The 115,343-nt window shown below is 60.5% G+C and carries 94 protein-coding genes, 2 tRNA genes and 5 pseudogenes (1 of these 101 only partly in view); 60 read left to right on the forward strand and 41 right to left on the reverse strand.

The features are described 5' to 3' along the window. Nucleotides 1-92, forward strand: partial view of an amino acid ABC transporter substrate-binding protein gene (locus AC1RNA_RS01975; RefSeq protein WP_492950028.1) — the end only. The gene continues 961 nt to the left of window position 1, outside the view; the window shows 92 of its 1,053 coding nt (coding positions 962-1,053); the start codon falls outside the window, past its left edge; its stop codon occupies nt 90-92. A gap of 9 nt (nt 93-101) precedes the next feature. Continuing rightward, nucleotides 102-596: a VOC family protein gene (locus tag AC1RNA_RS01980; RefSeq protein ID WP_492950029.1), complete on the forward strand. Its 495-nt coding sequence runs from the start codon at nt 102-104 to the stop codon at nt 594-596. A 1-nt stretch (nt 597) separates the two neighbouring features. Here AC1RNA_RS01980 and feoB read toward each other — a convergent pair whose 3' ends face one another. The 3 genes from feoB to AC1RNA_RS01995 all read right to left on the reverse strand — a co-directional run bounded on the left by feoB (nt 598) and on the right by AC1RNA_RS01995 (nt 4,090). After that, nucleotides 598-2,481 carry a ferrous iron transporter B gene (gene feoB, locus AC1RNA_RS01985; RefSeq protein WP_492950030.1) on the reverse strand — a complete coding sequence of 628 codons (1,884 nt, stop codon included), beginning with the start codon at nt 2,479-2,481 and terminating at the stop codon, nt 598-600. Nucleotides 2,482-2,487: 6 nt separating this feature from the next. Next, complete coding sequence (locus AC1RNA_RS01990; protein WP_492950031.1) at nt 2,488-2,772, reverse strand: FeoA family protein; 285 nt, start codon at nt 2,770-2,772, stop codon at nt 2,488-2,490. Nucleotides 2,773-2,920: 148 nt separating this feature from the next. Next, nucleotides 2,921-4,090 carry a mandelate racemase/muconate lactonizing enzyme family protein gene (locus AC1RNA_RS01995; protein WP_492950032.1) on the reverse strand — a complete coding sequence of 390 codons (1,170 nt, stop codon included), beginning with the start codon at nt 4,088-4,090 and terminating at the stop codon, nt 2,921-2,923. 150 nt (nt 4,091-4,240) lie between these two features. Between AC1RNA_RS01995 and AC1RNA_RS02000 the strand changes: the two genes are divergently transcribed. After that, nucleotides 4,241-4,702, forward strand: a complete 462-nt coding sequence (locus AC1RNA_RS02000; protein ID WP_492950033.1) for an MEKHLA domain-containing protein — start codon at nt 4,241-4,243, stop codon at nt 4,700-4,702. A gap of 10 nt (nt 4,703-4,712) precedes the next feature. Here AC1RNA_RS02000 and AC1RNA_RS02005 read toward each other — a convergent pair whose 3' ends face one another. Next, nucleotides 4,713-5,189, reverse strand: coding sequence for a hypothetical protein (locus AC1RNA_RS02005; RefSeq protein WP_492950034.1), 477 nt, complete (start codon nt 5,187-5,189; stop codon nt 4,713-4,715). A gap of 7 nt (nt 5,190-5,196) precedes the next feature. Continuing rightward, nucleotides 5,197-5,766: a DUF488 domain-containing protein gene (locus AC1RNA_RS02010; protein ID WP_009339595.1), complete on the reverse strand. Its 570-nt coding sequence runs from the start codon at nt 5,764-5,766 to the stop codon at nt 5,197-5,199. Nucleotides 5,767-6,436: 670 nt separating this feature from the next. On the opposite strand from AC1RNA_RS02010, the gene AC1RNA_RS02015 reads away from it, so the two are divergent. The 6 genes from AC1RNA_RS02015 (at nt 6,437) to AC1RNA_RS02040 (ending at nt 18,455) form a co-directional block, all read left to right on the forward strand. Beyond that, nucleotides 6,437-8,011: an NAD-dependent epimerase/dehydratase family protein gene (locus tag AC1RNA_RS02015; RefSeq protein ID WP_492950035.1), complete on the forward strand. Its 1,575-nt coding sequence runs from the start codon at nt 6,437-6,439 to the stop codon at nt 8,009-8,011. Between the two features lie 11 nt (nt 8,012-8,022). Beyond that, nucleotides 8,023-9,264 carry a DegT/DnrJ/EryC1/StrS family aminotransferase gene (locus tag AC1RNA_RS02020; RefSeq protein WP_492950036.1) on the forward strand — a complete coding sequence of 414 codons (1,242 nt, stop codon included), beginning with the start codon at nt 8,023-8,025 and terminating at the stop codon, nt 9,262-9,264. Between the two features lie 5 nt (nt 9,265-9,269). Continuing rightward, nucleotides 9,270-9,992, forward strand: coding sequence for a sugar transferase (locus AC1RNA_RS02025; RefSeq protein WP_492950037.1), 723 nt, complete (start codon nt 9,270-9,272; stop codon nt 9,990-9,992). 66 nt (nt 9,993-10,058) lie between these two features. After that, nucleotides 10,059-14,903, forward strand: a complete 4,845-nt coding sequence (locus AC1RNA_RS02030) for an alkaline phosphatase family protein (protein WP_492950038.1) — start codon at nt 10,059-10,061, stop codon at nt 14,901-14,903. A gap of 23 nt (nt 14,904-14,926) precedes the next feature. Further along, nucleotides 14,927-17,125 carry a type I secretion system permease/ATPase gene (locus AC1RNA_RS02035; protein ID WP_492950039.1) on the forward strand — a complete coding sequence of 733 codons (2,199 nt, stop codon included), beginning with the start codon at nt 14,927-14,929 and terminating at the stop codon, nt 17,123-17,125. Then, nucleotides 17,037-18,455: an HlyD family type I secretion periplasmic adaptor subunit gene (locus AC1RNA_RS02040; RefSeq protein ID WP_492950040.1), complete on the forward strand. Its 1,419-nt coding sequence runs from the start codon at nt 17,037-17,039 to the stop codon at nt 18,453-18,455. Before AC1RNA_RS02035 ends, AC1RNA_RS02040 begins: the two co-directional genes overlap by 89 nt. Before the next feature lie 18 nt (nt 18,456-18,473). On the opposite strand, the gene AC1RNA_RS02045 is transcribed toward AC1RNA_RS02040, so the two are convergent. The 4 genes and pseudogenes from AC1RNA_RS02045 to AC1RNA_RS02060 all read right to left on the reverse strand — a co-directional run bounded on the left by AC1RNA_RS02045 (nt 18,474) and on the right by AC1RNA_RS02060 (nt 21,976). After that, entirely contained in the window at nt 18,474-19,424 is a 951-nt protein-coding gene (locus AC1RNA_RS02045) for an HlyD family secretion protein (protein WP_492951165.1), read from the reverse strand. Nucleotides 19,425-19,529: 105 nt separating this feature from the next. Continuing rightward, nucleotides 19,530-19,775, reverse strand: a pseudogene (locus tag AC1RNA_RS02050) (polysaccharide biosynthesis/export family protein); the annotation flags it as partial. A gap of 22 nt (nt 19,776-19,797) precedes the next feature. Beyond that, nucleotides 19,798-21,066 (reverse strand): hypothetical protein, encoded by a 1,269-nt coding sequence (locus AC1RNA_RS02055; protein ID WP_492950041.1) that lies wholly within the window; start codon nt 21,064-21,066, stop codon nt 19,798-19,800. Between the two features lie 121 nt (nt 21,067-21,187). Continuing rightward, entirely contained in the window at nt 21,188-21,976 is a 789-nt protein-coding gene (locus AC1RNA_RS02060) for a LuxR C-terminal-related transcriptional regulator (protein ID WP_492950042.1), read from the reverse strand. A 677-nt stretch (nt 21,977-22,653) separates the two neighbouring features. Between AC1RNA_RS02060 and AC1RNA_RS02065 the strand changes: the two genes are divergently transcribed. The 8 genes from AC1RNA_RS02065 (at nt 22,654) to AC1RNA_RS02100 (ending at nt 33,700) form a co-directional block, all read left to right on the forward strand. Continuing rightward, a complete protein-coding gene (locus AC1RNA_RS02065; RefSeq protein WP_492950043.1) occupies nt 22,654-23,130 on the forward strand; it encodes a response regulator transcription factor in 477 nt (158 codons plus the stop codon). A 238-nt stretch (nt 23,131-23,368) separates the two neighbouring features. After that, nucleotides 23,369-24,697 (forward strand): glycosyltransferase, encoded by a 1,329-nt coding sequence (locus AC1RNA_RS02070; protein ID WP_492950044.1) that lies wholly within the window; start codon nt 23,369-23,371, stop codon nt 24,695-24,697. Between the two features lie 113 nt (nt 24,698-24,810). Then, on the forward strand, nt 24,811-25,992 hold the full coding sequence (locus AC1RNA_RS02075; RefSeq protein WP_492950045.1) for an O-antigen ligase family protein: 1,182 nt from the start codon (nt 24,811-24,813) through the stop codon (nt 25,990-25,992). A 1-nt stretch (nt 25,993) separates the two neighbouring features. Next, nucleotides 25,994-28,000, forward strand: coding sequence for an asparagine synthase (glutamine-hydrolyzing) (asnB, locus tag AC1RNA_RS02080; RefSeq protein WP_492950046.1), 2,007 nt, complete (start codon nt 25,994-25,996; stop codon nt 27,998-28,000). After that, nucleotides 27,997-29,925 carry a polysaccharide biosynthesis tyrosine autokinase gene (locus AC1RNA_RS02085; protein ID WP_492950047.1) on the forward strand — a complete coding sequence of 643 codons (1,929 nt, stop codon included), beginning with the start codon at nt 27,997-27,999 and terminating at the stop codon, nt 29,923-29,925. Before asnB ends, AC1RNA_RS02085 begins: the two co-directional genes overlap by 4 nt. A 77-nt stretch (nt 29,926-30,002) precedes the next feature. After that, nucleotides 30,003-31,535 (forward strand): nucleoside/nucleotide kinase family protein, encoded by a 1,533-nt coding sequence (locus AC1RNA_RS02090; protein WP_492950048.1) that lies wholly within the window; start codon nt 30,003-30,005, stop codon nt 31,533-31,535. Between the two features lie 19 nt (nt 31,536-31,554). Next, nucleotides 31,555-32,361 (forward strand): nucleoside/nucleotide kinase family protein, encoded by an 807-nt coding sequence (locus AC1RNA_RS02095; protein ID WP_009339579.1) that lies wholly within the window; start codon nt 31,555-31,557, stop codon nt 32,359-32,361. Then, nucleotides 32,354-33,700, forward strand: a complete 1,347-nt coding sequence (locus AC1RNA_RS02100; protein WP_009339578.1) for a lipopolysaccharide biosynthesis protein — start codon at nt 32,354-32,356, stop codon at nt 33,698-33,700. Before AC1RNA_RS02095 ends, AC1RNA_RS02100 begins: the two co-directional genes overlap by 8 nt. A gap of 51 nt (nt 33,701-33,751) precedes the next feature. Here the strand turns inward: AC1RNA_RS02100 and AC1RNA_RS02105 are convergent, their stop codons facing one another. The 12 genes from AC1RNA_RS02105 to AC1RNA_RS02160 all read right to left on the reverse strand — a co-directional run bounded on the left by AC1RNA_RS02105 (nt 33,752) and on the right by AC1RNA_RS02160 (nt 49,361). Continuing rightward, a complete protein-coding gene (locus tag AC1RNA_RS02105; RefSeq protein WP_009339577.1) occupies nt 33,752-34,447 on the reverse strand; it encodes a response regulator in 696 nt (231 codons plus the stop codon). Further along, nucleotides 34,444-37,122 (reverse strand): DUF4118 domain-containing protein, encoded by a 2,679-nt coding sequence (locus tag AC1RNA_RS02110; RefSeq protein WP_492950049.1) that lies wholly within the window; start codon nt 37,120-37,122, stop codon nt 34,444-34,446. Before AC1RNA_RS02110 ends, AC1RNA_RS02105 begins: the two co-directional genes overlap by 4 nt. Nucleotides 37,123-37,142: 20 nt before the next feature. Then, nucleotides 37,143-37,745, reverse strand: coding sequence for a K(+)-transporting ATPase subunit C (locus AC1RNA_RS02115; RefSeq protein WP_492950050.1), 603 nt, complete (start codon nt 37,743-37,745; stop codon nt 37,143-37,145). 11 nt (nt 37,746-37,756) lie between these two features. Further along, nucleotides 37,757-39,829 carry a potassium-transporting ATPase subunit KdpB gene (gene kdpB / locus AC1RNA_RS02120; protein WP_492950051.1) on the reverse strand — a complete coding sequence of 691 codons (2,073 nt, stop codon included), beginning with the start codon at nt 39,827-39,829 and terminating at the stop codon, nt 37,757-37,759. Between the two features lie 24 nt (nt 39,830-39,853). Beyond that, entirely contained in the window at nt 39,854-41,557 is a 1,704-nt protein-coding gene (kdpA, locus tag AC1RNA_RS02125) for a potassium-transporting ATPase subunit KdpA (RefSeq protein WP_492950052.1), read from the reverse strand. Nucleotides 41,558-41,567: 10 nt separating this feature from the next. Beyond that, a complete protein-coding gene (locus tag AC1RNA_RS02130; RefSeq protein WP_002715533.1) occupies nt 41,568-41,657 on the reverse strand; it encodes a K(+)-transporting ATPase subunit F in 90 nt (29 codons plus the stop codon). A 390-nt stretch (nt 41,658-42,047) separates the two neighbouring features. Then, nucleotides 42,048-42,137 (reverse strand) — tRNA-Ser (locus tag AC1RNA_RS02135). Nucleotides 42,138-42,259: 122 nt separating this feature from the next. Continuing rightward, nucleotides 42,260-43,732: a trehalose-6-phosphate synthase gene (locus AC1RNA_RS02140; RefSeq protein WP_492950053.1), complete on the reverse strand. Its 1,473-nt coding sequence runs from the start codon at nt 43,730-43,732 to the stop codon at nt 42,260-42,262. 197 nt (nt 43,733-43,929) lie between these two features. Continuing rightward, entirely contained in the window at nt 43,930-44,727 is a 798-nt protein-coding gene (gene otsB, locus AC1RNA_RS02145) for a trehalose-phosphatase (RefSeq protein ID WP_492950054.1), read from the reverse strand. A gap of 23 nt (nt 44,728-44,750) precedes the next feature. Beyond that, nucleotides 44,751-46,217, reverse strand: a complete 1,467-nt coding sequence (locus AC1RNA_RS02150) for an MFS transporter (protein ID WP_492950055.1) — start codon at nt 46,215-46,217, stop codon at nt 44,751-44,753. 115 nt (nt 46,218-46,332) lie between these two features. Continuing rightward, the gene (locus AC1RNA_RS02155; protein ID WP_492950056.1) at nt 46,333-47,898 is read right to left on the reverse strand and encodes an amidase; all 1,566 of its coding nucleotides are present in this window, start codon (nt 47,896-47,898) and stop codon (nt 46,333-46,335) included. Between the two features lie 320 nt (nt 47,899-48,218). Continuing rightward, the gene (locus AC1RNA_RS02160; protein WP_492950057.1) at nt 48,219-49,361 is read right to left on the reverse strand and encodes an ROK family protein; all 1,143 of its coding nucleotides are present in this window, start codon (nt 49,359-49,361) and stop codon (nt 48,219-48,221) included. 317 nt (nt 49,362-49,678) lie between these two features. Here AC1RNA_RS02160 and rplU point away from each other — a divergent pair, with 317 nt between their 5' ends. From rplU to AC1RNA_RS02230, 14 genes are all read left to right on the forward strand, one after another. Then, entirely contained in the window at nt 49,679-50,200 is a 522-nt protein-coding gene (gene rplU / locus AC1RNA_RS02165; RefSeq protein WP_492950058.1) for a 50S ribosomal protein L21, read from the forward strand. A 55-nt stretch (nt 50,201-50,255) separates the two neighbouring features. Further along, nucleotides 50,256-50,525 (forward strand): 50S ribosomal protein L27, encoded by a 270-nt coding sequence (gene rpmA, locus AC1RNA_RS02170; RefSeq protein WP_002717526.1) that lies wholly within the window; start codon nt 50,256-50,258, stop codon nt 50,523-50,525. A gap of 134 nt (nt 50,526-50,659) precedes the next feature. After that, complete coding sequence (locus AC1RNA_RS02175) at nt 50,660-51,247, forward strand: GNAT family N-acetyltransferase (RefSeq protein WP_492950059.1); 588 nt, start codon at nt 50,660-50,662, stop codon at nt 51,245-51,247. Between the two features lie 64 nt (nt 51,248-51,311). After that, nucleotides 51,312-52,382: a GTPase ObgE gene (gene obgE / locus AC1RNA_RS02180; RefSeq protein WP_492950060.1), complete on the forward strand. Its 1,071-nt coding sequence runs from the start codon at nt 51,312-51,314 to the stop codon at nt 52,380-52,382. Nucleotides 52,383-52,433: 51 nt separating this feature from the next. After that, nucleotides 52,434-53,588 (forward strand): glutamate 5-kinase, encoded by a 1,155-nt coding sequence (gene proB / locus AC1RNA_RS02185; protein WP_492951166.1) that lies wholly within the window; start codon nt 52,434-52,436, stop codon nt 53,586-53,588. Nucleotides 53,589-53,683: 95 nt separating this feature from the next. Beyond that, nucleotides 53,684-54,976 (forward strand): glutamate-5-semialdehyde dehydrogenase, encoded by a 1,293-nt coding sequence (locus tag AC1RNA_RS02190; protein ID WP_492950061.1) that lies wholly within the window; start codon nt 53,684-53,686, stop codon nt 54,974-54,976. Then, nucleotides 54,973-55,596, forward strand: a complete 624-nt coding sequence (locus AC1RNA_RS02195) for a nicotinate-nucleotide adenylyltransferase (RefSeq protein ID WP_009341272.1) — start codon at nt 54,973-54,975, stop codon at nt 55,594-55,596. Before AC1RNA_RS02190 ends, AC1RNA_RS02195 begins: the two co-directional genes overlap by 4 nt. 179 nt (nt 55,597-55,775) lie before the next feature. Beyond that, on the forward strand, nt 55,776-56,132 hold the full coding sequence (gene rsfS, locus AC1RNA_RS02200; RefSeq protein WP_492951167.1) for a ribosome silencing factor: 357 nt from the start codon (nt 55,776-55,778) through the stop codon (nt 56,130-56,132). A gap of 122 nt (nt 56,133-56,254) precedes the next feature. Next, complete coding sequence (gene rlmH, locus AC1RNA_RS02205; protein WP_492950062.1) at nt 56,255-56,737, forward strand: 23S rRNA (pseudouridine(1915)-N(3))-methyltransferase RlmH; 483 nt, start codon at nt 56,255-56,257, stop codon at nt 56,735-56,737. Nucleotides 56,738-56,748: 11 nt separating this feature from the next. Next, the gene (locus tag AC1RNA_RS02210; RefSeq protein ID WP_492950063.1) at nt 56,749-58,080 is read left to right on the forward strand and encodes a murein hydrolase activator EnvC family protein; all 1,332 of its coding nucleotides are present in this window, start codon (nt 56,749-56,751) and stop codon (nt 58,078-58,080) included. Beyond that, nucleotides 58,077-59,423, forward strand: coding sequence for a S41 family peptidase (locus AC1RNA_RS02215; protein ID WP_009341268.1), 1,347 nt, complete (start codon nt 58,077-58,079; stop codon nt 59,421-59,423). Before AC1RNA_RS02210 ends, AC1RNA_RS02215 begins: the two co-directional genes overlap by 4 nt. A gap of 91 nt (nt 59,424-59,514) precedes the next feature. Beyond that, nucleotides 59,515-60,069 carry a sugar O-acetyltransferase gene (locus tag AC1RNA_RS02220; RefSeq protein WP_492950064.1) on the forward strand — a complete coding sequence of 185 codons (555 nt, stop codon included), beginning with the start codon at nt 59,515-59,517 and terminating at the stop codon, nt 60,067-60,069. 73 nt (nt 60,070-60,142) lie between these two features. After that, nucleotides 60,143-61,321 carry a divergent polysaccharide deacetylase family protein gene (locus tag AC1RNA_RS02225; protein WP_492950065.1) on the forward strand — a complete coding sequence of 393 codons (1,179 nt, stop codon included), beginning with the start codon at nt 60,143-60,145 and terminating at the stop codon, nt 61,319-61,321. Between the two features lie 63 nt (nt 61,322-61,384). After that, entirely contained in the window at nt 61,385-61,885 is a 501-nt protein-coding gene (locus AC1RNA_RS02230; protein ID WP_492950066.1) for an RNA pyrophosphohydrolase, read from the forward strand. Between the two features lie 71 nt (nt 61,886-61,956). On the opposite strand, the gene AC1RNA_RS02235 is transcribed toward AC1RNA_RS02230, so the two are convergent. From AC1RNA_RS02235 to AC1RNA_RS02260, 6 genes are all read right to left on the reverse strand, one after another. After that, complete coding sequence (locus tag AC1RNA_RS02235) at nt 61,957-62,370, reverse strand: F0F1 ATP synthase subunit epsilon (protein WP_009341264.1); 414 nt, start codon at nt 62,368-62,370, stop codon at nt 61,957-61,959. A gap of 5 nt (nt 62,371-62,375) precedes the next feature. Then, entirely contained in the window at nt 62,376-63,806 is a 1,431-nt protein-coding gene (atpD, locus tag AC1RNA_RS02240) for a F0F1 ATP synthase subunit beta (protein ID WP_009341263.1), read from the reverse strand. 21 nt (nt 63,807-63,827) lie between these two features. Further along, nucleotides 63,828-64,232 carry an organic hydroperoxide resistance protein gene (locus tag AC1RNA_RS02245; protein WP_492950067.1) on the reverse strand — a complete coding sequence of 135 codons (405 nt, stop codon included), beginning with the start codon at nt 64,230-64,232 and terminating at the stop codon, nt 63,828-63,830. An 11-nt stretch (nt 64,233-64,243) separates the two neighbouring features. Further along, nucleotides 64,244-65,125, reverse strand: a complete 882-nt coding sequence (locus tag AC1RNA_RS02250) for a F0F1 ATP synthase subunit gamma (protein WP_492950068.1) — start codon at nt 65,123-65,125, stop codon at nt 64,244-64,246. A 97-nt stretch (nt 65,126-65,222) separates the two neighbouring features. Further along, nucleotides 65,223-66,755, reverse strand: a complete 1,533-nt coding sequence (gene atpA, locus AC1RNA_RS02255) for a F0F1 ATP synthase subunit alpha (RefSeq protein WP_009341260.1) — start codon at nt 66,753-66,755, stop codon at nt 65,223-65,225. Continuing rightward, the gene (locus tag AC1RNA_RS02260; protein WP_048757562.1) at nt 66,755-67,315 is read right to left on the reverse strand and encodes a F0F1 ATP synthase subunit delta; all 561 of its coding nucleotides are present in this window, start codon (nt 67,313-67,315) and stop codon (nt 66,755-66,757) included. Before AC1RNA_RS02260 ends, atpA begins: the two co-directional genes overlap by 1 nt. A gap of 622 nt (nt 67,316-67,937) precedes the next feature. On the opposite strand from AC1RNA_RS02260, the gene AC1RNA_RS02265 reads away from it, so the two are divergent. Continuing rightward, nucleotides 67,938-68,402, forward strand: coding sequence for a septal ring lytic transglycosylase RlpA family protein (locus AC1RNA_RS02265; RefSeq protein WP_009341258.1), 465 nt, complete (start codon nt 67,938-67,940; stop codon nt 68,400-68,402). A 144-nt stretch (nt 68,403-68,546) separates the two neighbouring features. Here the strand turns inward: AC1RNA_RS02265 and AC1RNA_RS02270 are convergent, their stop codons facing one another. After that, nucleotides 68,547-70,721, reverse strand: a complete 2,175-nt coding sequence (locus AC1RNA_RS02270; RefSeq protein WP_492950069.1) for a primosomal protein N' — start codon at nt 70,719-70,721, stop codon at nt 68,547-68,549. Nucleotides 70,722-70,872: 151 nt separating this feature from the next. Here AC1RNA_RS02270 and AC1RNA_RS02275 point away from each other — a divergent pair, with 151 nt between their 5' ends. Together AC1RNA_RS02275 and AC1RNA_RS02280 are read left to right on the forward strand one after the other, a co-directional pair. Then, nucleotides 70,873-71,838, forward strand: a complete 966-nt coding sequence (locus AC1RNA_RS02275; protein ID WP_492950070.1) for a tyrosine recombinase XerC — start codon at nt 70,873-70,875, stop codon at nt 71,836-71,838. A gap of 134 nt (nt 71,839-71,972) precedes the next feature. Further along, complete coding sequence (locus AC1RNA_RS02280; RefSeq protein WP_492950071.1) at nt 71,973-72,563, forward strand: DUF4337 domain-containing protein; 591 nt, start codon at nt 71,973-71,975, stop codon at nt 72,561-72,563. Between the two features lie 62 nt (nt 72,564-72,625). Here AC1RNA_RS02280 and lpdA read toward each other — a convergent pair whose 3' ends face one another. From lpdA to AC1RNA_RS02315, 7 genes are all read right to left on the reverse strand, one after another. Further along, nucleotides 72,626-74,026, reverse strand: coding sequence for a dihydrolipoyl dehydrogenase (lpdA, locus tag AC1RNA_RS02285; RefSeq protein WP_492950072.1), 1,401 nt, complete (start codon nt 74,024-74,026; stop codon nt 72,626-72,628). A gap of 107 nt (nt 74,027-74,133) precedes the next feature. After that, nucleotides 74,134-75,369, reverse strand: a complete 1,236-nt coding sequence (gene odhB / locus AC1RNA_RS02290) for a 2-oxoglutarate dehydrogenase complex dihydrolipoyllysine-residue succinyltransferase (protein ID WP_492950073.1) — start codon at nt 75,367-75,369, stop codon at nt 74,134-74,136. A 94-nt stretch (nt 75,370-75,463) separates the two neighbouring features. Then, complete coding sequence (locus tag AC1RNA_RS02295) at nt 75,464-78,406, reverse strand: 2-oxoglutarate dehydrogenase E1 component (protein ID WP_492950074.1); 2,943 nt, start codon at nt 78,404-78,406, stop codon at nt 75,464-75,466. A gap of 276 nt (nt 78,407-78,682) precedes the next feature. Continuing rightward, nucleotides 78,683-79,651 (reverse strand): malate dehydrogenase, encoded by a 969-nt coding sequence (mdh, locus tag AC1RNA_RS02300; protein ID WP_009341251.1) that lies wholly within the window; start codon nt 79,649-79,651, stop codon nt 78,683-78,685. Nucleotides 79,652-79,771: 120 nt separating this feature from the next. Further along, on the reverse strand, nt 79,772-80,950 hold the full coding sequence (zapE, locus tag AC1RNA_RS02305) for a cell division protein ZapE (RefSeq protein ID WP_492950075.1): 1,179 nt from the start codon (nt 80,948-80,950) through the stop codon (nt 79,772-79,774). Between the two features lie 59 nt (nt 80,951-81,009). Then, nucleotides 81,010-81,588 (reverse strand): RNA 2',3'-cyclic phosphodiesterase, encoded by a 579-nt coding sequence (gene thpR, locus AC1RNA_RS02310; RefSeq protein ID WP_009341249.1) that lies wholly within the window; start codon nt 81,586-81,588, stop codon nt 81,010-81,012. Nucleotides 81,589-81,741: 153 nt separating this feature from the next. Continuing rightward, complete coding sequence (locus AC1RNA_RS02315) at nt 81,742-82,515, reverse strand: arylesterase (RefSeq protein ID WP_492950076.1); 774 nt, start codon at nt 82,513-82,515, stop codon at nt 81,742-81,744. Between AC1RNA_RS02315 and AC1RNA_RS02320 the strand changes: the two genes are divergently transcribed. The 4 genes from AC1RNA_RS02320 (at nt 82,448) to AC1RNA_RS02335 (ending at nt 87,334) form a co-directional block, all read left to right on the forward strand. Then, nucleotides 82,448-83,155, forward strand: coding sequence for an ABC transporter ATP-binding protein (locus AC1RNA_RS02320; RefSeq protein ID WP_492950077.1), 708 nt, complete (start codon nt 82,448-82,450; stop codon nt 83,153-83,155). The genes AC1RNA_RS02315 and AC1RNA_RS02320 overlap by 68 nt on opposite strands. After that, nucleotides 83,148-85,685, forward strand: a complete 2,538-nt coding sequence (locus tag AC1RNA_RS02325) for an ABC transporter permease (protein WP_492950078.1) — start codon at nt 83,148-83,150, stop codon at nt 85,683-85,685. The genes AC1RNA_RS02320 and AC1RNA_RS02325 overlap by 8 nt, the downstream gene beginning before the upstream one ends. Nucleotides 85,686-85,890: 205 nt before the next feature. Beyond that, entirely contained in the window at nt 85,891-86,682 is a 792-nt protein-coding gene (locus AC1RNA_RS02330; RefSeq protein WP_009341245.1) for a Bax inhibitor-1/YccA family protein, read from the forward strand. A gap of 121 nt (nt 86,683-86,803) precedes the next feature. After that, nucleotides 86,804-87,334, forward strand: coding sequence for a GNAT family N-acetyltransferase (locus AC1RNA_RS02335; protein WP_492950079.1), 531 nt, complete (start codon nt 86,804-86,806; stop codon nt 87,332-87,334). Nucleotides 87,335-87,351: 17 nt separating this feature from the next. Here AC1RNA_RS02335 and AC1RNA_RS02340 read toward each other — a convergent pair whose 3' ends face one another. From AC1RNA_RS02340 to acnA, 3 genes are all read right to left on the reverse strand, one after another. After that, a complete protein-coding gene (locus tag AC1RNA_RS02340) occupies nt 87,352-87,717 on the reverse strand; it encodes a DUF2794 domain-containing protein (RefSeq protein WP_009341243.1) in 366 nt (121 codons plus the stop codon). Nucleotides 87,718-88,120: 403 nt separating this feature from the next. After that, nucleotides 88,121-88,846, reverse strand: coding sequence for a DUF1223 domain-containing protein (locus AC1RNA_RS02345; RefSeq protein ID WP_492951168.1), 726 nt, complete (start codon nt 88,844-88,846; stop codon nt 88,121-88,123). Between the two features lie 172 nt (nt 88,847-89,018). Then, entirely contained in the window at nt 89,019-91,739 is a 2,721-nt protein-coding gene (gene acnA, locus AC1RNA_RS02350) for an aconitate hydratase AcnA (RefSeq protein ID WP_048757567.1), read from the reverse strand. A gap of 218 nt (nt 91,740-91,957) precedes the next feature. On the opposite strand from acnA, the gene ccmA reads away from it, so the two are divergent. The 13 genes and pseudogenes from ccmA (at nt 91,958) to AC1RNA_RS02415 (ending at nt 102,119) form a co-directional block, all read left to right on the forward strand. Then, nucleotides 91,958-92,560: a heme ABC exporter ATP-binding protein CcmA gene (gene ccmA / locus AC1RNA_RS02355; RefSeq protein WP_009341240.1), complete on the forward strand. Its 603-nt coding sequence runs from the start codon at nt 91,958-91,960 to the stop codon at nt 92,558-92,560. Then, nucleotides 92,557-93,225, forward strand: coding sequence for a heme exporter protein CcmB (gene ccmB / locus AC1RNA_RS02360; RefSeq protein WP_009341239.1), 669 nt, complete (start codon nt 92,557-92,559; stop codon nt 93,223-93,225). The genes ccmA and ccmB overlap by 4 nt, the downstream gene beginning before the upstream one ends. 83 nt (nt 93,226-93,308) lie before the next feature. Continuing rightward, nucleotides 93,309-94,040, forward strand: coding sequence for a heme ABC transporter permease (locus AC1RNA_RS02365; RefSeq protein ID WP_009341238.1), 732 nt, complete (start codon nt 93,309-93,311; stop codon nt 94,038-94,040). Further along, nucleotides 94,037-94,216, forward strand: a complete 180-nt coding sequence (ccmD, locus tag AC1RNA_RS02370) for a heme exporter protein CcmD (protein WP_009341237.1) — start codon at nt 94,037-94,039, stop codon at nt 94,214-94,216. The genes AC1RNA_RS02365 and ccmD overlap by 4 nt, the downstream gene beginning before the upstream one ends. Beyond that, entirely contained in the window at nt 94,213-94,803 is a 591-nt protein-coding gene (locus AC1RNA_RS02375) for a DsbE family thiol:disulfide interchange protein (RefSeq protein WP_492950080.1), read from the forward strand. Before ccmD ends, AC1RNA_RS02375 begins: the two co-directional genes overlap by 4 nt. A 152-nt stretch (nt 94,804-94,955) precedes the next feature. Next, the gene (locus AC1RNA_RS02380) at nt 94,956-95,321 is read left to right on the forward strand and encodes a ComEA family DNA-binding protein (protein WP_048757572.1); all 366 of its coding nucleotides are present in this window, start codon (nt 94,956-94,958) and stop codon (nt 95,319-95,321) included. 220 nt (nt 95,322-95,541) lie between these two features. Further along, nucleotides 95,542-95,631 (forward strand) — tRNA-Ser (locus AC1RNA_RS02385). Nucleotides 95,632-95,913: 282 nt separating this feature from the next. After that, nucleotides 95,914-97,479 carry a site-specific integrase gene (locus AC1RNA_RS02390; RefSeq protein ID WP_492950081.1) on the forward strand — a complete coding sequence of 522 codons (1,566 nt, stop codon included), beginning with the start codon at nt 95,914-95,916 and terminating at the stop codon, nt 97,477-97,479. Nucleotides 97,480-97,493: 14 nt separating this feature from the next. Beyond that, a complete protein-coding gene (locus AC1RNA_RS02395; RefSeq protein ID WP_492950082.1) occupies nt 97,494-98,282 on the forward strand; it encodes an AAA family ATPase in 789 nt (262 codons plus the stop codon). After that, nucleotides 98,269-98,613, forward strand: coding sequence for a hypothetical protein (locus AC1RNA_RS02400; protein ID WP_492950083.1), 345 nt, complete (start codon nt 98,269-98,271; stop codon nt 98,611-98,613). The genes AC1RNA_RS02395 and AC1RNA_RS02400 overlap by 14 nt, the downstream gene beginning before the upstream one ends. Then, a complete protein-coding gene (locus AC1RNA_RS02405; protein ID WP_492950084.1) occupies nt 98,610-99,698 on the forward strand; it encodes a hypothetical protein in 1,089 nt (362 codons plus the stop codon). The genes AC1RNA_RS02400 and AC1RNA_RS02405 overlap by 4 nt, the downstream gene beginning before the upstream one ends. Nucleotides 99,699-100,026: 328 nt before the next feature. Then, nucleotides 100,027-101,172, forward strand: a pseudogene (locus AC1RNA_RS02410) (IS3 family transposase). Nucleotides 101,173-101,411: 239 nt separating this feature from the next. Next, the gene (locus AC1RNA_RS02415) at nt 101,412-102,119 is read left to right on the forward strand and encodes a methyltransferase family protein (RefSeq protein WP_492950085.1); all 708 of its coding nucleotides are present in this window, start codon (nt 101,412-101,414) and stop codon (nt 102,117-102,119) included. A 153-nt stretch (nt 102,120-102,272) separates the two neighbouring features. On the opposite strand, the pseudogene AC1RNA_RS02420 reads toward AC1RNA_RS02415, so the two are convergent. Beyond that, nucleotides 102,273-102,902 (reverse strand): annotated as a pseudogene (locus AC1RNA_RS02420) (IS3 family transposase); the annotation flags it as partial. Nucleotides 102,903-102,931: 29 nt separating this feature from the next. On the opposite strand from AC1RNA_RS02420, the gene AC1RNA_RS02425 reads away from it, so the two are divergent. Next, complete coding sequence (locus AC1RNA_RS02425; RefSeq protein WP_492950086.1) at nt 102,932-103,243, forward strand: cytochrome b; 312 nt, start codon at nt 102,932-102,934, stop codon at nt 103,241-103,243. Between the two features lie 297 nt (nt 103,244-103,540). Further along, a complete protein-coding gene (locus AC1RNA_RS02430) occupies nt 103,541-104,857 on the forward strand; it encodes an NRAMP family divalent metal transporter (protein WP_492950087.1) in 1,317 nt (438 codons plus the stop codon). An 85-nt stretch (nt 104,858-104,942) separates the two neighbouring features. Here the strand turns inward: AC1RNA_RS02430 and AC1RNA_RS02435 are convergent, their stop codons facing one another. Continuing rightward, complete coding sequence (locus AC1RNA_RS02435; RefSeq protein WP_492950088.1) at nt 104,943-107,642, reverse strand: bifunctional diguanylate cyclase/phosphodiesterase; 2,700 nt, start codon at nt 107,640-107,642, stop codon at nt 104,943-104,945. A 566-nt stretch (nt 107,643-108,208) separates the two neighbouring features. Here AC1RNA_RS02435 and AC1RNA_RS02440 point away from each other — a divergent pair. From AC1RNA_RS02440 to AC1RNA_RS02450, 3 genes are all read left to right on the forward strand, one after another. Continuing rightward, nucleotides 108,209-108,979 carry a molybdopterin-dependent oxidoreductase gene (locus tag AC1RNA_RS02440; RefSeq protein WP_492950089.1) on the forward strand — a complete coding sequence of 257 codons (771 nt, stop codon included), beginning with the start codon at nt 108,209-108,211 and terminating at the stop codon, nt 108,977-108,979. Nucleotides 108,980-109,041: 62 nt separating this feature from the next. Then, on the forward strand, nt 109,042-109,482 hold the full coding sequence (locus tag AC1RNA_RS02445; RefSeq protein ID WP_492950090.1) for a CBS domain-containing protein: 441 nt from the start codon (nt 109,042-109,044) through the stop codon (nt 109,480-109,482). Nucleotides 109,483-109,530: 48 nt separating this feature from the next. Continuing rightward, complete coding sequence (locus AC1RNA_RS02450; protein WP_492950091.1) at nt 109,531-109,887, forward strand: hypothetical protein; 357 nt, start codon at nt 109,531-109,533, stop codon at nt 109,885-109,887. A 412-nt stretch (nt 109,888-110,299) separates the two neighbouring features. Here the strand turns inward: AC1RNA_RS02450 and AC1RNA_RS02455 are convergent. Then, a pseudogene (locus AC1RNA_RS02455) lies at nt 110,300-110,607 on the reverse strand (transposase); the annotation flags it as partial. 533 nt (nt 110,608-111,140) lie between these two features. Here AC1RNA_RS02455 and AC1RNA_RS02460 point away from each other — a divergent pair. From AC1RNA_RS02460 to AC1RNA_RS02475, 4 genes and pseudogenes are all read left to right on the forward strand, one after another. After that, the gene (locus AC1RNA_RS02460) at nt 111,141-112,205 is read left to right on the forward strand and encodes a sensor histidine kinase (RefSeq protein ID WP_492950092.1); all 1,065 of its coding nucleotides are present in this window, start codon (nt 111,141-111,143) and stop codon (nt 112,203-112,205) included. Between the two features lie 249 nt (nt 112,206-112,454). Beyond that, nucleotides 112,455-112,832: a response regulator gene (locus tag AC1RNA_RS02465; protein ID WP_492950093.1), complete on the forward strand. Its 378-nt coding sequence runs from the start codon at nt 112,455-112,457 to the stop codon at nt 112,830-112,832. A 230-nt stretch (nt 112,833-113,062) separates the two neighbouring features. After that, a pseudogene (locus AC1RNA_RS02470) lies at nt 113,063-114,209 on the forward strand (IS3 family transposase). A gap of 329 nt (nt 114,210-114,538) precedes the next feature. Beyond that, nucleotides 114,539-114,727 (forward strand): hypothetical protein, encoded by a 189-nt coding sequence (locus AC1RNA_RS02475; protein ID WP_492951169.1) that lies wholly within the window; start codon nt 114,539-114,541, stop codon nt 114,725-114,727. Nucleotides 114,728-115,343 lie beyond the last annotated feature (616 nt).

The following is a 115,343-nucleotide window of genomic DNA, read 5'->3' on the forward strand; positions in this document are numbered from 1 at the left end:
ATGTCGGCCTCGGCTCCAAGCTCGGCATTCCACGCGGCCTTAACCAGCTCTGGAACGCGGGCGGCATCCAGTACGCGCCGCCGATCCGCTGAGGACACTGCATGATAAATCCGAAGCCGATTGCGGCTGGTACGCGGATCGGCCACGTCCATCTCAAAGTGGCCGATCTTGAACGTGCGCTCGGCTTCTATTGCGGCGTACTCGGCTTCGAGCTGATGCAGACTTATGGCGATCAGGCCGCCTTTATCTCGGCCGGCGCCTATCATCACCACATCGGCCTCAACACGTGGGAGAGCAAAGGCGGCTCGCCACCCGCGCCGGGCACGACCGGCCTGTTTCACACTGCGATCCTGTATCCCACGCGCGCCAATCTGGCCGATGCGCTCCACCGCCTGATCGAAGCGAACATCCCGCTCGACGGCGCCAGCGATCACGGTGTCAGCGAGGCGCTTTATTTAAGGGACCCGGACCAGAACGGCGTCGAGCTTTACTGGGATCGACCGAAAGAGGAATGGCCGCGCAACGCCGACGGCTCGCTGGCGATGTTCACACGCCGCCTCGATCTCGACGACCTGCTCGCCGCGCGAGCCGCTTAAGCTAGCCCCAGCCCAGCGCCACGGCGGTGTGGAAGGTGATAAAGGCTGCGAGATAGGCCAGCGCCAGCATGTAGAAGAAGGTGATGAACATCCAGCGCCAGCCACCGGTCTCGCGCCGGATCACCGCGAGCGTCGAGGCGCATTGCGGGGCGAAGATAAACCAGGCGAGGAACGCGAGCGCGGTAGCGAGGCTCCAGTTGTTGGCAAGCGCCTGACCGATTTGCGCCGATGCCTCGTCGCCACCGCCGATGGCGTAGATCGTGCCGAGTGAAGCGACCGAGACTTCCCGCGCTGCCATGCCGGGAATAAGCGCAACGCTGATCTGCCAGTTGAAACCGACCGGCGCCAATGCTGGCTCGATCCAGCGTCCGAGGATGGAGGCCAGACTGTAATTGATGGCGGGTTCGGTCGCGCCCACCGGCGCGCGTGGGAACGACGCCAGGAACCAGATCACCACCATCATCGAGAAGATTGTGGTGCCCGCGCGCTTGAGGAACATCATCACACGGGTGTAGAGCGCCATCGCCACGCTGCGCAGTTGCGGCAGCTTGTAGTCGGGCAATTCGAGCATGAAGGGCGGCGTCGCGCTCTCGCGCCAGAAGAAATGATTGGCGACGAAGGACACCGCAAGTGCGCTGAAAATGCCAATGGTGTAGAGGCCGAACATCACGAGGCCCTGCAATCCGACTATGCCCCCGACCGTGCGATCCGGCACGAATGCGCCGATAATAAGCGTGTAGACCGGAATACGCGCCGAGCATGTCATCAGCGGCGCGACCATGATGGTGGTGAGGCGGTCGCGCCGGTTGTCGATCACGCGCGTCGCCATGATGCCTGGAATGGCGCAAGCGAAGCTCGACAGCAGCGGAATGAATGCACGCCCATGCAGGCCCGCGCCGCCCATGATGCGATCCATCAGGAAGGCCGCGCGCGCCATGTAGCCGAGGTCTTCCAGGAGCAGGATGAACAGAAACAGGATCATGATCTGTGGCAGGAACACAATGACGCTGCCAACGCCTGCAATCACGCCCTTCTGGATGAAGCTCTGCAACAGCCCGTCCGGCAGCAGATCATGAGCGAGCTTGCCGAGGACATCGAACCCGCCGGAGATCAGGTCCATGATCGGCTGCGCCCAGGCGAACACGCCCTGGAACATGACGAACAGCACGGCTAATAGAATAATGAGTCCCGCAACCGGGTGCAGCAGCACCGCATCGATACGACTGGTCAGCGTGTCAGGCCGCGCCGGTTCGCTGACGGCGGCCTTGATGACGCGATCGGCCTCGCGTTGCGCCGCGCGCAGGTCGGCGGCAGTCGGCGCGGTCCATTTGTTTTCACCAGCCTTGCCCGCGCCGTCGGCGGCAAGCTCATCGAGGCGGCGCAATAATTCCTCGGTGCCACCCCGGCGCACAGCTGTGGAGGTGACCACCGGAATGCCGAGTTCGTCCTCCAGTTTGCCCAGATCGATCTCGATGCCGCGGCGACGGGCGATATCGATCATGTTGAGGACCAGCAGCATCGGCCGCCCGGCGCGCTTGAGTTCGGTGACGAGGCGCAGCGCCACGCGCAGATTGGTGGCATCCGCCACGCACAACAACAGATCTGGCTGTGCTTCGGTCGCGAAGCGGCCAAGCACCATGTCGCGCGTCACTTCCTCGTCCGGGCTGCGGCCACGTAACGAATAGGTGCCGGGCAGATCGACCAGATCGATCCGATGGCCCGACATCGTCTGGAATGTGCCGGTCTTCCGCTCCACCGTCACGCCAGGATAATTGGCGACCTTCTGGCGGCTGCCGGTCAGTGCGTTGAACAGCGCGGTCTTGCCGCTGTTGGGAGTGCCGACCAGCGCGAAGCGCCACGACCGGAGCTCGGTGATGCTGGTCATTGCCGATCAGGCCACGAAAATCGACATCGCTTCGCGGCGGCGCAAGGCAATGGTGTTGTTGTCGACACGCACGGCGATCGGATCGCCCGCAATCGGGCCTTCATGAAGCACCTCGACCCGCGCGCCCTCGACGAAGCCAAGTTCGAGCAGCCGACGCTCGATCTCCGCCGCAGGCACGCCATTATGATCGCCAGCCACGGTGATCGTTTCGATCAGGCCGCGAAAGCCGCGCGGGGTCTCGCCGAGGCAGATCGCTCCGTTGCCGCCATTGGGCTTATGGTCGTTATTCATGTGCGGTGTCCTTAGGACATCAACTGGCCCAAGGATCGATTTCGATCAAGTCAATGGAGGTTGATCGGGCACCAGATTAGAACGGTTTTAAATTGCGGACCACGATATTGCGGTTTTGATTGCGTTCCTGGCCGCCATCGGCGCGGCGTTATGACGCCAGCGCCTTCATCTCTTTATAGAGATCGGACTTGCCCTCGAAGCCGATGCCCGGCAGGTCCGGCATGGTGATGTGGCCATTCTCGACCCGCACCCCGTCCGGGAAACCGCCATAGGGCTGGAACAGGTCGGGGTAGCTCTCATTGCCGCCAAGGCCGAGGCCGGCCGCGATATTGAGCGACATCTGGTGCCCGCCATGCGGGATGCAGCGCGACGGCGACCAGCCATGGATGTGCAGCATGTCGAGCGTGCGCAGATATTCGACAAGGCCGTAGGACAGCGCGCAGTCGAATTGCAGCCAGTCGCGGTCCGGCCGCATGCCGCCATAACGGATCAAATTGCGCGCATCCTGATGGCTGAACAGATTCTCGCCGGTCGCCATCGGCCCCGGGTAGAATTCGGCCAGTGCCGCCTGCAACTGGAAATCAAGCGGATCGCCGACCTCTTCGTACCAGAACAACGGGTAATCGCGCAGCATCTTGGCGTAAGCGATGCCGGTCTCCAAATCGAAACGGCCATTGGCGTCGACGGCGAGTTGCGCGCCGCTACCAATCTCCTTGAGCACGGCCTCGATGCGCTGGCGATCCTCCTCGAGCGGCGCACCGCCGATCTTCATCTTCACGACATTATAGCCGCGATCGAGATAGCCGCGCATTTCCGCGCGCAGCGCCGAATTGTCCTTGCCAGGATAATAGTAACCGCCGGCGGCATAGACGAACACGCGCGGATTGGCCTCGCGCTTGTGCCGCTCCGCGAGCAGGCGAAACAGCGGCTTGCCCGCGATCTTCGCCACCGCATCCCACACCGCCATGTCGATGGTGCCGACCGCGACCGAGCGCTCGCCGTGACCGCCGGGCTTCTCGTTGGTCATCAACGTCGCCCACACCTTATGCGGGTCGAGATTGTCGCCGCTCTCGTCGAGCAATGTTTTCGGATCGGCCTCCAGCACACGCTGCGCGAAACGCTCGCGGATCAGCCCGCCCTGCCCGTAACGGCCATTGGAATTGAATCCGTAACCGACCACCGTCTTGCCGTCGCGCACCACATTGGTGACTACCGCAACGAGGCTCGATGTCATTTTCGAGAAATCGATATAGGCGTTGCGGATCGGCGAGGCGATCGGCTTGGTGACTTCGCGGATATCGACGATACGGACGGTCATGGGCAAATCCAATTGGAGGGCACGGGCTGGCCCGCCAATCTAGCGATGGATGCATTGCATGCAATCCCGTAAAATGCAGAGAGCATTGCGGCCCAGACATTCCGCTGTGCCGAGACACGATACTTGAACACAATATTTGATGGAGTTCGTATGCCCGTGGGCCGCCGCATTGCTGCGGATCTCCGACTTTTCGATCTCATTACCGGTAGCTTCCGCCGCCTGACGGACCGCGAACTGGCCGCTCCTTCAGCCGGGGCGGAATGGCTCTATCATCAGGCGCCATTCGTCGTGCTCGCCCATGACGGCGGCGCCGATCCACGCTTCATCTATGCCAATGAGATTGCGCAGGCCTGCTTCGAATATTCGGCGGATGAACTGATCGGCCTGCCTTCGCGGTTGTCCGCCGAAGCGCCGGAGCGGGCCGAACGGCAAAGGCTGCTCGATCGCGTGAGCCGCGACGGCTTTATCGCCGACTATTCCGGCATCCGCATCGCGAAATCCGGCCGGCGCTTCCGGATTGAGAACGCCATTGTCTGGCAACTGATCGATGCCGATGGGACGCATCATGGTCAGGCCGCGACATTCTCGGAGTGGCACGACATCGTGCCGTGAGTGGGACCTTTCAGAAGATCGACCAGCCGTGACTGCCGGCGACCGCGCCGAACACGGTGATCCATGCCAGCCCCACCAACACCCAATGTGCGCGCTGCACCCAGAGGAATGTCAGATCGGGATTTGCATGCACCCAGCGATGGAAGCGCGGCTTCAGAATGAACGGCTCCCCGATGAACAGCACGAAGGCAAACAGCGCCCAGACGCACACCATCGCGTGCATCCACCAGAACGACGCTGAATGGAAGCGATCCCAGAGATCGAACTTCCACAGCATGTAGAATCCGCTGACACCGACGATGAGCACCATGGTGCGTGCCTGCCAGATGAAGCGATGCTCGACCGCTTCGAATGTCGCGAGCATATCCTTGCCGAACACACCGCGCCGCAACGCCGGCAGGAACACCGTCGTCGCCATCGAGGCGCCGCCGATCCAGATCACGACAGCCAGGACATGCAGGGCGCGGGCGAGAGCAAGGTCATCCATGGCGGGCTCATTCTTTCTTCAATCCGCGCTTCATCCCTGCCGACGATTCTCCGGGAGGATAAAGCACGGTGTGATCCGGCCCCACCTTGGCGCCGGGCGTCATCTTCGCAGGCTCGACATTCCCTTTGCCGAGGATGTGGAAGACCTGCCTGCCCCTCGCCAGCAGATAGTCGGCGATGATGCGGCGGTGACATCTCCACCACACCGCCTCAGCGCACATGATGGCGCAGCGCGGCGCTGCGCCGAGTTCGAGAAGCCGCACGAAGCCTTGATGAAAAGTTTCGCCCAGCGCGTAGTCGGCGTAATTGTGGAAGCTCTTGTTCTGCCAGAAGCCGTTGACCTGAGGGTCGATGCCTTTCTTGGCGCGCAGGCCGCCAAGTTCGGCGATGTGCTCGTAGCCGATCTGGAAATCGCCAAGGCTTCCCGGCAGCGTGTCGCGATTATATTGCGGGTTGGTACGCGAGCGCGGAATGGTGCGCACATCCACCACCAGCCCGACCTCGGATTCCTTCAGCAGTTCGACAAACTCTTCGATCGTCCTGGTCGAATGTCCGATGGTGAAAAAAGGTTGTTCCATGGCCTAGCTGCTCGCCTGGCGAACGGCCGGGCTCATACTTCGTAGCTTGGTTATCCTCCCAGAGCGCGGAAATGATCCAGAACAATTCGGCTGAATCTTTTTGTCTGGTTGCAAACCGGCGAGACCAGAATTTTCATAGCATTCCCGACTGTCCGCCAGCGCCTCACCAAGCCAGAAATTTGAATTTATTCAGTAAGTTATTTTTATTTACCGGTCGCCATCCGCAGGCATGACAAGACTCGTCGCCACCAACGCACGTGCGACTCGATTTCTTCGCAGCCGATAGCGCAAAACATCTCCCGAAAGCTCCGCAGAACGACTTCAACAGGAAACGATGCAGATCGCCGCCGATCTGCCGTCGCACATAACATTGTCGTACGGCCTACCCACTTGTAAGTACTCAGCCCGCGTTCGCCGCCCAATCGCACCGTTCGTGGTGGTAATCCAGTTTAGTCCTCAGCCAGCAGTTGCGGCTGCGCTATAGTCGTCATCCGGCCGATTGTCCGAGCATCAGGAACAGCGGAGAGGCATCAAAACAATAAGAAACTCCTCCGGAGGGGAACGACGGCTGTGATCATCTTGATTCACACTGGCCGCTTCTCTCCTTGCAATATCCCGTGCCCGATTGCGTCGAGTCAACGCCGTGGTTCATCTGCCCGGAGTAACGCGTATGGCTTTGTTGCAGCGATTGATTTCTTTCAAGCTTCTCCTTGCATTACGTCCCACCACAGGTTCTGTCCTGCGCGTTGCAGTAGATATCGGCTCATTATGGACAGCGTTTCTGATTGGCTGGTTCTTCATCGAAGATCGAAGTTACGCCGCTCTCCTCGCCTATCAATCGAAACATATCTTTCCGTTCCTGGGTATTTTCTCGCTGCTCACCTTCGTCGCTTATGCGGATGCGGGGCTCTACACATGCCCGCACGGCTATTCCCTTGCGACAAAAATCAGCCGCATCATACGCATCAACCTCGTGCTGCTGATCCTTGCAGCAGCCGCTCATATGTTCGTACCGGATTCCTCTGGTGTCACGCCGCGCATTTTACTGACATCGTTCTCGGGCGCAGCGTTGCTCGCCTGCCTCGCGCGCATTATCTCGTTCGTCCTGCGTTCGGAAGATCACGAGATCAGCTATCCGGCCGAACATCGCGAGCCCGATGAGTCGCGCGTTCTGGTGATCGGCGGCGCCGGCTATATCGGTTCCGCGCTCGTTGAAAAACTGCTGAACCTTGGCAAGCATGTGACGGTTCTCGACGCGCTGCATTACGGCGACGAACCACTCGCGCGCGTTGCCGGGCATCCGGGACTGACGGTCATCCGGGAGGACTTCCGCCACATCGAGGCCCTCACCCGAGCTATGAGCGGCATGGGCGTCGTGATCCATCTCGGCGGACTCGTCGGCGACCCGGCGTGCGCCGTCGATCCGGAACTCACTATCGACATCAATGTAACCGCAACCAAACTCGTCGGCGAGATCGCCAAGGCATGCGGCGCGAAACGCTTCATCTTTGCAAGCTCGTGCTCGGTCTATGGCGCCTGCGACGAGACCGTGGACGAAACGTCTCACTTCAATCCCCAGTCGCTCTATGCCCGCAGCAAGGTTGCGTCCGAAGCCTTGCTCGGTACGCTGCATAGCGACGATTTCGCCGTGACGTGTCTGCGCTTCGCCACGGTTTACGGCATTTCTGGGCGCACGCGGTTCGACCTTGTGGCCAACCTACTTTGTGCGAAGGCCGTCCGCGACGGCGTCATCACCGTTTTTGGGCCAGACCAATGGCGGCCGTTCATCCATGTCGACGATGTGGCGAAGGCTATCGTCACGACGCTCACCGCTCCGGTGGCGTGCGTTGCGGGCGAGGTCTTCAACGTAGGCAGTGACGCCCAGAACTATACACTCGGCCAGCTCGCGGCGCTCATCAAGGCACAGGTGCCGGACGCCAAGATCGTTTCCGATGACGGCACGGTCGACAAGCGTAACTACCATGTGTCGTTCGCGAAGATCCGCAGCCAGCTCGGATTCGAACCGTCATGGACGCTGGAGAGTGGAATCGCGCAAGTCATCGCTGTCGTGCGCACGAATCAGGTCGGACACTACTCTCTGCCGACCTACAGCAATGTTCTCTATCTGAAGGAATGCGGAAGCCAGAGCTTCGGCAGCTTCAAGATCACCGGTTGGGAAACCGAATATATGAGCATCGATCATCTCGCGCCCAGTCACGGGCCGAGACAGGCTGCTGCGGCTTAGAGGGCCTCGCCATGCGGTATCAGGAGGCACAGGACGTCCGCACTGCAAAGATTGGCAGGCTGCCGCTCGCCGTTCCATCCGATCAACCTAAGTTGCACGCGCCTCCGGCAAACATCCCCTTCTTTCGCCCCGTTATCACCGAAGACGAGATCGAAGCCGTAACCGCCGTGCTTCGCTCGGGATGGTTGACCACCGGGGCCAAGGCGCGCGAGTTCGAACAGAAATTCGCAAGCTTTCTCGGGAACGGCGTGGAGGCTGTGGCGGTCAACTCGGCAACAGCCGGGCTCCACCTCGCCGCAGAAGCTTGCGGGATCGGCCCCGGCGACGAAGTGCTGGTGCCGACCCTGACATTCACCGCCACCGCTTCGGTGATACGCTACCTTGGCGCAGAGGTTGTCTTCGTCGATGTCGATCCGGAAACGCGCACAATCGATCTCGATGACGCGGCGCGGCGCATCACGCCACGCTGCAAGGCGATTATTCCGGTCCATTTCGGCGGCTTTCCCTGCGACATAGCCGCGGTGCTCGACTTCGCCCGCCGCCATCATCTCAAGGTTATCGAGGATGCAGCACACGCGATGCCGGCGCACCGCTCCGGCCATCCGGTCGGCACGTCGGAATCGGATGCCTGCGTATTCAGCTTCTACGCCACCAAGCCGATCACGACCGGCGAAGGCGGCATGATCGTAACCCGCAACCCGGAGATCGCCGCCCGTGCGCGCGTCATGCGTACCCATGGACTCAACCGCGATGCGTTCGACCGCTTCAGCAAGGTCGGAGCCTCCTGGGCATACGACGTCGTGTCACCGGGATTCAAATACAACCTCACCGACGTCGCCGCCGCCGTCGGCGTGGTTCAGCTTGGCCGCGCCAACAGCCTGCAATCCGGGCGTCAACACGCCGCCGAGCGTTATCTGAAAAAGCTCGTCGATCTGCCGCTCGATTGCCCCGCACCGGCTCCTGCGGGAAGCCTTCATTCCTGGCATCTGTTTCCGATTCGGCTCCATGAAACCGCGCGCCTCACCCGCGACGAGGTGATCGCGGCCTTGACCGCACAGGGCATCGGCACATCGGTGCATTACCGGCCGCTTCACCAGATGACCTACTGGCAGAAGCGCTATGCCTTCAGGCCGGATGAGTTTCCTCAAGCCGATCGCTATTTCACCGGGGCGCTGTCGTTGCCGCTCTTCCCCACCATGACCGACGGAGAGGTCGATCGGGTGGCCCACGCATTGCAGGAATTGCTGGAGTAATCACCATGCTCGCCTGCGACAGCAACACCACGGCCACAGCCCCGCCCATCACAACACTCAAGGTCAAGCGCACAATCGATGTCGCCGGTTCGGCGCTTGGACTGATCCTGCTGTCGCCACTGTTCGTTCTTATCGCGATCATGATCCGGATGGAGACGCCCGGGCCCGCATTCTTCCGACAAATCCGGGTCGGACTGAACGGCCACCCGTTCCGGATTTACAAGTTCCGCTCGATGAAGGCGACAAAGGCACCTCGTGGCGCGCCTCTCACCGTGCGCGCGGACAAGCGGGTGACCCGCCTTGGCGCGTTCCTGAGGCGGACAAAGCTCGACGAGCTTCCGCAACTCATCAACGTTCTCGCAGGCGACATGTCACTGGTCGGCCCCCGCCCCGAGGTTCCGGAGTTCATGGAATTCTTCTCACCCGCGCAGCGCGCGATCCTTCTTTCGATGCGCCCCGGAATGACCGACTACGCCGCGATACTGTTTCGCAACGAGAGCGATCTGCTCGATCAGGACAAGGATCCGGTGGCGATCTACCGATACAAAATCCTTCCGATCAAGTTCGGCTATTATGAGCGCTACAGCCGCGAGATCAGCGCGACCAATGACCTGCGCATCATTCTGGCGACAGTCTGTTTGCTCATCACCGGTCACATCCCGAAGATGCTGGGTATTGCCTCAGAACTTCAAGACCCTGTCTCGGAAGAAGGTCACGTCGCCACATAGCTTCATATTTCGACAATCGATGACAATACCGGAGACTCGCTAACGGGCTGAATGCGGGAGCGTCACATGAGCACGACCTCAAAAATAGATACGCTCTTTTCCGGGATCTCGAACACATCGAGCTATCCGCCGCACAACGGCCTCGCGGTCGGCCCAAACAACATCGTGATGGCCGAAGGCTCCCGGATCGAGTGGACAAATCTCACCGGCGGAGCCGCCACGATACAATCCGTCTATAGCTTCTTCTCATCGCTTGGAGCGACGGCGACCAATTCGCTCTACGACCCGCGCTGTATCTACGACAGCGCCAGTGGCCGTTTTATCATTATCATGGAGAACATCGGCTCCAACGGGGCCGTCAGCAATATCGACATTGCAGTCTCGAAAGACTCCAACCCAAACGATGGCTGGTATTTCGCGTCGCTCAACACCTCACTGACCATCAACGGTCAACTGACCTCATCCGATCGGCCATCCATCACCGTCGATGGCAGCAACATCTACATCACGGCCCCACAATATAACGTCAATGTTTCGGGATACGCAGGAACCGAGACGTGGGTGATCGGAAAGACGGCCGGCGCCGGGGGCGGCCTCGATAACGGCGGCACAATGACGGTCGTCGCCAACCAGATTACCCCATCGAACCAGGGTATTTTCACCGTCGCGACAGGCAGCAGCGGAACGACCTATTACGCGTGCGACTATTCGACGGGCAGCCAGATCGTCGCTGTCGTGCAGGCCTATAATACGGCCACCGGCACATTCGGCCCTTCGACGACCATTACGCTTGGCAATATCGACCAGGGCGGCTCCTATACGGCTCAGCAGCAAGGCACCACGCTGCTGCTCGACGCCGGCGACAAGCGCATTCAGAGCCTTCAATATGCCAACGGCTTTCTGTGGGGCGTCGGCGAACTGAAGCCGATCGGCTCCAGCGTGCCGCTCGTTCATTGGTTCAAGATTGATGTCAGCAACCCGAACAGCCCGACCCTGGTTGCCCAAGGGGATATATCCGGTACATCGCTCGGGACTAACGTAGCCACCTTCAACGGCTCTCTGGCCGTGGATGGCGCTGGTGACGTCCTTATCAATTTCACCGCCAGCGGCCCGAACATGTATCCCTCGGACTATTATGTCTACGCGGCCGCCTCGGCGCCGGCCGGAAGCTTCAGCTCACCCATCCTCTATCAGGCGAGCACCGGATTCTTCAACTCGGGCAATGGCTCAAGCGTGCAGCGCTGGGGCGCCTACTCGACAGCCATCCCCGACCCCAACAATCCGAACGCGTTCTGGATATCCAACGAATACGTCGCGAGTGGATGGTGGCAAACCGCCGTCTCGCAGATCGAGGTCGGGACGACGACCAATCCAACGATTTCGTTGATCGCAGTCTCCGGCACAGGCGTCACCAACGGCAGCGGTGACCTGAATGCCGGCAAGGCCGTGACGCTCACCGTCACTTTCAGCAGCGCAGTCACTGTCAACACAACTGGCGGCGCGCCGACGCTGACACTCAATGACGGGGGCACGGCGACCTATGTCGGCGGCTCCGGCAGCAGCGCCCTGACCTTCAGCTATGTCGTCGCGTCGGGCCAGAACACGTCAGATCTCTCAATATCGTCCGCGAACCTGAACGGCGCGACAATTCGGGATCAGCTCGGCAACAATGCCGATCTATCCGGCGCAGCAAACTATAATCCAGCCGGCATTTTGCAGATCGACACCGCCACACCTGCCGCGCCCACCGCGCTTTCACTCGACACAACGACTGACAGCGGGACGAAGGGCGATGGAATCACCAACGCCACGCAAGTGAAGATCGACGGCTCGGCGGAGCCCGGCAGCACCGTGACGCTATATGACAGCAATGGAACGACCGTGCTCGGTACGGGAATCGCCGACGCCACGACCGGGGCCTTCGCGATCACCACGGCAGCGCTGGCGGCCGGAACGCATACCATCACGGCAAAATCGACAGATTTGGCAGGCAATACGAGCATTGCATCGGCCGCCACGACGATAACAATCGACACGACCGCCCCTGGAGCGCCCACCGGACTGAGTCTCGACACGTCCACCGACAGCGGCACCAAGGGCGACGGCATCACCAGTTCCACAAAAATCGAGATTGATGGATCAGCCGCGCCTGGCAGCGCTGTAACATTGTACGACACCAACGGCACCACAATCATCGGCACAGGCACCGCCAATGCCACGACCGGCGCGTTCAGCATCACGACATCGGTGCTCGCCATCGGAAATCACAATATTACGGCGAAGGCAGCCGATGTTGCCGGAAACGTCAGTACGGCGTCCGCGCCATACTCCGTGACCGTGACAGCTCCCACTTATGACCATATCGTTGTGGTGATAGACGAGAACAAGAATTACAGCGACGTTATCGGCAATGCGGCCGCGCCTTTCATCAATTCACTGGTGGCAAGCGGCACCCTTTTCACTAGCTACTCCGCGGTGACACATCCGAGCGAGCCGAATTATCTCGCATTGTTTTCCGGCTCCACCCAGGGCGTCACCGACGATGGAATCTACTTCTTCCCGAATGCCCCGACGCTTGCCGGCGAACTGATACAAGCCGGCTACACCTTTACAGGTTATGCCGAGAGTAGCTCCACCCGATCCCACGATCCCTGGGAGAGCTTCGGCGACTCACAAAATCTGGGTCAAAGCTTCAGTCAGTTTCCGACAGACTTCAACCAGTTGCCGACCGTCTCGTTCGTCATACCGAATTTGAACGACGACATGCACGACGGCACCGTCGCTCAAGGTGACCAGTGGCTGTCGGATAACCTCAGTGCGTATGCGGCCTGGGCGCAGGCCAATAACAGTCTGCTGATCGTTACCTTTGACGAGAGTGACAGCAGCTCCAGCAATCAGATCCCCACAATCATTGTCGGAGACGGAATTCCCGTCGGGGAAAACACCCAGGCTCTCAATCACTACAGCCTGCTGCATACCATCGAAGACATCTACGGGCTGCCGGGCTTGACCACTAACGACACCAGCGCGCCGGTCATAAATTTCTCCGCGGTGAACCCGCCAGCTGTCACGTCGGAGATCGAGACGCAATTCTCCGGCATCTCCGATCCGTCAAGTTATCCGCCGCACAATGCGCTCGCCGTCGGGTCCAACTATATCGTGATGGCGGAAGGCTCAAAGATCGAATGGAGCAACCTGACCGGCGGTGCTTCGACGACCCAGTCGGTCTACCAGTTCTTCAAGTCTTTGGGATCGACGGCAACCAACGCCCTGTTCGATCCACGCATCGCCTACGACAGCGTGAACGGGCGCTACATCGTCACCATGGATAACATCGGTTCCAACGGGACCGTCAGCAATATCGATATCGCAGTCTCCAAGGACTCCAACCCAAATGACGGTTGGTATTTCGCCTCGCTGAACACTTCGCTCACCCTCAACGGAAGTCTGACCAGTTCGGATACACCCGTGGTTTCCGTGGACGGCACCAACATCTATATCACCGCGCCGCAGTACAATGTCAGCGGCGGCGGCTGGCAAGGCACCGCCGTCTGGGTCATCGGTGATATCGTGGGCGCAGGCGGCGGCATCTACAACGGCGGGACAATGACCGTCACGGCGAGTGAGGTTACCTCCCCGAGCCAGGGCATCTATCGCGTCGTGGCCGGCGGCAACGGCTACACCTATTACGCCAGCAGTTATTCGACCGGCGGCCAGATCGTGGTGACCCTGCAGGCCTACAATGTAGCCACCAACACATTCGGAGCGGTGAGCACAATCGGACTCGGCAAGATCGATCAGGGCGGGTCCTATACCGCACAGCAACTCGGAACGAGTCTGCTGCTGGATGCAACGGACAAACGCGTTCAGAACCTCGCTTATTCCAACGGCTTTCTCTACGGCATCACCGAAGAAAAACCGATCGGATCGAGCGTCCCGCTGGTTCACTGGTTCAAGATCGACGTCAGCAACCCGAACAGTCCGACGCTGGTAGCGCAAGGCGACATTTCAGGCGCTTCGCTCGGCGCCAATGTCGCGACATTTAATGGTTCGATCGCCGTGGACGGTGCCGGTGATGTCCTCATCAATTTCACCGCCAGCGGTGCGAACATGTATCCTTCGGACTATTATGTCTACCAGTCGGCAGGCAACGGGGCGGGCTCGTTCAGCGCGCCGATTCTGTATCAGGCCAGTTCCGGCTTCTTCAATTCAGGCAACGGATCCAGCGTCCAGCGCTGGGGCATTAATTCAACGACGATTGCCGATCCGAACAACGCGCATGGATTTTGGGTTTCAAACGAATATGTCGCGAACGGATGGTGGCAAACATCCGTCACTGAAATCAGCATTCAGCCGTCGCTGGAAACTCCGACACTTACGCTCGGCAGCACCGCTCTGACCGTGAACGCCGGATCCTCGGCGACGCTGCCGATCAGCGTGGCCGGATTCGACGCCGACGACACGGTCACCGTCGCAATCGGCGGACTGACAAGTTATGAGACCATCACCGACACTCTCGACAAACAAACCTTCAGCGGCAGCTCCGTCACGCTGACGGCAGCCGAGGTCAACAGCGGCCTATCGTTGCAATCGTCCTACGCCGGCACGGACCATCCGGTGAACACGCTGACCATCACCGCAAGCAACACAACGGCGGGAGAAAGCGCGACTTCAGCGGCTCAAACAATCACCGTCACAGACCCTCCGGCCTCTCCTGCCATGACCTGGAGCAACTGGAATCAACACAATTCCTCATTCCAGCACCTCACGGCCCTGATGGAGCAATACATGGCTGCAGGATTGCATGGCGCCGGCAGTCACAACTTTGGCTCAACCAACGATACGCCAACGCATTTCAATCCGGAGGAACAACCATTTCTCGGCACGTCGCATCACAGCCATTTTTCGTAGCCTGAAACCCGGAATACCTCCGCATGACGCCCCAAAACGATTCAGGACTTCTGGCTCTTGTCCTGCTGCTTCGGATGAATGGCATCTCCGCCGATGCCGGGCAGGTTCGACATGACGTCGGCGCAGATGCAATCGGCATCATGGAGATGCTGCGCTGTGCCCGCAGCGTCGGTCTCAAGGCGCGCAGCATCAGAACGAGCTGGGCCCGCCTGACGCGAACGCCCCTTCCAGCAATCGCTGCGCTTGTCGACGGCAGCTTCCTGATCGTGGGCAGCGCCTGCGACGACAAGGTACTGGTTCAGCGGACGCCGGGACTAAGACCGGAAGTGATGAGCAAAGTGGCGTTCGAAGAGCTCTGGGATGGCCGCCTGGTGCTGATGACGCGCCGTGCAACACTCTCCGATCTTTCAAGGCGGTTCGACATCACCTGGTTTCTCGGCGCAATCCGGAAATACCGCAGGCTTCTGGGCGAGGTGCTCGTCGCCTCTTTTTTCCTGCAAATATTCTCCCTCGTTACACCGCTGTTCTTCCAGGTTGTGATCGACAAGGTGCTGGTGCATCGCGGCCTCGACACGCTCCAGGTCCTCGTCATCGGCCTTGTGGCGATCGCCCTGTTCGAGGCGATTCTCAGCGCACTCCGCACCTATCTGTTTGCCCACACCACCAACAGGATCGATGTCGAGCTTGGCGCCCGGCTGTTCCGGCACCTCGTCTCGCTGCCGCTCGCTTATTTCCAGAACCGTCGCGCCGGAGATTCAGTCGCGCGCGTGCGCGAACTTGAGAATATCCGCAATTTTCTTACCGGCTCGGCGCTCTCCCTGATCATCGACCTCGCTTTCACATGCATCTTCCTGATCGTGATGTTCGTCTATTCACCGCTGCTGACATGGATCGTGCTCGGCGCTTTTCCGTTTTACATCGCCATTTCGGTCGCCGCGACACCGCTCTTCCGTCGAGGCCTAGATGAAAAATTCAAGCGCGGCGCGGAGAATCAGGCTTTTCTGGTCGAGAGCATCGTCGGCATGGAAACGCTAAAGGCGATGGCCGTCGAGCCCCAGATGCAGCGTCACTGGGAAGAGCAACTCGCAAGTTACGTCACCGCGAGTTTTCGCGTGCTGAACCTTGGCAATGTCGCAAGCCAGGCGGTCCAGTGCATCAGCAAGCTTGTCACTGCCGCCGTCCTGTTTCTGGGTGCCAAGCTTGTCATTGAGGGCAATTTAACCGTCGGCGAGCTTGTTGCCTTCAATATGCTCGCGAGCCGGGTCAATGTGCCGGTGCTGCGTCTTGCCCAGGTTTGGCAGGATTTCCATCAGGCTCGTCTCTCGATCGAACGACTCGGCGACATCCTGAATACCCGTCCGGAATCGGCGGGCATTCCTCATCGCGCCGCGCTGCCGCCGATCCGTGGTGAGATCACCTTCGAGCATGTGGACTTCCATTACCGCATCGACGGGCCGACGATTCTGCACGACGTACAGTTCCACATACCAGCCGGTCAGGTTGTCGGAATCGTCGGACCGTCCGGATCGGGCAAGAGCACGCTCGCCAAACTCATCCAGCGCCTCTATGTGCCGGAGGGCGGCCGCGTGCTTGTGGACGGCGTCGATCTCGCGATGGTCGACACCGCATGGCTGCGCCGCCAGGTCGGGGTCGTTCTGCAGGAAGACATGCTGTTCAATCGCTCCGTGCGCGACAATATCGCGCTCGCCGATCCGGCCATGTCCATGGATCAGATCGTTCATGCGGCCACGCTTGCCGGTGCGCATGAATTCATTCTTCAGCTTCCCGAAGGCTACGACACGCTGGTCGGCGAACGCGGCTGTAGCCTGTCAGGCGGGCAACGGCAGCGGATCGCGATTGCTCGTGCGCTCGTTACCGACCCGCGCATCCTGATTTTTGACGAAGCGACGAGCGCGCTCGACTACGAGAGCGAACGGATCATCCAGTACAACATGCGTCGCATCTGCGAGAAACGCACGGCCATCGTCATCGCCCACCGTCTTTCAACGGTTCGCCGCGCCGATCGCATCCTCACGCTTGAGCGGGGGCGTCTGATCGAGGATGGAACGCATGACGAACTGATGCGGAACAACGGGCGCTATGCCAGCCTCCATGACATACAGGCGGGACTCCATGACCTCCGTCAGAAAAATCATACCGTTCCCGGAACGCCGGACACCTTCTCGCCAATACGAGACGGCGTTCCTACCAGCAGCGCTTGAAATCATCGAGACCCCGGCCTCGCCCACCGCGCGCGTGCTCGGTGCGGCGATCATCGCGCTTTTCGGGGTAGCACTGCTATGGGCGTCTCTCGGCACCGTCGATATCGTCGCCGTCGCGCCGGGCAAGATTATTCCCAACGGCCGCACAAAGATTATCCAACCATTCGAGGCAGGCGTAGTCCGTGCCATTCACATCCATGACGGCTCGACCGTCAAAGCAGGCGATGTCCTGATCGAGCTCGATCCCACGATCAATGCAGCCGACGTCAAACATATGGAAATCGACCTAATCGCCGCCGAGCTCGATGTCGCGCGGCTTCGGGCCGCCCTCGCAAACCACGACAATCCGGCCGACAGCTTCACGCCACCGCAGGACGCAACCAAAGAGCTCGTCGAAACGCAGCGTCAGTATCTGATCTCGCAGACCCAGGAACATCGCGCGAAGATCGCCGAGATCGGCCGCCAGATCGCACAGAAACGGGCGGAACGTGACACCATCGCCGCCAACATCGCCAAGCTGGAGGCCACCATTCCCCTGCTCGAGGAGCGGACAAAGATGCGGGAATATCTCTACGAGAACAAGCTTGGCTCGAAGATCACTTATCTGTCCGAGTTACAGGATCTCGTCGGTCAGCAGCACGAGACGCTTGTTCAGAAAAGCAGAGAACAGGAAGCGGATGCGGCGATTGCCGCGCTCGACGAGACGCAAACTCGCGCGAAAGCAGAATACCGCCGCACCCTGCTCGATGATCTCTCAAAAGCAGAACAGAAGGCGGGAGGCCTCAGGCAAGACGTCATCAAGGCCAAGCAGAAGGCCAAGCTTCAAATTCTGACTGCTCCGATCGACGGCGTCGTGCAGCAACTGGCGGTGCACACCATCGGCGGTGTCGTGACGCCGGCGCAATCCATCGCCGTGATCGTGGCGACCGACGGCGGCGTTGAAATCGAAGCCATGGTGTCCAACCGGGATATCGGTTTCGTATTCCCCGGACAGACTGCCGAGATCAAGGTCGATACCTTCAACTTCACACGCTACGGCCTGCTTCATGGACACATCATCAGCGTCTCGCGCGACGCCATTACCCCCGAGAAATCGCGCGAGCAGCCGATGCAGCCGGAAAGTCCGGCAACCGAGCCTAAAAATCAGGAGCTCACCTATGCGGCCCGGATCGCACTCGACCGCACGCAGATGCAGATCGACGACAAGCTGATCCCGCTCTCTCCCGGCATGGCCGTGACGGCCGAAATCAGGACAGGGTCGCGACGTATCATCAGCTATCTGCTGTCCCCGCTCGCCCGTTACAAGCACGACATTCTGCGAGAGCGGTAATGCGGTCGCCGCACGCGGTTATGGCTCACGCTGATCATCGGTCTGGCCCGGCCGCAGAGTGACCTCGACAACATCTCCGGGCTGAAGTTCAGACTCTTCGTTCGCACGAATGCGGGTCTGGCCTTTTTCGTCCATCCTGATGACGACAATCTCGGGCTGGCCGCCGCCACGGACGAATTGCGACCGGACAAGTGTTGCATATTGCAGCTTCTCCGACGTGCTCTGCAGCTTCGCCCGGACCTCGGCGAGTTTGACATTGGCATCCTGCAGATCCTTCAGCAGATCCATCTTGCGGTGATCGTCGAGCTTGCCGAGCTGCCGCGTGAAGTCGCTCTGCTGCTGCTTGATCTGCATCAATTGAGCTGACGTCTGCAGCTTTCGTGTCGAGGACATCAACACCGCGCGCCGGGAATCCGCAACGCGCGGGCTTGGAAGAGCGCCTTTGCCATAAAATTCCAGAGCCCTTTGCAGTTCGTCTATGTCGGCCTGCGCGCCCTGGTCATCCTGTTTTTGCTGCTCCGTCAGGACATCAACCTGCTTGTCCCCCAGTGCGATTGCGCGTTGCAGGAATGCCTTTTGACTGTCGTAATCCGCCTGACGGGCCTTCAACTGCTCCGCCTCGACATGCACGATTTCAGAAATCGTCGATTGCTTCAAAGGCAAATCTTTGAGGCTGCTTTGATTGAGGTGCTTGTCTTCTCCAAGTTCCGTCTTCAAACGCCAGACAAGAGCTTGCTCTTTGGCGAACTCTGCCCACAGGGATTCATACTCGGCTCTCAGGTCCGCGGCCTCGAGAACCGGATTCTGCATCCGATAGCGCATCAGCTCGTAGCCGCCCGATAGAGCGACGGCTTGCCGGACCGTCATCAGCGGCCTGTAGGCATACTCACCCGGCTTGGAAACGTCGCCGTTGACGTAGATCGGCCGATATTCCACCACGGTCGCCGTCACCTCGTCATGGTCGATCATGATCTCATTGTCACGTCCATCCGAAAGCCGCTGACGGAAGACCTTGGTCGCAAGGATCGCTTGAATTCTGGATTGCGCTTCCGCAGGCGTAAGACCCGCGACGGGAAGATTGCCCATCATCGGAAACGAGATCGAGCCATCCAACTGCACGGGAACGCGCTGCTTGAGTTCCGGCGCTCTCGCCACCGAAATTTCGATCACATCGCCGACATGCAGCCGGTAATCGGCCTTCGCTGGAGAGGCCGCGCACAACATGGCCGCTGCGAACAGCAGCAGCCCGAAACAGGAGAGGCGCGCAATCTTGCGAGGACGAGGGGAGCCGGTTTCCATTGACAATCGAACCGTCGACATGATGCCACTCCTGTATTGGCGGTCATTGACGCATTGATGACTGCTTCGAGAGCTCTTTTGGCCAAGACAACCGCGTGACGTAATCCGCGACCGGCCCACCCGGCTGCCCCCAATTGCTGGACCAGATGACCTGCGACCCGTCGGGCGATGGCGATGCGTGAGTTTCGCTCCAATAATCATGCTTGGGATTACGGACCTGCGCGATCCGGCGCACCTCTCCGCTCCCGTCGATGCGAAGCGCAACCACCTCCTGATAGAAAGGCGCCCAACTCCGGTGTGCAGCGATCTCGGCATAATTCCCGCCGTAGCTCAGGAATACCCATCCGGGCAGATTGATATTCCGCAGCGAGGCATGCTGCCCCTCTCCGTAAGGCGCAAGATCCGTAACCTTGCCGTCGACCAACCGCCGCTTGATGATGTGAAACTTGTCCGGATAATCCTTGCTGATGCCGACATAGACGTCGCTGCCATCCGCATCGATCGTCATGTCGCCATGGCCCGGGCGATGATGATCGCTCCAGTACTGGAGCTGCGTGCCATCAACCGCGAACACATATCCGTGGTCGATGTCGCCAGGCATTTTCTGAGAGCAGAAAATGTAACGCCCCGATGGAGAGATCGAGCAATGGCCATTCTTGCCCGGCAGTTTCGTCAGATCGATATCCGCGAACTTCGTCTTGTCTTGAATGTCATAGGCAAAGGCCACAAGGGTTCCGTCGGCTGCCGTTGCGCGAACAGCCAATCTTTTGCCATCCCGTGAAGGGTTGCCCTTGTAGGGCCCGAATTGAAGATTGCGGTAGCCAGCTCCTGCGAAAACGATCGTCTTGACGTCGCTTCGCGGATTCCAGGTGTAAATCGCGCGGTGACTGACGCAGATCATCAGCCGCGAATCCGTCGGATGCCACTCGCATTCGTCCGGCGTCGAACGATGAAAAAGCGGAACGTAAGTCTGCCCGTCGAGAAAACACAGCCCGGAGCAACCGTTCGAAATCACCAACAGGCTCTGATCGGCATTCCAGGCCTGGGAGCTTGAGTATCTGTGCGTGCAGTATGCGGGCTTACAGACAATACCGCCGGGCATGTTTCCACCCGGATCCGTCACGCGAGTCACGCGCGTGCCAAACGCCAGGTCCGTTGCCTCTTGCAGATAGGCGATATTTGGTGCGGGAAGTGTCGGAAGGACAAGCGCCGTCGCCAGATCATCGACAGCCAGTGCAGGGACATGCGACGCGCCCCATAGCAGCGCCACACAAAGCACGCCTCTTGCCGTCAGCACGTTCATCTCGCCCATGTTGATCCAATCAGCGAATTCGGAAATTGAAGGCGGCCTCGTCCCCTCTCAATCGAACCTCAGAATGTTCCCGGCTCCTTTTCTCGCGAGCAGCTGCCATGAACGGCAGCAGCCGCTCTTCTCACCGTGCGGGCGGCAATGCCGCCACGCTTCCAGGCTCTGGTGAATGCGCCACGATCGAAGGCGATACGGTCGCATTCTCGATCTGGCAAAGGGAGAAGCCGCTGTTCATTCCCCAGATCGCGGCCTGCGTGCGACTATGGACACGTATCTTGCGAAGGATCGACTTGACGTGAACTTTGACAGTCGCCTCCGAAATGGCGATCTTTCGCGCGATCATCTTGTTCGATCCGCCTTCGATGATACAGCGCAGCACCACTTTTTCCCGCAACGACAGTTGCGGAATCGGTGCGCCGCCAACTGCTGCGATCAACTGCTGTTCCAGATCGCTCTTGCATTCGTTCGCATTCACATGAGAGCTGGCGCCATTGTCATCGCTGGCCTGATCAAGCACGAATGGAAGAAATGCAGCCGGCAAAATCGTTTCACCCAGCATCACCAGTTCCAGAAACTTGATGAAAGCGACCGACGTTGCGACGTTGGCCAGATAGGCGCTAACGCCTGCGCGATAAACGGACGCGATATTGATCAACTGATTGCTGTTATCCAGCACCACGACGCGCCACATCGGATTCCGCGCCTTGATGAGCTTGATTTGATCAAGCACGGTATTCGAACCATCGCCGGCATCGAGAATAAACAGGGCGCAATCGTGTACGACCATGGCATCCAGAGCAGCGTCGTCCACTCCCGTGATTGCGTCCAGAACATTGAAGTCCGCAGCTCCAAGAATACGACTAAGGCCTTCGCGGAAAAGATTGTTCGATCCAACAATGACGGTCGCACGCATGTTCGACTCCATAACCGCCCCGACCTTTGATCGACTCCGTCCCCATTCCGAAGCCACCATTGGACAACAGCCAGTCAATGATCAGGATATAAATCCTAGATCCAATTCAACCGCGCGATCCTCCGCTCCTGCCTTGGCTTTTATTTTTTTGAAAACCCAGCCACCGATCAAACTTCCAACATGGATCAGACCGTGATCCTTTTATGAAATGTAAATGACAATTCGCGGTATCGATATATATCGTTCGTTATGTGCGACAGGGCTTTTCGAGACGGAGCCCCTTTCCTCTTTGCACACTTGCCGGGCAGATCCGGGACCACGGTCAACGGCCCGATCCCTACCCCGAAAGAGGTAGCCCCCCTCATCTGTTACAGATTTTTGACTTGCCCACTGCAAGTAGATGTGAAACCGTCACTTATTGCGCTATTGCGCCAGAGGATATGCCTCTTAGGCCACGTGAATACTGAATGGGGGGTACCCATTTCAGAGGTGTGCCATGCGTTGCGTTCGGGTCGTTATTGCAAATCGCAATCCATTGACTTCGCAGAACGCAGAACCTCGCCGATCTTCTGCACGCCGAAGGCAATTTTGAAGTCGTCGCCAGTTGCGCCACCATTTCCGAATGCGTCGGGCTGGTGCGGGCCCGGTCTCCCGACATCGCGATCATCGAACGCTTGATGTCCAGCAAGATTCCGGAACAAGACATTCTCGCCGCGGTCGCATCAGCCTGTTTCTTTACGCGCGTGGTTTTTCTCGCTGCATCGTCCGAACCTGACGATATATCCGTCATCACCAGTTACGAATGGCCCCTCAAGGGATCAACGGTGGCGCGATGCCTGGCTCAGATCGTCATCGGTCATTCACCCGCGAATTCCACACCCAATCCAATGAGCGCTTCGCGACATCAAAACAAGCCAGCGCGCGTCGAGACGCCGGGTCAGCCGCTCTCATATCTGACCGAGCGCGAGCGCGAAATCATGCATGAGATATCCGAAGGAATTTCAAACAAAGAAGCCGCCCGCCGGCTGAACATTTCCGAAGGCACCATCAAGCTTCATTTGCATCACATCTATCACAAGCTCTCCATCAAGAACCGCGCCGAGCTCGTTGCGATGGCAACCACCCATTCTGGGCCAGCCTGGCTCGTGGTTTGAATAGCAGGCGTTGCTGCAAAACCTGCAATCAACCCACACAATCGAAGCTCGAAGCTGCATTGCATACCCCGATATGGGTACTCCGTAATGCACACGCTCAGCCCGTCCCCCTGCTGATAGCATGGTCCATCTTTGTCCAACGGCAGTCATTTATCTGATCGGTAACCCCGCCCTTTACGGATGAAGCGAAGGCTGTAGCGACAGCAAGATCTAGTCCCCGCGTTGCAGGTGCGCTCCGATGACCGATGGATTCTCCTCCTATACCGAGAGCCCAGCGCGCAACTCTAAGCACCGGATCAAAATCGATTTGAAATCGGTGAACGGGGGGAGGGAAAGCATCAAGCCTTCAGCCCGCCGCCACACAAAACCTCATTTGCTCTGCATCGGCGGCGAAGATCACAATCTGCGCATTCCATTCCTGCTCGCACTCCGAAGGCGCGGCTTTGCCGTCACCGCGGCAGGAACCGGCGACCCTGCTCCCTTCACCCGGCATGGCATCGATTTTCATCCGTTTCGGTTCGACCGGTTCATCAATCCGCTTGCCGACAGGTCCGCAATCCGTGCGCTGACGAGACTCATCACGAAAGTCGGGCCCGATATTGCACAAAGCTTCGACACCAAGCCGAACCTGCTGGTGCCGATTGCCGCACGGCACCTGCCGGATGTTCATGCCATCCGCACGATCAACGGACTTGGCCAGATATATTCATCACGCTCTGCGATGACCCTGACGCTCCGTCAGGTATTTCCAACGCTGCATCGTATCGCGGCGCGCTTCACCACGATGACGATATTTCAGAATAGCGACGATCGGGCCTTTTTCGAAAGGCACCGGATGATCGGTCAAGGCTCGCTCCGGCTGATACCGGGCTCAGGTGTCGACATCGAATCTTTCGATCGGGCGGTTCTCGACGGCCCCTCATCAACCGAAATTCGCCAGCAACTGAACCTCGGTCAAGCTGAGGTCGTCATTACAGTGGCCCGAATGACTCACCAGAAGGGAATCCCTACCCTTCTTGCCGCCGCCGCATTGGTGAACAAAGTCCGCCCCGGCGTGCGCTTTTTGCTTGTAGGCCCTCGCGACAGCGAAGGATCGTCGGCCGTCGCGCAAGCCGATATCGACTGTCACGCGCCTTATGTGATCTGGGCTGGGAAAAGATCGGACATTCCCGCGCTTCTCAGGCTCTCCGACGTTTTTGCATTCCCGACGGAGTATCGCGAAGGCGTGCCGCGCGCTCTGCTTGAGGCGGCGCTCGCAAACCTTCCAATCGTCGCGACAACGATGCCGGGATGCACTGATGTGGTCAGGGATCGATGGAGCGGGTTTCTGGTGCCGCCACGCGATCCGCATGCGCTTGCCGAACGGATTCTGGGCGTCTTGCGGGAGCGCGAGGCTGCGCGTGTGATGGCCGCGCGTGCGGGGCAGTTGGTGCGAAGAGAGTTCGGTCTTCAGCTCACGGCCGATCGATATGCCGAAGCATACCTTGCGGCGTTAAATCACTCGCCTTTGTACGGAGACCGCAGCGGCGCCGGACTCGAGATTTCATTGCAGCAGGTTGAACCATGATCCGAGATACCCTGCTCGCTCTTGGCCTCGTGCTGTCGACTGCATCGCAGCTTCGACCCGCAGGGCTGCCTATCGGGCCGGGCGAAGTCAGTCTCGTCATCTGGATCGGCCTGATGATCGGCGAAGCCGGAAGCCTCCTTCATTCGAAGATGACACCCGCACTCTCCCGAATGTGCGTCTTCTGGATATTCTTCATCATTTCGCTATGCCTGGGTTCAGCAACGGCATTCGTGATCAGCGACATTCACGATCCGAACCTGTTTATCCACGACATCCTCGCATACGCGATCGTTCTCGCCGTCAGCCTTCTCTGCACCGTAGGACCTGACGCTGGCTGCTCCATTCCTCGCGCCGCATGGCTTTTAATACTGTCCAGCACCGCATTCCTGGGCGTTCAACTCCTGACCGCAGGGGGCCTGATCGCCATCCCGCATACAGATCCCTGGTACTGGGAACGATTCCGCGGCTTGTCGGACAATCCGAACCAGCTTGCCATCTTTTGTGCGATTACCACGTTCCTGTCGGTTCATTTTATCGAGCACATTTCCGGACTCGGCAGAAAGGCTATCGCCGCTCTATGCGCGGCGTTCTCCATTTATGTTGGGCGACTGACCAAAAGCGATACATATGCGGTCATCCTGGTGACCGGAATTCTGCTTTTTACGCTGTTGAAACTCAGGTCCTGGCTGACGATGCCGAAGCCATCGCCCAGGAGGGCCATCGCAGGCATCGCCATTATCTCGCTTCCGATCATCGCAGCCACGGCGTTCCTGTTCGCCAATCTGGTCGAAGCCGAAACATTCGATCTCATGATGAAGATGGCAAAGGGCACGCGGCAGGAGACATCGCAGACGGCAAACATACGTCTGAATGCATGGAGGAGCGCGATCGATCGCGGAATCGAGTCAGGCATGCTCGGACTTGGACCCGGGCCTCATATCGAGATTCCTCCGGTTCTCGTAGCCGCGAGACGGGAAGATTCCGAGCCAAAATATATCGAGCACCCTCAGGTCAATGGCACGCCGAACTTCGAGGCGCATAATACATTTCTCGATCTTTTCACGCAGGGCGGCCTGATCGCGATCCTGTCGTTCACCTGGCTGGTCGGAACCGCCTTCCATGCGGCCTATCGCATGCACTTCGATGCATTGGTGGTCGTGGTGTGGAGCATCATTGTTCTCAGCATGTTCCATCTCATCATTCGCCAGCCATTGTTCTGGTTCGCGATCGCCTTTGCACTGATGGCCAGCGCAAATTCCCGCGCTTCGTCTCTCCTGTACAATCGGAGCGAATGACATGTGCGGAATTGCCGGCATCTTTCTGCATCCCGAGAAATCCGACCCGCGCAAACTTGCGACAATCGCACAGTTGACTGCAACCCTGCAGCATCGCGGCCCCGACGCCAGCGGCACCTGGATCGACGCAGAAGGCGGCATCGCCCTTGGCCATCGACGGCTTTCGATTGTCGATCTCTCGGAGGCCGGAAAGCAGCCCATGCTGTCGCGCGACAAGAATCTCGTCATGAGCTTCAACGGCGAGGTCTACAATTTCGCGGAGCTGCGGCGGACACTGGAAAAGAGCCATCATCGTTTCCGGGGCCACAGCGACAGCGAAGTGATGCTTGCCACGTTCGAGAGCTTCGGCATCGAAGCCTCTCTGCCGCAATTTTCCGGCATGTTCGCCCTTGGCGTCTGGGATCGACGAGCTCGTACCCTGCACCTCATGCGCGATCGCATGGGGAAGAAGCCTCTGTATATCGCCATCGTTCCGGACGGCATCGTCTTTGCGTCCGAACTCAAGGCCATCCGGGCCTATCCCGGCTTCGAGCCAAGGATAGATCGCAATGCGATCGCCATGGTCCTGCAATACGGCTTCATTCCGGATCACAGTTGTATCTGGGAAGGCGTTTTCAAGCTCCCTCCCGGCTCGATCCTCTCAATAACCGCCGATGACGTCGCAACCGGCAGCCTCCCTCATCTGCGCCGACAGGTCCGGCGCTGGTGGCAACTCGCCGCCACTGCGGAGGCAGGTCAGCAGAACCTGTTGACGGCAAGTCCTGCGAATCTCGAAACCGAACTCGACCAATTGCTGCGAGACGCCGTGCAGCAGCGCATGAAAGCCGACGTTCCATTCGGTGTATTTCTCTCCGGCGGAATCGACAGCTCGATGATCGCGGCGCTGATGCAGGCGCAATCGCAGAAGCCCATTCGCTCATTCACCATCGGATTTGCCGAGTCGAGCTACGACGAAGCACATCACGCCGCGATGGTCGCGCGGCATTTCGGCATGGAACACACTGAGTTCAGGGTCACGCCGGATGAAGCTCTCGCCGTCATCCCCGACATTCCGCAGGTATGGGACGAACCATTCGCGGACGAATCGCAAATACCGACGTTGCTTCTGTCCCGTTTGGCACGACAGCACGTCACGGTCGCGCTGTCAGGCGATGGTGGGGACGAATGCTTTGGCGGGTACTCTCGCCATATCGCGATGGCGCGTCTGGGGCTGCTCTTCAAAATGCCCGCAAGACTGCGCCACATGATGGCTTCGGCATTTCATATGCGAAGTCCGGAGGCGTGGGAAAAGTGGTTCGGCAGTCTGCCCCTCTCCGAGGACATGCGCGCGCTTCTCATCAAGGACAATCTGGACAAGCTCGCGCGGGTGCTCAACGTCACGAATGACGGCGAACTCTACCACCGGCTCATGAGTTTCTCCCGCGGAAGCCAGACGGCATCCTTCGGGCTGCTTGAGCATGAAGACATCCCCGATCTGTCCGACGCGGCATCGCACATCATGTATTGCGATATGGCCAGCTATCTCGTCGGGGATATTCTCGTGAAGCTCGACAGAGCGACCATGGCGGCCAGCCTCGAGGCACGCAGCCCTTTCCTCGATCACCGCGTGGTCGAATTCGCTTGGCGACTGCCGACAGCCCTGAAGGTTCGCAACGGACAAGGCAAATGGATATTGCGGCAAGTCCTGCGCCGCTATCTGCCGGAATATCTTTTCGAGCGGCCAAAGCAGGGTTTCAACGTGCCGATCGGTTTCTGGCTTCGCGGCCCCTTGCGAGAGTGGGCGCAAGGGCTGCTCGATATGCGCCGCATCCGCGACGATGGCCTCATCGATTCTCGAAGTGTCCAGGCATGCTGGCAGGAACACCTGACCGGTCAGCGCGACCGCTCGCGCTATTTATGGTCCGTCCTGATGGTTCAATCCTGGCTCGATGCGAACCGCCATACAAGTCCCTCGCTGCCTGTGCTCGATCCGCCAGCGGTGAAATGTCATGTGGAGGCTGAGTCATGAACTGGACACACATTGATAGGGATATCGCGTACAGGATCGCCTCCGACATCCAGCCTATCCGTAACATCTACAATTCCGGATACACCCAACCCGACGACGCGCAGGCTACCTCCGGGCTTTACCTGATCGAACTGCTCGACACATTACGGCGGCGCCGGAGATTGATCCTGACGATCGCATTGTGCGGAACGCTGCTGGCATCGGCGGCAGCGTTGCTGGTCGCCCCCAAATATACTGCCGCAGCCCAGATCATCGTCGAACCGACCCAGAGTGCCAGCGGCGCCTCCGCCTCACCCGCTTCGGAGGATTCCGCCATTGATACGCAAGTCAAGCTTCTGACATCGCACGATCAGCTTCAGCGTGTCGTCAAGAGCCTGCTGGCTGATCCAGAATTCATCGCCACCGCGAAACGGTCCCGGCGCACCGCCGCCGCGGCCACGGCCCTGCCTTCCCCTCCGACGCAGCCCGCAGCCCAAGCAGACGCCTCATGGGCAGGCGAGCTCAACCGCCGCCTTCACATCTGGATCGGAACCTTCTTCAGGAATCGGCATGGAGCACTCATCGATGTCGAAGATCTTGAGCGGCATCTGCGGGTCGCTCAGGAAGACCGCTCTCGAATTATCGTCGTCCGATACACATCACAGAGCCCTGAAGAATCAGCAATCGTCGTCAACAAGGCCGTGCAACTGTATATCGACGGCCAGAACGACCAGAAATCAAAGTACACGTCGCGCGAACTCGCACTGCTTCGCGATCGGATAGCCGAGGCACGCAACGCCGCCACCCAGAGCGCGATAGCCGCCCAGAAAGAAGCCCGCAGCCCGCCCCAGGCTTCGCAGGATCAAAGCAGCCAGGGAGCGCAAGACGCCAATGCACGAATTCGCGCACTTGAACGCGAGGCAGCCGCAAGCGCGTTGATCTATTCCAACCTGCAAAGGCGCGAGCGGGAAATTATCGGCCAGCGAGGCGACATCGGGTCGATTGCTCGAATCGTTTCTCTCGCCACGCCGCCGAACCAGCCCAGCTCCCACAATCCGATTTTATTTATCCTGCCGACCCTGATCATTCTTCTCGTCGGCGGAAGCTTCATTGCCGTGATCATGGAGCAAAGCGACAGAGGCTTGCGCAGCGAACGCGACGTCAAGGATGCCCTCGGGATTCCCTGCGTCGGTTTCATTCCCCGGCTATCCGACATACGCAATGTGAAACCTCATCAGCATATGCTGACCGAGCCTTTCTCCGCCTACACTGAATCCATCCGCTCGGTTGTCGGCGAACTCTGGCTCACAACGCCGCAACGTGCACCGCGGACCGTTCTGATCAGCTCAAGTGTGCCCGGAGAAGGCAAGACGACGGCTGCCGTCAGCATTGCCGTCTGCGCCGCATCACTGGGGCGGCGGGTGCTGATGATCGACCTCGATTTCAAGCGGCCGTCCGTCTCGCGCGAGCTTGGCGACAGCACCGCGGGAGAAATCTTCGATGTTCTTCTGCGCAACCAGTCCGCGGCGGACATCACCACGCATATTCCCGATCTTGGAATCGACTATCTCGCCATGCCGACGTCTCCATTGGATGCTTTGCCGATCCTCGCCGACCAGCGGCTTCCACTTCTCCTGAGCGAATTGAGCAAGAGTTACGACAGCATCATCATTGATGGGCCGCCCCTCCTCGGAATTGTCGAATCGCGACTGCTGGCGCCGATGGCCGACAAGGTCGTCTTTGTCGTCAAATGGGGCAGCACCCGGCGCGAGGTTGCACAGAATGCGATCGGCTTGCTGCGCGCCCCCAATCGCCGCGGCGAAGGGATCGACATTCCTCTCGCTCTTCTGACGCAGGTCGACCTGAAAATGCACGCGACCTATCGCTATGGCGACGCAGGTGAGGCGCTGGTGACATACGAAAACTACTATTCACGCCCGACTTAATCCTGGCCATGGCAGAAGGCGGATTTTGCGACAGAACATCCCACCAGCGATGCTCTTGAAGCCGGAGCAATTCGATCATGAGGCCGATCAAGATCCATAAAGAACTTGAACCGACGGCGCAGCCTCCTTCGGAGAGCGCAATCTCTTTTGTTTTTCTCGCAGTTCTTGAGGGCTTTCAGAAAGCCGATATCTCCTATTGTTTCTGGAAAAGCAGTAGGGGCATTTATTCCGTTCTGACCGGCGAAAGCGACCTCGATCTTCTTGTTGCGCGGAAGGATCAACATCGCTGCGAAGCCATCCTGCTGGAATGCAGTCTGAAGCTTTTTCCGTCCGCCCCCTACCGGGATGACCCCGCCGTTCTGAGTTTCCTCGGCCATGACAGTCTCATCGGACGACTGGTGCACGTTCATCTGCACTTCCGCCTGATATCAGGCGAACGGCTGCTGAAAAACTATCGCCTTCCGTGGGAGGACGTGATCATTGCACGTTCCATTCGGCACCCGGCTTTCCCGATCAGGATACTCGACCCCATCAGCGAAGCGTTCCTGCTAGTCGTCCGCAGTTGCCTGGAGTTACGGCGTCGAGATCCGGTGACATGGCGGCATTGGACCTCCACGACACGCAAATTCTCCCTGGACCGCATGGCTCTTGCGTCCCGCGTCGACGACGTCGCACTCCACGAATTGGCCTCCCGTTTGATGAACGAACGCCTGGCCACCGAACTCGTCGAAGCGTTTCGCGACAAAAAGCCGGTGGAAGATCAGTCGGTCCTGAGGCGTCATGTCGAAAAATTCCTTGCGCCCTATCGAATGTACGGCGCGATCGAGGCTCGTCTGCGGACAATTGTACGAGCCATGCACTGGGCCATCGGAGGCATCAACAAGAAATTTCTTTATCTGCCTCGGCCATGGAGTCGGCGCGCGCCGGGCGGCGGCATGATCGTCGCTATTGTTGGCGTCGATGGCAGCGGAAAATCGACCGCCGTGACCACGATCCATGAATGGCTTGGATCGGAGATCGACACCATTCCCATGTATTTCGGCACCGGAGATGGCAGGCCATCGCTTCTGCTACGGCCATTCAAGATGATGCTGCCGCTCATCGCAGGCGCCCTCAAAACGCGACCGAAGGGTGCGTCCCATGGTGCAATGTCACACCGGGAGCCGGGCTTTTTATACAGTGTGCTTCTCACGGTCTGGGCGCTCGTCGTCGCAAGGGAGAAGCGAAACAAACTGGTGAGCGCGCGGCGCGGCGCCAACCGCGGGCTGATCATTCTGACAGACCGCTATCCCCAAAACCAAACGCCAAGCTTCAACGACGGCCCGCTTCTCAACCGCGTTCCCCGCGCGCCACGCTGGCTTCGCCGCCTCGAAGCCTCCGCGTATCTTCTCGCGCAACGTCTACCGCCGGATCTCGTCATCAAGCTGCAGGTTACGCCGGAAACGGCGTTATTGCGCGAACCGGATATGGACCCATCGATCGTTCGGGAACGCATCACGACCTTACGGCATCTCACCTTCGAGGCGAGACGTGTCGTCACCATCGACGCCGAGCAGCCGTTGCCCGATGTGATACGCCAGATCAAATCCGAAATATGGGATCTTCTGTAGATTCTCATGGAGCTCGCGCATGATTGTCGAGATCTTTGGCCCACAAGGCGTCGGCAAGACGACCTTTGCCCGCGCACTGGCTGCTGAACTCCAGAATCAGCATCAAAACGTTGATCTGGTTCTCAGCTACCGGCCGGCCGAGCGATTACCGACGGATTCCCGCAAACATCCGATATCCGCGCCAACGGCTGCCGTGGCGATCCGTCTGGTGAGGCCTGTCGTTGAACTTCTGACAATGACGTTTCACCCGCTTGCCTATCGGAACGATCTCAGCACGGCGGCAAGCCTGTTAAAGGTACTCCCGCCCAAGAACTTTCTCTCGTCGGTCAGACTGAGCCAATACATTCTCCGCCTGTCCCATTCCTGGCACATGGCTTCCAACTCAAGCCACATCACATTGTTCGACCAGGCCTTCATTCAGGCGGTCTGCTCACTTGTACTCTCTCACCCATCGGCCGACGAAACGCTGATCGCGCGCGCGCTCGACATCATCCCGAAACCAGATCTGCTGATCCAGCTCGATGCGTCTCCCGATATTCTGGCCGCACGCCTTCACAACCGGCAGCGCTTCCAAGGCCCGGTCGAGCGCATGCTCGAAGTCGATCCGGCAACGAACAGCGAAGAACACCCACTCTTTGAATATCTCCTCGGCCTTCTTCGAAAACGGGGCCAGCCGGTCACCTGCATCAATTCATCCGATCCAGGCTCGCTGGACGATGCGGTAAGAGAGACCGCCGAGCAGATCAAAATGGTACTGCGCCCGCCATATCAGACATCCCATGCGCTTTGGGGCAATCTCTCCAGCGAGGGCCTTCCACATGTTTGACAGGGTCCTTGGCAGCGGATCGATCCGGCGCGTGACCATTGGCGGCATCGCGGCGCTTGCGGTCTACGTCGCCGGCGCCGGACTGACCGCATGCTCGCAGCTCCTGATCGCGCGGATCGTTGGCGCCGAGACCTTTGGCGTCTACGCCTACGTTCTCGCTTGGGTCACCGTGCTGGCCTATTTTTCCGCACTGGGTTTCGATATCGCGCTCTTGCGCTTCGTATCCGCCTATCGTGCCAATCAGGCATGGAGCCTGCTGCGCGGCGTAATCCGGTACTCGGAACAGCGCATGGCGGTCGCCGGCGCAATCGTTGTTGTGGTTGGCGCAGCCGCCGTCGTGATTCCGAATAGGGAAATATCTCCGGAATTGCGAAACACCTTTCTCGCCGGATTTGTTCTGGTCCCAGTCTGGGCGCTGCTGTGGATTCGAAGTTCGATCGTCCGCGCATTCGGCGGCGTTCTGTCGGCCGTGGTGCCGGATCGCATGATCCGCGACGGCGCCTTGATCTGCATCGTCGTGCTTTTAAGCCAGGTGTTGAAATGGCGTCTTGATGCCCCTCTGGTCATGATGGCGACCCTCGCCAGCACGGCCATGGCCCTTGTCCTCGCGAGCCTCGCGGTCCGGCGGCTTCATCCGCAAGAGATCGATGGGATCGCGCCAAGCTACGATATACCGATCTGGCGAAAGACGATCCTGCCTCTCGTGGCGATTGCCGCCACCGAAGCGATGTTGAATCGCTGCGGCGTGCTCGTGCTCGGCTGGCTCGGGCTGACCAAGGAGGCCGGCATCTACGCGCTCGCGTTCAGCATCTCCTTTCTGGTGGCTCTGCCGCGAACCGCTGCCAACACCTTGCTCGCACCGACGATCTCCGACCTCTTTGTCAGGAAGCAGCACCACGCGCTGCAAGTCCTGACTGCGAGGATCGCCTTATGGACACTGTGCGGCGCCGCTCTCAGCGCGCTCGCACTCTCCATCATCGCAGAACCGCTCCTCTCATGGTTCGGCCCAGCCTATGACGCAGGCGTGCCCGCGCTCCATGTCCTCCTCTTGGGCCAGGTTCTCGCCGCGAGTTGTGGCTCGCAACTATCGATCCTGACCATGACCGGATGCGAGCGGATCGCGGCACTTCTCCTGATTCTGAGCGCTCTCTTCAACATTCTTCTGAGCGCCGCCCTCGTCAACCAGTTCGGGCTGATCGGCGCGGCGATCTCGGCAACGATCACACTCGTGATCTGGAATGTCGCGATGGCAGCCTTTATCTGGCGGCGCCTCGGACTTCTGCCAAGTCCGATCTTCATGCTTCAATCGGCTTTCAGGGCCAAAGGAGCACCGGCATGATGCCTCGCAGCTAGCGCCACGCGGCATCGCTACACCCGGCTGGTAGACATTTCACAGGACTGTTTCTGAAATGCGGTAGCCTATCCCCGGCTCCGTGAGGACCAGTTTCGGGTCGTCCGGATTGTCCTCGATCTTTTGCCGAAGCTGGCCGATATAGACGCGAAGATATTGCGTATCTTCGACATGGGCCGCGCCCCACACCGCCGCGAGGATTTGCCTGTGGGTTACAATCCTGCCGGCGTGCCGGGACAGAAAGGACAGCAGATCAAACTCCTTCGGCGTCAGTTTGACCTCCGCGCCGCCGCGCGTCACGCGATGACGGACCGAGTCGATTTCGATCATTCCGATGCGCAGAACGGGAACTTCCGCCTTGCGTTGCATCCGGTGACGCAGCGCGGCCCGCATCCGGGCGAGCAATTCGCCGACATTGAACGGTTTATTGACGTAATCGTCCGCGCCCTTATCGAGCGCCTCGATCTTCTCGACCTCCCGCTCCCGCGCGGAGAGCACGATGATCGGCACGTCCGACCACTCGCGCACTTTCCCGATCACATCCTTCCCGTCACCATCCGGCAATCCAAGATCGAGCAAAACAATATCGGGCGTGGTGGTGGCGATTTGCTTGATGGCGTCGGCAACCGTCGCGGTGACGAAAATCTCATAAGCATTGGCTTCCAGCGCGGGCTTCAGAAAGCGCAGGATGGCAGCTTCATCATCCACGATCAGAACACGGGTCCTGCTGCTCATGGCTCCGCCCTCTCACGCGGCAGATGCAGGATAAAGCGCGTTCCGTGGCCGTCAGCTACCGGGCTTTGCGCTTCGACAGACCCACCGTGAGCCTCCGCAATGCCCTTGGCGATTGCAAGCCCAAGCCCCGTTCCGTGACCGCCATCCGCGCTGGAGGCTGCCCCCAGCGAAACAAATTTCTCGAAGATGCGCGGCAGCGCCTCTGCGGGAATGCCGGGGCCATTATCGGAAATCATCAGTTCAATCTCATTTTCAGTTATGATGCTCTCGATGGTGATGATCGTCTCGCGCGGCGTATGCGCGACGGCATTTGCAACAACGGTGCCGACCGCTTGCTCGATCAAAGCCGCGTCGGCGCGGATCAATGGCAGGTCCGAAGGAAGCCCTATCGTAAAGCTCTGCGCCGCTCCCCGCCGCCGTGCGGCACTGACGATCCGCTGCACGATTTCACGCAGGTCGACCCAGTCGCGGCGCAGCTCCAGCGCGCCGGCATCGATGCGCGTCACCGCCAGCAGGTTGCGCACCAGTTCATCCAGCCCCTCGGCCTCTACCTTGATGTGCTGAAGCAGGTCGTTCCTCGCGGCAGGATCGAGCCTCTCCCCATAGTCAAGCAGGCTGCTCGCCGAACCAAGAATCGACGACAGCGGCGTGCGGAAATCATGCGATATCGAGGCCAGCATGGTGTTGCGCACTCTTTCCGCCTCTGTCGCGGTTTTCGCACTGACCATTTCGCGCGACAGCATCGCGCGATCCAGCGCCGACGCCGTTTGTTCGGCCAGTGTATCGAGAAGGGCAAGAGCCTCCGAATCCAGATCGCGCTGATCTTTCTCCCGCGCGACGCCGACAACACCGAGCATTCTTTCCCCGAAACGCAGTGGGATGAAATACCAGGGGATGGTCGGCAGCGTGCCCGTATTGGCGCCAGCGGGTTCGTTGTGCTGATAGGCCCATCGGGCAGCGGTCATCGCGGCGGCATCGAGGCTGTCTTCCGGCGGCCACGCCGCCACGAGGTCGAGATCCGCATGATTTTCCAGAAGAACGACGATCGATCTTGCGAGACTGATGTGCATCTCGCTCGCCGCACCCTCGGCAACGGCATCGGGAGTCGCGAGACCCGAGAGACGCCGGGTGAACTCGTAGAGCCTTCGCATCGCCCGCATCCGACTGGCCGATACACCCGCCTGATACCGGGCGCGCCCCGCTACGGCCGAAGTGATAATCGCGACCAGCAGGAAAATCGCGAGCGCCAGCAGTTCGTAAGGCTCCGCAATCGTGAACGTATAAAGCGGTTTGATGAAAAAGAAATTGTAGGCCCCGAACGACAGCACCGACGCGTAAATCGCCGGCCAGATGCCAAATCTCACAGCGGTCAGCAGAACCGCCAACAGATAGACGATCGAAAGGTTCGGGATCGTCGTCAGATCGGTCAGGATCGTGCCAATACCCGTTGCAACGGCGACCAGCGCCGTTGCCGAGACAAAGGCCGTCGCATTGGCATTGAGCGGCGGCAGCCGCCATCGCCACCGAGGCTTGTCAGCCTCGCGAGCCCGCGTCACGAGATGAATGGCGATGTCCTGCGTCCGCCGCACCAACTCATGCGGCAGCGAACGCCGCAGCAGCTCGTTAAAGAAGCCGTTGCGCGAACGCCCGACCACGATCTGCGTGACGTTCTCGAACCGCGCGAAGCGCAACAATTCTGCGGGAATGTCCGCTCCCGTCAGAGTCTCCGTGTCCGCGCCGAGCGAGCGCGCCAGCGCCATCGCCTCGTCAAGCCGTTTGCGAGTCTCCTCGTCCGGATTGACGCCCGGCCGCTCGACCGTCACGGCGATCCATGGCGCATCCATTAGGTCGGCAAGCCGTTTGGCCGTGCGGATCACCGCGGGAGAGATCGGATCTGGACCGATACAGGCCAGAATGCGCTCGCCGGCCGCCCACGGCCCTTCGATGGCCTCGGCCTGCATGCGCTCGACAAGATCGGCATCGACGCGCTCGGCCGCCCGGCGCAGGGCCAGCTCGCGCAAGGCCGTCAGATTTTGCGGCTTGAAGAAGCTCTCGACCGCACGCGCGGCGGTGTCCTGCACATAGACTTTTCCCTCGGCGAGACGCTTCAGCAATTCACCGGCAGGAAAATCCACCAGCACGACTTCATCGGCCTTGTCGAACACCATGTCCGGCACGGTTTCCCGCACGCGTACCTTGGTGATCTTCTGCACCACATCGTTGAGACTCTCGAGGTGCTGGATATTGAGCGTGCTCCAAACATTGATGCCCGCTTTCAGCAGTTCGTCGATATCCTGCCAGCGCTTCGGATGGCGGCTGCCCGGCACATTGCTGTGGGCATATTCATCGACGAGCAGCAGGCCGGGCCGCCGCTTCAGCGCCGCGTCGAGATCGAACTCGCGCAGGACCTGATTGCGATAGATGATGGATTTGCGCGGCAGCGTCTCAAGCCCCTCGGTCAGGACTTCCGTCTCGCGGCGGCCGTGGGTCTCGATCAGCCCGGCAACGACATCACGGCCACCTGCGCTTTCCGCGCGGGCGGCCGTGAGCATCGCATATGTCTTGCCAACACCCGGAGCCGCGCCAAGAAAAATCTTCAGATGGCCCCGGTCTTCTTTCCGGGCTCTGGCGAGCAATGCATCGGGCGATGCGCGTGGGGCCGGTTCGGTGGCCATGAAATTCCAGTGCGGAATGTCTACGACGTCAACTTGTCGAGTGCGAGGTTAAGTTTCAAGACGTTGACACGCGGTTCGCCAAGAAAACCCCACAGCCGCCCTTCGGTCTGGCCCGCGACCAGCGCCCGAACCGTCCTTTCGGGGATGTTCCGTGCCTTGGCTACGCGTGCAGCCTGGAAGAATGCCGCCTCCGGCGAGATATGCGGATCGAGCCCACTGGCCGATGTGGTGACCAGATCGACCGGAATCGATCCTGACGAGTTTTCCGCCTTCAGCTTCGCCACATCCGCCTTCACGCGTTCGGCAAGATCCTTGCTGGTCGGACCAAGGTTCGAGCCGCCCGAGTTCGCCGCATTGTAAGGCGACGGCACACTCTTGCTCGCATCCTTCGGGTCTGGTGCCGTCGTCGCGGACGGGCGGCCATGGAAATATCTGTCGCTTGCGAATTGCTGGCCGATCAATTCGGAGCCGATCACCTGCCCATCGCGTTCGATCAGGCTTCCGCTTGCCTGTACCGGGAAAGCCAGTTGCGCAAGTCCGGTGATGGCCAGCGGATAGGCCAATCCCGTGATGGCCGTGAGCATCAGCAGAACGATGAGGGCGGGACGGATTTCCTTCAACATGGAAACCTCCTTCAAGCGAGTTGCAATGCGGTGACGAGCATATCGATCACCTTGATGCCGATGAACGGCAGAGCCAGCCCGCCGAGGCCGTAAACGAGCAGGTTGCGGCGAAGCAGCGCTCCCGCACCGATGGGGCGATAGGCAACGCCCTTCAGCGCAAGCGGAATGAGCGCGATGATGATCAACGCGTTGAAGATGATCGCGGAGAGGATCGCGCTCTGCGGCGTCGCGAGGTGCATGATGTTGAGCACCCCGAGTTGCGGATAGAACGCGAGGAAGATCGCCGGGATGATGGCGAAATACTTCGCCACGTCATTTGCAATCGAAAACGTCGTCAACGCTCCGCGCGTCATCAAAAGCTGTTTGCCGATCTCGACGATCTCGATGAGCTTGGTCGGATTGGAATCGAGATCGACCATGTTGCCCGCTTCACGCGCGGCCTGCGTGCCGCTCTGCATAGCCACCCCGACATCGGCCTGCGCGAGCGCGGGCGCGTCATTGGTGCCGTCGCCACACATAGCGATCAACCGGCCATGCGCCTGCTCATCGCGGATGTAGCGCAGCTTGTCTTCCGGCGTGGCTTCGGCGATGAAATCATCGACACCTGCTTCCGACGCGATCGCTGCGGCGGTGATCGGGTTGTCGCCGGTGATCATCACCGTCTTGATGCCCATCCGCCGCAATTCGGCGAAGCGCTCTTTCACATCCGCTTTCACCACGTCCTTGAGATGAATAACCGCCAGCAGCCTGCCGCCATCGGCAAGACCCAGAGGCGTACCCCCTGCCCGCGCGATCTTGTCGACCGCTGCGCGGAACGCCGGAGGCTCCACGAGATTTTGCCCACCAGCCTGGCTTGCGAATTTCAGGACGGAGTCGATAGCGCCCTTGCGCAACATCCGCTCGCCGGTATCGACGCCCGACAAACGTGTGTTGGCGGAGAATTCGATGAACCTGGCATTCGACGTCGCATCTTCGCGCGTCACACTATATTTCTCCTGCACCAGCGACACGATGGAGCGGCCTTCCGCCGTTTCATCCGCGACGCTGGCAAGAAGTGCTGCTTCCGCTGCCTCGCGCTCGCTGACGCCGGGAACGGGAATGATCTCGGTCGCCAGTCGGTTGCCGAATGTCACCGTTCCGGTCTTATCGAGCAGCAACGTATCGACGTCGCCCGCCGCTTCCACCGCCCGGCCCGACATCGCAAGCACGTTGAACCGCACCAGACGATCCATGCCGGCGATGCCGATGGCGGACAAAAGCGCGCCGATGGTGGTCGGAATCAGCGTCACGAACAGCGCGACCAGCACCACGATGGAGATTGCGCCACCCGCATAGGCCGCGTAGCTCGGGATCGTGGCCGTGGCGAACACGAAAATGATGGTGAGGCCGACCAGCAGGATCGTCAGCGCAATCTCGTTCGGCGTCTTCTGACGTTCCGCGCCTTCGACCAGCTTGATCATGCGGTCAAGGAACGAGGTACCGGGCGAAGACGTGATCCGCACCACGATCCGGTCGGAGAGCACCGTCGTGCCGCCCGTCACCGCGGACCGGTCGCCGCCGGATTCCCGGATCACAGGCGCGGATTCTCCCGTCACCGCCGCTTCGTTGACCGAAGCGATACCCTCGACGATTTCACCGTCACCCGGGATAATGTCGCCCGCCTCGCAGACAACGAGATCGCCCGCTTCCAGCTCCTCCGCCATGATACCTTCGAACAGCTCGGGATTATCGGCAGCCAGCAAGCGCTTGGCGCGCGTCTGCGTGCGCGTCTTGCGCAGCGTATCGGCCTGCGCACGGCCCCTGCCCTCGGCCACGGCTTCAGCGAAGTTGGCGAACAGCACGGTGAACCATAGCCAGATAACGATCTGCGCTTCGAACAGGATGTTCTGGCCGCCCATGGCGATGTCTCGCACGAGCAGAATCGTGGTGAGCACCGTCACCATCTCGAGCACGAACATCACCGGATTTTTGGCAAGCGTGCGCGGGTCGAGTTTGAGAAAAGCCTGACCGATGGCCGGCACGACGATCTTTGGATCGAAGAGCGTATTCGCGGCCGAACGCTTGCGGACTTTCGATGTTTCCATAACGGTGTTCCTTGGCGATGATCCTCAGAAGACTTGACCGGCCTGCATCGCGAGATGCTCGGCAATGGGGCCAAGCGCGAGCGCGGGAAAGAAGGTCAGGCCGCCGACAATGATGATGACACCGACAAGCAGGCCGACGAAGAGACCGCCGGTGGTCGGGAACGTGCCGCTCGAGGCCGCGACGGTTCTCTTCTGCGCAAGCGAGCCTGCAATCGCCATCGCCGGAATGATCATCCAGAAACGACCGATGAACATTGCGATCGCACCGCTGACGTTATAGAACCGCGTGTTCCCCGTCAGGCCGGCGAACGCAGAGCCGTTATTGGCCGCCTGCGATGTGTAGGCATAAAGCGCCTCGCTGAACCCGTGCGGGCCGGCATTCGCCATCGAAGCGACCGCCGGCGGATAGACCACCGCGATCGCGGTCCAACCCAGCATCATCAGCGGCAGGATGAGGATGGCGAGCATCGCCATCTTCACTTCTTTCGCCTCGATCTTCTTGCCGACATATTCCGGCGTGCGGCCGACCATCAGCCCGGCGACGAACACCGTGATGATGACAAACAGCAGCATGCCGTAGAGACCTGCGCCGACCCCGCCAATGATGATCTCGCCAAGCTCCATATTGATCATCGGGATCATGCCGCCGAGCGCGGTAAGGCTGTCATGCATCGCGTTGGCCGCACCGCAGGAGGCTACAGTCGTGACAACAGCGAACAGCGCGGACGCCACGATGCCGAAGCGGACTTCCTTGCCTTCCATGTTGCCGCCCGTGAGGCCGAGCGCGTCGAGAGTCGCTGTTCCGTGCGCTTCCGCCCAATAGGCGACAGCGACGCCGGCGACGAACAGGATGCCCATAGCCGCGAAGATCGCCCAGCCTTGCTTGGTGTTGCCGACCATGCGGCCGAACACATTGGTCATCGCCGCGCCGATTGCGAGGATCAACAGCATCTGCACGAAGTTCGACAGCGCCGTGGGATTCTCGAAGGGATGCGCGGCGTTGGCATTGAAGAAGCCGCCGCCATTTGTTCCGAGCATCTTGATTGCGACCTGCGACGCGACCGGACCGACCGCGATGGTCTGCTTCGCGCCCTCCAGCGTCGTCGCATCGACATAGGGGCCCAGCGTCTGCGGCAGACCCTGCCAGACCAGGAAAAGTGCCAACACCACGCAGGCCGGCAGCAGGACATAAAGTGTGACGCGGGTGACATCGACCCAGAAATTGCCGACGGTCTTCGCAGACGCCCGCGCAAATCCGCGAATGAGCGCCACCGCGATCGCAAGGCCCGTTGCCGCCGACAGAAAGTTCTGCTGCGTCAGGCCGAGCATCTGCACGAGATAGGACATCGTGCTTTCGCCGCCGTAATTCTGCCAGTTGGTGTTGGTGACGAAGCTGACCGCCGTGTTGAATGCCAAGTCAGGCGCAATACCGCTCATCGCAGCGGGATTGAACGGCAGCACCCCCTGCACGCGCGTCAATATGTAGAGAAATACGAAACCCGCCGCGTTGAACATCAGCATGGCGACTGTATAGGTGAGCCAGTGCTGCTCGCGCGCCGCATCGATGCCGGCCACACGATAGATCGCCCACTCGACACGCAAGAGCACCGGCGACAGCCATGTGCGCTCGCCATTAAAAACGCGCGTCATGTAGCCGCCGATAATCGGCGTCAGCGCAACGAGGATGGCGCAGAAGGTAATGATCTGAATCCAGCCGACAAATGTCATGGCGCGCCCCTTAGAATTTTTCCGGGCGCAGCAGCGCGTAGGTCAGGTAGATGGTCAGGCCCACGGTCACGAGGCTGGCGAGTGTGTAATCGAGTGACATGGCCACCTCACAATCCTGCGCAATAAGTGGCGTAGCCGATGGACGCAATGAAAAGGGCAAGCCCCAAAGCAACCAGAAGGATATCGAGCATGACGCTCTCCGTGATGCGGTGTTCGCCGATCACGTAGAGAGACGCAGCTAAGGAAACGATGGGAATTTGGAGGGCGGCTTATAAAGGGGAAATAAAGAACGCGAGGCACGCGGCATGGGTGCAAAAGCGAGGAAAGGCCCCACTCACCGATGAGATGCGCACATCATCGGATCATCGACCGCCGCCGGCCAGTTGCAACACAATTGATGTCCAGGTCGTAGGCGGAACAGCCTAGAGGCAGGCCAAAGCCAGCGCTCACGCGCAGGTATAAATAATATAATTTTTTCATAGGCTTATACTGGCGGAGAGAGCGGGATTCGAACCCGCGATACGGTTTCCCGTATACACACTTTCCAGGCGTGCGCCTTCAACCACTCGGCCACCTCTCCGTGGCGCCTGTCATGAAGGCGTCGGCCGGATTTTGCAAGCAGGCAGGCCCCTTCCCGCTCACATTTTTGAGGAATAGCGAGATTTTTCAGGGCGATGGGGCGAAAACAGCCCAGCCACCGCTTCAGTGCAAGGCGGTGCTCGCCTGCCACTGCAGCACCGCGCCACCCCGCCCGAGCGTTTCGCGCCCGGCCCGCGGCGCCTCTGGTGCGGGTTGGGTGATGTCACGTGTGCTTTCCAGAGTGGCGATGAAAGATTCGAACCAGTGCTGGATGTTGCCAGCCCGCAGCTTCGTCATCATCGCTTCCCAGCGCAGCCGCCGTTCCGGCGCGGGCATCGCCAGCGCCATGCCGATGGTGCGGGCCATGCCGTCGATGTCATGCGGATTGACGATCAGCGCGGTGGTCAGTTCGTTCGCAGCGCCTGCGAATTTCGACAGCACCAGCACGCCCGGATCGGCTGGGTTCTGCGCGGCGACATATTCCTTGGCGACGAGATTCATGCCGTCGTACAGCGGCGTCACCACCCCGACATGGGCCGAGCGATAGAAGCCCGCCAGCGTCGTCTGGCTGAATCCCTTGTTGAGATAGCGGATCGGCGTCCAGTCCACCTCGCCGTGACGACCGTTGACGTCGCTGACGAGTTGCGCGAGATCGCACTGAAGATTGCCATAGGCCTCAATCGACCCGCGCGACGGATTGGCGATCTGCAGCAGTGAAACCGTGCGCTTCAGCGACGGCTGGGTTTCGAACAGGCGATCGAAGGCGCGGATGCGGTTCAAGAGTCCCTTGGAGTAATCCAGCCGGTCGACGCCGATGGCGAGACGCTCGCCATGCAGGCTCTTGCGCAGCCGTGACACGTCGGGATGCGAGATGGCGCGCATCGCCTGCGCGGTGAAGCCCTCGACATCGATGCCGATCGGGAACGCGGCGAGCCGCGTCAGCCCGAAATGCGAGCGCACCATGCCGTTCTTGACCGTGTAGCCCAGTTCCAGAGTGAGGTAGCCCGCGAAATTCTCGCAATCCTCATCGGTCTGGAAACCGATCAGGTCATAGGCGAGCATCGTCTCGATCAGCTCGCGATGATGCGGCACGCCCGACATGACATTGTGCGGCGCCCAGGGCGTGTGGAGGAAAAATCCGATCGGATTTTTCACATCGAGTTTGCGCAATTCCGCGCCCAGCGCGAGGAAATGATAATCCTGCACCCAGAAAGTCACATCGGATTTCTGGAAGCGCAGCAGCGCGCGGGCCATGAACGCATTGACCTCGCGATAGGAGTCATAATCGTCCTGGGAAACGCGGATCAGATCAGAACGCGAATGCAGCGCAGGCCACAACGCCGAATTGGCGAAGCCTTCGTAATAGCCGCCGTAATGCGCGGCCGGCAGATCGAGCAGGGCCAGCGCGCCGCGGCCCAACGATTCAATCTGCGCGAAAGGTTCCCGCTGTTGTCCGTCGCGGACACGACCGCTGGACCCTACCCAGATTGCACCGGATTTTTCCACCACCGGCAACAATGCTGCCGCGAGGCCTCCCGTCATCGGCTCGTTCGGCTTCGCCCGAGCCACGCGGTTGGATATGACCACCAATGTCACAGGGAACACTCCGTTTGACGCACAGATAAACGTCTGTTCATCAATATGGTTCCTAAGTGCTGCTTTGTGGATTTGACGGCAAGACTGCGGCAAGCGCCGATGGAACTCTCGAAAGAGCCTTGAGAGTGCGAGGATTTCGCATCTGTTTCAATCTTGACTTGCCGAAAAAATTCCGGCCGGAAATTTCTAAAGAAATTTTAATCTGCCACTGAATCGTCAAGCAGGCTCGCGAGCCAGTGCCTGACATCCGCAGGCATTGCAAAAAAACCATCGACGCCATGCGCATGACGACTGACGGAGAATGAAACGCCTTTTAAATCCGGCATGATCGCAAAAACGCTTTCATCGGTGATATCGTCGCCGATGAAAATCGGACGCCTGCCCGCGAACGGTTCGTGCTTGAGCAGTTCCTTCACGCCGGTCGCCTTGCTGATGCCGGAATTCTTGATCTCGCACACTGATTTCCCCGGCAGCACGTCGATCGGCGCTTCCGGCAGGTCCGCGCGAATGGCCGCAACCGCATCATAAATTGCGCGTTCCCAATTCGGCGCCTGGCGATAATGCAGCGCGATTGAATAGCCCTTGTCCTCGACGATGATGCGCGGATCGAGGTGGCCGATCGCGGCAAAGCGCTTCTTCAGATCCTTGTCCATCGGCGGCGCGTGCACAGCATCGGCTTCGCTGTCGACCGACATCCGCATCTCCGCACCGTGACCGCCTACGGCAGGCAACAGCATCGGGTTGAAAATTCGGTCAATATCGGCAAGCGAGCGGCCGCTCACCAGAGCGAGCGCGCCGTCGGTCCGCATATGCAGTCCGCTCAATGCTTCCGCGAGGCCCGGTGGAACCACGACCGCACCCGGCGTCGGCGCAAGATCGAGCAACGTGCCGTCGATGTCGAGCAGAAAAGCGCAGTCCTCGAGCAAAGGCGAGAACACCGGATGATCCGAATCCGGATAGGAGGGCAGCAAAGCGCGAGCTTCAATCTTCGTCATCATTCACTCCGCAACGACTCAATCTATTCTGCGATGGCCAGTGGCCGCGCAACAGTTTCGAGCGGTTTGCGCTCGGCGTCGATGCCGAACCGCCATGCGACAACAGCGGCAACGATCATCAATAATGAGCCGAAAAGATAGCCTGCAAATACGCTGGCGCGCGAGCCGGTATCGACCAGCGCGCCGAGCAGAGACGGCCCGGCGACGCCGCCGATCGCGGTGCCAATCGCATAGAACAGCGCGATCGCCAACGCACGCACCTCCAGCGGAAAGGTTTCGCTCACCGTCAGATACGCGGCACTCGCCGCCGGCGAGGCGAAGAAGAACACCACCATCCAGCACAATGTCTGTTGCGTGGCAGTCAGCGCGCCGATTGAAAACAGATAGCCGGTAACAATCAGGAGAATGCCCGAGATCGCATAGGTGAAGGCGATCATCCTGCGGCGGCCGAGCGTATCGAACAGCCGCCCCAGCAACAGCGGGCCGAGAAAATTTCCAGCGGCGAACGGCAGAATGTACCAGCCGACATGATCCGCCGGAATATGGAAGAAATCCGTCAGCACCAGCGCGAAGGTGAAGAAGATCGCGTTGTAGAAGAACGCTTGCGCCGCCATCAGCACGAGACCGACCAGCGCGCGGGGGCGATAAGTGACGAACAGCGTGTGCGCGACTTCGCGCAGCGGCGTGTGATCGCGCATCCGCAGCCTGATCGCGGGCAATTCCCCGTCATGCTCCCGCGCAGGCCGCGCATGGCGTTCGATCTCCTGCACGATCCGCTCCGCTTCCTGCGGGCGACCGTGCACCATCAGCCAGCGCGGGCTTTCGGGAATCCAGAACCGCATCACGAACACCACGAGGCCCAGGATCGCGCCGATCAGAAACGCGAACCGCCAGCCGATGTCGGGATCAATTACGGCCGGATCGAGCAGCACGATCGCGCCCACCGCGCCGAGCGCCGCGCCGAGCCAGAAGCTGCCGTTGACCACGAGATCCGTCCAGCCGCGATAGCGCGCGGGCACCAATTCCTGAATGGTCGAATTGATCGCGGTGTATTCACCGCCGATACCCGCGCCGGTGAGAAAACGGAACGTGGCATAGCTTGCGATATTCCACGACAGAGCCGTGGCCGCCGTGGCGAGCAGATAAAGCGCCAGCGTGATGAAGAACAGCCTCCGCCGTCCGATGCGGTCGGTGAGCCAGCCGAAGCCGAGTGCGCCAAGCACCGCGCCCGCAAGATAGGCGCTGGATGCCAGACCGATATCGAGATTGCTGAACTGCAGCGTCTGCGATTGCTTCAACGCACCGGCCAAAGAGCCCGCCAGCGTCACCTCGAGGCCATCGAGAATCCAGGTGATACCGAGAGCTGCGATGACGCGGGTATGAAACGGACTCCATAACAGCGCATCGAGCCGCGCAGGAATATTCGTCGCCACGACGGGAGCGCCGCTGACGGCCTCCCATATTTGAATAGAAATATCAGAGCCTGACATCGCCAATGGATTGGAGAATTTGAAGGAAGCCGGAAAAGCAATCGGAAGGCCAAAGCCTTCCGATTTTTAGCAACCTGTCAGGAACAACAAAGCAAATGGCCGAGAGTTCCCCTCACTAGGACGGAAGGGTTCCCGCGAAGATCGGCGGATGCTTCTTGTGGAAGTCAGTCGCCTGCTCGTAGGCGTAAGCCATCCGCAACAGCGCCGCCTCGCTGAAATGATCGCCGACGATTTGGAGTCCGATCGGCAACCCTTGCGGATCGAATCCGCACGGCACCACCGCTGAAGGCAGCGCCGTATAGCTGAATGGAATCGTGAACTGCCGTCCGCGCCCGTAATCCTGCGCCGACGCTTTCAACAACGGTGCAGTGGTCGGAAGCGCGGGCGTAAGCAGCGCATCGACATGATTGAACACCTTCTTCACCTCCGCGATGATCGCAGGGCGTTCGTTCATGGTCTTCTCGTAATCTTCCTTCGACACTTTCGAGCCGGCCGCGATATTGTTCGTCACGATCGGGCCGTACAGATCGGCGGCGTTCGGCGTGTTGCGGTATTTGTCGCCGAGAATCTGGTTGAACTCGTAGAGCAGAATATTGGTGAACAGCTTGTTGTAGTCGAGCTGCCCCTCCAGCGGCTTGATTTCGACTTCGACGATCTTGGCGCCAAGACTCTTGAGCTTCTCCGCCGCCTTCGCCACCGCGTCGGCCACCGGCTTATCGACATCCTTATAGGTGTAGTTCTTCACCGTCGCGAAGGTCATGCCCTTCACACCGTCCTTGATGCCCTTGGTGTAGGACGAGGTGCGCTGCGCCAGCGCCGAATGCTTGTCCAGCGGATCGAACCCTGCCATTGCGTCGAGCAGCAAGCCGAGATCGAAGACATTGCGCGCGAGCGGACCCGCGCAATCGAGACTGTAGGCACGCGGGAAAAGCCCGTGCAGGCTGACGAGACCGTAGGTCGGGCGGATGCCCGCGATGCCGCACCAACTCGCCGGAACGCGGATCGATCCACCGGTGTCGCTCGACGTGCCACCGAAGCCGATGCCCGCCGCCAGCGCCGCGCCGTTGCCGCTCGATGAGCCGCCCGGCGAGCGATCCAGCGCCCAAGGGTTATGGCAATCGCCGAAATAGGCGTTGGTGCCCGACACGCCCGCCGCGAACTCGTTCATGTTGGTCTTGCCGAGCACCACGACGCCGGCCTCAATCAGATGATGAACGGAAGTCGCATCTTCCGTGGACTGGCGGTCGACGAAGGCTTTCGAGCCCACGGTCGTCTTGGTGCCCGCCATGTCGTAGAGATCCTTCACCAGGATCGGAATGCCGTGCAGCGGTCCGCGATCCTTGCCCTGCTTGAGCTCGGCGTCGCGCTCCGCCGCCGTCTTCAGCGCAATGTCCTTCAATTGCGAAATGAACATGTTCAGCTTCGGCTGATACAGTTCGATGTAATGGAAATAGGCTTTCGTCAGATCGACGCAGGACAGCGAGCCGTCGCGCATCCGCTTGCCGGCCTCGCTGATCGACATCGGCATCGCGCCGCCCGCTTTCGCCGCGAACGCCAGCTCCGGCAACGCCGCCGCCGCGAGTGTCGAGGCCCCCGCAATCGCAAAGTCGCGCCGCGTCAATCCCGACTTGTCATTCTCGCCTTCGTTCTTGCCGCAAGATTCAACATCAACCCTAGTCATGGACGATTCCTCTCGACGACCTTGTTGTTCATGGCGCGTCGGTCGAAATCACGCCATGCGAAGAAGCGTTGTTCTAACCAGTGCAGAGCGCGACGGCGTTCGATGCGATATTTCAAAATCAAGAAACGCCTCGCGGGCAACACGCTAGATCGGCGCGGCAGCAAGTCAATCGCGCAGCGCGCAAAGGCCGCGATTTCTCCATCACTTCGTTGAAATCGGTGAGAGGAATTTTCAGTATTCGAAACGAGTTCGAAAAATTCTCATAAAGCGGAATGGTGAATTGCAGGCGCCGAGCGAGAAACGCGCTCGCACCATTCCCATCAGGATTTCTTTTTGTCTTTGTCCTTCTCTTTGCCTCCGTTCTTGTCGCCATTCTTTTTGTCGCCGTTCTTCTTCTCGGCGCTCTTCTTGTCGTTGCGCATGGTGAAACGCGCATTGCCGAGCCCGGTGCCGATGGTGAGGATGCCCCAGCGCTTATAATCCTGCATGAAAGGAATTTCGCTGAGGCCTTGCGCGACGCCATCATTGTGCATCAGCACCACGGTGTCGTGATCGCCGATCGTTGGAATTTCCTCCACCAGAATCGCAGGCAGATTGAAGCGGCTGCTTTCCCAGTTGCCTGGCAGATTCTGGGCGCCCTTCTCGATCGCGCCGTCGGCATCGATCTTGCCAGGACACGACACGCCGATGAACGGCGCAAGTTTCAAGCCTTCGGCTTCGGCCTTCGCGATAAGATCCTTGAGCATCTTCACGAGCTTCTTCACTGCGCTTTCGCGCGTCGGCTCATCGTCGGCATGACGCCACAACTCGAACGCCCACACCCGCGCCTTGGCCAGATCGGGCGCTTTCTTCTGCAACGTCTCGACCACGCCGCAGCGGATATTGCTGCCGCCGATATCGACGGCGAGAAGACTGTCGTAACCTTCAAAAATCCATGACGGGGCGAGATGCGCGCAGCCGATCAGCCCCGCCTCGTCCGGATCGAACCGGATCGGCACCATCTGCACCTTCAATCCTTCGGCCTTGAGAATGATGTCGGTGCGCGCGATGGCGAGTTCGCCGATCCGGCTTTGCCGGAAGCCGCCGCCGACCACGATGGCCTCGGTCTTCTCCCACGCCTTGCTTTTGAGAAAGCGGCGGGTGACGAAAGCAAGCTCCTGCGCGAATTCCTCGATCGCGCTGTGTAGCACCGCCGCGGCCTCTATATCGTCGCCGACCAGAATCTCGTCGAGCTTCTTCTTGCCGAGGTCTTCGGAGGACTTGCCGCCCAATGGGTCGTCGCCGCTCTTCTTTAATGGCTTCCGCCACGCCTCCAGAATGTCCTGAAAAGCTCCCTTGCTGGCGCGGTCACCCAGAAAGCCGTCCTCGTCCTTCAATTCGATATTGTAGCTGTCGACCTCGACGGACGGCAGCCGGGAGGCGCCATGGTTGCCGATGCCGACCGTGCGGTTCTCTTCCGACATATGATGAGGTGCCCCTGATCCGGATTTGCTGGGGTCAACGGCGGGGAAACCCAATAGTTGCATCGCCGGAAGCCCCCAAAATGCCCGGAATCGGCTGATTTTCCTTCGATTTTGGCCGATTTGGCGGGCCGATTGCCTTGACTCGAGGGCTTTCGCGGCTATAAGTCACCCACCCGGCGCGGAGGATTTCGCGCCGTTTGTTTTTGCTCGTGCGCGGCCTGTCTGCGCCTGCATCGACAAGTGAACCCATAACGACTGAACAAGAAGCCGGCCCGGACCTGTCCGAGCGCCGGGATCGAACACGAAGGAATAAAACGATGTTCGCAGTCATCAAAACGGGCGGCCGGCAGTTCCGGGTCGTTCCGAATGATGTGCTTGAGATTGGCAAGATCGCCGGCGAAGTCGGCTCGATCGTGCAGCTTGGTGAAGTTCTGGTGGTCGGCGGCGACACGCCGGTGCTCGGCAGCCCGCTTGTGGCGGGTGCGTCGGTCGCGGCGGAGGTGCTCGACCACAAGCGCGGCCCGAAGGTCATCGCCTTCAAGAAGCGCCGCCGCAAGAATTCGAAGCGCAAGCGCGGCTACCGTGACGAGATCACCGTGATCCGCGTCACCGAGATCCTGACCGATGGCAAGGCGCCTTCGATCGGACCGCGCCCGAAGAAGGAAAAGAAGGTCGAGGCAGCCGTCACCGAGGGCGACGCTCCGGCCAAGACCGCCAAGGAGGCGCCGGCCAAGAAGGCCGCAGCCAAGCCGGCGGCGAAGAAGGCGGCTCCGAAGGCCGCGCCTAAGAAGGCCCCCGCCAAAAAGGCGGCCCCGAAGGCGAAAAGCGACAAAAAGTGAGATGATTCCGTTACGGAATCGGGTTAGACACTGAGACGAATTCTGGAGACGAGCCATGGCTCACAAAAAAGCAGGCGGTTCATCGCGCAACGGACGTGACTCGGCAGGCAAGCGCCTTGGCATCAAGGCGTTCGGCGGCGAGATCGTGATTCCGGGTAACATTATTGCGCGCCAGCGTGGCACCACCTGGCACCCGGGCGCGAATGTCGGCATGGGCACCGACCACACCCTCTTCGCCAAGGCTGAAGGCCGCGTGGAATTCCGCGCCAAAGCCAACGGCCGCACCTTCGTCTCCGTAGTCCCGGTGGCGGAAGCGGCTGAATAGACGGCAGAAAATCACGTTCTGCCGGTCCTCGTTGAACCGGCGGAGCGCGTAAAGGCTCTCAAGGGGAGACGGGAAACCGGCCTCCCCTTTCACTTTTCCGGCCGCTGGGGAACGGCCTGCAAAAGGAGCGAGCCATGTTACAGGAACATCCCATCAAGCCTTTGCGGGAGCTGAGAACCGTCGTCCTCGAGACGGCACGTCTGGTTCTGCGCCAGCCGACCCTCGCGGACGTAAAAGCCATTGCGCGCATCGTCGCCGACAAGCGCGTGGCCATGAATCTTCGTCGCGTGCCGCACCCCTATACGCTGGATGATGCCGCGCGGTTCGTTTCGTCCGTCGTTGCAGCCGATGGCATGACATTTCTGATCGAGCACAGGGGCGCGGCCATAGGCCTTGCGAGCCTGACATGGGAACGGCAGGACGCCCCCGAGCTCGGCTATTGTTTCGCCGTGGAGCATTGGGGCAAGGGTTTCGGCACCGAGGCCGCCCGCGCGCTGATCGATTTCGCGTTCGAGGAGTTCGCCATCGACGAGGTCCGCTCCGGGGCTCGCGTGGTGAATCCGGCCTCGCGCCACGTGCTGGAGAAGTGCGGCTTCCAGTGGACCGGCGTCGAATTACATCGCTTCCTGGCGCTCGGCTCCTCCACCCCGGTGGACCGTTTCCGGCTGGAACGCACGGTGTGGTCGTCGCTCCGGAACTGGGGCACGGCACGGCGATATTAACGAGACCTTGTAACGGGCATGTCCGGCGGTTGTCGGGCGTGCCTGTTCGCGTTACGGGTAGGCCATGAAATTCCTCGACGAAGCCAAGGTCTACATCCGCTCCGGCGACGGAGGAAACGGCTGCGTCGCGTTCCGCCGCGAGAAGTTTATCGAGTATGGCGGACCGAACGGCGGCAATGGCGGCCGCGGCGGCGACGTCATCATCGAGGCGGTCGACGGCCTCAACACCCTGATCGACTATCGCTACCAGCAGCACTTCAAGGCGCAGAAGGGCGGCCACGGCATGGGCTCCGACCGCCATGGCGCGGGCGGCAAGGACATCGTACTGAAGGTGCCGGTCGGCACGCAGGTGTTCGACGAGGATCGCGAAACGCTGCTGCATGACTTCACTAAGCTCGGCGAGAAATTCGTCATCGCCGAAGGCGGCAATGGCGGCTTCGGCAACGCGCATTTCAAAAGCTCCACCAATCGCGCGCCGCGCCACGCCAATCCCGGTCAGCCCGGCGAGGAACGCTGGATCTGGCTGCGCATGAAGCTGATCGCGGACGCGGGATTGGTTGGCCTGCCGAACGCGGGCAAATCGACCTTCCTCTCCATCGTCAGCGCCGCAAAGCCGAAGATCGCGGATTATCCGTTCACCACGCTGCATCCGCAGCTCGGCGTCGTGCACGTCGACGGCCGCGAGTTCGTGCTCGCCGACATTCCCGGCCTGATCGAAGGCGCGCATGAAGGCACCGGCCTCGGCGATCGTTTTCTCGGCCATGTCGAGCGCTGCCGCGTATTGCTGCATCTGGTCGATGCGACCTGTGAGCACGCCGGTAAGGCCTATAAGACCGTGCGCAACGAGCTTGCCGCCTATGAGCACGACCTCACCAGCAAGGTCGAGGTCGTCGCGCTGAACAAGATCGATGCAGTGACGCCCGAACACCTGAAAGAGCAGAAGGCGCGGCTGAAGCGCGCGGCGAAACAGACGCCGATGCTGCTCTCCGGTGTGACCCGCGAGGGCGTTCCGGAAGTTCTGCGCGCACTCGCCGATGTCATCAGCGAAGCACCGGTTTCCGCCAAGGCGAAGGGCGAGCCGACAGAGAATGAGACGCCGCCACCAGCGCCGAGCTGGTCGCCGCTGTCGAGTTGAACCCTGTTTTCCTCCACTTTTTAAAAATGTTCTTTCATGTCGCGTTCACAGATGCATCCCCGGCTGAATGATTTTCGCCGCATCGTCATCAAGGTCGGCTCATCGCTGCTGATCGACTCTACTGCTGGCGAAGTGAAAAGTGCGTGGCTCGCAGCCTTGGCCGACGATATCGCGAAACTTCATCGCGCGGGCAAGGATGTGCTCGTTGTTTCGTCCGGCTCGATCGCGCTCGGCCGCTCGCGCCTGAAGCTGCCGTCCGGCTCGCTGAAACTGGAGGAAAGCCAGGCTGCCGCCGCCGTCGGCCAGATCGCACTGGCACGCATCTGGGCCAAGGTGCTCGATCATCACGGCATCGGCGCGGGGCAGATTCTCGTCACGCTGCAGGACACCGAGGAACGCCGCCGCTACCTGAACGCCCGCTCCACCATCTCCAAACTTCTCGAATGGCGTGCGGTGCCGGTCATCAACGAGAACGACACTGTCGCGACCAGCGAAATCCGCTACGGCGACAACGACCGCCTCGCCGCGCGCGTCGCCACCATGACCAGCGCCGATCTCTTGATCCTGCTCTCCGACATCGACGGGCTTTACACAGCTCCGCCCGGCGCCAACCCGAACGCGAAACTCATTCCGGTTGTCGACTCCGTTACCGCCGACATCGAGGCGATGGCGGGTGCGGCCGAATCCGAACTCTCGCGCGGTGGCATGCGCACCAAGATCGAGGCGGCAAAGATAGCTACTTCAGCAGGCACCCATATGCTGATCGCCTCCGGCAAGATCGAACATCCGCTGCAGGCCGTCGCCGACGGCGGCAAATGCACGTGGTTTCTCACGCCCGCCAATCCGGTCACCGCGCGTAAGCGCTGGATCGCGGGATCGCTGGAGCCGAAGGGCGTGCTGGTGATCGACGCAGGCGCGGTGAAGGCACTGCACGCCGGGCGCAGCCTCCTCGCCGCAGGCGTCACCCGCATCGAGGGCACATTCGCGCGCGGCGATGCCGTGGTGGTGCGCGGTCCCGAGGGCCACGAGATCGGCCGTGGACTGGTCGCCTACGGCGCGGACAATGCCGAGCGCATCAAGGGCAAATCCTCGGCGGAAGCCTCCAAAATTCTAGGCCTTACCGGTCGCCCTGAAATGATCCACCGCGACGACCTCGTCGTCTCGCACCGGCATGACCGCGAGGCAGACGAGGCGGCGAACCCATGAAACTGGGCCTACTCGGCCATTGGCCGAGTAGCGGCAAGCCCCCCGCTTTCCTATTTTATGCTACTGCATGGACCTGACGACCCGGACCGATCCCCATGAATGCCCCGCTGAAAGCCGTTGACGACACAACCGACCTGCCTGCGCTGATGTCCAATCTGGCGGGAGACGCGCGCGCGGCTGCGCGGGTGCTGGCGCTGGCACCTGCACAGCAGAAGAACGACGCGCTGGCCGCGATGGCAGCCGCCTTGCGTGCCTCCTCCGCAAAACTTCTCGCCGCCAATGCCGAGGATGTTGCGGAAGCGCGCGCGTCGGGGGCGAGCGACTCCTTTATCGACCGGCTCGCGCTGACGCCCGCGCGGATCGAAACCATGGCGGAAGGGCTCGACGTGGTGCGCGGTCTTGAGGACCCGGTCGGCAAGGTCACCGAGAAATGGACTCGCCCCAATGGCATGACTATCGAGCGCGTCAGCGTCCCGCTCGGCGTCGCCGGTGTCATTTTCGAAAGCCGCCCGAACGTACTGGCGGATGCCGGTGCGCTGTGCCTGAAATCCGGCAATGCCGTGATCCTGCGCGGCGGCTCCGACAGTTTCCGCTCCTGCATGGCGATCCATGCCTGCCTCGTCGAAGGGCTCCGCAAGGCCGGCCTGCCGGAAGCCGCGATCACGCTGGTGCCGACGCGCGACCGTGCCGCTGTCGGCCTCCTGCTGTCGGGTCTCGACGGCCGCATCGACGTGATCGTGCCGCGCGGCGGCAAGAGCCTCGTTGCGCGCGTTGAAGCCGAAGCGCGCGTGCCGGTGTTCGCGCATCTCGACGGCAACAATCATGTCTTCATCGACAAGGCCGCCTCGCTCGACATGGCCAAGACCATTGTCCTGAATGCGAAGATGCGCCGTCCCGGCGTTTGCGGCGCGGCCGAGACGCTTCTGATCGACAAGGCCGCTGCACCTGCGCAACTCAAGCCGCTGATCGCCATGCTGATCGATGCGGGTTGCGAAGTGCGCGGCGACGCCGAGGTACAGCATGCCGACGCGCGCGTGAAGCCTGCCGTGGAAGAAGACTGGGCGACCGAATTCGAAGCCCCGATCATCGCCGCCAGAGTCGTCGGCGGGCTCGATGAAGCAATCGACCATATCGAGAAGTATTCCTCGCATCACACCGACGCCATCGTGACCGAGGACACGCAGACCGCTACACGCTTCCTCAACGAGGTCGATTCCGCCATCGTGCTGCATAACGCCTCGACGCAATTCGCCGACGGCGGCGAGTTCGGCTTCGGCGCGGAAATCGGCATCGCCACTGGCAAGTTTCATGCTCGTGGCCCTGTCGGCGTCGAGCAACTAACCTCGTTTAAATATCGTGTTCATGGCACGGGGCAGACGCGCCCGTGAATCACACACCGGCGCTGCGCGAAGCGATCCCGCCTTATACCGACGGCATGCGCATCGGCCTGCTCGGCGGCTCGTTCAATCCGCCGCACACCGCGCATCGCGACATCACGCTGTTCGCGATGAAGCGGCTTAACCTCGACCGGGTCTGGTGGCTGGTGACGCCCGGCAATCCGCTGAAGGACAAGGCGCCGCACCGGCTCGAGGAACGCATGGAGGCCGCGCGGTGTCTCGCGCATCATCCGCGCATCGACGTGAGCTGTCTCGAATCCGTCATCGGCACGAGATACACTCTGGACACCATTGAGTTCCTGCGCAGGCGTTGTGCGGCCGTCCGCTTTGTCTGGATCATGGGAGCCGACAATCTCGCCCAATTCCATCGCTGGAAAGGCTGGCGCACCATTGCCGATCTGGTTCCCATGGCCGTGATCGACCGGCCGCCCGACAGTTTCGGCGCATTATCCTCGCCCGCAGCACAAGCCCTGATGCAGCACCGCATCCCGGAGCGCGACGCAGGCCAACTCGCCACCATGACACCGCCAGCCTGGATCTTCCTCACCGGCATGAAATCGCCGTTGTCATCGACCAGATTGCGGAACCCGGACGGAAGCTGGAAGACGTGACGCAAACACCACAGTCTGACGGCCTCACAAGTCTGGACGATTGAAAGCATTAACCCCACATGCCTAAAATAGGCACGTGGGCATCGGAAGATTCGGTGCCCGCGACACAGTGAAAGGAGTGGTCCCTGACCGCATCTGCATTGTCCCGGACGGCAGCAAAGTCTCCGTCCATCGCTGTCCTGAAGGCGCGTCCTGACGCCGACGAGACACTCACCCTGATCCTCTCCCGCCTCGACGACATGAAGGCGGAAGATACGATCACCATCGACCTTCGCGGCAAGTCCTCCATCACCGACTACATGGTCGTCACCACCGGACGGGTAAACCGTCACGTCGGTGCGATCGCGGAGAATGTTGCCAAGGGTCTGAAGGAAAGCGGGATCGAAGCACCGCACATCGAAGGGCTCGCCAATTGCGATTGGGTGCTGATCGATTCCGGCGACGTGATCGTCCACGTTTTCCGGCCGGAGGTTCGCGAGTTCTACAATCTCGAAAAGATGTGGACCTCGGAGAAACCGGCCAAGAAGGTGCGTTAAAGCCGGCGAGGTGTCGCTGGCGCGTCTGGAGTGATCTTGCCTGTTATGCGGGATCGGGAGTTGCGCGCTGATTTAAGCGCCCCTTGATTTAAGATGGCGGGCTGACGTGATAAGACCATGCCATGCGTCTTCTTGTCATCGCCATTGGCCGCCTCAAGCAAGGCCCGGAACGCGAGCTTGCCGAGCGTTACCGCGAACGCTTTGAGAGCCTTTCGCGCAAGCTTGGTTTCCGCGGCCTCGATATCCACGAAATCCCCGAAAGCCGCCATGCCGACGCCGCTGGCCGGATCGCCGAGGAAGCCCAGGCGATGATCGCCCACATTCCCGACGGCGCGATGGTGCTGGCGCTCGACGAGCGCGGCGACAATCTCGACAGCACCACCATCGCCCGCCATCTTGAGCGCTGGCGAGATGATTCGGTGCCCTGCGCGGTGTTCCTGATCGGTGGCGCCGACGGGCTGTCCACGGAATTGAGCCGTCGCGCCAAGGTCCGTCTCGCCTTCGGCAAGGCGACGTGGCCGCACCAGATCGTGCGTATCCTGCTCCTGGAGCAGATCTACCGGGCAGGGACGATCCTGTCCGGTCACCCGTATCACCGGGCCTGACGGAGACCAGTTTGATCCTCAGTGCGCGCAAATCGTCCGGCCTTTCTCGGCTCTGCGGCCTTGCGCTGGCCGCGTGCCTCGGGACGACAGGCGTGCTCGCGCAAACACCGGCCCCATCACCGCCCACATCCGGCCAGGCCACGCTCGACCAGCGCAATCAGGAACTTGAGGCGCTGCGCGCCAAGCAGAAGGAAGCGGCGGACGCGCAGCAACGCCTCAAGGACGAGATCGCCGCGATCGGGCAGGACCGCACCAAGCTCAACCAGCAACTGATCGACACCGCCGCGCGCATCCGTGCCATCGAGGCCAATATCAGCGACAGCGAGGGCCGTATCCGCCCGCTCGACGCGCGCGAAGCGGAGATCAGGCAGTCGCTCGAAACCCGGCGCGACCGGATCGGCGAAGTGCTCGCGGCCCTGCAGCGCGCGGGACGCCGCGCGCCGCCGGCTTTGCTGGTGACGCCAGAGGATTCGCTGCAATCGCTGCACACCGCGATGCTGCTCGGCGCAACCGTGCCGGAAATGCGCGCCCGCGCACTCAAGCTCGCAAACGACCTTGGCGAGCTCATTCAGGTGCGCAAGAATATCTCGGCAGAACGCGACCGCCTCGCGGCCGAGCGCGACAAGCTCACGACCGACAGCACCCGACTCGCAGCCCTCGTCGATGAGCGGCAGAAGAAGCAGTCGGATGCCGAACGTGACATGGCAACGGAAAAGAGCCGCGCCGCCGAGTTGGCCAAGCAAGCCGGCAGCCTGCAGGACCTGATTGCCAAAATGGAACAGGACATCAAGAGTGCTGCCCGGGCGGCGGCGGCGGCGGAATTGAAAGGAACTCCCCCCTCCGTCAACGGAAAGCCTAATTTGCGCGGCATGCAGGACCCAGCGCGCCTCAGTCCGGCGATTGCCTTTGCTGCGGCAAAGGGGTTGTTGCCTCTTCCGGTCAACGGCACGAAGATTCGCAATTACGGCGGACCGGATGGCAATGGCGGGCAGGAAAAGGGCATTTCAATCGCGACGCGCCCCGGCGCACAGGTCACAACTCCGTGTGATGGCTGGGTGGTTTTTGCGGGACCGTTCAGGAGCTATGGACAACTCTTGATCCTCAATGCGGGCGGCGGGTATCATGTTCTGATCGCTGGAATGGACCGTATTTCGGTCAATATTGGCCAGTTTGTACTGACGGGGGAGCCGGTGGCGACGATGGGATCACAGTCTCAGGTCGCCTCCATTCTGGCAGCGCCATCGAGCCAACCCGTACTCTATATCGAGTTCCGGAAAGACGGAGCTCCGATCGATCCAGGCCCATGGTGGGCCGCAAAGGAAGGCGAAAAGGTTCGCGGATGATGCGCAAGACTTCTCTCATTCTTCTCAGCGCCGCAGCCGGCGCTGCCGCGACCCTTCTGGTGACCCAGCCCCGAGCTTCGCTGATGGGCACCTCGGCGCGCGCCGCCGCCGCCGACACCTACCGCCAGCTCAATTTATTCGGCGACGTGTTCGACCGCGTCCGCAGCGACTATGTCGAGAAGCCGGACGACAAGAAGCTGATCGAGAGCGCCATCAGCGGCATGCTGACCGGTCTCGACCCGCACTCCAGCTACATGGACGCGAAGAGCTTCAAGGACATGCAGGTGCAGACCCGCGGCGAATTCGGCGGGCTTGGCATCGAGGTCACGATGGAAGACGGCCTCATCAAGGTGGTGTCGCCGATCGACGACACGCCGGCCTCGAAGGCGGGTATCCTCGCCAACGACATCATCACCAATCTCGACGATGAAGCCGTGCAGGGCCTCACCCTCAATCAGGCCGTCGACAAGATGCGTGGCCCGGTCAACACCAAGATCAAGCTGAAGATCATCCGCAAGGGTCAGGACAAGCCGATCGAGGTCACGCTGACACGCGACAACATCCGCGTCCGTGCAGTCCGCGCGAAAGTGGAGGATGGCGATATCGCCTACATCCGCATCACCTCCTTCAACGAGCAGACCACTGAAGGCCTGAAGAAGGAGATGGCCAATCTCCAGCAGCAGATCGGTACCGACAAGGTGAAGGGCTACATCCTCGACCTGCGCAACAATCCTGGCGGCTTGCTTGAAGAAGCTGTCTCCGTATCTGACGCCTTCCTCGATCGCGGCGAGATCGTCTCGACGCGCGGCCGCAACGCCGAGGAAACCCAGCGCCGCACCGCCAAGCCCGGCGACCTCGCCAAGGGTAAGCCGGTGATCGTGCTGATCAACGGCGGCTCCGCTTCCGCTTCCGAAATCGTCGCGGGCGCACTGCAGGACCAGAAGCGTTCGACCACCATCGGCACCCGCTCGTTCGGCAAGGGCTCGGTGCAGACCATCATCCCGCTCGGCTCAGGCAACGGCGCGTTGCGGCTCACCACCGCGCGCTACTTTACCCCGTCGGGCAAGTCGATCCAGGCCAAGGGCATCACCCCCGACATCGAAGTGATGCAAGACGTCCCTGACGATCTGAAGGCCAAGACCGACACCAAGGGCGAAGCCTCGCTGCGCGGCCACCTCAAGGCCGACGGCCAGGAAGAAACCGGTTCGCAGTCCTACGTGCCGCCGGATGAAAAGAACGACAAGGCGCTGCACACCGCCATCGATCTTCTGCATGGCATCAAGCACAACGCCGCCAACACGACGACCCCGCCGCCGGCCGACAAGGCCAAGGCTGCGAACTAAGAAGGCAGCGAACTAAAGTCTTTACCTCACGATCACAAAAGGCGGCCCCTGCGGCCGCCTTTTTTATTTCCGGCGATCCATCGGAGACGTCATGACCAGCGAAAAGCAGAAGATGATCGCGGGCGAATTGTACCTGCCCGGTGATCCTGAGATTCAGGCCGACATCTCCGCCAACCAGCAATGGCTCGCGCGCTACAACGCCATGCTCGGCCAATCCGCCGCCGAGCGGCTCGCGGTGCTGCGCGAGCGGATCGCAGCAGGCGATTCCTGCGACCTGCGGCCGCCATTCCACTGTGATTACGGCTTCAACATCCGCCTCGGGGCCGGCGTGTTCATGAACTTCAACTGCGTCATCCTTGATGTGACCCACGTCACCATCGGCGACCGCACCCAGATTGGCCCCGCGGTGCAGATCTACGCCGCCGACCATCCGCGCGACCCGGTCCAGCGCCGCGACGGGTTCGAGTTCGCGCGCCCTGTGGTGATCGGTTCCGATGTCTGGATCGGCGGCGGCGCGATCATCCTGCCCGGCGTCACCGTTGGCGATAACGCCATCATCGGCGCGGGCAGCGTAGTGACCCGCGACGTTGCCCCGGGCGCCACAGTCGTCGGCAATCCCGCACGGACGACACCCCGGGAAGCCTGAAGGCTGCGGCCGGGCGAGGCTATCCCATCCTGTCATGGTAGGATTCCGCGGATGATTCGCGGGATCCCTTGTCGTGACCGATGACCTGAGCGCGCCGCTGGGGCAGACCACGCCGCGCAAGCGCCGCTTCCGCCTGCCCTTCACCGCGCCGCAGGCGATCGCCACGGTCTGCGGCCTGTTTTTACTGGCGTTCCTGGGCTTCGCCATTTTCGGCCGCGACCCGATGGGCGGCGAACCGGTTGTCGTCGCCAAATACGACCCGGCCAAACTGCCGGGCGCAGACCACTCCGCGATCCCCTCCGCCGCCCCAGTTGCCCCTGCCGCCGCACCGAGCGGCCAGAAGACCGTCACCATCATCGACGGCTCGAGCGGCGAACGGCGCGAAATGAAGGTCGGAGACGACGGCACGCCCGCAGGGCTCGATGCCGACACGCCGGCGATGATGAGCGGCATCAACCAGCGGCTTCTGGAGAATTCCCGCTACGGCATGGTGCCGATCGCAGCCGATGGGCTGAAGCCGTGGCGGGTCTATGCCTCCGGAACCGACCTGCAGCGTGCCCGCGCCGCCACCACGCCGACGATCTCCATCGTGATCGGCGGGCTCGGCGTTGGCGCCGCCAAGACCAACGATGCCATCGTGAAGCTACCCGCCGCGGTGACGCTGGCCTTCACGCCTTATGGCTCCGATCCCGGCAAGCTCGTCGAGCGCGCCCGCGCCCGGAAGCACGAAGTGCTGCTGCAACTCCCCATGGAGCCTTACGACTATCCGGACAACGATCCCGGCCCGCAGACCCTCCTCGCCACCGCGGGCCCCGAGCAGAACGTGGACCGGCTGATGTGGCTGATGAGCCGCTTCCAGGGCTATGTCGGGCTCACGAATTTCATGGGCTCGCGCTTCCTCGTTACCGATTCCGCGATGCAGCCGATCATCCAGCAGGCGGCCAAGCGCGGCCTCGCCTGGCTTGACGACGGCAGCGTGCCGCGCAGTCTGGCTGGCCAGCTCGCGGGCGCGCAAGGCGTACCTGCCGCGACGGCGGATGCCGTGCTCGATCAGGTTCCAACCGCCGCCGAGATCGACAAGAGTCTCATGAAGCTTGAGACGCTGGCACGCGAGCGCGGCAGCGCGGTCGGCATGGCCTCCGCATTGCCGATTTCAATCGAGCGGATTGGGGCATGGGCACAACGCCTTGAGAGCCGGGGCATCCTTTTGGTGCCGTTGACAACGACCCTGATGAAATCAAAATCCAGCTAATCTCCCGATTTGTCGCAGGCTTGCGCGGCAAACCGGCCACGGAACCAACTAAAGGCCTGTACGATGTCGCGTTACGATGATCTGCCCTATCGGAGTTGCGTCGGCATCATGCTTCTGAACGCGAAGGGACTGGTCTTTATCGGGCGGCGCGTCGGCGGTCCCGAGCATGTCGATCAGGCGTATGGCTGGCAAATGCCGCAGGGCGGCATCGATCCCGGCGAGGATCATTGGGAAGCCGCACGTCGCGAGCTTTTTGAGGAGACCAACGCGCGCTCGGTGGAAAAGCTTGCCGAGGCCTCCGACTGGCTGACCTACGACATTCCACGCACCATCGCAGGGCGCGCCTGGAAGGGCCGCTTTCGCGGGCAGCGGCAGAAGTGGTTCGCGATCCGCTTCACTGGCGAGGATAGCGAGATCAACGTCGTCTCGCCTGCCGGACACAAGCCCGAATTCATCGACTGGCGCTGGGAGCCGATGGAGAACCTTCCCGGCCTCGTCGTCCCTTTCAAGCGCCCGGTCTATGAGCGCGTGGTGCAGGAATTTTCGCGGTTCGCCGGCAAGTAAGATCCCGGCCATGACAGGGATACAAAAAAGCCCCGCCAAAGCGGGGCTTTTTGATTCTCAAAACGCAAGCCTCAGTGCATTCCGGTCGAGGTGATGCGCTGCTGGATGACCTTGAAGTGGTCGAGCCGCGCAATCGCGCGATCGAGCGCGCTGCCCGGCTCCTTGTCCTTCAGGTTTTCTTCCATCTCCTCGATCTGCTTGGCGAACGCCACGCGATCCAGTTCAGCAAGCGACGTCGCTGTGTCGGCCAGCACCGTCAGGCCCTTGTCGGACACTTCCGCAAGGCCGCCGAGCACGATGATCTTCTCGTTCTTGCCGCCGACGGTCACCGTGAGGATGCCAGGACGAATGCTCGCCACCAGCGGCGAATGACCCGCCAGCACGCCGAAGTCGCCCTCGACGCCCGGAACGTCGACCTGCTCGACTTCACCGGAGAAGGCGATCTTCTCCGGCGAGACGAGATCGAAGTGGAAGGTGTTGGCCATCGCGATTACGCCGCTTCCGCTGCGAGCTTCTTGCCCTTCTCGACGGCCTCTTCGATGGTGCCGACCATGTAGAAGGCCGCTTCCGGCAGGTGATCGTACTTGCCTTCGCAAAGGCCCTTGAAGCCCTTGATGGTGTCGGCGAGCTCGACGAACTTGCCCGGCGAGCCGGTGAAGATTTCAGCGACATGGAACGGCTGCGACAGGAAGCGCTCGATCTTGCGGGCACGCGCGACCGTAACCTTGTCGTCTTCCGAAAGCTCGTCCATGCCGAGAATGGCGATGATGTCCTGCAGCGCCTTGTAGCGCTGAAGGATCTGCTGCACCTGACGGGCCACCGCGTAGTGCTCGTCACCAACAACCAGCGGCGACAGCATGCGCGAGGTCGAGTCGAGCGGGTCCACTGCCGGGTAAATGCCCTTTTCAGCGATCGAACGGTTCAGCGTCGTGGTCGCGTCCAAGTGGGCGAACGAGGTGGCCGGCGCAGGGTCGGTCAAGTCGTCGGCCGGGACGTAAATCGCCTGGATCGAGGTGATCGAGCCCTTGGTGGTGGTGGTGATGCGTTCCTGCAGCGCGCCCATGTCGGTCGCGAGCGTCGGCTGATAACCCACCGCCGAAGGAATACGGCCGAGAAGCGCCGACACTTCCGAACCCGCCTGCGTGAAGCGGAAGATGTTGTCGACGAAGAACAGCACGTCCTGGCCCTTGTCGCGGAAATCTTCCGCGATGGTGAGACCGGAGAGAGCGACGCGGGCGCGGGCGCCCGGCGGCTCGTTCATCTGGCCATACACGAGAGCGCACTTCGAGCCTTCGCCGCCGCCCTTCTTGTTGACGCCGGATTCGATGAACTCGTGATAGAGGTCGTTGCCTTCGCGGGTGCGCTCGCCGACGCCGGCGAACACCGAGTAACCGCCGTGGGCCTTCGCGACGTTGTTGATCAGTTCCTGAATGAGCACGGTCTTGCCGACGCCGGCGCCGCCGAACAGGCCGATCTTGCCGCCCTTCGCATACGGAGCCAGCAGGTCGACGACCTTGATGCCGGTGACGAGAATTTCAGCGTCCGTGGACTGCTCGGTGTAGGCCGGCGCTTCCTGATGGATGGCGCGGGTGCCTTCCGCCTTGACCGGACCGCCTTCGTCCACCGGCTCGCCGATGACGTTGATGATGCGGCCGAGCGTGCCCTCGCCGACCGGCACCTTGATCGGTGCGCCGGTATCGGTGACTTCCTGGCCGCGGACCAGACCCTCGGTGGTGTCCATCGCGATCGCGCGCACGGTGGATTCGCCGAGATGCTGCGCGACTTCGAGAACGAGGCGGTTGCCCTGGTTCTTGGTTTCGATCGCATTCAGGATCGCCGGCAGATAGCCGTCGAACTGCACGTCGACGACCGCGCCGATGACCTGCGTGATGCGTCCGACCTGGTTGGCGGGTTGGGCCATGGAAACTCTCTCCTTGATAACTTAGACGGCGGTCAGCTTGACGGGCACGTTGCCCTTGGTCGCCTTCGAATACGGACAAATCGTGTGAGCATCTTCGATCAGGGCCTGAAGCTTGGCCTTGTCGGCGCCCGGCAGGGCGACTTTCAGTTCAGCGGCGAGCGAGAACGCGCCCTCGTTGATGTTAAGAGTCACGTCGCAGGTGACTTTCGCGGCCTGACCGTCGAGGCCATGCTTCTTGGCCAGAACCAGAATGGCCTGGCCGAAACAGGCCGACCAGCCAAGTGCGAACAACTGCTCGGGATTGTGCCCCTCGCCATTGCCGCCGATTTCCTTCGGCAGGGCCATCGCCAAAGCGAGGCCGCCATTATCCAGAACAGCGCGGCCGTTGCGTCCACCGGAAGTCGTAGCCTTTGTCGAATAAGACATTGCTTCTCTCCTCAGATTGCCTCGGCGCCGGAGATGATTTCGATCAGTTCCTTCGTAATCATCGCCTGTCGGGTGCGGTTGTAGATCAGGGTCTGCTTGCGGATCATGTCACCCGCGTTGCGGGTGGCGTTGTCCATCGCGCTCATCTGCGCGCCGTAGAACGAAGCGTTGTTTTCCAGAAGCGCGCGGAAGATCTGGATCGCGAGATTGCGCGGTAGGAGGTCTGCGAGAATCTCGTTCTCTTCCGGCTCGTAATCGTAAACCGCGGAAGCCGACGCAGCCGTTTCCTGCTTGGCCTCGACCACCAACGGGATCACCTGCTGCGCGGTCGGCACCTGCGCGATCACCGACTTGAACTGAGCATAGAACAGCGTGGCGACATCGAACTCGCCCGCCTCAAACATCGTGACGATCTTCTTCGCGATCTCCTCGGCGTTCTTGTAGCCGAGCACCTTCACGGAGCGCAGCTCCATGTGGCCGACGATCTGCTTTTCGAACTGGCGGCGGAGCTGCTCGTAGCCCTTGCGGCCGACGCAGAAGAACTTGACCTCCTTACCCTGGTTCATCAGGGCCAGCGCGCGCTCGCGGGCGAGACGCACGATGGAGGAGTTGAACGCGCCCGACAGGCCACGCTCGCCGGTGCAGACCAGCAGAAGCTGAACCTGATCGCGGCCAGTGCCGGTCAGCAGCAGAGGCGCGCTGTCGGAACCTGCCGCCGCGCTCGCGATGTTGGAGATCACCGCATCCATGCGCTCGGCATAAGGCCGCGCTGCTTCGGCCGCGGTCTGCGCACGGCGCAGCTTCGAGGCCGCGACCATTTGCATGGCCTTGGTGATCTTCTGCGTCGCCTTGGTCGAGGCGATGCGGACACGCATGTCCTTGAGCGAAGCCATTCTTCTATTTCACTCCGACAATCAGACCGTGGATCCGATCGTTTAGACGTCCTGCCACTTCAAAGAATGGCCGGGGCGAGCCCGGCCATAATGGGATTTACGCGAACGACTTGGCGAAGCCGTCGACCACGCTCTTCAGCTTGGCGGCGGAGTCGTCGGACAAATCCTTCGAGTCGCGGATCGCGTTGAGAAGATCGATGTGCTTACCGCGCAACAGCGACAGCAGGCCGTCTTCGAACGCGCGCACCTTGTTGAGCGGCAGCGCATCGAGATAGCCGTTGGTGCCGGCCCAGATCACAGCGACCTGCTCTTCCATCTTCAGCGGCGAGAACTGCGGCTGCTTCAGGAGCTCGGTCAGGCGCGAACCGCGGTTCAGCAGGCGCTGGGTCGAAGCGTCGAGGTCCGAGCCGAACTGCGCGAACGCCGCCATTTCGCGGTACTGCGCGAGCTCACCCTTGATCTTGCCGGCGACCTTCTTCATCGCCTTGGTCTGCGCCGACGATCCCACGCGCGACACCGACAGACCGACGTTCACCGCCGGGCGGATGCCCTGGAAGAACAGGTCGGTTTCAAGGAAGATCTGGCCGTCGGTGATCGAGATCACGTTGGTCGGAATGTAGGCCGACACGTCGTTCGCCTGGGTCTCAATGACCGGCAGGGCGGTCAGCGAGCCGGAGCCGAGGCTGTCGTTCAGCTTCGCCGAACGCTCGAGCAGACGGGAGTGCAGGTAAAACACGTCGCCCGGATAGGCTTCGCGGCCCGGCGGGCGGCGCAGCAGCAGCGACATCTGACGGTAGGCGACGGCCTGCTTGGACAGATCGTCATAGATGATGACGGCGTGCATGCCGTTGTCGCGGAAGTATTCGCCCATGGTGCAGCCGGTGAACGGCGCGAGATACTGCATCGGCGCCGGGTCCGAAGCGGTCGCGGCGACGATGATCGAATACTCAAGCGCGCCCTGCTCTTCGAGCACCTTCACGAACTGCGCGACGGTGGAGCGCTTCTGGCCGATCGCGACGTAGACGCAATACAGCTTCTGGCTTTCCGGAGCGCCCGCGACGTTGAGCGGCTTCTGGTTGAGGATGGTGTCGAGCGCGATCGCGGTCTTGCCGGTCTGGCGGTCGCCGATGATCAGCTCGCGCTGGCCGCGGCCGACGGGGATCAGGGCGTCAACAGCCTTGAGGCCGGTTGCCATCGGCTCGCTGACCGACTTGCGCGGAATGATGCCGGGCGCCTTGACGTCGACGCGCTTGCGCTCGGTCGCCTGGATCGGGCCCTTGCCGTCGATCGGGTTGCCGAGAGCGTCAACGACGCGGCCCAAAAGACCCTTGCCGACCGGAGTGTCCACGATGGCGCGGGTGCGCTTGACGGTCTGGCCTTCCTTGATCTCGCGGTCGGCGCCGAAAATAACGATACCGACGTTGTCGCTTTCAAGGTTCAGCGCCATGCCGCGCGTGCCGTTCTCGAACTCGACCATTTCGCCCGCCTGGACGTTGTCGAGACCGTAGACGCGGGCAATGCCGTCGCCGACGGAGAGAACCTGACCCACCTCGGAAACTTCGGCTTCCTGGCCGAAATTCTTGATCTGGTCCTTGAGGATTGCGGAAATTTCCGCGGCCCGGATGTCCATCAGCCTGCCTCTTTCATCGCGTTCTTGATCGAATTGAGTTTGGTGCGAAGCGAACTATCGACCATGCGGCTGCCGAGCTTGACGATAAGCCCGCCGATGATCGAGGGATCGACATTCACGTTGAGATCGACGTCCTTGCCTGTCACTGACTTCAGCGAAGCCTTCAGCGCGTCGAGATTCTTGTCATTGAGCGGTTCGGCGACGGTGACATCGGCCGTGGCTTCGCCACGGAACTTCGCCACCAGCACGCGGAACGCGCGGATCACGTCATTCACCGCGAACAGGCGGCGATTGGCGGTCAAAACCCTCAGGAAGTTGGCGGCGATGCCGCCGATACCGGCCTTGGCGAGCACGGCGTCAAGCGCCTTGCCCTGCTCCTGCGCGGTGAACACAGGGCTGCGCACGAGCCGCGCCAGATCGGCGCTCTCGGCGAGCAGGCCGGCGAATTTGTCGATATCGGCGCGAACCGAATCGATTGATTTCTGGTCCCGGGCCAGTTCGAACAGGGCGGTCGCGTACCGTCCGGCCACGCCTGAAACTGAGGTATCGTCAGTAGCCACGAAATGCTCTTCTGCTGTTGAAGGCCCAAGAAAAATTCCAAGAAAAATCCATCGCCATTGGACAGGCGCCATGAATTCGCGCCGAGCGATGTAAGTCCTTGAGATTCAAGCTGGACTTCGATTTCCGGCCGAACCGATATGTTCAGCATCGTGAAAACGCGCGCTTGCTAACATAGGGCGCTGGCAGGCGCAATATGACCATAACTACCAGTCGAAAATCGAAAGTCGCAGATGCCGGCGTCCCGAAAGCTGATCCGGCGGGATGGCCAAATCGCAAGCGCAGCGCCCCCCTGCCATGCAGAGCGTCCCGCTCAGCTCATGCCGATATGCAAGATTGCTATAACTGAGGCCCTAAATTCCGCTTTGCCGTTTACTGCGCGAGGCCGGATTTTAACTTCGCTATTGAGTATATATTGTCGAATGATCGTATATCTATTGTATAGATAAAGTATTCGTATAGAACTTAGGCTATTCGCCTTGCTTTCTCCCAATATGTGAAAGAGTACGGAACTTAATCAAGCGCCCCGTTTATGCCTTATTGATCGAAGAACCAGCCGTCAGACGAGCAATGGCCATCTATAGCCTGGTCGTCTGATGGATAAACAGGCATAAGGACGACTTGATGTTGAGATTTTCGAGGAAGGCGCCGCGCGCAGCCTCTGCGATTCGGAATACCTCGCTGGCCGCTTTCTCGGTGGTTTGTGTTCTCGGTCTCAGCACGCAGGCAAGCGAAGCCCGTAGCCCCAAGAAGTCCTGGCGCGAAGCCAACGCGTCCCTCGACGTCCCTTCGTCCACGCATCATTCCGGCCGCACATTTTCCGGCATGGCTTCCTATTACGGCAATGAGTCGGGCAGCCGTACCGCGTCCGGCCAGCGTTTCAACCAGAACGCGATGACCGCCGCGCACCGCACGCTGCCCTTCGGCACCCGCCTCAAGGTCACCCATGGCAGCCGCAGCGTCGTCGTCACCGTCAACGATCGCGGCCCGTTCATCCGTGGCCGCGTACTCGACCTCTCCAAGGGTGCCGCGCATGCCATCGGCCTGACCGGCCGCGGCGTCGGTCGGGTGGTCGCAGAAGTTCAGTAAGCACGAGCATGATGCCGAAAAGTGCGAAGCGGTTTTCGGATCACATCATGCTCAATCAAACGAGTTCGTAGCGTAGCGTTGTTGCGTAAAGTCAGTTGAGTATGAGTAGAGCCGGCGCAAATGCCGGCTCTTTCATTTTGCGGCTTACAAAAAACTCTGCGGATCGACATCGACTTCGAGGGTGAGGCTACCCTTGGTCTTCGGCGCCGCCGCGAGCCACGCACGCAAATAGCCCGACAGATCGAACGCCCGCGACGATTTCACCAAGAGGCGAAACCGGTAGCGCCCCTTGATGACAGCGAGCGGCGCCTCCGCCGGTCCCAGCACCACCACATGCTCATCGCGCGGCGCGAGGTTGGCGAGCCTGCGGGCAAAGCCTTCCGCATCCGGCCGGTTCGCTGCCGAGACGATCAGCGCCGCGAGCCGCCCGAACGGCGGATAGGCGGCGCGCTCACGCGCCTCGATCTCGCTGTCGTAGAACGCCTCACGGTTGGAGGCGACCAGCGCCTTCATCACCGGATGTTCCGGCTGGTGCGTTTGCAGATAACCCACACCGCGCCCCTGCTCGCGACCGGCACGCCCGATCACCTGATTGAGCAATTGGAAGGTGCGCTCGGCGGCGCGCGGATCGCCATTGCCGAGCCCGAGATCGGCATCGACCACGCCGACGAGATTGAGACGTGGGAAATTATGTCCCTTCGCCACAAGCTGCGTACCGATGATGATGTCGACACGGCCTTCCGCGATCTCGTTGAGTTCCGACCGCATGGTCTCGATGTCGGTGATGAGATCGCTGGAGAGAACCATGGTGCGCGCCTCGGGAAAGAGACTCGCGGCCTCCTCCTGCAACCGTTCCACGCCGGGGCCGATGGCGGCGAGCGATTCCTCCGCCGCGCATTGCGGGCAGACATGCGGGCGCGGCATCGAGAACCCGCAATGGTGACAGACGAGGCGCTGGCGGAAACGATGATCCACCAGCCACGCATCGCAGATGTTGCACGAAAACCTGTGGCCGCAGGCCCGGCATAATGTCAGCGGCGCGTAGCCTCGCCGGTTGAGGAACAACAGCGCCTGTTCCCTGCGCTCCACCGCGAACTTCACGGCTTCCGCGAGCGGCGGCGAGATGAACCGCCCGCGCTGCGGGCCTTCGCGGCGCAAATCGATCGCCTCGATATGCGGCATGTGCTGGCCGCCGAACCGCGATGGCAGCGCGATGCGCCGATAGCGGCCGGTGCGCGCATTTACCTCCGTCTCGACCGACGGCGTCGCCGACGACAGCACCACTGGAATCTTCGCGATGTGCCCGCGCACCACCGCCATGTCGCGCGCATGATAATGCGCGCCGTCGCTCTGCTTGTAGGCCTGGTCGTGCTCCTCATCGACCACGATCAACCCAAGATCCGCGTAGGGCAAGAACAAAGCCGAACGCGCGCCGACCACGACCTGCGCTTCACCATTCGCGACCGCGAGCCAGTTGCGCGCGCGGGTACGCGGCGTCAGTTCCGAATGCCACTCGATCGGCCGCACGCCGAAGCGTTGCGCGAAGCGTTCGAGGAATTGTCCCGTAAGTGCGATTTCCGGCATCAGGATCAGCGCCTGCCGCCCCTTGCGAATGATTTCGGCGACCGCTTCGAAATACACTTCGGTCTTGCCTGAACCCGTCACGCCGTCGATCAGCGCGACGGCGAAGCCATCCTGCGCGGCGAGCTCGCGCATCTTCGCAGCGGCTTCGCTTTGCTCGGGGGAGAAATCCGGTTCGGCAAATGCAGCGTCCGGCGGCTGCATCGGTTTTTCGCGCGGCATTGTTTCGACTGCCAGCGTGCCTTCATCGACAAGCCCGTCGATCACCGAACCGCTGACGCCCGCCTCCTGCGCGGCCTCGGATTTTGCGCGCAACAATCCATCCGAAAGAAGATCGAGCACACGGGCGCGAGCCGCCGTCATGCGCTGCGGCGGATCACCCACCAGCCGCACGCCAAGGCGCACGCGCTCGGGGCCGAGATGCTCGCCCATCCGCAGCGTCATCCGCATCACCATGCCGCGCGAGGCTAGCGTGTAGTTCGAAACCCAGTCGACGAAGCGGCGCAGTTCCTCGCGCAGCGGCGGCACGTCGAGTTTTTCGCTGACATCTTTCAGCCGGTTGTGCAGGCGGGGGGCCGGATTCTGGTTTTCCGCCCAAACCACGCCGATCACTTCGCGCGCACCTAGCGGAACGCTGACCACATCGCCCGGCGCCAGTTCCTCGCCATCGGGCACGCCGTAAGAATAGGCCTGATTGAGCGCCACCGGGACGAGGACATCGACAACTCGTCTGGGCATGAGGGATTTCCGGCGTGGCGATTTAAGAAAGGATAAACGGCCCAGTGTGAGTATCGCAACCGCGCGGCAACTGCCACCCTTGGGGATCAGCCTTGCCGCGGTCCCGGCGCGCGAGTCTCGCCTTTACTTGCACATGTATATGTCAGGCAACATGCCTAAGCCAAAGCGCAACTCAGCCACGATCCTGCCCGCCAACGCCGACATTCAGGCCGAGGCGGCGCGCTGGCTCGCGCATCTGAAAAGCGAGCGGCGGCTGTCACCCAAAACGCTGGAGGCCTATGAGCGCGACCTGCGCCAGTGCCTCATGTTTCTGGCAGGGCATTGGGGCAAACCAGTCTCGCTCAAGGCCTTCGCCACGATTGAGGCGACGGACGTACGCGCCTTCATGGCGGCGCGGCGTGCCGACGATATCGGCGGGCGTTCGCTGATGCGGGCGCTGGCGGGCCTGCGCTCGTTCGGCCGGTTTCTGGAACGCGAAGGAAAGGGCAAGGTCGGCGCGCTATCCGCGATCCGCGCGCCGAAGATTTCAAAGACCCTGCCGAAGCCGCTGGCCGTCTCCGCCGCCCGCAATCTGACGGAGGCCGACATCCGCGCTGGTGAGGATCGCCCACCATGGATCTGGGCGCGCGACGCCGCCGTGATGGCGCTGCTCTACGGCTCCGGCCTGCGCATTTCCGAGGCGCTTGGCCTCAACCGGCGCGACATTCCCGAGCCGGGACGCGGCGATGTCATTACGGTGACGGGTAAAGGCAACAAGACGCGGATGGTGCCGGTGCTGCAAGGCGTGCTGGAGGCCGTGCAGGATTATATCGCCCAGTGCCCCTACCCGCTTGCGCCCGAGAAGCCCGTGTTCGTCGGCGCGCGCGGCGGGCCGCTGTCGCCCCGCATCATTCAACTGACCATGGAACGGCTGCGCGGCGCCCTCGGCCTGCCCGACAGTGCCACGCCGCACGCGCTGCGCCACTCTTTCGCAACCCACCTTCTGTCGCGCGGCGGCGATTTGCGCGCCATCCAGGAACTGCTCGGCCACGCCTCGCTTTCGACCACCCAGATCTATACCGGGATCGACGCCGAGCGGCTAATGGATGTCTACCAGAGCGCCCACCCGCGGGCCTGACAGCCCTTTTGCTGAACCCACGCTGAATAACGTATCGTGCGGGCCTTCCAAAAAACCGGTGTCCATCGCGCGGCAGTCTTGCGCCGGTCACAGCCTTCGTTCAATCGTGGCGCATCGACAGCGGAGAATCACCGATGAGCGCCCACGAGAGCATGGAGCACGCCGAGCATGCCGAGCATGCGTCCGGCTCGAACAAGAAGATCGCCCTTCTGATTGCGATCATCGCCTTGTGCCTTGCCCTGTCCGAGACACTCGGTAAGAGCGCGCAGACCGAGGCGATCAGCAAGAACGTCGAGGCCGCGAACCTCTGGGCCTTCTTTCAGGCCAAGAGCATCCGCCGCACTCAGGTGCAGACCGCGATCGAGCAGATGAAGGTCACGACCGACACATCCGCCGACGAGGCGCTCAAGACCGCCGCCGCCAAGCAGATCGAGATCTGGCAGAAGACCGCGGCGCGCTACCGCTCCGAGCCCGAGACCGGCGAAGGCTCCGAACAACTGGCCGCCCGCGCCAAGCATGCCGAGCATGACCGCGATCTCGCGTCCGCCCGCTATCATCATTTCGAACTGGCCTCGGCGGCGTTCCAGATTGGTATCGTGCTGGCCTCGGCCACCATCATCACCGGAATCGTCGCGCTGGCCTGGGGATCAGGCCTTCTGGCGCTGATGGGCATCGCCTTCACCGCGATTGGCCTGTTCGCGCCCCACTCGGTGCATTTGATGTAAAAAACGGGCCGCATCGGGAAATCCCCGGCGCGGCCCGCTTTAATTTCAGACGTTCTTCGCTCTTACATATGAATCGCGCGCTTGGCGACCGCCATCGCCGCTTCCTTCACAGCTTCCGAGCGGGTCGGATGCGCGTGACAGGTGCGCGCGAGATCTTCCGCCGCGCCGCCAAACTCCATCAGCACCGCGCATTCGTGGATCATCTCGCCCGCTTCCGCGCCGATGATGTGCGCGCCCAGCACCCGGTCGGTCTTGGCGTCGGCGAGGATCTTCACAAAGCCGTCGGTGGTCTGGTTGACTTTGGTGCGGCCGTTGGCGGTAAACGGAAACTTGCCGACGTTGTAGGCGATGCCCGCCTGCTTGAGTTCTTCCTCGGTCTTGCCGACGGACGCCACTTCCGGGAAGGTGTAGATCACGCTCGGGATCACATCGTAATTGGTGTGGCCCGCCTGGCCCGCAAGGGTTTCCGCCACCGCCACGCCTTCGTCCTCGGCCTTGTGTGCGAGCATCGGCCCGGCGATGACGTCGCCGATGGCGTAGATGCCCTTCACATTAGTCGCAAGATGCGCGTCTGTCTTGATGCGGCCGCGCTGGTCCAGTTCGACGCCTGCTTCCTTCAGGCCGAGGCCATCGGTGAAAGGCATGCGGCCGATCGCCACCAGCACCACGTCGGCCTCGAGCGTTTCGCTCTTGCCGCCCGCCGCAGGCTCGATTGTGACCTTCAGCGTCTTGCCGGAGGAATCGACACCGGTGACTTTGCTGCCAAGCTTGAACTCGAAACCCTGCTTCTCGAGGATGCGCTGGAAGGATTTGGCGATCTCGCCATCCATGCCCGGAATGATGCGGTCGAGGAATTCGACCACGGTCACCTTGGCGCCAAGCCGCCGCCACACCGAGCCGAGTTCGAGCCCGATCACGCCGGCGCCGATCACCAGCATCCTTTCAGGCACCTTCTCGAGTTTCAGCGCGCCGGTGGACGACACAATGCGCTTCTCATCGATCTCGACACCCTTCAGCTTGGCGACGTCCGAACCTGTCGCAACGACGATGTTCTTCGTCTCCAACACTTGCGTCTTGCCGTCCGCGTCCTTGACCTCGACCTTGCCGGGCCCGGCGATGCGGCCGGTGCCGATAAAGGTCTCGATCTTGTTCTTCTTGAACAGGAAGCCGACGCCCTTGACGTTGCCGTCAACGCCGTCGTCCTTGAACTTCATCAATGCGGCCATATCGAGCTTCGGCGTTCCGACGCCGACGCCCATCTTCGGCAGCATGTGGGCCGCTTCCTCGAAACGCTCGGAGGCATGCAGCAGCGCCTTGGATGGAATGCAGCCGATGTTGAGACAGGTGCCGCCGAAGGTCGGGTTCTTCTCAACCACCGCGACCTTCATGCCAAGCTGGGCCGCGCGGATCGCGCAGACGTAACCGCCGGGGCCGGTACCGATAACGACGAGATCGAAAGACATAAGAGACAACTCCGAACGAGCTTTTCATCGTCGGGGCCGGTTCGCCCCAACCATCCGCATCGAGACATGAACGCCCGGCGCGAGGCCGGACGCGATGGAAAAAGCAATTACAGGTCGAGCACGAGCCGCGCGGGATCCTCGAGGTTTTCCTTGACGCGCACGAGGAAGGTCACCGCTTCCTTGCCGTCGATGACGCGGTGATCGTAGGACAGCGCCAGATACATCATCGGCCGCACCTCGATCTTGCCGCCGACCACGACCGGCCGCTCCTGGATCTTGTGCATGCCGAGAATGCCGGCCTGCGGCGCGTTCAGGATCGGCGTCGACATCAGCGAACCGTAGATGCCGCCATTGGTGATGGTGAAGGTGCCGCCCTGCATCTCGTCGATCTTGAGCTGGCCATCGCGCGCGCGCCTGCCGAAATCGGCAATCGTCGTCTCGATCTCGGCGATCGACTTGTGGTCGCACTCACGCACCACCGGCACCACAAGGCCCTTGTCGGTGCCGACCGCGACGCCGACGTGATAGTAGTTCTTGTAGACGAGGTCGGTGCCGTCGATCTCGGCGTTGACGGCGGGGACTTCCTTCAGCGCCTGCACGCAGGCCTTCACGAAGAAGCCCATGAAGCCGAGCTTGGCGTGGTGCTTCTTCTCGAACAAATCCTTGTAGTGCGCGCGCAGCGCCATGACGTTGGTCATGTCGACCTCGTTGAAGGTCGTCAGCATCGCAGCGGTGTTCTGCACGTCCTTGAGGCGGCGCGCGATGGTCTGGCGCAGCCGCGTCATCTTCACCCGCTCCTCGCGCGCAGCATCGTCAGCCGGCGACGGCGCGCGGACCTGCAGCGAGGCCGCGGGCTGGTTGATCGGAGTGGGCGACGCGGCAGCCTTTTCGATCGCGGCCATCATGTCGCCCTTGGTGACGCGGCCATCCTTGCCGCTGCCGGGAACCGTGCCGGCATCGATGCCGCTTTCCGCCGAGAGCTTGCGAACCGACGGCGCCTGCGGTGCATCGGCAGGCGGAGATTTCTGTGCGGGAGCGGGTGCTGCGGCCGCGGCAACCGGCTTCGCCGGGGCAACTTCCGCCGGCTTTGCCGCAGCAGGCTTGCCCGCGCCTTCTGTGATCTGGCCAAGCAGCGCGCCGACCGCGACCGTCTCGCCATCCTTGGCGACGATCTCCCCGAGCGTGCCCGCGGACGGTGCCGGCACCTCGATGGTCACCTTGTCCGTTTCCAGTTCAACCAACGGTTCGTCGACGGCGACGGCATCGCCGGTCTTCTTGAACCAGCGGCCAATGGTGGCCTCGGTGACGGATTCGCCGAGTGTCGGAACGCGGATTTCAGCCATGTCTTGCCCTTTTTGCGTTTTCGGCGGCGGGTGCCGCCAACGCGATCAAAAAATCGACAAGGCGGCGCCTTGCACGCCGCCTTCAAAAATTATCTCAGCCGAGCGCCTCGTCGAGGAACGCCTTCAACTGCGCGACATGCTTCGACATCAGGCCCGTCGCGGTCGCGGCGGCGGCGGCACGGCCGGCGTAACGCGGACGCTTGCCGGTGGCGCCGATCTGATTGAGCACCCACTCCAGATACGGCTCGATGAAGTGCCACGCGCCCATGTTGCGCGGCTCTTCCTGACACCAGACGAACTCTGCGCCCTTGAAGCGCTCCAACACCTGCACCAGCGTCTTCAGCGGCACCGGGTAAAGCTGTTCGATGCGCAGCAGGTAGACGTCGTCGATGCCGCGCTTCTCACGCTCCTCGAGAAGATCGTAATAGACCTTGCCCGAACACATGATAACGCGACGGATCTTGGCGTCCTCCACTAGCTTGATCTCGCCGCCCATCTCCGCGTCGTCGCGCAGCACGCGATGAAACGAGGTCTCTGGCCCGAAGTCTTCGAGCTTCGATACGGCCCGCTTGTGCCGCAGCAGCGACTTCGGCGTCATCAGGATCAGCGGCTTGCGGAATTCGCGCTTGAGCTGACGACGCAGCACATGGAAATAGTTCGCAGGCGTCGTGAGGTTGGCGACCTGGATGTTGTCTTCCGCGCACATCTGCAGGAAGCGCTCCAGACGCGCCGATGAATGCTCAGGCCCCTGTCCTTCATAGCCGTGCGGCAGCAGGCAGACGAGGCCGGACATGCGCAACCACTTACGCTCGGCCGAGGAGATGAACTGATCGAACACCACCTGCGCGCCGTTGGCGAAATCGCCGAACTGCGCTTCCCACGCCGTCAGCGTGTTCGGCTCGGCCAGCGAGTAGCCATACTCGAACGCGAGCACCGCTTCCTCGGACAGAGCCGAGTTGATGACCTCGTAATTGCCGACCTTGCCGCCAAGATGGTTGAGCGGCGTGTAGCGGCTTTCGTCCTGCTGATCGAACAGCACCGAGTGACGCTGCGAGAACGTGCCGCGCTCCGAATCCTGTCCCGACAGGCGGACATTGTGTCCTTCCCGCATCAGCGAGGAAAACGCCAGCGCCTCGCCGGTCGCCCAATCGATGCCTTCGCCGCTCTCGATCGCCTTGGCGCGGTTTTCGAGGAAACGCTGCACCGTGCGATGCAGGTGGAAGCCATCGGGCGCAACGGTGATCTTCTTGCCGATGTCCCTGAGTTGTTCGAGCGGTACTCCGGTCATCACGCGACCGGGCTCGACGCCCGCCTCGGACGATTTGAAGCCGGTCCACTTGCCGTCGAGCCAGTCGGCCTTGTTCGGCTTGTAGCCTCCGCCGGCCTCAAGCTCGGCATCGAGGCGCGCGCGCCAGTCGGCCTTGGCCTTGTCGACCTCGCCTTCTGTCACCACGCCATCAGCGATCAGCCGCTTGGAATAGATATCGAGCGTCGACGGATGCGCCGCGATCTTCTGATACATCACCGGCTGGGTGAACGCAGGCTCGTCGCCCTCGTTGTGGCCGTGCCGGCGGTAGCAGAACATGTCGATCACGACCGGCTTGTGGAATTTCTGCCGGAACTCGACCGCGACCTTGGCGGCGAACACCACCGCCTCGGGATCGTCGCCGTTCACATGGAAGATCGGCGCGTCGATCATCTTCGCCACATCCGACGGATATGGCGAGGAGCGTGAATAGCGCGGATAGGTTGTGAAACCGATCTGGTTGTTGACGATGAAGTGCAATGAGCCGCCGGTGCGATAGCCCTTCAGATCCGACAGCGCGAAGCATTCCGCCACCACGCCCTGGCCCGCGAACGCCGCATCGCCGTGCATCAACAGCGGCAGCACCGACAGGCGCTCCGGATCGTCGTTCTGATCCTGCTTGGCGCGCGTCTTGCCGAGCACCACCGGATCGACGATTTCGAGATGCGACGGGTTCGCCGTCAGCGACAGATGAACCTTGTTATTGTCGAACTCGCGGTCGGATGAGGCGCCGAGGTGATACTTGACGTCGCCCGAGCCTTCGACCTCGTCAGGGTTGGCGGAGCCGCCCTTGAATTCATGGAACAGCGCGCGGTGCGGCTTGCCCATCACCTGCGTGAGAATGTTGAGGCGTCCGCGGTGCGGCATGCCGAGCACGATGTCGCGCACGCCGAGATTGCCGCCTCGCTTGATGATCTGTTCGAGTGCAGGAATCAGAGCTTCGCCACCATCGAGGCCGAACCGCTTGGTGCCGGTGAACTTGAGGTCGCAGAACTTCTCGAAGCCTTCAGCCTCGACGAGCTTCATCAGGATCGCGCGACGACCTTCGCGGGTAAAGCTGATTTCCTTGTCCGGCCCTTCGATGCGTTCCTGAATCCACGCCTTCTGCTCCGGGTTGGAGATGTGCATGAATTCGACGCCGAGCGTCTGGCAATAGGTGCGTTCGCAGATCGTGACGATCTCGCGCAACGTGCCGTATTCAAGACCGAGCACATGATCGAGGAAAATCTTGCGATCGTAATCGTCGTCCGTGAAGCCGTAGGAGCGCGGATCGAGCTCCTCGTGACCGATCTGCTCCTGAATTCCGAGCGGATCGAGATTGGCGTGGAAGTGACCGCGCATACGATACGCGCGGATCAGCATCAGGGCGCGAACCGAATCGCGCGTCGCCTGCAAAATGTCCTGCGTGTTGGCCGATGGCACGCCGGCTGCGCGCTTGGCGATCTTGTCGCCCATCACCTTTTCGACCTGCGCCCAATTGCCGTCGAGCGCGGAGGTCAGATCGTCGCTGGGCGACAGCGGCCAGTTCGGCTTTTCCCACGAAGGGCCGCGCGCGTTCTTCTCGACGTCGGCGGGAGCGTCATTGAGGCTTTTGAAGAACGACTGCCATTCGGGATCGAGCGAGGAAGGGTTCGTCTCGTAGCGGGCGTACATCTCGTCGATGTAGGTGGCGTTGGCGCCGTCGAGGAAGGAAGTAAGGGCGAAATTGGCGTTCGCGTCCTGGCGGGACATATCGCGTCCTGATGGGCTGGATGCGTCAAGAAAACTGAACCTTGCGTTCAGTTCTGCAGCATCGATGTGATCGATGCATTCTGTACTCTATTTAAGGCGAAAGTTCGCGAAGAAACGACACAAGGTGTGAATTCGAAATTCGCATTATGCGGTATCTATGTTCTGGTGTTTCAAATACCAGAGGGCAAATTTTCATAACAAAACGGCCGGGCAATGCCCGGCCGTTCGACATTCTGAAAATGCGCGGCGTGTCGCCGCACATCTGCGGTCTGCGACTTATTTTCCGAGCAGATCAGGTGCGATTTTTTTGCAGGCGTCGGTGAGTGTCTGCACGGCCTCGACCGACTTGTCGAAGGCTTCGCGATCCTTACCCGTCAGCTCGATCTCGACAACGCGCTCGACACCCTTGGCACCGATCACCACCGGCACGCCGACATAAGTATCCTTCACGCCATACTCGCCATTGAGATAGGCCGCACATGGCACCACGCGCTTCTTGTCGCGCAGATAGCTCTCCGCCATCGCGATGGCCGACGCGGCCGGCGCATAGAAGGCCGAACCGGTCTTGAGCAGGTTGACGATCTCGGCGCCGCCGTTGCGGGTGCGCGTGACGATCTCGTCAATGCGGGCCTGCGAAGTCCAGCCCATCTTCACGAGGTCCGGCAGCGGGATGCCTGCGACGGTGGAATAGCGCGTCAGCGGCACCATGGAATCGCCGTGGCCGCCGAGCACGAAGGCGGTAACGTCCTCGACCGAGACATTGAATTCGTCGGCGAGGAAATAACGGAAGCGCGCAGAATCCAGCACGCCCGCCATGCCGACCACCTTCTTTGCCGGAAGCTTGGAAGCCTTCTGCAGCGCCCAGACCATCGCATCGAGCGGGTTGGTGATGCAGATCACGAAAGCGTCGGGCGCGTATTTCGCGATGCCTGCGCCGACCTGTTCCATCACCTTGAGATTGATGCCCAAGAGATCGTCGCGGCTCATGCCGGGCTTGCGCGGCACGCCGGCGGTGACGATGCAGACATCCGCACCCGCCAGCGCCTCATACGAATTAGTGCCCTTCATTTCAGCATCGAACCCGCTGATCGGCGAGGACTGCGCGATGTCGAGCGATTTGCCCTGCGGGATGCCCTCGGCGATGTCGAACATCACAACGTCGCCGAGCTGTTTCAGGCCGACGAGATGGGCAAGGGTGCCGCCGATCTGGCCAGAACCGATCAACGCAATCTTGTTACGTGCCATGAGAATGTCCTTGTGAAGAAGGTGACGGGAAAGTCGCAAACCCGTTAAACCTTTCGGCAGGGCCGTTCAAGTCGACCTTGGGGTCAGACGTTCCGCCGTTTTCCGGCTTTTGAAACGGGATTAGGTTTCGACCAGGCCCGTGCTGGCGCCGCTGGCGGCGGAATCGCTGCGGCCGTGCGGCAGCGCGAGGTATGAATCCGATCCCATCTCGATGATGCGCGACACGGTACGAGCGAACTCGCGCGCCTCGACGCCTTCCTCGGAACGATAGATCGAGGACGGCTCGGCCGCCGCCGAGGCCATCATTTTCACCTTGTTGTCGTAAAGCGCATCGATCAACGAAATGAAGCGCTTGGCCGGGTTGCGCTCCTCGAACTCCATCACCGGCACATGGTCGATCAGGACCGTGTGGTAGTCGCGCGCGATGCGCAGAAAATCCGGCGGGCCGAGCGGGCGCTCGCACAGATCCTCGAAGGTAAATCGCGCGACGCCATGCGCGGAATGATCGATGTGCAGCACGCGGCCTTTCAGCGCGATATCGCGCGACGGCGCGTCCGCGCTGCCGGTGAGCTTAAGCCAGGCGGTGTCGAGTTTCGCCGCGGCCGTCGCATCATCCGGCACCAGCCACATTTTGATCCCGGACAATTTTTCCATCCGGTAGTCGGTGCGCGCATCGAGCCGCAGCACCTCCATGCGTTCCTCGATGTCGGCGATGAAGGGCAGGAACAGCGCGCGGTTGAGGCCGCCTTTGTAGAGATCTTCCGGCGCCACGTTTGAGGTCGCGACGATCACGGTGCCGAGCTCGAACAGCCGCGCGAACAGCCGCCCCAGGATCATCGCGTCGGCGATGTCGGTGACGTGGAACTCGTCGAAGCACAACAGCCAGGCTTCCTCGAAAATCGAGTTCGCGGTGAGATGGATCGGATCGGCATCGGCGATCTCGCGTTTGGCGATCCGCTGACGGAAATTGAAGATGCGGTCGTGCACGTCGCTCATGAATTCGTGGAAGTGCGAGCGTCGCTTGTAGATCACGGTGCTGCTCTGGAAGAACAGATCCATCAGCATGGTCTTGCCGCGGCCCACCTCGCCATGGATATACAGCCCGCGCGGCGGCGGCGTGCCCTCGGCGAACAACCGTCCGAACAGACCCGGCTTGCGCGGCTTGTAGTGATCGAGATGCGCTTCCAGCGTTTCAAGTTTTGAAACGGCCTCGGTCTGCGCGGCATCCGGTTCGATGGCGCGCGAAGCGATGAGCTGCTCGTAACGGACGCGCAGCGGCGGCGGCGAGGAAACATCCATGCCTGCTACCGGCCCCAGCACGGCGAAAAATGCAACCGCTACAGAGGTCGAACGGCGCGTTATGAAACGGAATATCGTCTCTGGAGGCCGCGATCCGTTTCATGAGACGAAAACGCGTAGGAATCCTCGATCACATAAGGTCCGCCGCCGACGGAGGCGCGCGAGGAAAACAGCACAAAGCGGGAGGCGATGAATGTCTTCGCCGGGAAGTAGCCCCGCACCGAGAGATAATCGGCCACATCGCGGCTCGACGCATCGCGCAGCCGCGCCAGCGTGACATGTGGAATAAATTTCCGGCCCTCAGGATCAAGCCCGAAGCGCCGCATCAGCCGTTCGAGCTCCGCCTGCAGTTCCATCAGTGGGCGGCTCGGCTGGATGCAGGCAACCACCGCGCGCGGCTTCTTCCCGCCGAAGCTGGAGAGCCCCTGCACCGTGACCTCGAAAGGCTTGCGATCGACACGCTCCAGCGTGTTCGCGATCTCGCGCGCGACGTAATCGTCGATGTCGCCGATGAAGCGCAGAGTGACGTGATAATTTTCGGGATCGATCCAGCGACCGCCGGGCAGGCCACCACGCAGCATCGACAGCGATTGGGAAATGTCGGGCGGGATCTCAAGTCCAGTGAATAAGCGAGGCATCGCACTCCCTCGACGCTGTGCCCCGTGCCGGTCTTTCGCCGCTGCTGGTGAAAGCCGCCGGGCGCGAATCACTCACCCGAATCAACTGTCGCATTTGTAACGCAGCTCCATGACGATGCGAAGCGAGCCGGTGGACAGTTTATGGCACTCTCCTCACAACGCTGCTCGCGCGGGAGGCACTTTCTTCACGAATGTCTCCACCGCCGGCAGAATGCGTTGCACGATCGCATCGACTCCTGCCGCCGTGGGATGCAGGCCATCAGCCTGCTTCAACGCCGCATTGTCCGCCACGCCGTCAAGAAAGAACGGATAGAGCGCCACGCCGTATTTTGTCGCGAGGTCTGGATAGATGCTGTTGAAGGCCTTCCCATAGGGCTCACCGAGATTCGGCGCGGCATACATCCCGCACAACAACACGTCGATCCCGCGCGCCTTCAGCCGCTGAATGATCTGGTCGAGCGCGGCACGCGTAACCTTGGGCTCGATGCCGCGCAGCATGTCGTTGGCGCCGAGTTCGACAATCACCGCCTGCGTACCCTGCGGGATCGACCAGTCGAGCCGGTCGCGGCCGCCCGACGCGGTGTCGCCCGACACGCCTGCATTGACGATCTCGGCCGCGATGCCCTTCTCCTTCAGCGCCTGTTGCAGACGCACGGGAAACGCCGCCGAAGCCGGCAGGCCGTAACCCGCGGTGAGGGAATCCCCGAGTACGGCGAGCTTCAAGGGCGCAGCATTCGAAGCTTCCGCCATCGCAACGCCACTCAGGCCCGTAAGGGCAAGTCCCGTAAGTCCCATCACGAGCAAAAACATCCGCGTGAGCCTCTCGACCCCGGCGATGGAACCCCCATATGGCAAACGCATGGATACTCGCACCACACCCTCACAAACGGTCCTCGCGGACCAGCCCGTCATTTCACTCTCCGGCATCGACCTCTCCCTCGGGCGAGGTGCTGCGAAAGTGCACATCCTCAAGGGGATCGATCTCAGCGTCGGGGCCGGCGAGACCGTCGGGCTGATCGGCCCCTCCGGTTCTGGCAAATCGACGCTGCTCATGATCATGGCCGGCTTGGAGCGGCCTGATACGGGAGAGGTGGTGGTTCAGGGCACCTCTTTCAACGGCCTCGATGAAGACGGTCTTGCACGGTTTCGCGGCCGCGAGATCGGCATCGTGTTTCAGTCGTTCCACCTGATCCCGACCATGACCGCGCTGGAGAACGTCGCGGTGCCGCTCGAACTCGCGGGCAAGATGGATGCGACCGAGCGCGCCACGCGCGAATTGCAGGCCGTCGGCCTCGGCGAAAGATTGCATCACTATCCGGCGCAACTGTCCGGCGGCGAGCAGCAGCGCGTTGCATTGGCCCGCGCGCTCGCGCCCGATCCCGCGATCCTGCTCGCGGACGAACCGACCGGAAATCTGGATGAAGCCACCGGCCAGCAGATCGTCGACCTGTTGTTCGCGATGCACGAGGCCCACGACACTACGCTGGTCCTGGTGACACATGACGCCTCACTGGCGCAGCGCTGTGGGCGCACCGTGAAGCTGCGCTCGGGCCGCATCGATGGGTAACGGTTTTTCTCTCGCGTTGCGCTTTGCGTTGCGCGAATGGCGCGGCGGCCTGCGCGGCTTCCATGTCTTCGTCGCCTGCATTGCGCTCGGCGTGTTCGCCATCGCAGGTATCGGTTCGATCTCCGCAAGCCTGAGTGACGGCTTGAGCCGTCAGGCGCGCGTACTGCTCGGCGGCGACATTACCTTCGCTTTGTTCCAGCGCGAGGCGACCACTCAGGAATTGTCCTTCCTCCACAAACAAGGCGAAGTGTCGCGCGTCGCGACGCTGCGCGGCATGGCCCGCACGGCCCATGACGACTTCTCGCTGATCGACATCAAGGCGGTGGACGACCGTCACCCGCTGCTCGGCGAACTGACACTCGAACCGCAAATGCCGTTGTCGGATATTTTCGTGCAGCGTGACGGCCACTATGGCGCGGCGGTCGACCCGGTGTTGCTGGCGCGGTTGAACCTCAAGGTCGGCGACACGGTCAGCGTCGGCCAAACCACGTTCCAGATCCGCAGCAGCCTGACCGCCGAGCCCGACAAGCTGCTTGGCGGCATCACGATCGGGCCGCGCGTTCTCATCAGCATCGACGCCCTGAACACCACAGGGCTATTGCAGCCCGGCGCGCTGGTGCGCTGGACCTATCGCGTCAAACTCGCCAACCCGAACGAGACGGCGGTGACGCAATTGACCGAACGCGCGCGGCAGCAATTCCCGCAGGCCGGATGGGAAATCCGCAACTCGCTCAACGCATCGCCGCAACTTGAGCGCAACGTCTCGCGCTTCACCCAGTTTCTGACACTGGTCGGGCTTGCCGCATTGCTGATCGGCGGCATCGGCGTCGTCAACGCGGTGCGAAGCCATCTGGAGCGCAAGCGCGACGTGATCGCGACCTACAAGGCGCTCGGCGCAAGCGCGAGAATGGTGTTCGCGATCTATCTGATCCAGGTGCTGCTGCTGGCGCTGCTCGGCTCATTGATCGGCGCCGCGCTGGGTGCCGCGCTGCCTTATGCGGTGCTGGTGCTGTTCGGCCATTTGCTGCCGCTACCGCTCGAGGCCAGCATTTATCCCGCCACGCTCGCGCTGGCGCTCGGCTACGGCATTCTCGCCGCGCTCGCTTTCGCGCTGTGGCCGCTTGGGCGCGTGCGTGACATCCCCGCCGCCGTGCTGTTCCGCGCAGAAGTCTCCGACGAGATGCCGCGCATGAGCCCGCGCCAGCTCGTCACACCTGCGGCTGCCATCGCGCTGCTTGCGGCGGCCGCTGTCCTGCTTGCCTATGACAGGAAAATCGCGGCGATCTTCGTCGGCGTAAGCCTCGTCGTATTCCTGCTGCTGCGCGTCGTCGCGTGGCTCACGATGGCGATCGCGCGGCGTGTGCCGCGCCCAGATAACACCATGCTGCGGCTTGCACTCACCAACATCTACCGTCCCGGCGCGCTCACGCCATCCGTGGTGCTGTCGCTCGGCCTTGGACTCGCAGCACTTGTCACGGTGACCCAAATCGACGCCAATCTGCGCCGCCAGTTCAGCGCGGCGCTGCCCGAGCGTGCGCCGTCGTTCTACTTCCTCGACATTCCCTCGGCGCAATCGGCCAACTTCAGCCGGTTCGTCGGCACGCTCGCGCCCGACTCCAAGGTGGAAGTGGTTCCGATGCTGCGCGGACGCATCACGGCGGTGAAGGGCATCCCGGCCGAACAGCTCAAGCCGTCATCGGATGCCGAATGGGTTTTGCAGAGCGACCGCGGCATTAGCTACGCCGACAAAGTGCCAGAGGGCTCGAAGATCGTCGCGGGCAATTGGTGGGCCCCGGATTACGACGGCAAGCCGCTGGTCTCGCTGGAACAGAAGATCGCCGACGGGCTGGGTATCGGCATCGGCGACGAGATCACCGTCAATGTGCTCGGGCGCAACATCACCGCGACCGTCGGCAATCTGCGGAGCGTCGACTGGCAGAACCTCGGGATCAATTTCGTCCTGGTGTTCTCGCCCAACACCTTCGCCGGCGCGCCCCATACTGACCTCGCCACCCTGACCGCGAACCTCTCCACCCCGGCTGATGACGCAAATGTTATCCGGGAGGTTGCCCACGCCTTCCCCTCCGTCACCAGCGTCCGGGTGCGCGACGCGCTCAAGAGCATCGGCGACATCGTGACCAACCTCACCCTCGCGATCCGGGGCGCAAGCCTGGTGACCCTCATCGCCGCCCTGCTGGTCCTGGGCGGGGCGCTGGCGGCAGGCCACCGTCACCGGGTCTATGACGCCGTGATCCTGAAAACGCTGGGCGCGGTCCGGCGCCAGCTGATTGGGGCTTATGCCGCAGAATATGCCCTAATTGGGCTCGCCACCGCGGTGTTCGGGGTCGCGGCGGGGTCGGTTGCGGCCTGGCAGATCGTGACCCGGCTGATGCATCTCAGCTTCACCTGGGAGGCTACCACCGCCGCCCTGGTGGCCGCTGCTGCCCTGGCGTTAACCATCGGCCTGGGCCTTATCGGGACGTTCATGGCCCTGCGGTTGAAACCCGCCGCCGTTCTGCGCAATCTCTAGCATCTGCAATGCATTAAAAAGCTGCAATGACAGATATTTTGCGACATTCAGCCGCGCGGAACGACTTGCGTGCTATGTGTTATTCTCCCACATACGGAGCAGGTCCGGATTCGCGATAAAGCGTCGAACGATGCTTCAACGGCCGGAGACAGATTTTCCCGCCGTCACCCTTTCGGGGGCGACGGTCAACCAAGAGGTTTCGACAATGTCGGACTCGGATCGTAACTACGCCTCGCCGTTCGGCCATGTTGCCGGGCGGGTTGACGCGGCTGCCGTAGACGCCGGCCTGCGCGCGTACATGCTCAAGATTTACAACTACATGACGATCGGCCTCGCCATCACCGGCTTCGCCGCGCTCGGCGTGTATATGGGCGCCGTAACCACCGACAGCGCCGCTGCCGTTGGCCGGGTCGGCAATACGATGCTGACCTCGTTCGGCGTCGCGATGTTCGTGAGCCCGCTCAAGTGGGTCTTCATCTTCGCGCCGCTGGTGATGGTGTTCGCCATCTCCTTCGGCATCAACCGCCTGCGGCCCCAGACCGCGCAGATGCTGTTCTGGGCCTTCTCGGCGCTGATGGGCGTCTCGCTGTCGTCGATCTTCCTTGTCTACACGCACACCTCGATCGTGCGCGTGTTCTTCATCACGGCGGCCTCGTTCGGTGCGTTGAGCCTCTACGGCTACACCACCAAGCGCGACATGACCGGCATGGGCTCGTTCCTGATCATGGGCCTGTTCGGCGTCATCATCGCGAGCATCGTCAACATCTTCGTGGCGAGCTCGATGCTGCAGTTCGTGGTCTCGATCGTCGGCGTGCTGGTGTTCGCGGGCCTCACCGCCTGGGATACCCAGCGGCTGAAGAACGACTACATCTACGGCTATGGCGCGATGGGCGGCGATATCGCCGAGCGCGCGGCCATCACCGGTGCGCTGTCGCTCTACCTGAACTTCATCAACCTGTTCACGCTGCTGTTGCAGCTTCTTGGACAGCGCGAGTAAGCAAGGCGACAGCCTCCCAGCGATCAAGCCCCGGCCTCGTGCCGGGGCTTTTGTTTTGGCGCTTTTTGAAGCTTTAGTTTTGCCACTTCAATTTTGACTTGCGCGAATTTATGGTCGCGCCATGAGCGATTTCACCATCCGGGCTGCGACCGCCGCCGACATCCCCGCCATTACAGCGATCTACGGCTTCGAGGTGCGGGAGAAGACCGCGAGCTTCGAGATGACGCCGCCAGACGAGGCCGAGATGATGCGCCGTTTTACGGCTATCACCGGCGGCGGCTCTCCCTATCTCGTTGCCGAGGTGGGCGGGCGCATCGCGGGCTACGCCTATGCCGGGCCGTACCGGCCGCGCCCCGCCTATCGCTACACGTTAGAGAATTCGGTCTATCTCGATCCGGCCTATTACCGTCGCGGCATTGGCAGCGCGCTGCTTAAGGAGCTGATCGCGCAATGCACCGCGCGCGGCTACCGCCAGATGATCGCGGTGATCGGAGATTCAGCCAACGCAGCCTCGATCGGCCTGCACCGAAGCGCGGGCTTCGCCATGATCGGCATTCACCCGAATGTCGGATTCAAGTTCGGGCGCTGGCTCGATTCGGTGCAGATGCAGCTTGCGCTCGGCGAAGGCGGCAGCACGACGCCGCAAGAATAGCGAAAGACCAGAAACCGTCAGACCAGCGCGAGCTTGCGGTCGATCACTAGGAGCACGCGTTCAAGCTCGTGGCCGCGCCGCAGGATCTGGCCGCTCGCCGAGATCACGCTATAGGCGCCCTGCTTGCGTGCGAGGCGAGGGTCCTTTTCGATCCGGTAGATTGGAACTTCCGAGGAACGGCGGAAGATCGAGAACACCGCCCGGTCCTTCAGGAAATCAATGGCATAGTCCCGCCACTCACCGTCCGCGACCATGCGTCCATAAAGATTGAGGATGCGGTTGAGCTCAATGCGGTTGAAAGTAACCGTTGCGGGCGGCGCGTTCCAGCCGCGCTCAAGTGGCCGATTATCTTCGCCGTCCAAATCGCCAGAGCCGAGCCCCATTCCCATCTCCGTGTCATCGGCGTCACATGATCGGCCGCGCCGGGCTGCTTCGCAAGCCCCAATTCGCCTCGCTTGTCATCTCACCTGGCTCTCACGGCAACGTTAGAAAAAATCATAATGCCGCCCGATTTCCGCCCCCCGGCCGCCGCCAGGGCTTGAGAGGCTCTGCGCATTGGTTGACCCGGTCCTTTCGGCACCGGATTCCTCAGCCCCCAGCCCCCCGGGGTCGTCAGGATCGGGTCTATTTTTCTTGGTTTCTTCCTCACCTGTGATTGGTCTCCGATCCGGGAAACGACTAAAGGGCCGCTCTCCCCGGCCCTTTTATTTTGCCTGAACGAATCGCACAGCCTCTCGCCCGCCTGGCTTCACGCCCGCGCGGCGATGGTCTCGCAGCTATGGGAGATCAATTGGTGAGCGAGGTATAGGCCGCGCCGAGCATCGGGCCCGGCCTGTCGCGCGTGCCAGCCTGCACATAGGCTGCCGCGGCATCGACGCCTTCACGCGAGATGTTTTCCAACGGCACCGACCAGGTGTTGGCGGTGCCGTCCCAGTCGCCGACCTTGAGCACGTTGCGGACGACGTTGTGATAGACGATCTGGTGGCCGCTGTTTTCGCCACGGCCGATCGTGATCGGAACCGCTTTCGACACCGCGCAAATCCACACTTCGGCATGATGACCGGCGGATGCCGCCACCGAGACGTTCAGGTAGTGACCTGCCTTGGAGAGCTTCACCGGCACGCTCATGATGCCATGCTCGCCGTGGCTCCTTTCGAGCGCCGCCTCGATGCCCTTGCGGTCGCTGCCGAGCACATGCCTCACGCCATTGACCACCACTTGCGGCGTATAGACGTCGCGGTCGCCGCGCACCGCGGAATAGGCTTTCTGCCGCGCGGAGAAACGCGAGTCCGCCAGCGTGTCCTTCCAGCCGAGATAGTCCCAGTAATCGATCGGCAGGCTGAGTGCGATCAGCGAAGGGTCCTTCGCGAATTCGCCGAGGAGCTGGTCAGCGGGCGGACAGGACGAGCATCCCTGCGAGGTGAACAATTCCACCACGCCCCGAGGATCGCCGGCGTCCGCAGGGGTTGCCATCATCAGCATGCCGAGGACCACCGCGGACCCGGCGCACAATGATGCGCGCCGGAAGGCCAATGTGGCGATGGGCTCGAAAGGCGTCACCTGCAATCCTCAACCGAAGCGGCAATACCGCTGCAAATCCGCCTCGTCTTAGGCTTTCTTGCAGCCGAATCGCCACTCACGTCGCGGTGAGCCACTTCACAGTTCGTTGTGTGCCGTAAAGGCATCACGCCGCAGCGAGATTACGCAGAACGTACTGAAGGATGCCCCCGTTGCGATAATACTCGAGTTCGTCGAGCGTATCGATGCGGCAAAGCAGCGGAACCTCCTGCTTGGAGCCGTTGTTCGAGACGATCTCCGCAATGAGCTTCTGGCGCGGCTTGAGATCGCCCGCAAGGCCGCGGATCGATACTTCCTCGTCGCCCCTGAGGCCGATCGAGGCCCATGATGCGCCATCCTCGAAGGTCAGCGGCAGCACGCCCATGCCGACGAGGTTGGAGCGATGGATGCGCTCGAAGCTCTGGGTAATGACCGCGCGCACGCCGAGGAGGCGCGTGCCCTTCGCAGCCCAGTCGCGCGAGGAGCCGTTGCCGTATTCCGCGCCCGCGAATACCACCAGCGGCACGTTCTCCTGCTGGTACTTCATCGCGGCATCGTAAATCGACATCTGCTCGCCGTCTGGCCAATGCTTGGTCAGGCCGCCTTCCGGAATGTTGCCGTCGGCGCCCTTCAGCATCATATTCTTGATGCGGATGTTGGCGAAGGTGCCGCGCATCATCACTTCATGGTTGCCGCGGCGCGTGCCGTACTGGTTGAAGTCTGCCGGGCGCACCTGATGCTCGGACAGATACTTGCCGGCAGGCGAGGTCAGCTTGATCGAGCCCGCGGGCGAGATGTGGTCGGTGGTGATCTTGTCGCCGAACATCGCCAAGATGCGCGCGTTGACGATATCGGTGGTCGGCTCCGGCTGCATCTTCATGCCTTCGAAGTAAGGCGGATTCTGCACGTAGGTGGAGCTCATGTTCCAGCGATAGGTGTCGCTCGCCGTGGTCTTGATCTTGCGCCAGTTGGTGTCGCCCTTGAACACGTCGGCGTATTTCTTCTTGAAGATCGTCGAGGTAACGAACTTCTTGATGAAGGCGTTGACCTCTTTCGTGGTCGGCCAGATGTCCTTGAGGTAGACCGGCTTGCCGTCCTTGCCGGTGCCGATCGGATCGACGGCGAGATTCTTGGTCACCGTGCCAGCCAGCGCATGGGCGACAACGAGCGGCGGCGAAGCGAGATAGTTCGCCTGCACGTCCGGCGAGACGCGGCCCTCGAAGTTGCGGTTACCCGACAGCACCGCCGAAGCAATGATGCCGTTGTCGTTGATCGACTTGGAAATATCCTCCGGCAATGGGCCGGAATTGCCGATACAGGTGGTGCAGCCGAAACCGACGAGATTGAAGCCGACCGCGTCGAGATCCTTCTGCAGACCGGAATTGGCGAGATATTCGGCCACGACCTGGCTGCCCGGCGCGAGCGAGGTCTTCACCCATGGCTTCGCTTTCAGGCCCTTGGCCGCCGCCTTACGTGCCAGCAGACCCGCCGCCATCAGCACGCTCGGATTCGAGGTGTTGGTGCAGGAGGTGATCGCCGCGATCACTACGTCGCCATGACCGAGATCGAACTTGCGGCCCTCGACCGGGAAACGCGCATCGGCATCCGGCTTCTTGTATTCGTTCGCCATCGCGACGGCGAAACCTTCCGCCACCGCAGGCAACGCAACGCGCCCTTCCGGACGCTTCGGGCCGGCGAGCGAGGGCACCACATCCTTGAGATCGAGCACGAGCTTCTCGGTAAACACCGGATCTGCTGACGTGGCGGTGCGGAACAGGCCCTGCGCCTTGGCGTATTTCTCAACGAGCGCCACGCGATCGGCCTTGCGGCCCGAGGTCTTGAGATAATCGAGCGCAGCCTTGTCGACCGGGAAAAAGCCGCAGGTCGCGCCATACTCCGGCGCCATGTTGCCGATGGTTGCCTTGTCCGCGACCGAAAGATGATCGAGGCCGGGGCCGTAGAACTCGACAAACTTGCCGACCACGCCCTGCTTGCGCAGCATCTGCGTCACGGTCAGCACGAGATCGGTTGAGGTCACGCCTTCCTTCAGCTTGCCCTTGAGCTTGAAGCCCACGACGTCCGGCAGCAGCATCGACAGCGGCTGGCCGAGCATCGCGGCTTCCGCCTCGATGCCGCCGACACCCCAGCCGAGTACGGCGAGACCGTTGACCATGGTGGTGTGGGAGTCGGTACCAACCAGCGTATCGGGATAGGCGACCTCGAAGGTGCCGGTCTTCTTGCCGATGGTCAGCTTTTCCTTCCGGGTCCAGACCGTCTGCGCCAGATATTCAAGATTGACCTGATGGCAGATGCCGGTGCCGGGCGGCACCACCGAGAAATTCGAGAACGCCTGCTGGCCCCATTTCAGGAATTCGTAGCGTTCCTGGTTCTGCTTGTATTCTTCCTGGACGTTCTTGGCGAAAGCCTTGTTGTCGCCGAAGAAGTTGACGATCACCGAATGGTCGATGACTAGATCGACCGGCACCAGTGGGTTGATCTTCTGCGCATCGCCGCCGAGCGCCTTCATCGCGTTGCGCATCGCCGCGAGATCGACCACGGCGGGCACGCCAGTAAAGTCCTGCATCAGCACGCGCGCGGGGCGGAATGCGATTTCATGCTGGAGGGTTTTCTTTCGCGCCCACTTCGAGAAGGCGACGATGTCGTCTTTCTTGACGCTGCGGCCATCTTCGTTGCGCAACATATTTTCCAAGAGCACCTTCATCGAATAAGGTAATCTGGAAATGCCTTTCAGGCCGTTCTTCTCCGCCGCCGGGAGGCTATAATAAACGTAGGTCTTGCTTCCGACCTTGAGGGTTTTGCGGCTCTTGAAACTGTCGAGGGAGGGCATTAGGCGGGGTCCCGATCTAAAAGGATGACATCACGCAAACACGCTCCGCCGCCTCGGAAGAGGCATCCGCTTTCCACGGTATGGCATTGCGGGCTGCACCAGACGCGGGTTTATAGAATCTTTCCAGATTGCGCGCCACACGACATTGGTCTTTGCCTTATGCAGTTCTGTAATGGCGGCGCGCCAAATCTCCCATATTGTGGAATGGATTGTTTTTGATGGGGCTTTCCGGCCGAGACATATCGTGTACCAGAGGCAGTCGCTCGGTTTTTACCGGCGTCAGTTTTGATATTGCAGCCGGCGAGGCACTCGCCATTACCGGCGCGAACGGTGCGGGCAAATCGTCGCTGCTGCGTATCCTCGCGGGGCTGCTGCCGCTCGCCGGCGGATGCATTCATTATCAGGAAAGCGCTCCCGAAGTAACTCTCGCCGAGCAGGCGCACTATCTCGGCCACCGCGATCCCTTCAAGCCCGCGTTGAGCGCGCGTGAAAATCTCACATTCTGGCAGCACTATCTCGGCAGCCCCGCTATGGATATCGAGCAAGCCTTGATGTCGGTTGGGCTTGGAGCCATCGGCCATTTGCCGGCAGGCTTCCTGTCGGCAGGACAGAAGCGGCGGCTGTCGATTGCGCGTCTCATCGCCGTGAAGCGGCCGATCTGGCTGCTCGACGAGCCCGCGACGGCGCTCGATGCTGCAGGCCAATCGGCTTTTATCACCATCATGCAGTCACATCTCGACAGCGGCGGCCTGATTGCAGCCGCAACCCACGTCCCGCTCGGGATCGCCACACGCGAATTACGGCTGGGAGCACGCGCATGAGCGCCTTCCTCGCTCTGATCCAGCGCGATCTGCGGATTTCATGGCGGCTCGGCGGTGGCGGCCTGCTAGGCGTGCTGTTCTTCCTCAGCGTCGTCGTGCTGATGCCGTTCGCACTTGGCCCCGACGTGCCGCTCTTGAAGCGGATCGGCCCCGCCGTGCTGTGGCTTGGCGCCATGCTCGCGAGCCTGCTCACGCTCGACCGTCTTTTCACCGCCGACCAGGACGACGGCTCGCTCGACCTTTTGCTGATGAGCGAGATGCCGCTCGAGATGAGCTGCCTCGCCAAGGGCCTCGCGCACTGGCTCGCCACCGGCCTGCCGCTGATCGCCGCAACTCCGCTGCTCGGCGTGCTGCTCAATCTCGAACCCGAAACATCCCTGTTCGTGGCGCTGACGCTACTCGCCGGCACCCCCGCCCTCACATTCACCGGCATGATCGGCGCGGCACTCGCCGTGACCATGCGTCGCGGCGGCCTGCTGCTGGCGGTGCTGGTCCTGCCGCTGTCGATCCCGGTGCTGATCTTCGGCGTCGCCGCCTCCAACGCCGCCATCGCGGAACAAGGCCGGTTCGGCGCACCTTTCTCTATCCTCTGTGCGCTGACGCTCGCGGGCTTCATTATCGGCCCGCTCGCGGCCGCGGCCAGCCTGCGGCAAGGGCTGGACTAAGTGCTGGATTAAATATGATCCAGATCAAAATGTTATTCATGGACCTCATTGCGCCGCTACCGCCGCATCGCTAAAACGCCGCCATGTTCCTCGCCCGGCTCGCCAATCCCTCGCGTTTTATGGCCTTCACCGCCCGCGTCCTGCCATGGCTCGCGATTGCGACCGCGCTGTTGCTGGCGCTTGGGTTGTACCAGTCATGGACCGCGCCCGACGACTACCAGCAGGGCGCGACCGTGAAGATCATGTTCATCCACGTTCCCAATGCGTGGTTGTCGATGTTCGTCTGGATGGTGATGAGCGTCTCGGCGCTCGGCACGCTGGTGTGGAAGCATCCGCTGGCCGATGTCGCCGCCAAGGCCGCAGCGCCGATCGGCGCATCCTTCACGTTTCTCGCGCTCGCCACCGGCTCGCTCTGGGGCCGGCCGATGTGGGGCACCTACTGGCAGTGGGACGCGCGGCTCACGTCCGTGCTGATCCTGTTCCTGATGTATCTCAGCCTGATCGCGCTGTGGCGCGCGGTGGAAGATCCCACCCGCGCGGCACGCGCCGCCGCCGTGCTGACGCTGGTCGGCGCGATCAACATCCCGATCATCAAGTTTTCCGTGGAGTGGTGGAATACGCTGCATCAGGGCGAATCCGTATTCCGCATGGGCGGACCAACGCTCGACCGCGCCTTCCTCATTCCACTATTCACGATGGCGATTGCCTTCACGCTGCTGTTCATCACGCTGCATCTCGCCGCCATGCGCAACGAGATCCTGCGGCGACGGGTACGAACCCTGCAGATGATGCAGGCCGACGGACGCGCCTCATGAGCGCACTCGGACCCTATGCGGTTTTTATCGGGACCTCCTACGCGCTGGTCGTGCTGGTCGTCGGCGGCCTGATTGCGGCCATTGCCGCGGATTATCGACGCCAGCAAACCGAACTGCGCCGCCTTGAAGCCAGCGGCGTGACGCGGCGATCCGGCAAGGCCTCCGAACAGACATGACATCCGAACTGAACCAGCCTCGTTCACGACGCTCCTGGCTGCTCGCTCTGCCGCTTCTGGTGTTCTGCGGGCTGGCGGTGATGTTCTGGTTCGGTCTCCGCGAAGGCGACCCCTCGCGAATTCCGTCAGCTTTAATTGGCCGTCCTGCACCTCTGACGTCTTTGCCGCCGGTGGCGGAATTGGCTCGCGACGGAGTGTCCGTTCCCGGACTCGATCCGGCCGCGTTCAAGCAGCGGGTGACGGTGGTGAACGTGTGGGCCTCGTGGTGCGTGCCGTGCCACGACGAAGCGCCGCTGTTGATGAGGCTCGCGCAGGACAAGCGCATCCAGCTCGTCGGCATCAACTACAAGGACGCACCCGACAACGCCCGCCGCTTTCTCGGCCGCTACGGAAATCCGTTCATGGCGGTCGGCAGCGACGGCAACGGGCGCGCGGCGATCGATTGGGGCGTCTACGGCGTGCCGGAAACTTTCGTGATCAACCGTAAGGGCACGATTGCCTTCAAGCTGATCGGTCCGATTACGCCGGACAATCTCGAGACGGTGCTCAAGCCCGAAATCGAAAAGGCGCTTAACTCCGGCGCATAGAATCTCAGCGCGAGCGTTGCGGACATCCGCACCATCCTCCCGCAAAAATTATTTTCGCGATTTATCTGCCGTTCATTTCAAGGCCACAGCGCGGCCATGAATCGTCCGCTCACTCGGAGGTGTTACCAACCCCGTCCCGGAGGACGCTTTCGATGCGATACTTCAAGCCCGTTTCACTAACCGCCGCCTTGCTCGCGCTCGGCCTTCTCGCCACGCCTTCTTTCGCCCAGTCCACGCAGCCCGCGCCCGGCACGACCATGGCGCCGAAAACCGCGCCCGTCTCCACACCGAAGTCGGACAAAATGGCGCCGAAGGCGGCCGCCCAGAAAGAGCTCATCGACATCAACTCGGCGAGCGCCGACGAACTCAAGTCGCTGAAGGGCATCGGCGACGCCTATTCGGCGGCAATCATCAAGAACCGTCCTTACAAGGGCAAGGACGACCTCGTGCACAAGAAGGTCATTCCGGAAAAGACCTATGCCGCGATCAAGGGGCAGATCATCGCCAAGCAGAAATAACGGGGTTGGCCTCTAACAGGACAGAATCCTGACTCGGTTGTCCGAAAACCCGATGAAAGCCGTCCATGTTGCCCGCAGGGCCTCCATGGGCGGCTTTTGCTGCGAATCGGGCCTCGAATCTGACGGAAAACCTCAAAAACGAGGTGCCATGACAGCTTGAGTCTGGAGCAAACCTCGCCTAAAAGTCGGCCCGACCGACGGCCCCGCGCCGGACATTGCCGGAGAGGTGGCAGAGTGGTCGAATGCACCGCACTCGAAATGCGGCATAGGTGCAAGCCTATCGGGGGTTCGAATCCCTCCCTCTCCGCCAATTTCGTGTCCACCTGAGCCCTCAAGGCAAGCCCCTGTAAGATCAGGATTTTCCGTACGCTGCGATGCCTCAACAGAGGCAAAAAACGTGCGTGTATCAGTCAAAGTACCACCCAATGTACCAGCGCAAGCTGGCGCCGGAAGCGCCAGCGATCCTCCGACCGCATCGCGCCGTTCGAAACCGCCGCGCCATCTGACCCGCACACCATCCGGCTGGCGTTTTCAGCTGCGCGTCCCCACCGCACTCGTCTCCCCAAATTTGCGACTTGCAGGATCGTCTCCGATGATCCGCGCGCAGCTTGGCCCGATGGCCAGACGCGACGCCCGGCGAGCCGCAGAACAGCTAGCCATGGTGTGTCGTAGGATTTTCGACGATGCCGCCCGCAAACGGAGAACAGCGATGGAATTGGGGCAGACAGACAACAATGATCGAGCTCTCGCCGAACAGGTGGTTGCGGCCTGTCAGGCCGCGATCGCACGCGCGATCAAGCAGCCGAAATCGGCGATCGGCCTTGCCCGCTCATTGAGTTCGGCGCTCACCTCGCTCCAGCTCATCGAGAGCGAAGTAGGCAAAGGTGCCGACGGCGCACAGGCTGTAGTTTCCAATGCCGATGAATTGACGCGCCAGGCATTAACACAGGTCCTGTTGCTCGCGCCAAATCCGTCACAAGCGAAAAGCGCGCTTGCCAACATGACAAGTGTGGCGCCCCCGCTAAAAATATCGTCTGCGTTGTCGGCTTCCAGTTCTAGAACGACAAAGCTGATGACCTTCGGTGAAGTATCACGTGCTTATATAGACATGCGCATCGCGAACGATGGTGAAAATCACCCAGATATCAAATCGCTCGAATTGCGAAGGCAGACTTTCATTGATCTTTGTGGGGATCGTCAGATCGGCGACTACGGCCCCGCGGACTTGCAAGACTACGTGACGCGAATGCAGTACTGGCCTGCGAACGTCACAAAACGATCAGGTATATCGCGCGATACCCACGCCATCCTTGCAGACAACAAAAATCTGGCACAAAAACCGCTCAGCAAAAAAACGATGCTGGATGGGTACGTCGCCAATATCAAAACCATGGCGCGATTCCGGATGTCCGACGACAACTATCGGGATCCCTTTGCCAACGTCAAAATCAGATGGCCAAAGACATACGGTACTTCAGCAATCCGGGAAGGTATCGACGACGGCGTACTAAACAAAACATTCGAGAATGGCATTGCCTCGGGCCTTCTTGCCTGGGCCATTCTGCCGCTTCTCGCAAAACTGACCGGGCGACGCATCGGTCTGCTGGCCCATCTGCAAGGCTCCGACTTCAGAGAAAAGCACGATGTGATGATTGCACAAACTGCGGCAATCAAGTGCGTCGAGGGTCGCTGGCAACGGATTCCAGTCAAAACACATGAAAGCACCTCGTTCTTTGTGCTGCACGATATGCTTCGGCCATTCTTTCAATGGGCGCGCCAGCAGGATGGCTGGATATTCAAGGCCCTTCATGAGCACCCAAACGCGTCGAAATATGCGTCGAAGGAGATGAATAAGCTGCTGCGCCGATCCGGAGCGCGCGGCGCAAACATCGAGGTGTTCCATTCGCTTCGCGGAGACATGCTCGACGATCTGCGCGTCACAGACGTTGACGCACGAGCCCGTCGATTACAAGCGGGGCACGAACTCGGTGATGTGCACGATGAATATGGATCTCGCGCCCTGAGCGCGGTCGACGCAAAGCGCATCGCCAACCGTCAACTACCGCCAACAATCGATTGGGCTGTATTTGAGGGGCTGGATTTCGACACCCTCGCCAAGGCACGCCCCAAAAAGGGCCGTCGCAGCAAGACCAAATAGGAGGCATAGCGGCTATGTCTCCCTTGGATTTAATCATCGCCCACACGACGCGATCAGCAAAGAAGCCATTGGCTAATATTGGACCCCTAATGTCCTCGTCACCCGCGGCCGCCGCGAACAGCACTCCTGATTCCTGCAAGCGACGGCGACTGACAATCGTCGCTTGCACTGGGAAGGGCGGATCCGGAAAGTCGACCACGACGATCAATCTCGCCGTGATCGCGATCCAAACGGGCTATCGCGTCGCAATCATTGATGCTGATCCTCAACAGTCAGCCATGTGCTGGCGACGCGCTCGCGGAAAAAGCGACATTCCAGTCGTCGCCTGCAACCCTACACGTCTCGATGACGCCGTTGAAAAAGCCCGCCGTGCCCACATTGATATCCTCCTGATCGACATGCCACCCAACCTGCAGCATACGGCGGCTGCAGCGCGCTTTGCTGATCTCGTTCTCGTGCCAACTCGCACTTCCCTATTCGACGTCATGGTGACGCAGCGCTTGGCCGCAATACTATCTTCCACAACTACTCCATATGGCATTTTGATCAATGCTGCCGGACCTATTCGGTCCGAAGGCGAAGCGCCGGCGGTGCGAGAAGCACGCAAGGCGCTAGCCGCCCACGCAGAGCACGTTTGGCAAGGACAGATCACCCATCGCGTGATCATCGCTGCCGCGTTGATCCACGGCATGAGCGTCATTGAAGCCGCACCGAAGGGACCGACGGCGGAGCAATATCAGGCTTTATGGAGAACTGTCCGCAGGTCACTCAGACTCAAAGAATGCCCGCATGAAAACACATAAGCGCACGATGCACGAGGCCATCGAGGCAACGCACGTCGGCTTCGAGGAAGACTCGCTCGGTACAGATCAAGGCGCAGAGCAGGCAATGACCGGCGATGGGCGGTGCGGCATCCTGATTCGTGTTTCGCGCGAATTACGCGACCAACTGAAGATTTTGGCCATCTGCCGCGGGACCACCATGCAACACATCATGCTGGAGGCTATCGTGGAACGCCTGGAAGATCGCGCCTCGCCTCCGGGCGCATCCTCCAAGTCCGCTGGCTCTAGACCATCAAGGCGGGCCGACAAGATAGACCTAAATGGGCCCACAATAACGAGGCATCAGACATGAAGGCGCTCGATCTCATCACCAGGGCCAAGGCCTGCAGTGATCTCGTTCCCCAACGTGAGATCAGCGAGCGGACGCTAATTTCGTATTTGAAAGAATTCGGCAGGATGTGGCGCGCGGGCCATCTCGATCCGCTCAAGGCGGGTATCGCACTCGATACCTACTACCATCGCCGCGCATCACTCCATGCCGGCGGCAAGAGAATGCTGGATCATTTGGTCAAACGCCATCTCGATGCTGCCGAGCGCCAAGATACGGACGCTGCCCACCACTGGACACAAAAATTGCGTGACGCACTCGAGCGCATAGAACCGGCCTTCGCTCTCGAACCGCCAGCGTCAGCCGATATCTTGCCGTGGAAGCGGCCACCATCGCGCTGGCATCAACTGAACGAGACTGGTCGAAAGCGCGGTGCGGGCAGCAAAAAACACGTCTTGAAACACTTGCCAAAAGATTGGGACAAGCATCTCTGGGATGCATCAGATGACAATTGGATGTATCGCGACGTGCTCGCTATTCACTTAACAGTTCCGGTGCGGCCGGAAGAGCTTGTGCCTTCATTACGGCCTACAGGATGGTCAGCGGGCATCACAGTTGAACTCAACGAGGCTTCCCACATTGCCGTGACCTTCCTGCCGGCAAAATCACACCGAGGATTATATGGCACCGGTCGCACGATGATCGTGATTAACCCCCAGCTAGCCGAGAAGCCCGCCAAATATCTCGCCGATCGATGCCGCATGTCCGGCGGGAGCTTCGTTATCAGCACGAATTCTACGAATCCCTTTCGGAAAGCGCTCGCAAAGCTTGGCCAGCGAGCACTTCCCAATTGCTCCCGGACGATCACAGCATACGTTTGCCGCCACCAGCTTCTAGCAGATTTGAAAGCTACTTTCGGTGGCGGCGAAGACGTGGCCCGGGCAGCAGGCCACTGCACCGACCGTACGCAAGCGAGATATGGAAATTTTCAAAATGGCCGGAAACGCAATGGCTATCTAAGGATCACTAGCGATCGCACGCCCTGCTCCCACAGTGTCAGTCGGGTTCGCAATCTCCAAAACGAGAAAAACATGCGCCCTCACTCATGAGCGAAATACTCTTGCAAGGAGCCGTCATTACTACCCGCCGAAGTACAAGGCTCGGCTACGGTGATAATGTGAATCATCGTGAGGGAATTCTCTTGCAGAGCCTTCTTGGTTATCACGATGCCAGATCGCTACCGAAGCTCTGGAATCTCGGCTGTGGTTCTCGGCGCCGAGGCTGGCGCCCCGCTTAGCGCAGCGGTCGCTGACTCAAGCAGCCCCTACCGAAACGGCCCACCGATGCGTCGCTATCGTGCACCGGATGGCAGCGTTGATCTACCCCCTTTGAAGTGGCCCCCCCTGAAGTATGATTTTCGGATGGAGGATAAAATCGATGGCGAGGAAGAAGCATACAGCTGAAGAGATCGTAGCGAAGCTTCGGCAGGTTGATGTGCTGATGGCACAGGGACGGCAAGTAGCAGACGCAGTCCGAGCGATAGGCGTGACGGAAGTAACCTACTATCGGTGGCGCAATAAGTACGGCGGCCTGACGGGCGATGAGGTCAAGCGCTTGAAAGAGCTGGAGACTGAGAACACTCGGCTTCGTCGCGCGGTGTCGGATCCGACGCCGGACAAGCTGATCTTGGCGGAGGCCGCAAAGGGAAACTTCAAAGCCCCTCCCGACGCCGCGCGTGCGTCGATCACGTGATGACCGAGCTTTGCATCTCCGAGAAACGGGCATGCCGAGCGTTGGGCCAGCATCGATCGACGCAGCGCAAGACTCCGACCACGCCCGATGACGAGGCAGCTCTAACTGCCGACATCATTGAGCTTGCCCGCCAGTATGGCCGCTACGGATATCGCCGGATCACGGCGTTACTTCGCAGAGCCGGCTGGACGGTGAACAAGAAGCGTGTTGAGCGGATCTGGCGGTGTGAGGGGCTGAAGGTCCCTGCCAAACAGCCTAAGCGCGGGCGTCTCTGGTTCAACGACGGCTCGTGCATTCGCCTGCGGCCAGAGCGGCTCAACCATGTCATGTCTGGTCCTATGACTTCGTCGCTGACCGCACCCACGATGGTAAGGCGTTCCGGATGTTGTGCATCATCGACGAGTTCAGTCGTGAGAGCCTGACCATCCGTGTCGCACGGAAACTCAAGACCACCGACGTCATCGAGGCACTCTGCGAGTTGTTCGTCTCGCGGGGCATCCCTGCGCACATACGTTCAGACAATGGCCCTGAGTTCGTCGCCGAGGCGCTTCCGGATTGGATCGCCACCGTCGGAGCCATGACCGCTTACATCGAACCTGGAAGTCCATGGGAGAATGGCTATTGCGAGAGCTTCAACGGAAAGCTGCGCGATGAACTGCTCAACGGCGAGATCTTCTACACATTGAAGGAAGCCCAGACCGTCATTGAAAGCTGGCGCCGCCACAACAACACGGTGCGTCCACACTCATCACTGGATATCGACCGCCAGCACCCGAAGCCCTCGTCTGGCCAGCACCAGAGGAGATAGTCAAAATGCAATCGCTAAACTAACATTCCAATCGGACCACTCTGTGGGGGCGGGTCAATAGGTCCTCAATTTCGACATCGCGCCAGCACTGTATTTTTTAACACAATCAACCCAAACCGGATTGCCTTGGTCGAAGAGCCATCGGAGTCTGGCTCGATCACTGTTGCGGCCTGAATTAACTGCACATTAGAACCATTGGCCTAAAGTGCTTTTAACTGCGCACCTAGTCGGGTGATGCGATACAGTTAGCTGCGAGTCCTAAATGACGGTTCAGTTGGTCTTCTCGCGCGCCTCATGGCAACCATTTCTGGCGCGTTGGCGTGGTGTCCTAGCTAACACTGGCGCTCCAACGGTTCTGTCGAAAAAAGCTATCATGCTTGATTTGACCGAGCGTATCGTTATCATAGCGTTATATGGTCGTTTCGCGTACAAGGTGCTGCTTAACTTCGCAGACTCGCCCGGCCTCATTACAGCTTTGCTTTTCGTCTCTGAAACGGCTCCGTTTCTTTTTATATTGATGCGAACTCCCTCAACGACGTTGTCGCAACGGCCGTCAGACTGGCTATTCGGCCTGGCGGGAACGACTGCGCCCATGCTCATCGAACCGGCGCTTGAAAGCCCATTGATTGCGCCCTCCTTGTGCCTCGCAATCATCATCTCCGGGATATTTCTTCAGGTCTCAGGAAAGCTTATCTTGGGGTTTAGCTTCGGAGTGGTCGCTGCAAATCGAGGCGTGAAGGTAAGCGGACCTTATCGCTTCGTTCGTCATCCAATTTACGCCGGGTACACCGTCACCCATGTCGGGTTGCTGCTAGCGATGCCGTCGGTTTTGAACGCGGCTCTCTACACCGTGGCGCTCGCACTCCAAATCGTCCGCATCCGACGTGAAGAGCGCATCCTTGATCAGGATCAGCGGTATCGCGATTTCTCCGTACGCGTTCGATACCGGCTATTGCCCGGAATTTTCTAGATGCGGTCAAACTGCGTTCGCCGCCAGTCCGATCCCAAAGGACTTAATCAGAATGTGTGGAAGTGCCCGTGTAGAAAGGGGTTCCATCACATTCATCGGTTGTTATGCCTTGATGGGTGGTAACGTCTGACCTGCACCCCTGATTGCCCTCGTTTATAAGTAGACTCTGTTCTGGTTTTCGCCCCTGCTGGAGCGGATGGCGAACTCGGTCGATGTAAGCCCGTTGAGGCTCGTGTGCGGTCGGGTGGTGTTGTAGTCGATCCTCCAATCCTCGATGATCTGCTAGGCCTCGTTGAGGTTGGCAAACAGGTGTTCGTTCAGGCACTCGTCTCGCAGGCGGCCATTGAAGCTCTCGACGAAGCCGTTCTGCATCGGTTTGCCCGGCGCGATGTAGTGCCACTCGACGCCGAACTCCTCCTGCCAGGCTAAGACGGCGTTCGAGGTGAACTCGGTGCCGTTGTCGCTCACAATCATCTGCGGACAGCCTCGGCTTTCGATAATCCGATCAAGTTCGCGCAGCACCCGCAGAGCGGTCAGCGACGTGTCGACGACCAGTCCCAGGCATTCCCGGGTGAAGTCGTCGACCAACGTCAGGATACGGAAGCGTCGGCCGCTGACCAGCGTGTCCATCACGAAGTCGAGCGACCAGCGCAGGTTCTGATCCTGCGGGATGGTCATCGGCGCTCGCGTGCCCAATGCTCGTTTGCGGCCGCCGCGCTTGCGCACCGACAGCCGTTCCTCCCTGTAGAGCCGATACAGCTTCTTGTGGTTGATCCGGACCCCTGACGCGTCCGGTCGCGCCAGATACTTCTTTGTCGGCATGGCAGCGCAACCTCTCGGAACTGGTTCACTGGCTGCTCTATGCGCTCGTCCTTGCAACGACGCTGAGCGGATGGCTTTTCGCTTCAGCGCGCGGATGGGCGGTATCGCTGTTCTTCACCATCCCGTTGCCGATGCTAACCTCACAAAGCTCGGTACTCATCCAGAGGATCGATGGACTGCATCAGATCCTGGAATGGACGTTGCTCATCGTAATCGGCGTTCATGTGGGTGCGGCACTCATACATCTGCTAGTTTACCGGGACCGCGTTGTGCAACGGATATTGCAGGGCGAACCTTCATAGCAACGAGAAGAGGTTAGCCGACAGTACCGAGCACGCCGCCGATGTGCTGCTGCGCGCCAGCGCTGGGCACTTGTCATCCACCTCTCTCATCACGGAATCAAAGCTCGCGTGATCCAGATAAGTCAGAAAAAGAATCTATGGCTCTGCGCTGACAAATAGGGAAAGCTCACTATCATCTTTTGGTCATGGGAGCCTACCCGATGTGGTTGGAATTCATCTTCGGCGGCACGACCGAATCGGTGCTGAACTCGTCGAAGATACCCGTTCTCGTTTCCCATTAGCGTAAGGTGAAGCGCCGTGCAGTTGTCCGGGGATAGCGACACCAAGCCTCAGCGCGTGAAGGCTTTTCAAGTCCTTTGGGAGCGTCTGAAGGAGCATCCGTTGTCGCGGCTCGGTCCAGGGCTTATTACTGGCGTGGCCGACGACGACCCGAGCGGCATTGCTACCTATTCACAGGCAGGGGCCCAATTTGGTCTCAACATGCTCTGGACAATGCCGCTAGCCTACCCGTTGATGGCTGCGGTACAAGCGATGTGCGCGCAAATCGGACGGGTCACCGGAAAAGGACTTGCCGCCAATATTAAGATCGCGTTCCCCCCGATCGTGCTCAAATCCGTCGTTTTTTTGTTGTTGATCGCAAACACACTCAATATCGCGGCGGACGTTGCAGCGATGGGAGAAGTCGCCGAACTCGTCAGTGGTGTCGATCGGCACTTGATGACGGCGATTTTTGTCCTTGGAACGTTACTGCTTCAAGTCTTTGTGCCATATCATCGGTACGTGTTCTTTCTGAAATGGCTGACGCTATCGCTGTTGGCCTATGCCGCCGTCCTGTTCACAGTCCATGTTCCCTGGGGCGAGGTGGCGTTGAGAACAGTGTGGCCGAAGCTAACGCTGAATTCTGGTGCTGCCGCCGTGATCGTCGGTGTCTTTGGAACGACGATCAGCCCATATCTCTTCTTCTGGCAGGCATCGGAGGAAGTGGAAGACATGCATGCTAAACTGGGTGCCGCGCCGCTTTTGCGGGACCCCGCTGCCGCGTCGGCAGAACTTCGGCGCATTCGATGGGACACCTGGAGTGGTATGCTCTATTCTAATGTCACTGCCTATTTCATCATCCTCGCCACGGCCGTCACGCTGAATGTGGCGGGGATTACCGATATTGAGACAGCGGCGCAAGCTGCAAGCGCTTTGCGACCGCTGGCGGGGGATTTCGCCTTTACCCTCTTTGCGCTTGGAATCCTCGGCGTCGGCCTGATAGGCGTACCCGTACTTGCTGGTTCCGCTGGCTACGCCTTGGCCGAAGCAATGGGATGGAAATCGGGCCTTGAACGAAAAGCGGCAGATGCGCGCGGATTCTACGGCGTCATCGCGGTCAGCGTGCTTGCAGGGCTAATCATTCAGTATTCGCCGATTAGCCCAATGAAGGCACTCTTCTGGAGTGCCGTCATCAACGGAGTGGTCGCGGTACCATTGCTGGCGGTGATAACGCTGATCGCATCGAGAAAATCGGTAATGGGAGATTTTACGTCAAGTCGATTCATCGTACTCCTTGGCTGGATCACCACGGTCGTTATGGGCGTCGCGGCAATGATGATGTTCATGCCGAGCTAGAGATGCACGCATGAACCGAAAGAGCAGTACGGGGCGACTGAGGCCGTCGTAGCAATCGCAAGCACCGCGCGCTACGCGACAACCGCTATAACCGCCGCTTGGGGCGGTGATTGCATATCACAGCTTCGGTTGCGCGGCTGGTAGTGGTTTGCCTATTCGAAAACAGTTGTCTTAGGTGAGGAGCCGGTACCGCCGGGCTATACAGATAACCCTGCATCTGACTACAGCCGAGTTGACGCAAGATTTCTCGCTGCGCCTCGGTCTCGACGCCCTCGGCCGTCGTCGTCATGCAACGAGCAGCGGCCATGCTTACCACTGCCTGCACAATGGGCAAAGAATCGTCAGGTTCGCCGATATCGCTGATGAAGCTGCGATCGATCTTGATCTTGTCGAAGGGAAAACGATGCAAATAGCTCAGCGACGAATAGCCGGTGCCAAAATCATCAAGTGCAATATGAACGCCGAGCTCTTGCAGTTGTCGCAGGATCGTGAGCGCCTCCTCATCATCGCGAATGAGGACCGCCTCGGTGATCTCGAGCTCTAGCCTTTCCGGCGAAAGGCCAGATTCGGATAGTGCGGCAGCTACTTTGAGTGCCAGCGTCTTCGAGCGGAATTGCACCGGGGACACGTTGACCGCGACACGGATCTGGTTAGGCCAACTGGCGGCCTCCGCGCAAGCCTGCCGCAGCACCCATTCCCCGATTTCACCGATCATGCCTGTTTCTTCGGCCACCGGAATGAACTGGGCGGGCGACACCGAGCCGCGGGCGGGATGTTGCCATCTGAGCAACGCCTCGCAGCCGGTAATATTGTTAGTATCGAGATCGACCAACGGCTGGTAGTGAATTTCAAATTCCCCCTGGGCGTGCGCTTGACGCAAATCCAGCTCAAGCTCACGCCGCTCTCTGGCCTTAGCTCCGTACTCAGGCACGAAAAAGCGGAAAGTCCGTCGGCCGTCGGATTTCGCCGCATACATGGCGAGATCCGCGCATTTGAGCAGACCGTCCAGATTGCTGTCATGTTCCGGTGCGATCGCGATACCGATACTGACATCCGTCGCGATCTCTTGCCCCTCGTAATTCACCGGTTCGCGCAACGTCTGTAATATCTGCTCCGCGAGCGCAATCAGGTCTGCCCGGTCGTTCGCGTAAGAAGTGACGATCGCGAATTCGTCGCCGCCGAGCCGCGCGACGAGGTCATTCGCGCTCACACTGGCGCGCAGGCGATTTGCGACTTGGCACAGCAACTCGTCGCCTGTCTCGTGGCCGAGCGTGTCGTTGACACCCTTGAACTCGTCCACGTCAATGTACAGGATCGCAAATGACTTTCCCTGGCCGAGCTCCGACACCCGGCGTTCCAGATGCTCCCGCATCAGCGCGCGGTTGGGCAGATCGGTCAGGACGTCGTAATGCGCCATATGAGCGATGCGATCATCGGCGCGGACGCGCTCGGTGATGTCGTCATGGGTGGCGAGCCATCCGCCAGATCCCCGCGGCTGGTTCCGGATCTCGATCAGTCGGCCGTCGGAGGTCCGGACGGTTGCGACCGAGCTCAAGATACTCTCGCAAGAGTAATCGACGTCGTCCTCGAACGATCCAGTATCGCGTTGGTGCTGAACGACGTCGCGGAAGTGGGCACCCGGCTTCACCACGTCAGTCGACAAACCGTACATCTCGATATAGCGGCGATTGCAGACTATGAGCCGCTCGTCCTCGTCAAACATCAAGAGGCCTTGGGTCATGGTGTTTATCGCGGTATCAAGCTGCTGCTTCTCCACCGAGAGGCGCTGCGTCACTTGTCTGAAAATTAGGTAAAGGGTGAGAACCAGCAGCGCTACCGATAGCATAGACACTATGAGGAAGAATTTCGTCTCCGTGCGCCAAGTCGCGAGCGTCGCATCCAGCGTTTTGGTAGCGACTACGACAAGCGGCTCACGAGTTAACTTGCGGGAAGCGACGATGCGTTCTTTGCCATCCATAGGACTTGTAAGGCGCGTGGTAAGAGAGGCGCGCTCAAATACAGCCACTTGTTCAGGAGGGCCGTCGCGAAAATTTTGTCCGATCATGGCGTCGACGTGCGGAACACGGGCCAGCAACTGGCCATTCTCGTGGTGCATCGCGATGGTCGATTCCTCGCCTATCCCGGCAGACTCGAAGAATGCTTCCAATTGGTCTGGCTTGATTGCACGGGTCACGACACCCAAAAATTCACCGTTTGGTCCCGAAATGCGCCGGGCGAATACGATCGCCATACCATTACCGAGCCGGCCGCGAACCACCTCGACTTCCTCTCCTGATGCTGAATTGCTTTTAATCCGGCTGAAATAATCGCGGTCGGAAATCTTAATGGCGGAGACCGGCCATCGCTTCGAAGAATTGATCAGGACGCCGTTAGAGTCAAAAACGTTTGCACCGGCGATGTCGGGCCAGCCACTCGCCTTGCCACGCAGTACCTCGTGCATGGCAAGCGTCCCCATTTCACTGCGGAAAGTTTCAGCTGAACGGATGCCACGCGTTTCGAGTTCCTCGATGATGCTTTTCTGCAGTACCGAGAAGTCTTCGAACTCTCGATCGAAGTGACGCGCCAGGAGCCGGACCGAGCTCTGCAAGTTTTCACGACCGCTTTCGATTGCGTTTTCCCGGAAGCGGTCAATGGTGAGCACGGTACCGATCGCGGTCGCGGCCATCAGCACGAAGCCGCCCAAGATCAGCCACGTTAGGGGCGCCCCGCGCCAGCGGCGTAGTAACGCACGCATTCGCACTGTCCATTGAATTGACGTGTCCATTTTGTCCCCCAGGGAGACAGCACACCAAAACCACCAAGGCCCTGTTACCATCTAAGGTAACGAAAGCGTAAACCGCATAAATGCAGTGACCTATTAGGTTTTGCAGACCCGCGTGCTGCCAACCATTTACATAATATTCCTCAATCGAGCTTGCACTTCTCCCCCTGTTTGGCGATTGCAAGGGTTAGCCTCGCCTGTCTAGTGGTCTTCACGCACATCTTTCTCAGGTATCAATCCATAAAAAAAGTATCCAGATCAGGGTGGGGAGGTGGCTTTGAAACGCATGGTCCAGTCTCAAACCATGGACCTGTTCCAGACATCTGGTTCGCAGCCGAACGCCTGTGCCTTCGATGTTTAGTCTGCAACGGCTGCTGGCCTCCGCTGTTTCATCATCATCACGACCGAGATAGTAGATTTTCCGTCTCACGCCGAAGGTGCGCCGCTATCGACGGTAAACCTCGATGTGAGGATTGCATTCAACCCCAACTTGACAACCGTCTGGGCGAGCGGGCTGGTGATTGCGGGCGCGGTCCTTCTCTGCCTTAATGGCGTGCTACGCATGATGCTTGTTCGCAGGCGTCGATAACGCCTCGTGGTCGGGCTTCCCGTTTTTCGTGTTAGCAATGACCATTCTAGTCGCGGCCTGGCTGGTCGTCTCGCCCTTCACCATCCGCTACGCCCGTCTCGTGCAGCGCACGGGCGCATTCATGATTGGCGGGCTCATGGGGCTGGCCGAGAGTTGGGATCCCCGCTCGCAACTCACGAAGAAAGATATTTCACCCTATTTCTGGCCGAACGGCATGATGTCGAACTCGAAAGAGTTCGATGATCTCGTGGCAGAGAGATTCGCCAGCTACCGGCTTCGAATCGGTGGCCTTGTAGAGACGTCCCGGCAGTTTTCTTTGGACGAACTCAAGGCCATGACCAAGCAGGAACAGATCACGACACACTTCTACATCCAAGGTTGGTCCGGCGTTGCCGAGTGGGGCGGCGTTCCCATGCGCGACATAATCGACCTCGTGAAGCCGACGCCGGCGGCCCGCTACGCCGTGTTCTATTCTCTTGCCGACGGTGCCGATGGTGGTCGGTATTACGACGTCCACAAAATCGAAAACATGCGCCATGAACTGACGATCCGCGCCTATGAGATGAATGGGATGCCTGTCAGCGTTCTACATGGTGCGCCGCTGCGGCTGCGCTGCGAGAACGAGCTAGGCTTCAAGATGGTCAAATGGGTCGTAGCAATCGAGTTTGTGGCGGACTTTGCCGATCTCGGGGCCGGCCAGGGCGGCTACAATGAAGATCATGAATTTTATGGCTATCGGATGCCGATTTGATCGTTCGTCAGCCGTGGCCGAGAGGCTCAACTGGCAACAACAGTAAGGCAGGAATCGGAACGATGATCATTGCGAACATATTGCCACGAGCACGCGAACGTCTGGTCCTAATCGAAGCCGAAGCGCCCGTCAAAGAGGCGGCCGCGCTCATGTCCCGGCCCCATACCGATCTCATCGTTGTGTGCGCCCAGGCCGCCATGGTCGGCGTTCTGACCAAGACCGACATCGTCGGGCAGATCGGTCGCTGTATAGGCGCCGGCTGCACCGCCACAGTGGCCAGCATCATGACCCGCGATGTTACCTATTGCCGGACACAGGAAATATTGCTCGATGTCTGGTCGGTAATGAGGAAATGGGGTTTGCAGCGTGTTCCGATCCTCGACGACGCAGGAAGGCCACTGGGCATCATCTATGCGCGGGAAGCTTTGCAGGCCCTGTTGTCCGAAGTGGAGAACCAAGACAAGTTGCTTCGTGACTATATATCTGGCGTCGGATATCGGTAAGCTCCACTCCGTCTGCCGCCATCACAGAAGGATCTGAAAGGAGCCGCGATGTCGCCTCAGAATTCAGACTCATCGAGCCAAGCAACGCTACGTCAACAAGCATTATCGAGATGGGATAGCGAAGGCGGAGCCCCGGCTGCCCTCGAGATTACGGCCGCGACCGAACAACACGTCCCAACACCAGACATGAGCAATGCCGACCTGGTCGCGTTGCGTGTGCGAGTCATCGCGCTGGAGAATTTGTTGATTGCGCTGCTCGCCACGGCATCGGACCAACAACTCGAACTGGCGCGCGAAATGTCCGGCTACATCTCGCCAAGGCCGGGCTTTACCCATCATCCGCTAACAATACATGCCTCAGCCCACATGATTGACCTCATCCAACGGTCGGCGCACTTTCGCTGATGTGAGGCTGGGTGGTTTGGCGTGGCGCCCATACTTCATGGTTCAATGGAGATCAATTTGATTCGTTGCTGGAACCCTAGGCTAGGAAGGTCGTTCTCTTTCCGCAGGTAAACTAGAATCTGTACCGCTCTCCTGGAGAGACGGGAATGGCGCGCAGCATTTCTGGCTTTCCCCCAGTCAGGATGCTGGGCGCCATTTTTTTATGTGGCCAGTGTCGACTGAAACTTGAGTTGCCATGCTGATCGGTGATCTGCCCCCTTTGAAGTGGTCCTCCCTGAAGTATGATTTTCGGATGGAGGATAGGATCGATGGCAAGGAAGAGGCATACGGCTGAAGAGATCGTTGCGAAGTTTGTGATGACCGAGCTTTGCATATCCGAGAGACGGGCGTGCCGGGCATTAGGTCAGCATCGATCGACGCACGCACGGCGTCGGGAGGGGCTTAGAGGTTTCCCTTTGCGGCCTCTGCAAGGATCAGATTGTCCAGCGTCAGATCCGACACCGCTCGTCGGAGACGATTGTTCTCAGTCTCCAGCTCTTTGAGTCGCTTCACCTGATCGCCCTTCAGGCCACCGTACTCGTTTCGCCATCGATAGTACGTGACTTCCGTCACGCCTATCGCTCGGACCGCGTCTACGACCTGCCGCCCCTGTGCCATCAACACATCAACCTGCCGAAGCTTCGCAACGATCTCTTCAGCCGTATGCCTCTTCCTTGCCATCGATCCTATCCTCCATCCGAAAATCATACTTCAGGGAGGACCACTTCAAAGGGGGCAGATCAAGACGACGCCAGCGCTTCAACCGTGTCCCAATTGATCTTCACGGTGCCGTCCGGTTCGACCTCGTACAGCGCCGTTTCTTCCGGTGGGGCGTTTTGAATTTTCAGCGTCTTGACCGACTTTGGCTACTCTTGTGCGTGAGCAGATTCAACAACTGCTAATGCAAGCAGTGTTACGACAAGCAGTCGCACTCCAAATACCCGGCTGATCATATTAAGCCTCGTCTACGCGCATGTCTTCACTTGCTCCGCGCTCATTAACCGATAGTCCGTTTTTGACCCAAAACCAGACATCTCCAGCGATTCCAGCGATCTTCCGCTCCCATCTCCTTCGGCTCAGGAATCCGTATTCCCTTGCAAGAATAAAACGGTCTAGCAACGGACCTATTGTAGCCTGAGACCGTTGAACCTGATCTCCCACCGCCTCCGGTTTGCCACTTCGCAATTGTGAGAATCGCGCGGGAAAGGTTGCCCGTGTTCAGAAAGCAATTCAGCGAAGTCGAAGACGCCTGCGCGCTCGCGCAGGCGATGGTTGATACTGTGCGTGAGCCTTTGATTGTACTCGACAAAGACCTGCGTGTCGTTGCCGCGAGCAGGTCATTCTATGAGAAATTCTCGATCGATCCTCTCGAGGCACACGGGAAGCGCTTTTACGAATTGGGTGACCACGAGTGGGACATTCCAAAGCTCCGTTTGCTATTGGAAGACATTATACCCAACCAAAGCTCGATGGATGAATACGAAGTCGAGCATGACTTCCCCCGCATCGGTCGACGGGTATTGCTGTTAAATGCCTGTACCGTTCAATATGAGAAAGCGCATACCAATATCTTGCTTGGCATCGAGGATATTACGGTTCAACGCAATCTGGAACGCGATAAGGATGATCTACTGCGCCAGAAAGACATTCTGCTCGACGAAATCCAGCATCGGGTCGCCAATAGTCTTCAGATCATCGCCAGCATCATTATGATGAAGGCAAGATCGGTGCAGTCGGAGGAAACGCGACGCCATCTACACGACGCTCACACCAGGGTCATTTCGGTCGCGGCCGTACAAGAGCACCTTCACGCTTCGGCGGGCATCGGCTCAATGGAAATGCAGCCCTACCTCAGCAAGCTTTGCGATGCACTCGCCCACTCGATGATAGGGGAAGACCAGCAAATTTCGTTGAGGGTGGTGGGTCAGGGCGGGATAGCAACTTGTCGGGACGCTGAGAGCCTCGGGTTAATCGTCACCGAACTCGTGATAAATTCGCTAAAGCATGCCTTCAAAGTAGACACAAAAGATGGACAGATCGCTGTCTCCTATGAAGTTTCCGGCACGGATTGGAAGCTATCGGTCGTCGACAATGGAATCGGAAAACCTGACGACGTCTTTGCCCAACCCAAATCCGGGCTTGGTACCGGCATTATTAGAGCGCTCGCCAAGCAACTCGACGCTCAGGTCGTTACGCTAAGTGGACCAAAAGGGACGGACATCACTGTCACTCACGCAACTTTTGCAGGCGGCGAGGCGAAAAGCCGACCAGCGGCTTAAGCTTCGTTGGTGCATCACCGACTCGCGACATCGGAACAGCTTTGGTTCCCGGCTGATCGAACAAGTGCTGCCTGGCCAGTTTATAGGGTGAGGCGCGTCTTCGATTTGAACCCGATGGCGTTAGCTGTGAAGTCAACATTCCGCCCGCGATTATTCAGGAGCGATAATTCCACACGCATTGACGATAGATCGAATTTTGGAAGGAACTAGCGTGAAGCCAATCACCTTGGTCCCCGACAGGGATTTCGAATGCTAACAGCAATCAACCGGCCACTCGTACTGGTCGTCGAGGACGAGCTTTTGTTGCGCATGAACGCCGTTATGATGATCGAAGACGCGGGCTTTGACGTCATTCAAGCAGGTAACGCAGACGAGGCAATCAAGATACTTGAGAGTCGTTTGGATGTTCGCGTTGTCTTTACAGACATACAAATGCCAGGTTCGATGGATGGTTTGAAATTAGCTGCGGCTGTCCGGGGCCGTTGGCCTCCGATAAAGATCGTCGCGGCCTCTGGCCGTATTGTTATTCGTGATGGTGATTTGCCGATAGGAACCATCTTTGTTTCAAAGCCATATAGCTCGGAAACCGTGTCGAACACTCTCCATACAATATTAGATGCTGCCTAGTGGTGTCGCTGTCCCGAATAGCGCTTGGCTTCGATAAAAGCTCCCGAAGTGTTTGATCCTTAAAACATAAACACTGGTTTGCGTTTTAAGCAGCAGGCAGCGAGTTGGCTAAGGATGACCTGCCACTGAACTTTCATCCAGCGGAGGCCGATGATCCCTGTGCCCATTGCTTGATCTGCCCCCTTTGAAGTGGTCCTCCCTGAAGTATGGTTTTGATCATGGAGGATACGATGGCGAGGAAGAGGCACACAGCTGAAGAGATCGTTGCGAAGCTGCGGCAGGTTGATGTGCTGATGGCACAGGGCCGTCAGGTAGCAGACGCAGTCCGAGCGATAGGCGTGACGGAAGTCACGTATTATCGATGGCGGAATGAGTATGGTGGCCTGAAGGGCGACCAGGTGAAGCGGCTGAAGGAACTGGAGACCGAGAACACCCGGCTCCGGCGAGCGGTGTCGGATCTGACGCTGGACAAGCTGATCCTGGCAGAGGCCGCAAAGGGAAACTTCAAAGCCCCTCCCGACGCCGCGCGTGCGTCGATCATGTCACAGCCGAACTTGGCATCTCCGAGAGACGGGCGTGCCGGGCATTGGGTCAACACCGATCGACGCAGCGCAAGATCCCCACGACACCTGATGACGAGGCGGCTTTGACTGCCGACATCATCGAGCTTGCCCACCAATATGGCCGCTACGGATATCGCCGGATTACGGCGTTGCTTCGCAGAGCCGGCTGGAGGGTGAACAAGAAGCGTGTTGAGCGGATCTGGCGGTGTGAGGGGCTGAAGGTCCCTGCCAAACAGCCTAAGCGCGGGCGTCTCTGGTTCAACGACGGCTCGTGCATCCGCCTGCGGCCAGAGCGGCTCAACCATGTCATGTCTGGTCCTATGACTTCGTCGCTGACCGCACCCACGATGGTAAGGCGTTCCGGATGTTGTGCATCATCGACGAGTTCAGTCGTGAGAGCCTGGCCATCCGTGTCGCGCGGAAGCTCAAGGCGATCGATGTCATCGAAGCCCTGTGCGAGCTGTTCGTCTCGCGGGGCATCCCTGCGCACATCCGCTCAGACAACGGCCCTGAGTTTGTCGCCCAGGCGCTCCGGGATTGGATCGCCGCCGTCGGCGCCAAAACCGCTTACATCGAGCCGGGAAGTCCATGGGAGAACGGCTATTGCGAAAGCTTCAATGGCAAGCTGCGCGATGAGCTGCTCAATGGCGAGATCTTCTACACATTGAAGGAGGCTCAGATCGTGATCGAGAACTGGCGACGCCACTACAACACGGTGCGTCCACACTCATCGCTGAAATATCGGCCGCCAGCACCCGAGGTCCTCGTCTGGCCAGCACCAAAGGAGATAGTCAAAATGCAATCTCTAAACTAACATTCCAATCGAACCACTCAGTAGGGGCCGGTCACCGGTATCAACGCCATCTTCAACTCGACATGACGCGCGCGTCACCATTTAAGTCGCGAATTATTCTCGTCAAGAATGATATGCTGAATATAAGACGCTGGCTGCTTCAAATGCCTACGGCAATATGGGCATAAAATATCAATCGGATCATTAGACTTAAAAGTAACATCAAGCTTGACGCTGGCCGGTGCGACGGCCAACGCAATGAATTCACCGCAGGAAGCACAATAAAGTCCACGCTTGTCTATCAACTTAATATCCGCCCCCGTATCATCGCGGAGGTGGATGACATGGCGATGCTGCGATTGCTCGCGCGCCAGGATATAGGCATCGCTGTGTTGCCGCCAATCGTGGTGAAGGATGAAATCGCAGCCGGCCTGCTTGTCGAAGGCGATCATCTCCCCGGGATTGCCCAGACATTTTATGCAGTAACGATAGAACGGCGGTTTCCTTCGTCGTTATTAAAAGAACTCATCAGTAGGTAGCTTCCACAGAACCGAAGCGCGTGGTCACATAGCGATTGTGCGGGCTTTTGATCAACCCAGTACATCCGTGGAATTGATCGTTTCGTTTAGGCGAGCGTCAGGCCATGCGCTTCGGGCTTGTAGAACGCGATCTCTACAAACTTCCAAAGAAAATGCCACGAAAGCTCGGAAAGAAGCTGCCTACAAAGCCGGGTCGGGTGGCAGGGTTTTCTAATAGGCAAGCAAAACCCGCCCAGCATGCGGCACGATCGCACTTCTCGCCGCAATCATTTATTGGCTGTATTCTTATGATGCATCACACGCGAAGCCTCCGTGCAGAATGCATTCCTCATCGCACTCTGCATTGGAATTGTCGCGCTGGTCGTTGGCCTGGCTCTGCTGACTAACTGAAATAGAAGACCACGCGCCGGAGGCTGATATGAGCGACGACCTATATCCAATCGAATCCGTCATCACCGCCGAACTCGTGACTTCGGCGGTTGTCGCGTTATTGGTCCGGCGCTGTTGAAGGCCGTGTTGGTACTCTTTGTCGCAGTTCGTTGAATCTGAGAGTTTCGCCCCCACATATAGATCATGCTCTAGCGACGCTCATTTTTAGTTTCATGCGACCGCCCCT

The organism is Afipia sp. GW821-FHT14H12, assembly GCF_058803465.1.

What these genes read in the sequence shown, in the direction of transcription:
- AC1RNA_RS01980 (WP_492950029.1), top strand. Translation starts at nt 102, where the DNA reads ATGATAAATCCGAAGCCGATTGCGGCTGGTACGCGGATCGGCCACGTC.
- feoB (WP_492950030.1), bottom strand. Translation starts at nt 2,481, where the DNA reads ATGACCAGCATCACCGAGCTCCGGTCGTGGCGCTTCGCGCTGGTCGGC.
- AC1RNA_RS01990 (WP_492950031.1), bottom strand. Translation starts at nt 2,772, where the DNA reads ATGAATAACGACCATAAGCCCAATGGCGGCAACGGAGCGATCTGCCTC.
- AC1RNA_RS01995 (WP_492950032.1), bottom strand. Translation starts at nt 4,090, where the DNA reads ATGACCGTCCGTATCGTCGATATCCGCGAAGTCACCAAGCCGATCGCC.
- AC1RNA_RS02000 (WP_492950033.1), top strand. Translation starts at nt 4,241, where the DNA reads ATGCCCGTGGGCCGCCGCATTGCTGCGGATCTCCGACTTTTCGATCTC.
- AC1RNA_RS02005 (WP_492950034.1), bottom strand. Translation starts at nt 5,189, where the DNA reads ATGGATGACCTTGCTCTCGCCCGCGCCCTGCATGTCCTGGCTGTCGTG.
- AC1RNA_RS02010 (WP_009339595.1), bottom strand. Translation starts at nt 5,766, where the DNA reads ATGGAACAACCTTTTTTCACCATCGGACATTCGACCAGGACGATCGAA.
- AC1RNA_RS02015 (WP_492950035.1), top strand. Translation starts at nt 6,437, where the DNA reads ATGGCTTTGTTGCAGCGATTGATTTCTTTCAAGCTTCTCCTTGCATTA.
- AC1RNA_RS02020 (WP_492950036.1), top strand. Translation starts at nt 8,023, where the DNA reads ATGCGGTATCAGGAGGCACAGGACGTCCGCACTGCAAAGATTGGCAGG.
- AC1RNA_RS02025 (WP_492950037.1), top strand. Translation starts at nt 9,270, where the DNA reads ATGCTCGCCTGCGACAGCAACACCACGGCCACAGCCCCGCCCATCACA.
- AC1RNA_RS02030 (WP_492950038.1), top strand. Translation starts at nt 10,059, where the DNA reads ATGAGCACGACCTCAAAAATAGATACGCTCTTTTCCGGGATCTCGAAC.
- AC1RNA_RS02035 (WP_492950039.1), top strand. Translation starts at nt 14,927, where the DNA reads ATGACGCCCCAAAACGATTCAGGACTTCTGGCTCTTGTCCTGCTGCTT.
- AC1RNA_RS02040 (WP_492950040.1), top strand. Translation starts at nt 17,037, where the DNA reads ATGACCTCCGTCAGAAAAATCATACCGTTCCCGGAACGCCGGACACCT.
- AC1RNA_RS02045 (WP_492951165.1), bottom strand. Translation starts at nt 19,424, where the DNA reads ATGATCGACCATGACGAGGTGACGGCGACCGTGGTGGAATATCGGCCG.
- AC1RNA_RS02055 (WP_492950041.1), bottom strand. Translation starts at nt 21,066, where the DNA reads ATGGGCGAGATGAACGTGCTGACGGCAAGAGGCGTGCTTTGTGTGGCG.
- AC1RNA_RS02060 (WP_492950042.1), bottom strand. Translation starts at nt 21,976, where the DNA reads ATGCGTGCGACCGTCATTGTTGGATCGAACAATCTTTTCCGCGAAGGC.
- AC1RNA_RS02065 (WP_492950043.1), top strand. Translation starts at nt 22,654, where the DNA reads ATGTCCAGCAAGATTCCGGAACAAGACATTCTCGCCGCGGTCGCATCA.
- AC1RNA_RS02070 (WP_492950044.1), top strand. Translation starts at nt 23,369, where the DNA reads ATGACCGATGGATTCTCCTCCTATACCGAGAGCCCAGCGCGCAACTCT.
- AC1RNA_RS02075 (WP_492950045.1), top strand. Translation starts at nt 24,811, where the DNA reads ATGATCGGCGAAGCCGGAAGCCTCCTTCATTCGAAGATGACACCCGCA.
- asnB (WP_492950046.1), top strand. Translation starts at nt 25,994, where the DNA reads ATGTGCGGAATTGCCGGCATCTTTCTGCATCCCGAGAAATCCGACCCG.
- AC1RNA_RS02085 (WP_492950047.1), top strand. Translation starts at nt 27,997, where the DNA reads ATGAACTGGACACACATTGATAGGGATATCGCGTACAGGATCGCCTCC.
- AC1RNA_RS02090 (WP_492950048.1), top strand. Translation starts at nt 30,003, where the DNA reads ATGAGGCCGATCAAGATCCATAAAGAACTTGAACCGACGGCGCAGCCT.
- AC1RNA_RS02095 (WP_009339579.1), top strand. Translation starts at nt 31,555, where the DNA reads ATGATTGTCGAGATCTTTGGCCCACAAGGCGTCGGCAAGACGACCTTT.
- AC1RNA_RS02100 (WP_009339578.1), top strand. Translation starts at nt 32,354, where the DNA reads ATGTTTGACAGGGTCCTTGGCAGCGGATCGATCCGGCGCGTGACCATT.
- AC1RNA_RS02105 (WP_009339577.1), bottom strand. Translation starts at nt 34,447, where the DNA reads ATGAGCAGCAGGACCCGTGTTCTGATCGTGGATGATGAAGCTGCCATC.
- AC1RNA_RS02110 (WP_492950049.1), bottom strand. Translation starts at nt 37,122, where the DNA reads ATGGCCACCGAACCGGCCCCACGCGCATCGCCCGATGCATTGCTCGCC.
- AC1RNA_RS02115 (WP_492950050.1), bottom strand. Translation starts at nt 37,745, where the DNA reads ATGTTGAAGGAAATCCGTCCCGCCCTCATCGTTCTGCTGATGCTCACG.
- kdpB (WP_492950051.1), bottom strand. Translation starts at nt 39,829, where the DNA reads ATGGAAACATCGAAAGTCCGCAAGCGTTCGGCCGCGAATACGCTCTTC.
- kdpA (WP_492950052.1), bottom strand. Translation starts at nt 41,557, where the DNA reads ATGACATTTGTCGGCTGGATTCAGATCATTACCTTCTGCGCCATCCTC.
- AC1RNA_RS02130 (WP_002715533.1), bottom strand. Translation starts at nt 41,657, where the DNA reads ATGTCACTCGATTACACACTCGCCAGCCTCGTGACCGTGGGCCTGACC.
- otsB (WP_492950054.1), bottom strand. Translation starts at nt 44,727, where the DNA reads ATGACGAAGATTGAAGCTCGCGCTTTGCTGCCCTCCTATCCGGATTCG.
- AC1RNA_RS02150 (WP_492950055.1), bottom strand. Translation starts at nt 46,217, where the DNA reads ATGTCAGGCTCTGATATTTCTATTCAAATATGGGAGGCCGTCAGCGGC.
- AC1RNA_RS02155 (WP_492950056.1), bottom strand. Translation starts at nt 47,898, where the DNA reads ATGACTAGGGTTGATGTTGAATCTTGCGGCAAGAACGAAGGCGAGAAT.
- AC1RNA_RS02160 (WP_492950057.1), bottom strand. Translation starts at nt 49,361, where the DNA reads ATGTCGGAAGAGAACCGCACGGTCGGCATCGGCAACCATGGCGCCTCC.
- rplU (WP_492950058.1), top strand. Translation starts at nt 49,679, where the DNA reads ATGTTCGCAGTCATCAAAACGGGCGGCCGGCAGTTCCGGGTCGTTCCG.
- rpmA (WP_002717526.1), top strand. Translation starts at nt 50,256, where the DNA reads ATGGCTCACAAAAAAGCAGGCGGTTCATCGCGCAACGGACGTGACTCG.
- AC1RNA_RS02175 (WP_492950059.1), top strand. Translation starts at nt 50,660, where the DNA reads ATGTTACAGGAACATCCCATCAAGCCTTTGCGGGAGCTGAGAACCGTC.
- obgE (WP_492950060.1), top strand. Translation starts at nt 51,312, where the DNA reads ATGAAATTCCTCGACGAAGCCAAGGTCTACATCCGCTCCGGCGACGGA.
- proB (WP_492951166.1), top strand. Translation starts at nt 52,434, where the DNA reads ATGCATCCCCGGCTGAATGATTTTCGCCGCATCGTCATCAAGGTCGGC.
- AC1RNA_RS02190 (WP_492950061.1), top strand. Translation starts at nt 53,684, where the DNA reads ATGAATGCCCCGCTGAAAGCCGTTGACGACACAACCGACCTGCCTGCG.
- rlmH (WP_492950062.1), top strand. Translation starts at nt 56,255, where the DNA reads ATGCGTCTTCTTGTCATCGCCATTGGCCGCCTCAAGCAAGGCCCGGAA.
- AC1RNA_RS02215 (WP_009341268.1), top strand. Translation starts at nt 58,077, where the DNA reads ATGATGCGCAAGACTTCTCTCATTCTTCTCAGCGCCGCAGCCGGCGCT.
- AC1RNA_RS02220 (WP_492950064.1), top strand. Translation starts at nt 59,515, where the DNA reads ATGACCAGCGAAAAGCAGAAGATGATCGCGGGCGAATTGTACCTGCCC.
- AC1RNA_RS02230 (WP_492950066.1), top strand. Translation starts at nt 61,385, where the DNA reads ATGTCGCGTTACGATGATCTGCCCTATCGGAGTTGCGTCGGCATCATG.
- AC1RNA_RS02235 (WP_009341264.1), bottom strand. Translation starts at nt 62,370, where the DNA reads ATGGCCAACACCTTCCACTTCGATCTCGTCTCGCCGGAGAAGATCGCC.
- atpD (WP_009341263.1), bottom strand. Translation starts at nt 63,806, where the DNA reads ATGGCCCAACCCGCCAACCAGGTCGGACGCATCACGCAGGTCATCGGC.
- AC1RNA_RS02245 (WP_492950067.1), bottom strand. Translation starts at nt 64,232, where the DNA reads ATGTCTTATTCGACAAAGGCTACGACTTCCGGTGGACGCAACGGCCGC.
- AC1RNA_RS02250 (WP_492950068.1), bottom strand. Translation starts at nt 65,125, where the DNA reads ATGGCTTCGCTCAAGGACATGCGTGTCCGCATCGCCTCGACCAAGGCG.
- atpA (WP_009341260.1), bottom strand. Translation starts at nt 66,755, where the DNA reads ATGGACATCCGGGCCGCGGAAATTTCCGCAATCCTCAAGGACCAGATC.
- AC1RNA_RS02265 (WP_009341258.1), top strand. Translation starts at nt 67,938, where the DNA reads ATGTTGAGATTTTCGAGGAAGGCGCCGCGCGCAGCCTCTGCGATTCGG.
- AC1RNA_RS02270 (WP_492950069.1), bottom strand. Translation starts at nt 70,721, where the DNA reads ATGCCCAGACGAGTTGTCGATGTCCTCGTCCCGGTGGCGCTCAATCAG.
- AC1RNA_RS02275 (WP_492950070.1), top strand. Translation starts at nt 70,873, where the DNA reads ATGCCTAAGCCAAAGCGCAACTCAGCCACGATCCTGCCCGCCAACGCC.
- AC1RNA_RS02280 (WP_492950071.1), top strand. Translation starts at nt 71,973, where the DNA reads ATGAGCGCCCACGAGAGCATGGAGCACGCCGAGCATGCCGAGCATGCG.
- lpdA (WP_492950072.1), bottom strand. Translation starts at nt 74,026, where the DNA reads ATGTCTTTCGATCTCGTCGTTATCGGTACCGGCCCCGGCGGTTACGTC.
- odhB (WP_492950073.1), bottom strand. Translation starts at nt 75,369, where the DNA reads ATGGCTGAAATCCGCGTTCCGACACTCGGCGAATCCGTCACCGAGGCC.
- AC1RNA_RS02295 (WP_492950074.1), bottom strand. Translation starts at nt 78,406, where the DNA reads ATGTCCCGCCAGGACGCGAACGCCAATTTCGCCCTTACTTCCTTCCTC.
- mdh (WP_009341251.1), bottom strand. Translation starts at nt 79,651, where the DNA reads ATGGCACGTAACAAGATTGCGTTGATCGGTTCTGGCCAGATCGGCGGC.
- zapE (WP_492950075.1), bottom strand. Translation starts at nt 80,950, where the DNA reads ATGGATGTTTCCTCGCCGCCGCCGCTGCGCGTCCGTTACGAGCAGCTC.
- thpR (WP_009341249.1), bottom strand. Translation starts at nt 81,588, where the DNA reads ATGCCTCGCTTATTCACTGGACTTGAGATCCCGCCCGACATTTCCCAA.
- AC1RNA_RS02320 (WP_492950077.1), top strand. Translation starts at nt 82,448, where the DNA reads ATGGATACTCGCACCACACCCTCACAAACGGTCCTCGCGGACCAGCCC.
- AC1RNA_RS02315 (WP_492950076.1), bottom strand. Translation starts at nt 82,515, where the DNA reads ATGCCGGAGAGTGAAATGACGGGCTGGTCCGCGAGGACCGTTTGTGAG.
- AC1RNA_RS02325 (WP_492950078.1), top strand. Translation starts at nt 83,148, where the DNA reads ATGGGTAACGGTTTTTCTCTCGCGTTGCGCTTTGCGTTGCGCGAATGG.
- AC1RNA_RS02330 (WP_009341245.1), top strand. Translation starts at nt 85,891, where the DNA reads ATGTCGGACTCGGATCGTAACTACGCCTCGCCGTTCGGCCATGTTGCC.
- AC1RNA_RS02335 (WP_492950079.1), top strand. Translation starts at nt 86,804, where the DNA reads ATGAGCGATTTCACCATCCGGGCTGCGACCGCCGCCGACATCCCCGCC.
- AC1RNA_RS02340 (WP_009341243.1), bottom strand. Translation starts at nt 87,717, where the DNA reads ATGGGGCTCGGCTCTGGCGATTTGGACGGCGAAGATAATCGGCCACTT.
- acnA (WP_048757567.1), bottom strand. Translation starts at nt 91,739, where the DNA reads ATGCCCTCCCTCGACAGTTTCAAGAGCCGCAAAACCCTCAAGGTCGGA.
- ccmA (WP_009341240.1), top strand. Translation starts at nt 91,958, where the DNA reads ATGGGGCTTTCCGGCCGAGACATATCGTGTACCAGAGGCAGTCGCTCG.
- ccmB (WP_009341239.1), top strand. Translation starts at nt 92,557, where the DNA reads ATGAGCGCCTTCCTCGCTCTGATCCAGCGCGATCTGCGGATTTCATGG.
- AC1RNA_RS02365 (WP_009341238.1), top strand. Translation starts at nt 93,309, where the DNA reads ATGTTCCTCGCCCGGCTCGCCAATCCCTCGCGTTTTATGGCCTTCACC.
- ccmD (WP_009341237.1), top strand. Translation starts at nt 94,037, where the DNA reads ATGAGCGCACTCGGACCCTATGCGGTTTTTATCGGGACCTCCTACGCG.
- AC1RNA_RS02375 (WP_492950080.1), top strand. Translation starts at nt 94,213, where the DNA reads ATGACATCCGAACTGAACCAGCCTCGTTCACGACGCTCCTGGCTGCTC.
- AC1RNA_RS02380 (WP_048757572.1), top strand. Translation starts at nt 94,956, where the DNA reads ATGCGATACTTCAAGCCCGTTTCACTAACCGCCGCCTTGCTCGCGCTC.
- AC1RNA_RS02390 (WP_492950081.1), top strand. Translation starts at nt 95,914, where the DNA reads ATGATCCGCGCGCAGCTTGGCCCGATGGCCAGACGCGACGCCCGGCGA.
- AC1RNA_RS02395 (WP_492950082.1), top strand. Translation starts at nt 97,494, where the DNA reads ATGTCTCCCTTGGATTTAATCATCGCCCACACGACGCGATCAGCAAAG.
- AC1RNA_RS02400 (WP_492950083.1), top strand. Translation starts at nt 98,269, where the DNA reads ATGAAAACACATAAGCGCACGATGCACGAGGCCATCGAGGCAACGCAC.
- AC1RNA_RS02405 (WP_492950084.1), top strand. Translation starts at nt 98,610, where the DNA reads ATGAAGGCGCTCGATCTCATCACCAGGGCCAAGGCCTGCAGTGATCTC.
- AC1RNA_RS02415 (WP_492950085.1), top strand. Translation starts at nt 101,412, where the DNA reads ATGACGGTTCAGTTGGTCTTCTCGCGCGCCTCATGGCAACCATTTCTG.
- AC1RNA_RS02435 (WP_492950088.1), bottom strand. Translation starts at nt 107,642, where the DNA reads ATGGACACGTCAATTCAATGGACAGTGCGAATGCGTGCGTTACTACGC.
- AC1RNA_RS02445 (WP_492950090.1), top strand. Translation starts at nt 109,042, where the DNA reads ATGATCATTGCGAACATATTGCCACGAGCACGCGAACGTCTGGTCCTA.
- AC1RNA_RS02450 (WP_492950091.1), top strand. Translation starts at nt 109,531, where the DNA reads ATGTCGCCTCAGAATTCAGACTCATCGAGCCAAGCAACGCTACGTCAA.
- AC1RNA_RS02465 (WP_492950093.1), top strand. Translation starts at nt 112,455, where the DNA reads ATGCTAACAGCAATCAACCGGCCACTCGTACTGGTCGTCGAGGACGAG.
- AC1RNA_RS02475 (WP_492951169.1), top strand. Translation starts at nt 114,539, where the DNA reads ATGCTGCGATTGCTCGCGCGCCAGGATATAGGCATCGCTGTGTTGCCG.